A 115,343-nucleotide genomic window follows, 5' to 3' on the forward strand; every position below is an offset into this window, starting at 1 on the left:
ATCGCCTTGGAGGCGTTGGTCGAGACGACGGTGCGCGGTCGTGCCGTTGCCACTGGCAACGGCGGTCAAGGCCGTGAACACCAGTACATCGCCGCGCTGTGTGACGGACGCGTGCAGTCGCTCGCCGAGATCGCGGCGCGGATGCAGCTTCCGCTCGGCGTGGCCCGGGTGCTCATCGCCGACATGGCGACGGACGGCCTGGTCGCGGTCCACGAGCCGACCATCCTGGACGACTCGGACGACGCGGTGGGCACTGAACTGCTGGAGAGGGTGCTGAGTGGACTTCGCAGGCTCTGACATGTCGCACCGGCCGCCGGCCCCGAGCGGGCGCGTGACGTCGGCGAAGATCGTGATCGCCGGCGGATTCGGCGTCGGCAAGACGACGCTCGTCGGCTCGGTCTCGGAGATCACGCCGCTGACCACCGAGGCCATCATGACTTCCGCCGGGGTGGGCGTCGACGACACCCGGCAGGTGCCGGGAAAGACGACCACCACGGTCGCCATGGACTTCGGCCGCATCTCGATCGACCGCGACCTGATCCTGTACCTGTTCGGTACGCCGGGTCAGACCCGCTTCTGGTTCATGTGGGATGAACTGGTCCGGGGTGCGATCGGCGCGGTCGTGCTGGTGGACACCCGCCGGCTGGCCGACTGCTTCGCGGCGATCGACTTCTTCGAGCACCGGCGGCTGCCGTACCTGGTGGCCATCAACTGCTTCGACGGCATGCAGTACCACGACCCGCAGGACGTCCGGGAGGCCCTCGCGATCTCCAACGACGTGCCGGTGGTGGCCTGCGACGCCCGGAACCGGGAGTCGACGAAGCACGTGCTGATCTCGCTTGTCGAGTATGTGCTCACCATGCGTCGCTCGCGGGCTGTCGCCCCGGCCTGAGCGCCGCCGCAGCGCCCGGTGACGATCTGACGTCGACACCGGGCGCTGGTTGCTGTCCGCGTGCGGATCGCGCGGGCGTCCGCGCCCGGTCGCCGAGTGCGTGTGTGGCGGCTCGTGGAGTCTCTATGCGACCCCGAGTCGGCATTAACACCGGATGGAGCGGCTACAGCCGTCTGGCGGCGTGCCTGACGCCTTCGGTGAGTCCGGTCAGGACGTACCGTGTGGACGCCGCAAGGCGTCCACACGGTGTCACCTCGTCGGGTGGTGCACCGGAAGCGACAGGCCGACCAGGCCGGTTTCAGGAACGGTAGCCGGCGGAGCGGTACTCGTACTCCCGGTCGTCGTCACGGTCGCCGGTGTCCCGGCTGAAGTCCCAGCCGCCGGCCGCCTCCCGGCCCGGGCGGCCACCGACGGCGAACCCGCCGATCTCCTGGCCGCGACGCCAGCCGCGGAAGTAACCGGTGGTGTTCTCGGCCAGGCTGGCCGCGTCGCGCACGATCCGCAGTGGACGCTCCTCGCGCAGCGGCGAACCGGGCACGAGATTGGCCTGCGGTACGCGCTTGGGCAGGCCGGCGTTCGTCTCGGCACCCACCGCGGGGCGGGCGGCCTGCTCGGCGGCCTGCCATCCGGTGTCGGCCGTGCTCGACCAGTCCAGGGCGGCGTCCTCGCCGTGCCCGACGAACCAGGCCGACTTGGCCTGCGCGAAGATCAGCAGGTCGCCGTCGCCCTCGTCGGAGATCGGCGACGGCCGGTGCTCGACGGGCGGCGCCGGTCGACGCGGCAGCAGTGGGGGATCCAGCCGCTCGGCGGCATGCCCACGCTGCTCGTCGTGAGCCCGGTCCACCAGACGCAGTGGAGGGTTCTCCAGGTGCGACTCCGGCCCGTTGCGCAGCGCCCGGTCGGCCAGCGGCGGCGGCTCGACGAGCCGCAGCACCGGAGGCTCCGGCGGCAGGTCGTCGGCGAGCCACGGCGGGGTCACCCGACGCTCGGTGGTCAGCTCGGCGGGCACCTCGGGACCGGTGGCGGGGCCTACGCCCCGGTTGTGGTCGTCGTACGCGCCGGCGACCGGGTTGCGCGCCGAACTGTCGGCGGGATTCTCCGGGTTGTTCACCAGCGGCCAGTTGGCACGCGAGCCCGGTGCGGCCGGTTCCTGCCCGGGGCGGGGCGTCGGCACCGGAACGCTGAGGTCGGTGGCGCTGAAGCCACCCGTCGGCGTCGGCGGCGCACCGTTGGTCTTCGGCCGGGGCGGGATGATGGTGCGCTGCCGTTCGGCGCGAGCACTGTTGATCGCTGCGGTGGTCAGCGTCGGCCGGAACGGCTCGCCGGCCTCGGCCGGTGGGATCGAGCCACGCGGTGCCGGTGCGATCGGGGTGATCCCGGGCGGAGGCGGTGGCGTGGAGATCGGCCGGTTCGTCGGCCCGTCGATCCGCGATCCGGCGGAGTCGGGACGTGACGGCGGCGCCGACACGGGCGGGCCGGCGACCGCAGCCGGTGCGATCGGGGCCGGTGCGACCGGCGGCGGGGCGACCGGGGCCGGTGCCACCGGCGGCGGATTCGTCGGGCGGGGTGCCGGCGGTGCGGTGGTGCCCGACACCGGCTCGGGACGGGAACGGCGTCCGGCGGCTGGTTCCGGGCCGGTCGGGCGTACGGCTCGCAGGCCGGCGGCGCTGTTGACGGTGGGCAGTTCGCCGACCGGCTCGCCCCGTCGGGCGGCGGCTCGACGGCCGGTGGCCTGGGCCGGGCCGGGCGTACGCGCCTGCAGCGCGCCGACGAGTGCCTCGCAGCCGGCGTCGCAGGCGCGTACCGAGGCGACGGTCTGCCGGATGGTCTCGGCGGCGGCCGAGGTCAGGGCGCGGTTGACCGTGGACCGTCGAGGCGTCTCGGAGATGGCCACCCGCAGCGCGGTGACCGCCTCGTCGATCGCGTCCGGGTCGCCCAACCCGTCGGCCGTGAGTTGCGCGGCGACGGCGTCGGCGGTGACCGCGGCGTCCCGGCCACGGCCGGCGTCGGTGAGCATGCTCGGCTCGGGCAGCGCATCCAGCACCGCCAGCGGGATCGACTCCGCCGGGTCGGGGAAGGCGCGCAGGGCGGCCGGGTACAGCTCGCGCAGCACCTCACGCAGCGCCACCGCGGCGGAGTGCCGCCCGCTGGTCAGCGCCGCGTGCGCGGCGAGGATCTGCTTGTAACCGGCGAGATCCCGGGGCGCCGGCAGGGTCACGGCCGACAGGGCGCCGGCCTGCAGGGCGCGAGCCAGGCCGACGGCCCGCCGGACGGCCGGCGGGGACTGCATCTCCTCGACCGAGTCGTCATCGGCGAACCGTTCGGCGAAGTCGTCGACCGAGTCGTCGTCCGCGATCGCCAAGGGGCGGCCGGCAGCGCTGAGCAGTGAGGTGACGGTGTGGTCGTCGGTGTCGGCGGCGATCGCCGCTCCGCTCGGCCCGCCCGAGCGGTCCACGAGCAACGTGACCAGCCGGGCGTAGCCCGCCGGGTCGTCGTCGACCTCGCAGACATGCAGCAGCCGGCCTGCGTCGTCGACCACAGCGGACGTCAGCGTCGATCCGGCCGAGGCCGGTCGGTCGGCCGGATCCGCCGAGGCCAGACCGCAGTACACGCGCACGAGCGCCACGGCGTCGTCCTCCTCCCGGGACACAGGGCTTAGCTCTGCCAGAGACTGATGCTCCCTGTTGTGGGTCAGTCGCGCCAGTCCACGACCGCAGAGATCTTTCCGACAATGGTCCGCCAACCGAGACTTGCGGTTTGTGCCCCGATTTTCTTCAACCGCCGACGACCCAGGAAACCACCGATGCCGCCGTTGACCGAGGCCCGTAGCGCCTCGTCCAGGTCGTCGAGGCTGGAGCCGGCGGAGAGCATGTCGAGCACGGCCGGCAGACGCAGCGCGTACGACAGGTCCCGGGCGACCTCACCGGCCTCGATGAGCAGCGTCGGGTCCCAGGTGTCGTGCCCGCCGCGCAGGTTCTCCACGACCAGGTCGAGCTCGTAGATGTCCTCGTCGAGGGGCGCGATGTCGGCCGGCTCCACCCGTTCGGACAATTCATTCCAACTGTCCAGCTGAGACAGATCGTTCGGTGCGCCGGAGCGGACGAAACTCACAAGCGCCTCGGGGGTCTTGAACAGCAGCAGCCGCCCCCGGTGGCTCAGGAAGATCGGCACCTCCTCGTCGCCGGCCTCCTCGGCCGCCTTCTCGTCGGTGTCGTCCTTGTCGCCCTTGGCGTCGGTGTCGCCGTCCTTGGACCGCTTCTCCTCGTCGTCGCTCTCGGCGAACTCCCGGGCGATCTCCTCGTCCAGGATGACGACGTCTCCGTCCTCGTCGTCCTCGGCCTCGACGACCTGGCGACGGGCCAGGAACGGATCGTCGGCGTCGCGCTCGGCCACGTCGGTCGGGGTCAGCTCGCTGGCCGGGCGGTACGCCCGCAGCGTGTAGCCGGTGCCGGCGGGCAGGGCGATCTCCACCGGGTCGATCCGCAACTCTTCCCAGAGCGCGCGGGACGCGCCGGGATCCGCGTCGGCGACGGCCTCCGACTCGTCGGTGGCGTCCGGCTCGGTGGGGCCGGTCGTGTCATCGAGCTCGGGCTCGTCGGCGTCCGGCCGTTGAGGCGACTGGCGGGCCACGGTGACCTCCGTGTGCGTCGGGCTGCCCACCCGCCGGCGTGGTGCCGACGAGTGACTCTGGGCACATACCCTAGTTGGCTGCGCTGGGTGACCGGTGCCCGCCCCGGTGGCGGGGCCGTGGTTCGACAAGTAGCGTTTCTACGCATGAACGCCCAGGCGCTGCACGGCCACCTCGACTCCCTGCTGCTCGCCGTGCTGGAGCGGGGCGCCCTGCACGGCTACGCCATCATCGAGGCACTGCGCGCCCGCAGCGACGGGCGGCTCGATCTGCCCACCGGCACCGTCTACCCGGCGTTGCGTCGGCTGGAGCGGGCCGGGCACGTGGCCAGCGTCTGGAGCACCGTCAACGGTCGAGAGCGGCGGACGTACGAGCTGACCGACGCCGGCCGACGCACGCTGGCCGAGCAGCGGGCGGGGTGGCGCGAGTTCACCGCGACCGTCGGGCGTGTCCTGGACGCCGACCCACCCTCGGCGACATCGGGCTGATCACTGCGGGTGACCTCGTGGCGCGAGGGTGAGGCACGCTACCGGGTGACCAACGGCCGGGCGGCGAGCAGCCAGGTGTGCGCGGTCCGGCCCAGCCAGAGATGCGCCGCACCCGCGACCAGCATCCCGACGATCATCGGTGGCCAGCTGAGCGCCGCGTCCCACAGTGCGATCGACCAGCCGAAGAGTGCCACCCCGGCCATCGCGCCCAGCAGGGTGGTGCCGGTCAGCAGGATGCCCGTGGTGTGCGCCGCGACGGTGAACCCGGGCCGGGACGACCGCGCGGTCATCGCCACCAGCACCAGACCGGCCGCCCCGAACAGGAACGCCGCAGTCCAGATCACGTCGACCGACCGGGACAGCAGCAGGTAGCCGGTCGGCGGCGGCGGACGCGCGCTCCAACTCGACCCGTGCCAGGTCAGATCACCGGCGATCGCGGCGACCCCGGCGAAGGCGACGATCCACAGCGCCAGCCGGCGCAGCGCGGCCACCGCCAGTTCGGCCTGGTAGGCCGGCGCAAGCTGCTCGGGCGTACCGAACTCGGCCACCGCCCGTCGGGCCGCCTCGTCGCCCGTCAGACCACCGTCCCGGTACGCCTCGACAGTGTCCAGCAGGCCGTGCCGGGCCTCGGTCAGCAGATCCGCGCGTAGCCGGCGTGGCCCGTGCAGCCGGGCGGCCAACTGCCGCAGGTGCTCCTCGACCAACACGTCATCACCGACCGGCATGTCCCCCATGCTGCCAGCCGGACGGCCGTCCCGCCGTCCGGGAGATCCCTGAGGGGTCAGCCGGAAACCGCCAGGTAGCCGTGCTCGGCGGCCTGTTGCAACGTCCACTGGTCCCGGTACCAGCCCGGGGTCGCGATCAGGTCCGCGTGCCGACCGCGCTGGATGATCCGTCCCGCGTCCAGCACCACGATCTCGTCCAGCCCGGCGAGACCGCTGAGCCGATGGGAGATCAGCAACACCGAGCGTCCGGCGGGAACGGCGGCCAGGGCACCGGCGAGCACCTCGTCCGCGGCGACCGGGTCGAGGCCTTCGGTCGGCTCGTCGAGCACCAGCACGGCGGGGGCGGCGAGCAGCGCCCGGGCCAGTGCGAGACGCTGCCGCTGACCGCCGGAGAGCTGCGCACCCTCCTCACCGACGACGGTGTCCCAACCGTCCGGCTGGTCCCGTACCCAGTCGGCCAGACCGGCCGCCTCGGCCGTGGCGAAGAGCGCCAGCTCGTCGGCGCCGGGTCGGCCCAGCAGCAGGTTCTCCCGGACCGTGGCGTGGAAGACGTACGCCTCGGCGAGCAGCCCGCCGACCACCGTCGGCAACTCCTCGGGCGAGTACGTGCCGAGGTCACGCCCGTCGAGGGTGACCCGACCGCCGTCCGGGCGTACCGCACCGGTCAGCACCGCGGCGAGAGTGCTCTTGCCCGCGCCACTCGGACCGACCACCGCCACCCGTCGCCCCGCCGGCAGGTCGAGATCGAAGGTGTCCAGGGCGGCGGGCGCGCCGCTGCGGTACCGCACCGTCACCTGGTCGAAGCGCAGGTCAGGAGCACTTCCCCGGTTGCCGGACAGGGCTTTGAGGGCTGCCGGAGCTGGTTCGGGCGATGTGCGCTCGACTCCCGTCGGGCCCGCCCCGGTCGTGGCACTGTCGGTGATGAGCGGGGCGACCCGGGCCAGACCGGCGCGGAGCGCTGTCCACTGCCGGGCGGCACCGACCAGGGCCAGGGCGATCTCCACGGCGGACAGGGTGCCGACCGCCAGCACACCGACGAGGACCCCACCCACCCCGGCACGGAGCGCGACGAAGACCACGGCACCGGCGGTCAGCCCGGCCACCAGCACCCCGGTGGCGTCCACGGCGAAACCGCGTACGGCGAGCCGACGTTCCAACCGGGCCAGCCGGCGGGCGCGGCGCTGCGCCGCGTCGAGGGCGACGCCTGTCGCACCGAAGGCGGCGAGGTCGGCTGCGCCGTGGGTCAGGTCGACCGCGTCGGCGGCGAGCGCACCCCGCAGCGGTGCCACCTCGGCAGCGGCCCGCCGGGTCAACGCGGTGGCCAGCGCCGGCAGCGCCACCCCGGCCATCAGCAGCCCGGCGGCGAGCACCAGCGCGGCCGACGGCGAGACCAGCGCGGTCAGCCCGACCGCCAGCACGCTCACCAGACCGGCCGCCGCGCCCGGTACGACGACCCGCAACAGCAGGTCCTGCACCGCCTCCACGTCGGAGACCAGCCGGCTCAGCGCGTCGCCGGTGCGCGGTGGCGCGCCGCGTCGGGCGGCCAGGGTGGCGAAGACCCGGGTCCGGACATCGGTGACCAGACGCAGCACCGCGTCGTGGCCGGCGAGCCGCTCGGTGTAGCGCAACACGCCCCGGCTGACGGCCAGGGCCCGTACCGCGACGATCGCCACGGTGAGCCGGTCCAGCGGAGGCTGGCCGGCAGCCGCCATCAACAGCCAGGTCGCCGTGGCCATCAGGGCAAGCGCCGCGAACTCGGTGACCGCCGCGAGCAGGCCGGCACCGATCAGCCGATTCAGGTACGGCCGGGCCAGCCGCAGCACCACCAGCTCCGGCGCCCCGCCGGCCGGTCGGAGACCAGCCCGGGCCGAGCCGCTCTCCGGGCCGGCCTGGCTGGAGCCGGCCTGGGCGGATTGTTCTTCGCTCATCGGCCCTCCCCGGTCGGCTGCGGGGTCAGCTCGGTCACCCGGCCGTCGTCGACCCGCAGGATGCGGTCGGCGTCGGCGAGCAGGGCGGGCCGGTGGGCGACCAGCAGGGCGGTACGGCCCGCCACCAGGCGGTGGGTGGCCGTCAGCACCGCGGCCTCGGCGGCGGTGTCGAGGCGGGCGGTGGGCTCGTCGAGCAGGACCACGGGGGCGTCCCGCAGGAACGCCCGGGCCAGCGCGACCCGCTGTCGCTGCCCGCTGGACAGGCCGTGCCCGCGCTCACCGAGCATGGTGTCCAGGCCGTCGGGCAGGGCGGCGATCACGTCGTCGAGGGCGGCGTCCTGAACCGCCTTCTCGACAGCGGTCGGGGCGGCCTCGGGGACGCCGAGGCGGATGTTGTCGGCAAGCGAGGCGGCGAACAGGTGGGCGCGCTGCGGCACCCAGGCCACCTGCCGACGCCAGCCGTCGAGGTCGGCCTCGGCGAGGTCGACCCCACCCACGGTGACCCGGCCACGGGTCGGCGTGACGAAGCCGAGCAGCAGGCCGAGCAGGGTGCTCTTGCCGGCACCGCTGGGCCCGATGATCGCGATCCGCTCGCCCGGCCGGATGGTCAGCGAGACGTCCCGCAACGCCACGGTGCGCTGGTAGGCGACGGTGACCGACTCGAACCTGATCTCACCGCGCCCGTCCGGCAGCGCGCCGGCGCGGGTCTGCGGTGCCGGCGCGGCACCGGTCAGGGTGAAGGCCTCGTCCAGCGCGGTGAGCCCCTCCATGCTCGCGTGGAACCGGCTGCCGGCCGCGCGCAGCGGCAGGTACGCCTCCGGGGTGAGCAGCAGCACCAGCAGCGCGACCTGGAGGGTCAGCCCGCCGCCGAGCAGTCGGATGCCCACCGGCACCGCGACAAGCGCCACGGACAGGGTGGCGACCAGTTCGAGCACCAGGGCGGAGAGGAAGGCGATCCGCAGGGTCTTCATGGTGGCGACCCGGTGGCTGTCGGCCATCCGGCGTACCGCGTCGGTCTGGGCCTTTGCCCGACCGAACGCGCGCAATGTCGGCAGCCCGGCCACCATGTCCAGGAAGTGCCCGCCGAGCCGGGACAGCCGACGCCACTGGCGTTCGGTGGCGGCCTGGGCCTGCCAGCCGAGCAGGGCCCCGAAGATCGGAATGAGCGGCAGGGTCAACGCGATGATCAGCGCCGAACTCCAGTCGGCGAAGACGATCCGGCCGAGCACGGCGACCGGCACGGTGACGCTGAGCACCAGCTGGGGGAGATAACCGGTGAAGTAGGCATCCAGGGCGTCCAGCCCGCGACCGGCGAGAGTGGCCAGTTGACCGGCCCGCTGGCCGGCGACCCAGCCGGGCCCGTGCCGGGCGACCGCGCCGAGCAGGTCGGCCCGCAGCGCCGCCTTGACCGTGGCGGCCAGTCGGGCCGACACCGTGCCCTGCGCCCAGACCAGCACCGAGCGGGCCGCCACTGCGGCGACGAAGCCGGCCAGGGCGGGGCGGTTCAGTTCACCGGTGAACGCGGAGGCCAGCAGGGTGGCCAGGGCGGTGGCCTGCGCCACGACCAGCCCGGCGGCGAGTACCCCGAGCAAGCCCAGCAGGGCGAGGTCACCCCGGGCGGCGGGAACCCGGCGCAGCAGACGCGGGTCGAAGGGCCGGCGGTTCACCAGTACACCAGCGCCCTACCCTCGGTTCGTCCTCGGAAAATCCACAAGCACATCGCCTGAAAGCCTAGTAGTGCCGGCAGCAACGGTACTGCGAGCCAGCCCAACAGGCGCAGGGTCGGGGCGCTGGCTGCGGCCTCCGTCACGGCCAGTGACGCTGCGGGGTCGACGGTCGAGACCAGCGCGTACGGCCAGAGGGTCGCCCCGACCAGCAGCACCGGAAGGGCCAGCGCGGTGGCGGTGGCGGCGAAGGCGACACCCTCCCGTCGCCGGCCCAGCGCCGTCCGCGCCACCAGCAGCGCCGCGACCAGCCCCACCGCCAGCAGTACGCCGACCGCCGGGCGCTGCGCGGCGACGCGTACCCGGTCGGAGAACAGGCCCACGACGGTGGCCGTGCCGACCGCGCCGGCCGCGGTGAGGACCAGCCGGCGGGCCAGCGGCCGGAGCCGGTCGGCCTCGGCGGCCGGCAGCCGCAGCGTGAGGAAGGCTGCCCCGTGCGCCGCGACAAGCGCGACCAGCGCCAGCGCGGCAGCGGCGGCGAACGGGGTGAACAGGTGCGTCACGCCGACGACATGACCGTCGAGATGCCGCGGTACGCCTTGGAGCAGCCCGGCCAGCACGACCCCCCAGCCGAGCGCGGCCAGCAGGCTGCCCACCACGATCACCCGGTCCCACGCGGTCCGCGCCCACCCGCTGGCCGGCCGGCTGCGCAACTGCACCCCGACGGTGACCAGGATCACCCCGAGCAGTGCCCCCAGCACCGCCGGATAGCTGCCGGCGAGCAGTTCCCCCTCCAGGACGGGGAAGGCGCCGAACAGGATGCCGACGGCCGCGACCAGCCACACCTCGTTGCCGAGGAAGAACGGTCCGACGGCGTTCAGGGTCGCCCGCCGCCGCGCCGGGTCGGTGCGCCGGGCCAGCAGCAGGCCGACGCCGTAGTCGTAGCCACCGAGCACCAGGTAGCCGGCGAAGAAGAGACCGAGCAGGGCGTACCAGGCGAGTTCCATCAGGCTCTCCTCAGACGAAGGCGGGCTCGGTGCGGCTGTCGTCGGCCGGTGGTTGCGTCGGCGGTCGGCCGAGGGCGGGATCCGCCGCGCCGGCGGCCGCGTGCCGGGCCAGCAGCACCCAGTTGGTCACGGCGAGGCTGCCGAGCAGCAGGGTGAAGCCGATCAACGAGGTGGCCATCAGCCACGGGTCGATCGGGGAGACCGCCTGGTCCACCCGCAGCAGTCCGTACGCCACCCAGGGCTGGCGGCCTACCTCGCGGGCGATCCAGCCGAGGATCACGGCCACGAACGGCAGCGGCAGGGCGATCATGAGCAGCCAGAGCGGGAAGCGGAGCCGGATGATCCAGTCCCGCCAGAGCAGCGGGAGGATCAGCCAGAGCAGACCGAGGCCGAAGCCGATGAGGATCATGAAGCCGAGTCCGGCGTTGGCCAGCACGGGCGGCAGGTAGTCGCCGGGGCCGAACCGGGCGGTCCAGTCGGCGACCAGCGCTTCGGCGTCCGGGCCGGTGCCGTTGAACTTGGTCGGCTGGATCGCGCCGACCGCGCCGAACTGGGCGAAGCCGAAGCTCTGGACGAGGCCGATCGCCAGGGTGGCGGTGACCACGCCGATCCGCAGCGAGGTACGGAACAGGTCGAAGTCACCGGTGCCGCGGGTCAGGTGCCAGGCGCTGACCGCGGCCATCAGCATCCCGCCGGTGAGCAGGGCTGCCGACACGACGTGCCCGAACGCCATCCACAACGCCGGGTTGGTCAGCAGCGCGGAGAAGTCGGTCAGATGGGCGACCCCGTCGCGTACCTCGTAACCGACCGGGTTCTGCAGCCAGGAGTTCGCCACCAGAATCCAGAAAGCCGAGGCGTACGCGGTGAGCGCCACCCCGTACAGCAACGCCAGGTGTACGCCCCGACGCAGCCGGTGCCAACCGAAGATCCACATGCCGAGGAAGGTCGACTCCAGGAAGAAGGCGACAAGGGTCTCGATCGCCAGCGGGGCACCGAAGACGTTGCCGACGTACCGCGACAGGCCGCTCCAGTTCAGCCCGAACTGGAACTCCATCACGATGCCGGTGGCGATGCCGAGCACGTAGTTGATCACGTACAGCTGGCCCCAGAACCGGGTGAGCCGCTCGAAGCGCGGGTTGCCGGTGATCAACCAGGCCGTCTGCAACCCCACCAGCAGGGTGACCAGGCCGAGGGTGACCGCCACGAAGAGGAAGTGGACCGAGGCGGTCGCGGCGAACTGGAGCCGGGCGAGGAGCAGGGCATCCATGACTCTCCTGGGGTCGACGCTTCACCTCAGGGAGCCTACAGGTAGAGAAGCTACATATTCGATCGCGAGAGGCCTGCGCGGGCAGGATCAGGGTCAGTTCAGGGTGCCCGACTGCTGGTGGTCGACGCGCCCGGTCGGTGCGGGCGGTCAGCTCAGGAAGAGGCCGATCGGCAGGTAGGCGGCGGTGCTGGTCACCGCGAGCGCGGCAGCGCCGATCAACCGGGGCGGTCGCCCCGCAATCAGCAGCCGCTGCATGCGTACGTCCAGGTCCCGATGCCCGAGACCGAGCGTGCCGGCCGGGCTGATCCGGTCACCGGCGGCGGCGAACCGGCGCAACGCACCGGCCAGCGGCGCGTCCGCGTGCAGCTCCCGGGCCTTGTCGTCGGCACGCATCTCGACAAGCAGCCCGACCCGTTCGTGCGCCTGACGCACCCAGCGCAGCCAGGGCAACGCCCGGCACAACGCGGTGAACGGCAGCAGCACCAGGTCGTGCCGTTCCTGGGCGTGTGCCCGTTCGTGGGCGAGCACCGCCTCCAACTCGGCCGGGTCGAGCAGATCCAGCGCGCCGGCACTGACCACCACCCGAGGCCGTACGCCGGGCAGGCAGTACGCGGCCGCGCTCGGATGGTCGAGCACCAGTGCCCCGGGCACCGCGGGATCCCGCCGCGCCACCAGGGTCAGCAACTCCCGGTGCCGACGCTGGGCGCGTACCGTGCCGTGGATGCTGCGTACCGTCGTGGTGAGCAGCACCGCGCCGATGCCCAGGCCGATGCCGACCAGCCCCAGGTGAGCCACGCCCAGCCCGGCCGGCAAGGTGCTGTGCCACAGATCCCTGACCAGCGCGAGCAGGGCGCTGCCGGTACCCATCTCGTACGGTGCCAGCCCGAGCGCGATCGGCATGCCCATCGCGGACAGGCCGGCCCCCAGACCGATCGCCTGCCAGCAGAGGATCGCCACCCCCGGGCTCCGCCACGTCCAGGTGGAACGGGCCAGGACCTGCGCGAGCAGCCAACAGGCAAGCATCGCGCCAGTGAAATGCAGGGCGTACGCCACGGTGTCGCCCCTACCGTTCCGCGGTCTCGCCCGCCCGGTCCGGGCGGCTTGCCCGGTCGGCCGGCGGCACCTCGATCCGATCGGTCAAACTGCCGACCCCCTCAGCGCCCGCGTCTGCCGTGCCTGCGGTGCTGTTCGTGACTCCCGTGCCTTCTGCGACTCCGGTGACTTCTGCGCCTTTCGTGCCCGGCGTCAACGTGGCCTCCGCTGCCAGGGCAGCGCGCAGCACGTCCGCCTCGGTGCCGGTGACCGATCGGGCGAACCGGACCAGCGCCGCATCCCGGCTGCCACCGAGGTCGAGTGCGTCGAGCATGAGCTGGGCGATGTGCGCCTCCCGGCTGGCCGCCGCGCGATAACGCCAGGCCCGGCCCTCCCGTTCGCGCTGCACCATGCCCTTGCCGGCGAGGCGATCGAGCACCGTCATCACAGTCGTGTACGCCAACTCGCGCCCGGCCAGCGCGTCGGCCACCTCGCGCACCGTGACCCCGTCCGACCTGGCGGGCACCGTGTCCCACAACACGTCCATCACCGCACGCTCAAGATCACCCAGCCGAGTCACCCGCCAATCCTACCCCCCGTAGTAGACCTCCCGCCCGCCCCGTTGCGGCGCTGCCCCGGAGCAGGCCCAGCAAGTACGGCGATGTTGCGGCATCAACAGGGTCCGCACCCAGCAATTTCGGCGTTGTTGCGCGCGGCCACGCAGACCGGAAACCCCACCCAGGGACAGCTGGAGCAAATCCGAAGACCTCAGACGCCCTTCGGGTGCCACACGGTCTTCGTCTCCAGCAGCGTCGTCATCCGCCCCAGCCCAGGGTCGGCCGACCAGTCGTGATCAACCGGCACTGGCCGGAGTACCCGCTTGAGGTTCTCCGCCGCCTTCACCTCCAGCTCAGCGGCCAGTTCGGCGTCGGTGACCCCGGTCAGGTCGATCGCGTTGACGTCCATGTGCGCGGCAAGCGTCGGCACGGTCTCCGACAGCCGGCCGGTGAGGATGTTGACCACGCCGCCCGGCAGGTCGGAGGTGGCCAGTACCTCGGCCAGGGTCACCGCGGCCAGTGGGGCGGCCGGGGAGGCGGCCACCACCACGGTGTTGCCGCTGACGATCGCCGGGGCGATCACGCTGACCAGGCCCAGCAGGGCGGGTGTCTCCGGGGCCACCACGGCCACCACGCCGGTGGGCTCGGGGGCGGAGAGGTTGAAGTAGGGCCCGGCGACCGGGTTCGCGCCGCCGTACACCTGGGGCAGTTTGTCGGACCAGCCCGCGTACCAGACCCAGCGGTCCGTCGCGGCGTCGACCTCGTCGGCCGGTACGCCCAGGGCCACGAACTGGTCGCGGCGGCCCTCCAGCATCTCGGCGATGCGGTAGAGGATCTGACCCCGGTTGTACGCGGTCGCCCCGGCCCAGCCCTTCACGGCGGAGCGGGCGGCGACCACGGCGTCCCGCGCGTCCTTGCGGGAGGCCAGCGACACGTTCGCGGATTGCACGAGATACGACCGTCCCGACTCGCTACGCGGGAACTTCCCGCCGATGAAGAGCTTGTACGTCTTGCGTACCGCGACCCGCTCAGACATTGAGGTACGCCTCCAGCCCGTGCCGACCGCCCTCGCGGCCGTAGCCCGACTCCTTGTAGCCACCGAACGGCGAGGTCGGGTCGAACTTGTTGAACGTGTTGGCCCAGACCACTCCGGCGCGCAGCCGGTCGGCCGTCCACAGGATCCGGGAACCCTTCTCGGTCCAGATCCCGGCCGACAGCCCGTACGGCGTGTTGTTTGCCTTTTCCACGGCCTCGGCCGGGGTGCGGAAGGTGAGTACGGACAGCACCGGGCCGAAGATCTCCTCGCGGGCGATCCGGTGTGCCTGGGTGACCCCGGTGAAAATGGTCGGCGCGAACCAGAAGCCCCGTTCGGGCAGCTCGCACGGCGGCGACCACTGCTGCGCGCCCTCGGCGGCCCCGGCCTCGGTCAGTTCCCGGATCCGGGCCAGCTGGGCGGCCGAGTTGATCGCCCCGATGTCGGTGTTCTTGTCCAGCGGGTCCCCGACCCGCAGCTGGGCCATCCGACGCTTGAGTGACTCCAGCACCTGGTCGGCGACGGACTCCTGAATCAGCAGCCGGGAACCGGCGCAGCAGACGTGCCCCTGGTTGAAGAAGATGCCGCTGACGATGCCCTCGACGGCCTGGTCGACCGGGGCGTCGTCGAAGACGATGTTGGCCGCCTTGCCGCCGAGTTCCAGGGTGAGCTTCTTGCGGCTGCCGGCGACCGCGCGGGCGATGGCCCGACCGACGTCGGTGGAGCCGGTGAAGGCGACCTTGTCCACGCCGTCGTGCTCGACCAACGCGCGTCCGGTCTCGCCGGCACCGGTGACGATGTTGACCACGCCGGGCGGCAGGTCGGCCTGCTGGCAGATCTCGGCGAACAGCAGCGCGGTAAGCGGGGTGGTCTCCGCCGGCTTGAGCACCACGGTGTTACCGGCGGCCAGCGCCGGGGCGATCTTCCAGGCCAGCATCAGCAGCGGGAAGTTCCACGGGATGACCTGGGCGGCCACCCCGAGCGGCTGCGGGTTGGCACCGAAGCCGGCGTGGTTCAGCTTGTCGGCCCAACCGGCGTAGTAGAAGAAGTGTGCGGCGACCAACGGCAGGTCGACGTCCCGGGACTCCTTGATCGGCTTGCCGTTGTCCAGGGACTCCAGCACGGCCAGCTCGCGGGAGCGTTCCTGGATGATCCGGGCGATCCGGTACAGGTACTTGGCCCGGTCCCGGCCCGGCATCGGACCCCAGACCTTCTCGTACGCCTTCCGGGCGGCACGGACCGCGCGGTCCACGTCCTGCGGTCCGCCCTCGGCGACCTCGCTGAGCACCTCCTCGGAGGCCGGGTTGATCGACTTGAAGCTGCCGCCGTCGGCCGGATCGACGAACGCGCCGTCGATGAACAGGCCGTAGGACGGTTTGATGTCCACCACCGAGCGGGACTCGGGGGCGGGAGCGTATTCGAACATCGCGGTCAGTCCAGGGTGAAGTAGTCGGGGCCGGCGTAGACGCCGGTCGTCAGCTTGGTGCGCTGCATCAGCAGGTCGTTGAGCAGGCTGGACGCGCCGAAGCGGAACCAGTCCGGGTCCAGCCAGTCCGGCCCGACGGTCTCGTTGACCATGACCAGGTACTTGATGGCGTCCTTGGTGGTCTTGATGCCGCCGGCCGGCTTCACGCCGACCTGCCGCCCGGTGGCGGCGCGGAAGTCCCGGACCGCCTCCAGCATCACCAGGGTCACCGGCAGAGTGGCGGCGACCGGAACCTTGCCGGTGGAGGTCTTGATGAAGTCGCCGCCGGCCAGCATCGCCAGCCAGGAGGCACGACGGACGTTGTCGTACGTGCCCAGTTCGCCGGTCTCCAGGATCACCTTGAGGTGGGCTCGCGGTCGCCCCTGGCGACCGGCATCATCACCGCCGCAGGCTTCCTTGATCGCGACGATCTCGTCGTAGACCTCGCGGTAGCGGCCGGCCAGGAAGGCCCCCCGGTTGATCACCATGTCGATCTCGTCGGCACCGGCCTCGACGGCGGCGCGGGTGTCGGCGAGCTTGACCTCCAGCGGCGCCTGACCGGACGGGAACGCCGTCGCCACGCTGGCCAGGTGCACCCCGGCCGGTGCGGCGCCGCCCGACGGCCGCCCGGAACCGCGCAGCACCTCGGCCGCGTACGGGACCATCGAGGGGTAGACGCAGACCGCGCCGACGTGCGGGCAGGACGGGTCTGCCGGGTCGGGCCGCAGCGCCTTGGCGGCGAGCGCCCGCACCTTGCCCGGGGTGTCCGCGCCTTCCAGCGTCGTCAGGTCGACCATTCGGATTGCGAGGTCGATGGCCTGGGCCTTGGCGGTGGTCTTGATGGAGCGGGTGCCGAGTTGGGCCGCCCGCTGCTCGGCGCCGACCTGGTCCACGCCCGGTAGGCCGTGCAGGAAGGTCCGCAGAGCGGTCTCGGATCGTCCCAGCTCGGTGAGTTCCGAGTGGGCCGACGTCGCTGTCGCCGTCATGTCCCGAAGTCTACGCAGACCGACGACGAGTGATCTTGACCAATGCGCTCCGGTCGTGAGCAGGGTCGCTGGTCGGACCGGGGGGCCGCGGGCCACAGTCGGCGGCGGGTAGGTTGAGCGATCGTGGACGTAATCGTCATTGACCACCCGCTCGCCCAGTCCCGGCTGACCGCCATGCGGGACGAACGCACCGACTCATCCTCGTTTCGGGCAGCACTGCACGAACTCACCACCATGCTGGTGTACGAGGCCGCGCGCTCCTTCCCGATCGAGCGGTACCCGGTGCAGACGCCGGTGACCGCCACCGAAGGCACCCGGCTGGCCAACCCGCCGCTGCTGGTGCCGGTGCTGCGGGCCGGCCTCGGCATGGCCGACGCCGCGCTGGGCTTGCTGCCGGAGTCGTCCATGGGCTTCGTCGGGCTGGCCCGTGACGAGGAGACGTTCGAGCCGCGCGCCTACATGGAGTCGCTGCCCCGGGACCTGACCGGCCTGCCGGTGCTCGTTCTCGACCCGATGCTGGCCACCGGGGGCTCGCTGGAGCACTGCTGCCGGCTGCTCGCCGAGCGCGGCTGCACCGACATAACCGTGCTCTGCGTGCTCGCGGCTCCCGAAGGCATCGAGCGCCTCAAACGCTCCAACCTGCCGCTGCGCCTGGTCACCGCCGCCATCGACCAGGGTCTCAACGGCAGCAAGTTCATCGTTCCGGGCCTGGGCGACGCCGGCGACCGCCAGTTCGGCGGCATGCCCCGCTTCTGACCCGTGCCGCCAACCTCATGATCAACAGGGCGAGGCGGGGTGTCGGGGGCGGGGGTGGGGATAGCGTTCTGAGGCATGACGGGTGTTCCGCTTGCTGAGGAACTGCTCCTGCTCGCGTACGACGACGAGACCGGCAAGGCGACCATGCCGCGGATCAGCCTCGACCTGGGCATGGCTGCGGCGGCACTGATCGAGTTGGCCCTGGCCGGACGGATCGCGTACGACGACGGCGCGCTGACCGTGGTCGACCCGACGCCGACCGGTGAGCCGGTCATCGACGACGTGCTCGCCCGGATCGCCGCCGACACCCCGCACAGCCCGTCGTCCTGGGTGCAACGGCTGCGCCACGGCCTGCGCGACCGGATCCTCGGTGACCTGTGTGAGCACGGCGTCGTCCGCGATGTCGACGAGACGGAGCTGGGCTTCATCCACGTACACCGCTATCCGGTGCTGGACCGCTCGGTGGAGGCGGACACCCGGCAACGGCTCACCGCCGCGCTGACCGGAGCGCCACCGGACGAGCGGACCGCAGCGCTGGCGACCCTGGTCGCCGTGCTCCGCATGGAGTCCGCCCTCGGGCTGAGCGGCGAGGCCGCCGAGGAGACCCATCACCGGCTGGAGGAGATCGCCAGCGGGGCCGGCTTCACCGGCGAGGTCAGCATCGAGGGGTCGGTGGTCCGCCCCTCGGTGGGCCTGGTGGTGGCCGCCCTCGGCCGTGCCGTCCAAGCCGCCCTCGGCCCCCGCCACTGACCCCTCCTGCTGGTGTTAACAGGGGGCCCTTCCTATACCGCAGGTGTTAACAAGGGGCCCTTCCTTACACGCCCAAGGCGTGCGCTGTTTGGGTGCGGAGGGCGCCAACCGCGAGCGCCGCGCGGGAGCGGGCCGCCGCGACGTCGCCGTCCGCGACCGGTTCCACCACCTCCAGGTACGCCTTGAGCTTCGGTTCGGTGCCGGAGGGGCGGATCACCACCCGGGCGGCGTCGGTACGCAGGATCACCACGTCAGCTTCGGGGAGCAGATCCTGTGCCTCGGTGACCGGCTGGCCGAGCAGGGTGGCCGGGGTGGCGGCGCGGATCCGGGCCATCGCGTCGGCGATCAGCCGCAGGTCGTCGACGCGTACGGAGAGTTGGTCGGTGTGGTGCACGCCGAACTCGGCGGCCAACTCGTCCAGCCGGTCGGTGAGCGTACGACCCTGTGCCTTGAGCCCGGCGGCCAACTCGGCGACGGTCAGCGCGGCAGTGATGCCGTCCTTGTCCCGGACGTGCTCGGGGGCGACGCAGTAGCCGAGCGCCTCCTCGTAGCCGAACACCAGCGGTTCGGCTCCGCCACCGGCCCGGACGATCCATTTGAACCCGGTCAACGTCTCGTCGTACGGCAGGCCCCGGGCGGTGCACATGGCCCGCAGCAGCGACGACGAGACGATGGTGGTGGCGTACAGGCCGGTCACCCCGCGTCGCATCAGGTGGTCGGCGAGCAGCACCCCCACCTCGTCGCCGCGCAACATCCGCCAACCCTGCTCGCCCCGCACGGCCACGGCGCAGCGGTCGGCGTCGGGGTCGTTGGCGATGGCCAGGTCGGCGCCGGTCGACTCGGCGAGCGCGACGAGCCGGTCCACCGCGCCCGGCTCCTCCGGGTTGGGGAAGCTGACGGTGGGGAAGTCCGGGTCCGGTTCGGCCTGGTCGGGCACCACCCCGGGCACCGGGAACCCGGCGGCGGTGAAGGCGGCGGTGAGCACGGCCGCGCCGACGCCGTGCAGCGGGGTGTACGCCACGTTCAGCTCGCGCGGACCACCCGCCGGTAGCACCTCGACCGCGCGGGCCACGTAACCGGCGACCATCTCGTCACCGAGCACCTGACCGGCCGGGCCGAGCGGCACCTCGGCGAGCGGGCCGACCGCCCGGATGGCGGCCTCGATGCCGGCGTCGGCCGGCGGCACGATCTGTGCCCCGGCACCCAGGGCACCGCCCAGTTCCGCGCCGAGGTAGACCTTGTAGCCGTTGTCCTGCGGCGGGTTGTGGCTGGCCGTGACCATCACCCCGGCCACCGCCCCGAGTTGCCGCACCGCGTAGGCGAGCACCGGGGTGGGCAGCGGTCGGGGGAGCAGCAGGGCGGCGCGTCCCGCCCCGGTGGCCACCTGGGCGGTCCGCTCGGCGAACTGCCGGGAGCCGCGCCGGGCGTCGTACCCGATCACCAGTGGGCCGGTGCCGCCCTGGGCCGCGAGCCAGGCGACCAGCCCGGCGGCGGCCTGGGTGACCACGGCGAGGTTCATGCCGTTCGGGCCGGCGCGCAGCGGGCCACGCAGCCCGGCGGTGCCGAAGGTCAGCGGTCCGGCGAACCGGTCGGCCAACTCCGGCGCGGTGGCGGGAAGACCGTCGAGCACCGCCCGCAGTTCCGCCCGGTCGGCCGGGTCCGGATCGTCGGCGAGCCAACGCTCGGCCCGCTCGCGAATGCTGTCAAGGTCTTCGGTGTCCGCCGCCATTGGCTCTTGATAGCACGACGGCGGATCACCGCGGGCGCTCGCCCCGACTCAGCCGGCGTTGGTGAGCTGGAACGACTTCACCATCTCCTCGTAGATCGGCTTGCTCTCCTCGAAGCGGGAGTCCGTCGCGGTCAGGTAGAAGGAGTACATCCGGCCCTCGTGGGCCACCCCCTGCCAGATCCCGTGCCGCATGTTGTCGCCCTTGCCGCAGGTGTATTCGAACTCGGCCGACGGCTTACCCGCCAGCTCCTTCTGCTCCATCGAGATCTGGTTGTACGGCTTGGCGCAGGAGGTCGACCTGCTCTTCAGGCCGTTCTCGGCGACCTCCGCCCAACGGGCCGAGTCGCCACGCCACTCCTCGTTGAGGATGCGTACCCGTCGGCCGCTGTCATCGGGATCGGTGTAGTCGATGTAGAGGCCACCGGTGGCCTTCTTCCAGCCCTTGGGCACCAGCACCTGCACTCCGCGCGCCGAGTGCTCCTGCATCTCGATGCCGGGACCGGCGTCGGCGGAGGAGGAGGGGTCGGCGACCGGGGTGGTCGGTGGTGCGTCGTCGCCGCCGGAGAGCGCCACGATGCCGATCAGCAGGATCAGCGTCAGGCCGCCGGCCGCGGCGAGCTGCATCTTGCGCGGCCAGCCCTTGACGGTGCCGACCAGTTGGCTGCCGGCCGCTTTCGCCTTGTCCATCGGGCTGCCGCCGGTGGGCGTCGGGCGGGCACCGTACGGCTGGCTGGGCGCTGCCGGCCACTGACCGCCGTAGTCACCGCCGATGTGCTGGGTGGCCTCCGGCTGCCCGCCGCCGTAGCCGAACGCCGCCGGCCCGACCCGCTGGGTCGCGTCCGCCCCGCCGATCCGCTGGGTGGCATCCGCCCCGCCGATCCGCTGGGTGGCGTCCGCCCCGCCGATCCGCTGGGTGGCGTCGGCTCCGCCGAACCGTTGCGTCGCGTCCGCCCCGCCGATGTGCTGGGTCGCGTCCGCGGCGGTGCCGTAGGTGCGGCCGACCGGTGGCGGGGACATCGCGCCGTGCTGACCCGGTCGGGCCAGGGCGTCGGCGCTGGTCTCCTCCATCGCGGCGGGGCTGACCGGGGTGGCCTGGCCGGGGCGCTCACCGCGGCGCAGCGCGGCCAGCCGGTCGGTGAGCGACTCGCCGGGAGCGAGCATTGCCGAGCCGCCGATCTGGCCGGACGGCTTGGCCTTGGCCGGGGCGGCTGGCGCGCTGATCGGCGCGGGCTGCGGCACCTGCATCACCGAGTACGGGTCGGTCATCGAGTTGACCGCGGCGGCGTTGCTGCTCAGCGGGCCGGCGAGCAGTTCGCGCAGCATGGCGCGGGCGGTGTGCACGTCGAGTCGGCGGGCCGGGTCCTTCTCCAGCAGGCCCATCAGCACCCGGGTCAGCGGGCCGCTGCGCTGCGGCGGGGCCGGCGGGTCCTCGACCACGGCGTGCATGGTCTCGATCGGGTCGCCCCGGTCGAACGGGGGTCGACCCTCCACCGCCGTGTAGAGCGTCACGCCGAGGGAGAACAGGTCGCTGGGCGGGCCGAACTCCTGCCCCATGGCCCGCTCGGGCGAGATGAAGTGCGGTGAGCCGAGCACCATGCCCGGCGTGGTGAGCTGCACGTCGGTGGGCATCCGAGCCACCCCGAAGTCGGTGAGCACGCAGCGCCCGTCGGAGCAGATCAGCACGTTTGCCGGCTTGACGTCGCGGTGCAGCACACCGATCGCGTGGGCCACCTCCAGGGCGCCGAGCAGCGCGATGCCGATCTTGGCGACCACCCGCTGGGCGATCGGCCCGTCCTCGATCACCATGTCGGCGAGGCTGCGGGCGTCCAGCAGCTCCATCACGATCCACGGTCGACCGGCCTCGGTGACTACGTCGTACACCTGCACCACGGCCGGGTGGGCGATGGCGGCGGCGGCGCGGGCCTCGCGCAGGGTGCGTTCGTACATCGCGTCGCGGTCGCTCGGGGCCAGCCCCGGCGGGAGGATGACCTCCTTGACCGCCACGTCGCGGCGCAGCAGCGTGTCTGTGGCTCGCCAGACCGTGCCCATGCCGCCGTTGCCCACCGCCGAGCGCAACGAGTAGCGGTCACCGATGACGGTGCCGGGTGTTGCGCGTCCATTGGTGGGAGTGCTGACTGGTCCGCCGCTCCACGTCGGGATCTGAGTCACAGAAAAGCCACCGGGGAAGTCGAGGGGGCTGGGACACAACCCCCCTATCTTGCTGGTTCAGACGCCCGATGCGAAAGCCGGCGCGACGGACGTTTACCGTACTGAACGGTACGTGTGCGCCCCCTCACCTCTCGTCGTGGCGGCCGTCGAGGTCACTCGCGTGCCACCCCGAACCGGCTGACCTGTTGCTCCGTCCTACCATCCGGTGATGAGCGAGCGGCGGCTGAGCGAGTCCGGTTTCCCGATCAAGGACGTCTACACGGCGGAAGACGTCCCCGGTGACCTGGATGCCCAACTGGGCTCGCCGGGCGAGTACCCGTACACCCGTGGGGTCTATCCCACGATGTACACGTCGCGCCCGTGGACCATGCGCCAGTATGCCGGTTTCGGCACCGCCACCGAATCCAACGCGCGGTACCACCAACTGTTGCGGGCCGGCACGATGGGTCTGTCGGTCGCCTTCGACCTGCCGACCCAGATGGGGTACGACTCCGACGACCCGATCGCCTCCGGCGAGGTGGGCAAGGTCGGCGTGGCCATCGACTCGATCGAGGACATGCGGCTGCTCTTCGACGGCATCCCGCTGGACCAGGTCTCCACCTCGATGACGATCAACGCGCCCGGTTCGGTGCTGCTGCTGCTCTACCAACTCGTCGCCGAGGAGAACGGGGTGCCGGGCGCCGCGCTCAACGGCACCATCCAGAACGACATCCTCAAGGAGTACATCGCCCGGGGGACCTACATCTTCCCGCCGAAGCCCTCGTTGCGCCTGGTCGCCGACACGTTCGGCTACTGCCGGGCCGAGGTGCCGAAGTGGAACACGATCTCCATCTCGGGCTACCACATGGCCGAGGCCGGTGCATCGCCCGTGCAGGAGATCGCCTTCACGTTGGCCAACGGCGTCGAGTACGTCCGGGCCGCGATCGCCGCCGGGCTGGCCGTGGACGACTTCGCCCCCCGGCTGTCGTTCTTCTTCGTCGCGCGTACCACCCTGCTGGAGGAGGTCGCCAAGTTCCGGGCGGCCCGGCGGATCTGGGCCCGACTGATGCGCGACGAGTTCGGGGCGAAGAACCCGAAGTCGATGATGCTGCGGTTCCACACCCAGACCGCAGGGGTGCAGCTGACCGCCCAGCAGCCTGAGGTGAACCTGGTCCGGGTCGCCGTGCAGGGGCTCGGGGCGGTGCTCGGCGGCACCCAGTCGCTGCACACCAACAGCTTCGACGAGGCGATCGCGCTGCCGACCGAGAAGGCGGCCCGGCTGGCGCTGCGGACCCAGCAGGTGCTGGCGTACGAGACGGACCTCACCGCCACCGTCGACCCGTTCGCCGGGTCGTACGTGGTGGAGGCGATGACCTCGGAGATCGAGGCGGCGGCGGACGCGCTGATGGCCCGGGTCTTCGAGCACGGCTCGGCGGTGGAGGCGATCGAGGCGGGCTTCCAGAAGCGGGAGATCGAGCAGTCGGCGTACCGGATCGCCCAGGAGATCGACTCGGCGGAGCGGGTGGTGGTCGGGCTCAACCGGTTCGCCATCGACGCCGAGGAGCCGTACGAGCCGCTGCGGGTGGACCCGACGATCGAGGCGGCGCAGGCCGAACGGCTGGCCAAGCTGCGCGCCGAGCGCGACGGCGCCGCCGTGCAGCGGGCCCTGGCCGACCTGCGGGAGGCCGCCACGGGCAGCGCCAACGTGCTCTACCCGATGAAGGAGGCGCTGCGTCTGCGGGCCACCGTCGGTGAGGTGTGTGGGGCGCTGCGCGAGGTGTGGGGGCTCTACCGTCCGACCGACCGGTTCTGACCGGCCGTCGCGCTGCGTGTCGGTGCGCCCGTCCTGGGTATTGCGGTTCGAGTGCACCGGTGGACCGTTTCCGGCTGATCTCTGACGCACACGGTGTCCGGCCGGAGGGCGACCGTGCGTGTGAACGTGCCACGGTGCGCTCGTCGCCGGGTGTGGTCGGGTAATTGTCGTAGGGTCAGTTGATCGAGCGACTAATGCGACAATTCGGAAACGGTGCCGAGAGTCCTCCGAAGGATTTTCGGTCCGGGTGCCCGATTACGCGTTGTAGGAGGTGGGGGGCGGATGACGACGTTCAACGGCGATCTACCTGCTGTCTCGCTCCGCTCCGGTGGCTCTCAGCAGGGCATACGTGACGCTGCGCGGTCCGACCATCACCGGAACGAGGTTGCGCAGAGTTACCACCAGGGGTCTACCCTGTCTGCTGTCCCCGATGATCCATCCATTCCTAGTGATCGAGAATTCGACGTGACGACTGCGTTGACGATGCCCACCGGCGAGCAGCTGGTGGCGTCCTGGTCCGAAGCGCCGCCGCCGGGCGGCCAACCCCTGCCGGCCGAGCTGGACCACCTGCTCGCCCTGCGGGTACCGGGCCTGATCGCCACCCGCCGTCACATCCACTCGCATCCGGAACTGTCCGGACAGGAGTTCGAGACCGCGGCCCTGATCGCCCGGGAACTCTCCCTGGCCGGGCTCAGCCCACGCATGCTGCCCAAGGGCAACGGGGTCATCTGCGACATCGACGGCCGCCCGGACGGCCCGGTGATCGCGCTGCGCGCCGACATCGACGCGCTGCCGCTGACCGACGCCAAGGACGTGCCGTACCGCTCCACGGTGGACGGGGTCTGCCACGCCTGCGGTCACGACGTGCACACCACAGTCATGCTCGGTGTCGGCATGATGCTGGCCCAGCTCGCCGACCTGGGCGAGCTGCCGGGCCGGGTGCGGCTGATCTTCCAGCCTGCCGAGGAGATCCTGCCCTGCGGTTCGCTGGAGGTGATCGAGGCCGGCGGTCTCGACGGGGTGGTGCAGATCTTCGCGCTGCACTGCGACCCGAGCCTGCCGGTCGGCCGGATCGGGCTGCGGGTCGGTCCGATCACCGCCGCCGCCGACAACGTCACCGTACGGCTCACCGGGCCGGGTGGCCACACCGCCCGTCCGCACCTGACCGTCGACCTGGTCGACGCCCTCGGGCGACTCGTCACCGAGGTTCCCGCCCTGGTCAGCCGCCGGGTGCCGGCGAACAGCGGCCTGCTGCTGGTCTTCGGTCACGCCTCCGCCGGCACCCAGTACAACGTCATCCCGTCCGAGGCGTCCGCCTCCGGCACGCTGCGGGTCATGGACCGCGACACCTGGCACAGCGCCCCGGACATCGTCACCCAGGTGGTCCGCGACGTCCTCGCCCCGACCGGTGCCACTGTCGACATCGAATACCTGCGCGGTCGTCCGCCGGTCAGCAACGACAGCCAGGCCATCAGCGTGCTGACCGCGGCGACCATCGCCGCGCTCGGCCCGCAGGGTGTCGCGGAGACCCCGCAGAGCATGGGCGGCGAGGACTTCTCCTGGTACCTGGAGTACGTCCCAGGTGCGCTGGCCCGGCTCGGCGTCGGCCGCGCCGGGCCCAACGTGGACCTGCACCGGCCGTCGTTCGACGTGGACGAGCGCGCCATCCCGGCCGGCGTGCGACTCATGGTGCAGACCGCGCTCCAGGCACTGGCGGCGCACCGCTGACCTCACCCGGCACCGCCAGCCCCGACGGTGGCGGCGCGCCGACCGGCGCGACCAGCGCCGGCCCGGTGTCCCGGCCGCGCCGGCGTCGCCGATGCCACCACCAGAGCAACCCCAGCGGTACGCCGAACACCAGCAGCCACGGCAGGACCGCACCGAGCACGGTGACCAGTACGGTCATCGAGGCCAGGAAGACCTTCCAGCCGCCGCTGAGCCCGACCAGGAAGCCGAGCTGATCCTCGTCCTCGGTGGTGCTCGCGTCCGGGCCGACAAGCGTGACGGTGATCGTGGACAGTGCGGTCAGGTCGCCCAGCCGCCGCTTCTTCGCCTCCAGCGAGGCGAGGTCGGCCTCCCTGCGGCCCAGTTCGTTCTCCAGGCTGATCAGATCGCTTATCGAGTCGGCCTGGGCCAGCAACCGTCGGGCGCTGTCCACCCGGGCCCGCTGGGTGGCGATCCGCGCGTCCAGGTCGATGGTCTCCTCGGTGACGTCCTGGGTGTCGATCTGTCGACGCTGCTGGCTGCCCAGCCGGGCGAGCTCCTCCACCACCGGGTAGAACCGGTCGGCCGGTACCCGCAACTGCAACTCCGCGACCGCGTCCGCCGCGGCGCTGCGCCGCTGGTCGCCGCCGACGAAGCCACCGGCCCGGGTCGCCGCCGAGACGGCCTCGCGGGCCTTCGCCTCCACATCGTCCACCTTGATCTCCAGGGATCCGGTGTAGATGATCGAGCGTTGGTCGACCCGGGTGTCCGTCGCCGTGCCGGACCCGCCCTGCGCCGGCTCACCGGCCCCCCGGTCCGCCATCGGCGGCGCGGCGGCACCCGCGTCCGAGCTGGTCGCCTCGTCACTGCCACTGCCACTGCCACAACCCGCGAGCATCAACAACGCGAGCAGCGCACCCGCCGCCGCCGTCCGATGCCGACCGACTCTTCGTAGTCTCATCCCCGTACCCCTCTTCCGGCCCCGCTGCGTGGTGATAACTCGGACGTCCCGCGCCACCTCACGGGTTCCGGCAGACTGCGCTGGAGAAGTCACGATTCGATATGGGAGGCATCACGATGCGGCTCACCAAGTACGCCCACTCGTGCGTACGGATCGAGCACGACGGTGGGGTGCTGGTCGTCGATCCGGGCATGTTCAGCGAAGCGGCGGCGGCGTTGGACGGCGCCGACGCGGTGCTGATCACCCACGAGCATCCCGACCACGTCGATGCCGAGGCGATCAACCGACAGTTGGCGCGACGGCCGTTCGTCATCCACGGCCCGACGTCAGTGTCCAAGGTGCTGGGCGGCGCGGCCGAGGCGCTGCGCCCGGTCAGCCCCGGCGAGTCGTTCACCGCCGCCGGGGTGCCGGTACGCGCCTACGGCGGTCGACACGCGGTGATCCACCCCGACATCCCGGTGGTGGACAACATCGGTTACCTGTTCAACGACGTCGTCTACCACCCCGGCGACGCGCTCTTCGTGCCGCAGGACGTACCGGTCGACACCCTCTTCGCGCCGATCCACGCGCCCTGGTCGAAGTTCTCGGAGGTGGTCGACTTCATCCGGGCGGTCGCGCCGCGTCGGGTCTTCGCCCTGCACGACGCGTTGCTCAACACGAACGGCCTCACGGTGCTCGACCGGCAGTACACGGCCCTGTCGGGCAGCGAGTACCAACGGCTGGAGCCGGGCAGCCGGATCGACGGCTGAGCCGATGCCCGAACCGGCGCCTGATCTCGTCGATGAGCTCTACCGCACGCCGCCGGACCGGTTCGTCGCGGCCCGGGACGCCGCCGTCGCGCAGGCGCGTCAAGCCGGAGATCCGCGTACCGCCCGGGAGATCGCCCGGTTGCGTCGGCCGACCGTCGCCGCCTGGTTGGTCAACCTGCTCGCGTTGGACCGCCCTGAGCTGGTGGCCGACCTGGTGCAGTTGGCCGACGCACTGCGGACCGCGCAGCGTGAACTGCGTGGCCCACGGCTGCGCGAACTGTCCGCGCAGCGGCGCGCCGTGGTGGGTGCGCTCGTCGCCGAGGTACGCCGGTTGGCGGCCGACGTCGAGGGGGCGCCGTCGAGCGGGAAGCTGCCGCTGGCCGAGGTGGAGGCGACCCTGAACGCGGCCCTGTCCGACGTGCAGATCGCCGAGCAGGTCCGCTCCGGACGCCTGCTGCGCGCCACCCACTACGCCGGGTTCGGCGAGGTGCCCCGGCCGCAATTGCGCCTGGTGACCGGGGGAGAGGAGCCGCCGTCGGCCGCACCGGCCCGGCAGCAGCCGACCCAGCGGGGTGCATTGCGCGCCGAGCAGGCCCAGCGGGCGGCCCGCGCCGAACGGGAGCGCCGCCGTCGGGCGCTGGACAAGGAGCTGACCCGGGCCCGTACCGATCAGGACCGGGCCGAGGACGAGCTGGCGGGCGCGGCGGCGGCCGAGCGCGACGGTGCCGCCGCCCTGGACCGGCTCGAAGCGGAACTGGCCGAGTTGGAACGTCGACGGGCCGTGGCCGAGCAGGAGCTCAGCCGAGCCCGGCTGGCCCGTCGGGCGGCCGAACGGGCGGCCGGTGCCGCCCGGCGGCGCACCGGCGAGGTCGAGGCCGCGGTCGAGGCGCTGGAAGCCGAGGAGGATGCCGGCTCTGGCGGCGGCACGGCAGACTGACTTCCCATGGACGGACCTTCGGCCAGTATTCACCCGGACGGACCTTCGGCCGGTCGCCGGTCGCATGCCCCTTCCGGTGGTCGGGGATGACTCCGGAACAGGTGGCCGCGGCCAGCAAGCCGGCGGTGCTCGCGCTCGGTGACGCGTACAGCCGTTGTCCCACCACACTGCGTCGGGCCCGGCTGCTCGGCATCTCGGGCTGGGCCTTCTACATCACCGGGCGGGCCGGTGCCCTGGGTGACGTACGGGCCGAGACGGTGGCCGCCGCGCTCGGCTTCATCGCCCCCGACGCGGTGGCCGACGGCTGGGACGCCGCCGCCCGCACGGTACGGCCGCTGGAGGTGGCCGCCGCCAGCCTGGTCGAGTGCTGCCGTTGGGGCGAGGAACGCCTGGCCGACCTGCCGCACCTGGACCGCCTGGTCGACCTGGTGGAGCGGGTCGTGGCGGCGGCCGACGCCAGCGCGATGCCGTTGTTCGCGGCGTGGCGGGCCATGCCGCCGCCCGCCACGTCCGCGGGCGCGCGACTGGCCGCCGGGCTGCGCCTGCTGCGGGAGCACTTCACCGGGGCCCATCTGGTGGCGGTACGCGCCAGCGGGATGTCACCGCTGGAAGCGGTGCTGGCCGGGCCGGAGGGGGAGAGCGGTGCGATCGCGTGCGGGTGGCCGCCGCCGTACCCGCCGGTAGGGCCGCTGGTGCGGCGGCGGCTGTGGGCCGAAGCGGTGACCAACCGCCTCGTCGCACCCGCGTTCGTGGCGCTGGGGCCGACCGGCGGCGCGGAACTTGTGGAACTGCTGGCCGCGACCCGGGCGCACACCGAAAGCTGACCCCTCGGCCGAGCCAGGGGGACGAAAGCGGGCTGACCGGGACAGATCGCCCGGGTTCCGGGGTCGACGCCCGCCGCGCTGACGGCCGGTAGCAGACTGAGGGGCGTGGGAGACGCGCTACGCCGACGCGGTGCCGGTGGGGCGGGACCGCAGTTCGAGGACGTAGTCGTCCGGCGCGCCCGCCTTCTCGGCGGCGTTCGCGATCTCGGACAGGTACCACGAGGTGGGCAACCCGCCCTCGTAGCCGTCGAAGACGTAGACCCAGGCCGTCACATCGCCGTCCAGCGTCGACACCCGGACGGTCAGCTTCCGGTACGTGCCGGAGGTGACGCCCTCGATCTCGTCGAGTTGGGCGGCGTCGTACGGGTGGATGTCGTAGAGGGCCACGAAGACCCGGTCGCCGGGCGACTCGACCACGGTGCTGACCGCACCCTCCCAGCCGATGACGTCCTCACCGGCGAAGGTGAGCCGCCAGCCCTCCAGCCAGCCGATGCCCACCATCGGCGAATGCGGGCAGTAGGCACGCATCCGAGCAGGGTCCAGGTTCGAGCCGTAGGCGGCGTAATGACGCACGGCGATGACGATAGCCCGACGGGCGCTCGGGGGAGAATACGACGGTGCGTGTCGCACGCGCCGGGGAGAAGAAAGTCACTGTGAGCATGAACGAGGGGCGGTCGTGGTGAGCCGGATCGTGATCATCGGCGGCGGGCCGGCGGGCTACGAGGCGGCGCTAGTGGCGGCCCAACTGGACGCCGATGTCACAGTCGTGGAGGACGAAGGTGCCGGCGGTGCCTGCGTACTGTCCGACTGCGTGCCGTCGAAGACGTTCATCGCCAGCTCCGAGGTGGTGACCGGGTACCGCGACACCGAGGTCTTCGGGGTGCACTCCGACGGCCTGGAGGCGGTCACCGTCGACGCCACGGCGGTCAACGAGCGGGTCAAGCGGCTCGCCCTGGCGCAGTCCAGCGACATCCACGCCAAGCTGGTCAAGGCCGGGGTCACCTTCGTCTCCGGGCGAGCCCGGCTGGGCGAGGACACCCTCGGTCACACCCACCGGGTGATCGTCACCCCGCACGGCGAGGAGGCCGCGTACGCGATCGGCGCCTCGACGGTGCTGATCGCCACCGGGGCCACCCCCCGGCAGCTGCCCACCGCCGTGCCCGACGGCGAGCGCATCCTGACCTGGCGACAGGTGTACGACCTGCCGGAGCTGCCGGAGCACCTGATCGTGGTCGGTTCCGGGGTGACCGGTGCCGAGTTCGCCAGCGCGTACCTGGCCATGGGGGTGCAGGTCACCCTGGTCTCCAGCCGGGACCGGGTGATGCCGCACGAGGACGCCGACGCCGCGCAGGCCATCGAGCGGGTGTTCCGAGCCCGGGGCATGAGCATTCTGAACAACTCCCGCGCCGAGGGGGTGCGCCGTACCGACGACGGCGTCGAGGTCGAGCTCTCCGACGGCCGCAAGGTGTACGGCTCACACGCGCTGATCGCGGTCGGCTCGATCCCCAACACCGAGGCGCTGGGCCTGGCCGAGTACGGCGTCGAACTGGCCCGGGGCGGCTACGTGACGGTGGACCGGGTCTCCCGTACCAACGTGCCCGGCATCTACGCCGCCGGCGACTGCACCGGGGTACTGCCGCTGGCCAGCGTCGCCGCCATGCAGGGCCGGATCGCCATGTGGCACGCGCTCGGCGAGGCGGTCCGGCCGCTGCGGCTGCGGACCGTCGCGGCGAACGTCTTCACCGACCCCGAGTTGGCCACCGTCGGCGTCTCGCAGGACGAGGTGGACGCGGGCAAGGTGCCGGCCCGGCAGGTGATGCTGACGCTGGACGGCAACGCCCGGGCGAAGATGGACGAGGTGGCCGACGGTTTCGTCAAGCTGTTCTGCCGCCCGGCCAGCGGCCAGGTGATCGGCGGCGTGGTGGTCGCCCCGAAGGCCAGCGAGCTGATCCTGCCGATCACCATGGCGGTGGAGAACAACCTGACCGTCAACGAGCTGGCGCAGACCATCACGATCTACCCCAGCCTCTCCGGCTCGGTCACCGAGGCCGCCCGGCAACTGATGCTGCACGAACTGGAGTGACCTCCCGTCGCCCGGTCCGCGCGTGAGAATGCGCGGGCAGGGCGACGGCGAGCAGGGCGAGCAGGGTGACCTCGCTGAGGATGAGAACCCGTTCGATCAGGCCGTAGAAGGCGCGGTCACCGGGATAGGCGGACCAGATCTGGGCGGCGGCCAGCAGCAGGCTGGCCACCGCGAGGACGCGCAACCAGTGGCGGGTACGGGCCCCGGTGGGCAGGTGGGCGGCGAGCAGCCAGCCGACGACCGGCAGGGCGAGGAACGCCACCACCGAGGCGTACCGGTGCACGTACGCGGCGGTGCCCATCTCGGTGCCGGGCGGGTTGGTCGGCACCAGACCGGCCAGCAGCAGCCCACCGGCCCACATCGCGAGCAGCAGTCGGGCCGCGCCCAGCCGACCGGCGCGGACCCCCGGCCCGGCGAGGCGACCCAGCGCCGGTACGAGCAGAGCCGACGCCACGCCCAGCGTCAGCATCGCCAGGTGGATGACTCCGCCGGATTCGGAGACGGCGTAGTCGCTGACGGTGAGGCTCACCGGGTCCAAGTCCCGCACGCCGAGGTGACCGATGACGCCGAGCAGCGCGGCGAGGGCGATCCCGCCGAGGGCCAGTGCACCGTTGTTCCGGATTCCAGGCATGCCTCAGCCTGTCGCCGAACCCACCCCAGACGGATCCGGGACGAGCACCGAAATCCGACCCGGGGTGCACCCGGACCGGGTCATCAGGTGTTCCCCCCAGGGCGGCCGGTCGGCCTTCCCCGCGCCGTACGGGCTGACCTCAGTCGGCGGGCAGTTCGGCGGGGGCCGGGGTCAGCCGGGCGGCGATCAACGCCAGCACCCAGCCGGTCAACGCGAAGCCGGCGGCGGCCACCGCCGCGATCAGCACCATCCGCCACGCCGACCCGGTGAGCGCCGCACCGCCGAGGTGCCCGACCAGGCCGCCGTACGACGCCCAACCCACCGCCGCCGTACCGGCGTAGGGCAGGAACAGGCGCAGCGGATAACGGCCACGGCCGGAGGCGAAGCAGACAGTCATCCGCCCGCCCGGCACGAACCGGCAGAGCAGCAGCCCTGTCGGGCCGGGCCGGCGCAGGCCGGCAGCGAGCCGACCGGTCAGCCGTCGGGCCCGACCGGTCACCTCGGGGCGCGGTGGCTGACGCCGGGACGTGCTGCGGCCGAGCAGGTAACAGGCCAGGTCCCCGGTGAACACCCCGAGCGCGCCGACGGCGATGGCCAGCGGCAGGTCCAGCCCGCCGTAGACGGTGAGCGCGCCGCCGGTGATCATCAACAGCTGCGTGGGCACCACCGGCACGAAGGCGTCCAGCACCAGCAGACCGAACAGGAGGAGGTATGCCCAGTCAGGTGATGCCACCTGGGTGAGTAGTTCGGGCACCCCTGTCCCCTCGCAGTGCGGCCGATCCGGATACGCACCGAGCCTGACGGTGTGTCCGGCATCACCGACGACGGCCCTGCCCTCTCGTGACCAGCGACACTGCCCGGGCGGTGGGGCATGTGACTGCTTTCGACCGGCGAATATCGAAATCGACCGGTGTGGGGTGAGGGTCGCCGAAACGTCGCTGGGCGGCGTACCGTTGTCGGCGCGCGGCCCGCGCGTGCGTCGGGTCCCCCGTTCCTGATGCCCGGGCCCGCAGCCGGGCCGCTGACAGGTCCCGTGTCAGCGGCCCGGCCACCACCCTCAGGCAGGCACGGCGACCGGGTCGTCGCCGCTGACCGGCTGCTGGAACTGCGACTGGTAGAGCCGGTGATAGGCCCCGCCCGCCGCGAGCAGTTCGGTGTGGGTGCCCTGTTCGACGATGCGACCGTCCTCCATCATCAGGATCAGGTCGGCGTCGCGGATGGTGGAGAGCCGGTGCGCGATGACGAAGCTGGTCCGCTCCGACCGCAGCGCCGCCATCGCCCGCTGGAGCAGCACCTCGGTACGGGTGTCCACCGAGCTGGTCGCCTCGTCGAGGATCAACAGCGAGGGTTCGGCGAGGAAGGCCCGGGCGATGGTGATCAGCTGCCGCTCGCCCGTGCTGACGTTGCTGCCCTCCTCGTCGATCACCGTGTCGTAGCCGTCGGGAAGGCTGCGGACGAACCGGTCCACGAAGGTGGCCTGGGCGGCGGCGAGGATCTCCTCCTCGGTCGCGTCCGGCCGACCGTAGGCGATGTTGTCCCGGATGGTGCCGCCGAACAGCCAGGTGTCCTGCAGGACCATGCCGATGCGGCCCCGCAGGTCGTCGCGGCGCAGCGCGGTGATGTCCACCCCGTCGAGCGTGATGCGGCCGGCATCCAACTCGTAGAAGCGCATGATCAGGTTGACCAGGGTGGTCTTGCCGGCGCCGGTGGGCCCGACAATGGCCACGGTGTGCCCCGGCTCGGCGACCAGGGACAGGTCGGTGATCAGTGGCTTGTCCGGGTCGTACCGGAACGAGACGTGTTCGAACTCGACCCGGCCGTGCGGGTCGCTCACCCGGGCCGGCACCGCCGGATCCGGCTGCTGTTCCTCGGCGTCGAGCACCGCGAAGACCCGCTCGGCCGAGGCCACCCCCGACTGGAGCAGGTTCGCCATCGACGCGACCTGGGTGAGCGGCTGAGTGAACTGGCGGGAGTACTGGATGAACGCCTGCACGTCGCCGAGGCTCATCGAGCCGGAGGCGACCTGCAACCCGCCGACCACCGCGATCGCCACGTAGCTGACGTTCCCGATGAAGAACATCGCCGGCATGATGATGCCGGAGATGAACTGCGCCCCGAAGCTGGCCGCGAACAGTTCGTCGTTCTTGGCGCGGAAGGCCGCCTCCACCTCACGCTGCCGACCGAAGACCTTCACCAGTTCGTGCCCGGTGAACGCCTCCTCGATCTGCCCGTTCAGCTCGCCCGTGTGGGTCCACTGCGCGATGAACTTGCGCTGCGACCGCTTGGCGATCTGTCCGGTCACCACCACCGACAGCGGCACCGCGACAAGCGCCACCAGGGCCAGCAGCGGCGAGATCCAGAACATCATGCCGAGTACGCCGACCACGGTGAGCAGCGCGGTCAGCAGTTGACTCAACGTCTGCTGGAGGGTCTGCGAGATGTTGTCGATGTCGTTGGTGACCCGGCTGAGCAGTTCCCCGCGCGGCTGCCGGTCGAAGTAGGGCAGCGGCAACCGGTTCAGCTTCTCCTCGACCTCGGCCCGCAACTGGAACACGGTCCGCTGGACGACGCCGTTGAGCAGCCAGCCCTGCCACCACAGCAGCAGGCTGGCCACCACGTACAGGCCCAGCGCGAGCAGCAGCACCCGGCCCAGCGCGGCGAAGTCGATGCCCACCCCGGGCACCACGTCCATCCGGGCGAGCATGTCGGCGAAGTTGTGGTTGCCGGCCGCCCGGGCGGCGGCAACCGCCTGCTCGGCGGTGGTGCCCGCCGGCAGTTGCTGGCCGATCACCCCGGTGAAGATCAGGTCGGTGGCGTACCCGAGCACCTTCGGCCCGATCACGGTCAGCCCGACGCTGACCACCGCCAGCGCGATGATGGCGGTCAGGTGCAGCCGGTGCGGACGCAACCGGCCCATCAGGCGTCGCGCGCTGGGCAGGAAGTTCAGGGAACGCTCGGCGGGCATGCCCATGCCCATGCCGCCGTGCGGACCGCCCCGCTGACCGCCGGGTAGCCGTTTCGGCGCGCTCTCGCTGCCCGACTGCTGCGCCGGAATGGCGGCCTGAGATCCACGCTCGCTCATGCCAGCACTCCGCTTCGCTGCGTGCCGTCATGAGGCACCTTCGCGCTGAGCTGATGATTCGCTCGCTGGCGCTCGCTCATGCCGGCACCTCCGTGGTGCGTTGGGACGCCACGATCTCGGCGTACGTGGGACAACTCGTCAGCAGCTCCTCGTGGCGGCCCATCCCGACCACGCCGCCGTCCTCCAGCACGATGATCTGGTCCGCGTCGATGATCGTCGACACCCGTTGCGCGACGATGACCACGGCGGCGTCGGCGGTGACCGGCCGCAGGGCCGCCCGCAGTCGTGCGTCGGTGCCGAGGTCGAGCGCGGAGAACGAGTCGTCGAACAGATAGATCTCCGGCCGGCGGACCAGGGCGCGGGCGATGGCCAGCCGCTGGCGTTGACCACCGGAGACGTTGGTGCCGCCCTGTGCGATCGGTGCCGCCAGTCCTTCGGGCATCGCCTCGACGAAGTCCCGGGCCTGGGCGATCTCCAGTGCCGTCCAGAGTTCCTCGTCGGTGGCGTCCGGGTTGCCGTAGCGCAGATTGCTCGCCACCGTGCCGGTGAACAGGTACGGCCGCTGCGGCACCAGGCCGATCCGGTTCCACAGCTGCTCCGGTGCCAGTTGCCGCACGTCGACCCCGTCGACGAGTACGGCACCGGCGGTCACGTCGACCAGCCGGGGGATGAGGGAGAGCAGGGTGCTCTTGCCCGCACCCGTACTGCCGATGATCGCCGTGGTGCTGCCCGGTGTGACCCGGAAGGAGATGTCCCGCAACACCGGCTCGGCGGCGCCCGGGTACTGGAAGCGCACGTCGCGCAGTTCCAACTCGGCCCGGCCGGTCACCTCGACGACCGGGTCCGGGGCGGGCACCACGGAGGAGTCGGTGTCCAGCACCTCGGTGATCCGCTCGGCGCAGACCGCCGCGCGGGGCACCATCATCAGCATGAAGGTGGCCATCATGACGGCCATCAGGATCTGCATCAGGTACTGCAGGAATGCGGTCAGCGCGCCGACCTGGATGGCACCCTCGTCGACCCGCTGACCACCGAACCAGAGCACCGCCACGCTGGAGACGTTGAGTACCAGCATCACCACGGGGAAGATCAACGCCATCAGCCGGCCGGTACGCAGGGCGGTGGCGGTCAGGTCCGCGTTCGCGGTGGCGAAGCGTCGCGTCTCGTACGGCTCGCGGACGAACGCCCGGACCACCCGGATGCCGGTGATCTGCTCGCGGAGCACCCGGTTGATGGTGTCGATCCGGGTCTGCATCAACCGGAAGCTCGGCACCATCCGCCGGATGATCAGGCCCAGCACGATCGCCAGCACCGGTACGCAGACCAGCATCAGCCAGGAGAGCCCGACGTCTTCGCGCAGGGCCATCACCACGCCGCCGATGCTCATGATCGGCGCGGAGACCAGCATGGTGCAGCTCATCAGCACCAGCATCTGCACCTGCTGCACGTCGTTGGTGTTGCGCGTGATCAGCGACGGCGCACCGAAGCGGGCGACCTCCCGGGCGGAGAAACGGTTGACGTGTCCGAACAGCGTCGCCCGCAGGTCCCGGCCGAAGCCCATGGCGATGCGGGCGCCCAGGTAGACCGCCGCGATCAGGCAGACGATGTGCACCACCGTGAGGGCGAGCATCCATCCGCCGGTACGCAGGATGTAGTCGGTGTCTCCCCGGGCCACGCCGAGGTCGATGATGTCGGCGTTGAGGCTCGGCAGCGAGAGCGAGGCCATCGTGCTGACGAACTGCAGCAGCACGACCACGGCCAGCGGCCGCCGGTACGGGCGCAGGTTGGCCAGCAGCAACCGGATCAGCATGTCGGGCCTCCCTCGGGCTTGCCGGCCGACTCGTCCTGGCCGATGATCTCCAGGAGGAACTGCCGGATCACGGCCGCCTTCGCCGGGTCGGCGTCGACCGAGGTGAGGGGGCGCCGAGCCCGGATCATCGCGGTGAGCGCGTCGACCCGGTCTCGGCCGTCCGGGGTCAGGGTGAGTTTGATGCTGCGCCGGTCGGCGCCGTCGCGGCGTCGTTGCACCAGGCCGTCGCGTTCGAGGGTGTCAACGATGCCGGTGAGGGTGGCCGGGCGGACGAAACACAGCTCGGCCACCGCGCGGTGCGGCAGCTCCCCGTGCTCGGCGAGGGCCATCAGGGTGACCATCCCGGCCTGGGTGAGGCCGTGCTCGTCGGCGAGGTAGCGGTTCCATCGCTGGCCGGTGAGGTGCCCGGCGACCACCAGCAGCCGGCCGAGCGGTACGTCCCCGAGTTGGACCAGTTTCATATCGGCAGATTAGAACCCTGACAGTCAGGGGCCAAACTATTTTCGACATGCCGTTTCACCAACTTGTCGGCAGTGGCATCCCCTCGGTGTAGCCGGCCGTGCTCTGCACGCCGACCAGCGCCCGCTCGTGGAACTCCGGCAGGGTACGGGCACCGGCATAGGTGAACGCACTGCGTACCCCGGAGATGATCTCGTCGATCAGGTCCTCCACGCCGGGCCGGACCGGGTCCAGGTACATCCGGGCGGACGAGATGCCCTCCTCGAAGATCGCCTTGCGGGCCCGGTCGTACGGGCTGTCCTCGCCGGTACGCGCGCTTACCGCCCGCGCCGAGGCCATCCCGAAGCTCTCCTTGTAACGGCGACCGTCCTCGTCTGTGTAGAGGTCACCGGGGGACTCGTAGGTGCCGGCGAACCACGAGCCGATCATCACGTTGGACGCCCCGGCGGCCAGGGCCAACGCCACGTCCCGGGGATGGCGCACCCCGCCGTCGGCCCAGACGTGCCGACCCAGCTCACGAGCGGCGGCCGCGCAGTCGAGCACCGCCGAGAACTGCGGCCGACCCACCCCGGTCATCATCCGGGTGGTGCACATCGCACCCGGGCCGACTCCGACCTTGACGATGTCCGCGCCCGCCTCGACCAGGTCGCGTACGCCGTCGGCGGTGACCACGTTGCCGGCCGCGACCGGGACGGCCGGTTCGAGCCGGCGCACGGTCCGCAGCGCGGCGATCATCCGCTCCTGGTGGCCGTGCGCGGTGTCCACCACCAGGGTGTCCACCCCGGCCGCCAGCAACGCCGCCGCCTTGCCCGCCACGTCGCCGTTGATCCCCACCGCCGCCGCGATCCGCAGCCGCCCCTGGTCGTCCACGGCCGGCCGGTACAACGTCGCCCGCAGCGCGCCCTGGCGGGTGAGCACCCCGACCAGCCGCCCGTCGTCGTCGACCACCGGGGCCAACCGCCGCCGCCCCTCGGAGAGCCGGTCGAATCCGGTACGCGGGTCCGCGCTCGCCGGCACGGTGTGCAGGTCGGCCGACATCACGTCCTGCAGTTGGGCGAAGCGGTCCACACCGACCGTGTCCGCCTCGGTCACCACGCCCATCGGCCGGCCCGCCTCGTCGACCACGATGACCGCGCCGTACGCCCGCTTCGGCAGCAGGTGGATCGCGTCGCCGACGGTGTCCGTCGGGCCGAGCGCGACGGCGGTCTCGTGCACCAGGTGCCGCTGCTTGACCCAGGCGACCACCTCGGCCACCACGCCGATCGGGATGTCCTGCGGGATCACCACGATGCCGCCACGGCGGGCCACCGTTTCGGCCATCCGCCGGCCGGCGACCGCCGTCATGTTCGCCACGACCAGCGGGATCGTGGTGCCCGTACCGTCGCCGGTGGCCAGGTCGACGTCGAGCCGCGACGCCACCTCGGAGCGGGCCGGGGCCATGAAGACGTCGTTGTAGGTCAGGTCGTACGCCGGGGTCGCGCCGTTGAGGAAACGCACCCGGCCATCATTGCTGCCGATGCGCCACCGCGCCGCCCGTGGTGGGCGAAACCACCCCACTCAGCCCAGCACCAACGCCGCCGCCACCCCGACCATCACCACCGCGATCAGGCCGTCGAGCACCTGCCAGACGCGGGTACGCGCGAGCAGCGGGGCGAGCCGGTAGGCGCCCGCGCCGAGTGCAGTGAACCAGCACACACTGGCCAGTGCCGCCCCGACACCGAACCACCAGCGGTGTTGGTGCTGCTGGGCGATGCCACCGAGCAGCAGCACGGTGTCCAGATACACGTGCGGGTTGAGGTAGGTGAAGGCCAGGCAGGCCGCCAGCGTCGCGCCGAGCCGGGCCGGTGGCCGTTGGGCGGGGGTGAGGGCGCCGGGGCGCAGCGCGCGGCGGGCGGCGAGGACCGCGTACCCGAGCAGGAAGGCGGCACCGCCCCAACGGATCGCGGTGAGCAGGTCCGGTCGGGCGGCCACCACCGAACCGACCCCGGCGATCCCGACGCCGATCAGCAGCGCGTCCGACACCGCGCAGGTCAGGACGACCGGCACCAGGTGTTCCCGGCGCAGGCCCTGGCGGAGCACGAAGGCGTTCTGCGCGCCGATGGCGACGATCAGGGCGATGGACAACGAGAAACCGGCGACGGCCGAGGTGAGCATGGGTCGACGGTAGGGTCGATCCTGATCATCAGTCCAACTAAAGATTCTTCAGATGGTTAAGGACAGCTTCATGAGCGGTCTGGATTCCGCCCAGCTCCGTACGCTCGCCGCCGTCGTCAGTGAAGGCAGCTTCGAGGCGGCGGGCCGGCTGCTGCACGTGACCCCGTCGGCGGTCAGCCAGCGGATCAAGGCGCTGGAGGAAGCTGTCGGGCAGGTGCTCGTCCGACGTCAGCGACCCTGCGACGCCACCGAGGCCGGGCGGCCGCTGCTCCGCCTCGCCGGGCAGTTGGCGCTGCTGGAACGGGAGGCGTTGGCCGACGCGCGCGGCCCGCTCGGCGGTGACCCCGGCCGTACCCGGGTCGCCGTCGTGGTCAACGCCGACTCGCTCGCCACCTGGTTTCCCGCCGCCCTGGCCCGGCTGCCCGCCCCACCGGAACTCTCCTTCGACATCCGGCAGGACGACCAGGACCACAGCGCCGAACTGCTGCGCGCCGGAGCGGTGATGGCCGCGGTGACCGCCCAGCGGGAGGCGGTGCAGGGCTGCCGGGTACGCCCCCTCGGCGCGATGCGGTACCGGGCGCTGGCCGCCCCGTCGGCCCTGCGACGGTGGTTCGCCGACGGTCTCACCCGTTCGGCGCTCGCCGCCGCACCGGTGGTGCTCTTCGACCGCAGGGACCGCCTCCAGCACCGCTTCCTGCGTACGCTGACCGGCCGTACCCTCGACCCGCCGGTGCACTACGTGCCGTCGGTGCCCGCGTTCAGCGCCGCGATCCGACTGGGCCTGGGGTGGGGGATGGTGCCGGAGCAGATCGCCGCCGACGACCTGGACTCCGGCCGCTGCGTGGACCTCGCGCCGGGCCGGGTGGTGGACATCCCGCTCTACTGGCAGCACTGGCGACTCGACTCGGCGGTGCTGACCGCGCTCACCACAGCCGTGTGCGCCGTCGCCGCCGAAACCCTGCGCTGACCGGCTCGCGCGCCCGCTTGCTCGCGCGCCCGCTCGCCGCTGAGCTGCGCGTGCGCGGCGTGCCGTGTTATGAGGGGGCCCCTTTACTACCCCAGGCGTTAACAAGGGGCCCTTCCTTACACCTCAGGCGATGGTGCAGATGGCGGCACCGGCGGTGATCACCGCGCCGACCTCGGCTGACAGGCCGCTGACCGTACCCGCCTTGTGGGCGTGCAGCGGCTGCTCCATCTTCATCGCCTCCAGCACCACCACCAGGTCGCCCTCGGCGACGGTGTCCCCGTCGGCCACCGCGATCTTGACGATGGTGCCCTGCATGGGGGAGGTCAACGCGTCGCCGCCGGCCGTCGCGCCGACCGTGGTGCCGCCACCACGGCGGGCGGGCTTACGCGCGGCCGGCGCGGCGGACGCCGAACCGGCGGTCAGGCCCGCCGGCAGGCTCACCTCCAGCCGCTTGCCACCCACCTCGACCACGACCGTCTCGCGCTCGGCCGGGCCGGCGGAAGCGTCGGCCGCTCCGGTGAACGGCGGCACGGTGTTGTCGAACTCGGTCTCGATCCAGCGGGTGTGCACGGCGAACGGCTCGGCGGTGAACGCGGGATCGCGGACCACCAGGCGGTGGAACGGCAGTGCGGTGGCCATCCCCTCGATCACCATCTCGGCGAGCGCCCGGCGGGCCCGCTCCAACGCCTCGGTACGGGTCTCCCCGGTGACGATCAGCTTGGCCAGCAGCGAGTCGAAGTTGCCACCGATCACGTCGCCGGCCGAGATGCCGGTGTCCACCCGGACACCCGGCCCGGTGGGCAGCCGCAGCGCGGTGACCGTGCCGGGGGCGGGCAGGAAGCTGCGCCCCGGGTCCTCACCGTTGATCCGGAACTCGATGGAGTGCCCACGCGGCGTCGGGTCCTCGGTGAAGCGCAGCTTCTCGCCGTCGGCGATGCGGAACTGCTCGCGGACCAGGTCGATGCCGGCGGTCTCCTCGGTGACCGGGTGTTCCACCTGCAACCGGGTGTTGACCTCCAGGAAGGAGATGGTCCCGTCGTTGCCGACCAGGTACTCGACGGTGCCGGCGCCGTGGTAGCCGGCCTCCCGGCAGATCGCCTTGGCGCTGTCGTGGATCTGGGCCCGCTGCTCCGCCGTCAGGAACGGCGCAGGTGCCTCCTCGACGAGCTTCTGGTGCCGGCGCTGCAACGAGCAGTCCCGGGTGCCCACCACGATCACGTTGCCGTGCTGGTCGGCCAGGACCTGCGCCTCGACGTGGCGCGGCCGGTCGAGGTACCGCTCGACGAAGCACTCGCCCCGACCGAACGCGGCGACCGCCTCCCGGGTGGCCGACTCGAACAGCTGCGGAATCTCCTCCATCGTGCGGGCCACCTTCAGGCCACGCCCGCCACCACCGAAGGCGGCCTTGATCGCCACCGGCAGCCCGTGGTCGACAGCGAAGGCCATCACCTCGTCGGCGCTGCCGACCGGGTCCGCGGTGCCGGGCACCAGCGGCGCACCGGCCCGCTGGGCGATGTGCCGGGCGGTGACCTTGTCACCGAGGTCGCGGATCGCCTGCGGGGTGGGGCCGATCCAGGTCAGGCCGGCGTCGATGACCGCCTGCGCGAAGTCGGCGTTCTCGGAGAGGAAGCCGTAGCCGGGATGCACCGCGTCGGCACCGGACCGGGCCGCGGAGTCGATGAGCTTGTCGATACGCAGGTAGCTCTCCGCGGCGGTGTCACCACCCAGGGCGTACGCCTCGTCGGCGAGCGTGACGTGCAGGGCGTCGCGGTCGGAGTCCGCGTACACCGCGACACTGCCCAGGCCGGAGTCCTGGCAGGCGCGGATCACCCGGACGGCGATCTCGCCCCGGTTGGCGATGAGTACCTTGCGCACCTGGTGGCTCCTCCCCGAGGTTACTGACCGGGAGTTTAGCGACCGACAGGCAGGCCCTAACGAACGATCAGTGTGGGATGGCGCACGGATTGGTCCGGCGTCGATCCGGCGTGGTGTCACACCGATGTGATCGGCTATCGATCACGATGGTGGCCGACAGCGGCCATGAACGGGGAGAAGCAATGATCGAGACCAGAGGGCTGCGCAAGTCGTACCGTAGCCGGGCCGGTCGGGAGACGAAGACCGTCGACGCGGTCCGCGGCGTCGACCTGGACGTGGCGGCGGGCGAGATCTTCGGGTTCCTCGGCCCGAACGGCGCCGGCAAGACCACCACCCTGCGGATGCTGGCGACGCTCATCGAGCCGGACGACGGCCAGGCCACCATCGCCGGTGCCGACCTGCGCACCGATCCGGGTGAGGTGCGCCGCCGCATCGGCTACGTCGCCCAGGGCGGCAGCACCTGGGACGAGTCCACCGCCCGGGAGGAGCTGGTCCTCCAGGCCCGGCTGTACGGCATCTCGAAGGCCGAGGCGCAGCGTCGGGCCGTCCGCGCGCTGGAGGCGTTCCAGCTCACCGAGTTCGCCGACCGCAAGTGCAAGACGTACTCCGGGGGTCAGCGGCGTCGGGTCGAGATCGCGCTCGGCATCATCCACGAGCCGAAGATCGTCTTCCTGGACGAGCCGACCACCGGCCTCGACCCGCAGAGCCGGGCGCACATGTGGGACGAGATCCGGCGACTGCGCACCGACGGGATGACCGTCTTCATCACCACCCACTACCTCGACGAGGCCGATGCCCTCTGCGACCGCATCGCGATCATGGATCACGGTGAGGTGGTCGCCGAAGGCACGCCGGCCGGGCTCAAGCGCGAAATCTCCGGTGACGTGGTGCAACTCGGCCTCAGCATCAACGCCACCACCGAGGCGGAGAAGCTGCTCGCCGTCGAGGAGTACGTCAGCCGGCTGGAGGCGCTCGACGAAGGCGGGCTGCGGCTCTTCGTCGACGACGGGGCCACCGCCATCCCGCGCATCCTGCGTCGTGTCGACGGTGCCGGGCTCGACCTCAAGTCGATCGAGCTGCACCGCCCGAGCCTCGACGACGTCTTCCTCACCAAGACCGGGCGCTCGCTGCGCGAGTCCTGACCCGACCAGGAGAACTCATGAAACTCGCCCGCGACACCTGGCTGATCTTCCAGCGCCAACTGCACCTGCTGCTGCGCAACCCGGTGTGGGTATTCGTCGGCGTCTTCCAGCCGGTGATGTACCTGCTGCTGTTCGCCCCGCTGCTCAAGCCGGCGTTGAACGCACCCACCCAGGCCGAGGCGTACAAGATCTTCGTGCCGGGTCTGCTGGTGCTGCTTGCCATCTTCGGCGGCCTGTTCCAGGGCTTCGGCCTGATCGCCGAGCTGCGCGCCGGGGTGATCGAGCGATCCCGGGTCACCCCGGTGAGCCGGCTCGCCCTGCTGCTCGGCCGCTCCCTGCGCGACGTGGTGTCGCTGCTGGTCCAGGCGGTCATCATCACCCTGCTGGCGCTCCTGTTCGACCTGCGGGTGTTCATCGGCGACCTGCTGCTGGCGTACCTGATGCTCGCCCTGATCGCGCTGATGACCTCGGCGGTCTCCTACGGCGTCGCGTTGAAGGTCAAGAGCGAGGACGCGCTCGCCCCGCTGATGAACACGGTCGCCCAGCCGGTGCTGCTGCTCTCCGGCATCCTGCTGCCGCTCGCCTTCGCACCCGGCTGGCTGCAGGGCATCGCCAAGTGGAACCCGTTCTCCTGGGCGGTCGACGGCACCCGGGCCCTGTTCAGCGGCGACATCGGCAACGACAAGGTCTGGCAGGGGCTGACCATCATCGCGATCCTGGCCGCCGCCGGCGTCTACTGGGCCGCCCGCCAGTTCGCCCGCAGCGTCCGCTGACCGGGTGAAAGGAAGGGCACCTTATTAACGCCTGCGGTAGAGCACGGGCCCCTTCTTAACATCCAAGCGCAGCGTGCGGAGAGTTCGCTCTCAGCGCGGGTCGGGCAGCGGCATGCGCTTGTAGCGTGGGCGCGTGCCTCGCCTTCTCCGCGACCGGATCACCTGGTTGGCCTACGCCCAACTCGGTCTGTGGGGTTTCTTCCTCTACGGCTTCGGTCCGGTGGTGCCGTTGCTGCGCGACGAGCAGGGCACCAGCGCCGCCGTCGCCGGGCTGCACAGCACCGCCCTCGCGGTCGGTGCCCTGGCCGGCGGCGCGCTGTTCGCCCCGGTCGCCCGCCGGTTCGGCCGGGCGCCGACGATCTGGTTCGGGCTGGCCGGCGTCGCCGCCGGGGTGAGCGGGCTGGCCCTGCTGCGCCCGCTGCCCGCCACCCTCGCCGTCGTCATGATGATCGCCACCGCCGGGACGCTGATCGTCAGCGGCGTGAACGTGGTGCTGACCACCCGGCACGGATCTGCCGCTCCGGCGGCCCTGGCCGAGGCGAACGCCGCCTGCGCCGGCATGGGCATCCTGGCCCCGCTGGTGATCGGGCTCAGCGTGAACGCCGGCTGGGGTTGGCGGCCCGGCATGTCCATCGTGGTGGCGCTTATCGCGCTGGTCGCCGTCGCCACCCTGACTCGACGCGTACGCGGACCGCGGGTCGCCGTCGTCCACCCGCACAGGACACCGGTTCCCGCTGGTACGCGTCGACTGCCGAAGGCGTACTGGATCGCCTGGGTGTTGATGGCGGTCACCGGCTCGATCGAGGTCTGCCTGTCCCTGTGGACCGCCGACGTGCTGCGGGTGCACGCCGGAATGGCGCCCGGTGCCGCCTCCGCGGCGGTGGCCGCAATCGTCGCCGGCATGTTCGTCGGACGGATCTTCGGCGGCCGGGTGGCCCTCCGGCTCCGCCCGGTACCCCTCCTGCTCGCCGCGCTGGGAGTGTCGCTGGCGGGATTCGCCCTCTTCTGGGTCGCCTCGGTCGGCTGGCTGGCGGTCGTCGGCCTGGTGGTGCTGGGGCTGGGCAACGCCCTGCACTACCCGCTGGCCATCTCGCTCGCCCTCGCCGTCGCCGGTGACGCCACGGATCAGGCGGCGGGCTGGTCGGCGTACTCGATGGCTGTGGGTTTCGGGATCGCGCCGGTCGCGCTCGGCTGGGTGGCCGACGGCGTCGGTGCCCACCTGGCGTTCCTGCTGCTGCCCGGCTTCATCGCGGTGGCCGCGCTGCTCGCGGTACGACTCGGCCGGGCCCTGCCGACTCCGACGCCCGCCGAGCGGCCGACGCCCGCCTCCGTCTGACCGGACGGGTCCCCGCGCGACGTGCTGTTCAGCGCCGCTGGAGTGCGCCGACGGCGCGCAGGGCGATGTCGACGGAGGCCTGGAGTTCTTCGCGGCTCGCGCCGGCTGCGGCGTGCACCGCGTGGCCCTCGCTCAGCGCCATCACGAACCGGGCGAGCGCCGGGACATCCGTGTCGTCCGACAGGTCGCCCTCGTCCACGGCACGGGTCAGCCGTTCCGCAAGAGCCGCCTCGGTGGCGGCCCGACCGGCGGCCAGGATCTCGGAGATCCCGGCGTTCTCCGGTGAGCAGGCCAGGCCTCCCTGGATGGAGAGGCAGCCGGCGGGGTGATCGGCGGCGGTGAGGCCGTCGGCGCTGGCGCGCAGGAACGCCTCGATGGCGGCGTACGCGCTGGGTTTGTCGAGGGCGGCGCGGGCGGCGGCCACCTGGGTCTCGTGGTACCGGGCGAAGGCGCGTTGGAACAGCTGTTCCTTGCTGCCGAACGTGGCGTACAGGCTCGGCCGGTTGATGCCCATCGCGCTGGTGAGGGCGCTCAGCGACGCGCCTTCGTAGCCGTGCTGCCAGAAGACCTCGGTGGCGCGATCGAGGACAGCCTCCTCGTCGAAGGCGCGGGGACGTCCGATCGTGCTCATGACAGCAGTCTACCGCTCGGTACAGAAGTGACCCAAGCCACCGACCGATCGGTACAAAACCCTGTTACGCTGACTCGCAACTGATCGGTACAAAAGGAGAAGCATGACCGTCACACTGGTTACCGGCGCCAACAAAGGCATCGGCTTCGAAACCGCCCGACAGCTTCTCGAACTGGGCCATGCCGTCTACCTCGGCGCCCGCGACATCGAGCGGGGCAAGGCCGCCGCAGCAGCACTGGGCGCACCATTCGTCCAACTCGACGTCACCGACGACGCGTCGGTGAGCGACGCCCTCGCGACGATCGATGCGGCCGAGGGCCGCCTCGACGTCCTGATCAACAATGCCGGCATCCTCGGCTCCGGAGACATCGACGGACCGAAGGCGCTGCGGGTGTTCGACACCAACGCGGTGGGCATCGTCCGGGTCACCGAGGCCGCGTTGCCACTGCTGAGGAAGTCGTCGAACCCGACTGTCGTCAACGTCTCCAGCAGCATGGGATCGTTCTGGGCGGTGAACAACCCCGAACGGCCGGAGTTCGGCATCCCGATGGCGCTCTATGCGGCGTCCAAGTCAGCGGCCACCATGCTCACCGTCCAGTACGCCAAGTTGCACCCGGGCATCAAGTTCAACGCACTCGAGCCCGGCACCACCGCCACCGACATGACCGCCGACCTCGGGATCGGACGGCCGGTCGAGGAGAGCGCCAAGACGGTCGTACGCCTCGCCACGCTCAGCGTGGACGCTCCGACCGGAACCCTCACCGACGACCACGGCACCCTGAGCTGGTAGGGCGACATGACGACGCAAGAGGATCTCCGCAACTGGTACCTGCGCTACGTCGCGGCACTCAACGCCCACGAATTCGACGGGATGGACGAGTTCATAAACGACCAGGTCCTGCTCAACGGCAGGATGGGCACCCGGGACGACGTGCTCACCGTCCAGCGACAGGACATCGATGCCGTTCCGGACCTCCACTGGGAGGTCAAGGAACTGCTGTTCGACCGCAACCGCATCGCCGTACGCGCGATCAACACCGGCACTCCAGTGAAGGAGTGGCTCGGTGTCGCACCGTCCGGCGCCTCCTTCGAAATCGTCGAGTACGCCATCTATGAGGTCAGGGACGGCCGGTTCGTGCAGATGACCGCGCTGCACGACTCCGCCGAACTGCTCCGCCAGCTCACCGCCTGAGCAACGACCCTGGTCCGGACGCCCGCCCACCGGAGCGGGCGTCCGAACCAGCGGTCGGCACCGGCAGACGCCGCTGCTCGATCCGTCCAGGACTCGCAACAGAACGGAACAGTCAATGACAGCGATCGGAATCATCGGTGCCGGCGAAGTCGGCAGCCAGATCGCGCGTGCGGCAATTGCCACCGGATATCGCGTCGTCATCGCCAACTCCCGGGCACCCGGGACGCTGGACCGCCTGGTCGCCGAACTGGGCCCGTCGGCCCGGGCGGCGTACGCCGCCGACGCCGCCGCGGCCGGCGACTTCGCCGTCGTGGCGGTGCCCCTCAAGCTCGTCAACGACATGCCGGTCGACGAACTTGCCGGCAAGATCGTGCTGGACACGAACAACTACATGCCCTGGCGCGACGGCAACTTCCCGGTCGTCGACTCCGGCGAGAAGACGGTCCACGAGCTCCGCCAGGAGCAGCTTCCGACGTCGAAGGTCGCCAAGGCGTTCACCCACATCCAGGCACCCCGGCTGCTCACCTCCGCTCGACCAGCCGGTACCCCCGACCGGTTGGCGCTGTCGGTGTCGAGCAACCACCCCGACGCCGTCGAACTCGTGACGAGACTGTACGACCAGTTCGGCTTCGACACCGTGGACAACAGCCCGCTCAGCGAGTCCTGGCGTACCGAACCCGGTCAACCTGCCTGGTTGCGCCACGCCCACCAGAACCGCGAAGAGTTGACCCTCAACCTGGCCCGAGCACGACGCAAAGTGCAGGTATAGCCCGACCCGGTGGCCCGCTCCTGGCGCTCGCCCTGGCCGTGGCCCTGCCCCTGGCTCTCGCCCTGGCTCAGTGCACCCGGGCGAGGGTCAGACCGTCAGCGATCGGCAGCATCACCGCGTCCACCCGTACGTCGGCCAGGACATCGTCGTTGAAGGCGGCGATGGCCCGGTCGTCGGCGTTCTGCGGTGCGATGACCCGACCGTGCCGCAGCACGTTGTCGACGGCAATCACCCCGCCGGGCCGCATCCGGGGCACCAACTCGGCCCAGTAGATCGGGTAGCCGGCCTTGTCGGCGTCGATGAAGGCAAGATCCAGGTACCGCTCGTTCGGCAACTGCCGCAGCGTGTCCCCGGCCGGGCCGATCCGCAGGTCGATCAGGTCGGCCACACCGGCACGCGCCCAGTACCGGCGGGCGACACTCGTGTACTCCTCGGAGATGTCGAAGCAGGTCAACCGCCCACCGTCGACAAGCCCACGGGCGATCGCCAGCGCGGAGAGCCCGGTGAAGGTGCCCACCTCCACGGCCTGCCGGGCACCGAGCAGCCGGGTCAGGAAGGTCAGGAAGGCAGCCTGCTCGGGTGCCACCTGCATGGACGCGTGCTCCGGCAGCAGGGCCAGCGTCTCCTCGGCCAGGTCACGGATCACCTCGTCGGGCGGGGCACCGTGGGCCACCAGGTAGCCGTGCAGTTCGTCGGTGAGCGGAATCGACTTCAGCGTCATGCCGGGACGTTATCCGAGTGACTCGACCGACTGGTTACCCGGCGCGACCTTCGTCCACAGATCAGTGATCCGCAGGTCCAACTCGGCCAGCAGCCGCCGCAGCAGTGGTAGGGACAACCCGATCACCGTGCTCGGATCACCCTCGATCCGCTCCACGAACGGCCCGCCCAGACCATCGATGGTGAACGCGCCCGCCACCGCGAGCGGCTCACCGGTCCCGACGTACGTGGCGATCTCGTGGTCACTGATGTCGGCAAAATGCACCACCGTCGAGGCCACCGCCTCCGCCTGACGCCCCGCCTCGACATCGACCAGACAATGCCCACTGTGCAGCACCCCGCTGCGTCCCCGCATCCGTTCCCACCGCGCAGTGGCATCGTCGGGATCCGCCGGCTTGCCGAGGATCTGCCCTTCGAAGGCGAGCACGGAGTCGCAGCCCAACACGAGCGTGCGCTGATCGTCGGCGGGCCGCAGCCGGGCCACTACCGCCTGCGCCTTCAGCCGGGCCAACTCAAGGCAGAGATCCTCCGCCCGCTCGGTCACCACAAGTGACTCATCGACCCCACTGACCAGCACATCCGGCTCGATGCCAGCAGCTTGCAGCGTCTTACGGCGGGCCGGGCTCGCGGAAGCAAGCACCAGCCGAACAGGCATCACATCAGGCACCTCGCCGACGTTACCGGTTGCCCGTCCGCCCCCGCCTCTGCGCCCAGACGCACGTCGTCGTGTCGCAGCCGCCCGGCGTCATGCCGCAGCCGCCCGTCCGGTCGCCGCGGAGTCAGCGACTGACCCGCGGTGGCGGATCATCGGACCTGCGGCGGTGCCGCACCACCAATGCCCAGGCCACACCCCCCGCCACCAGCAACCCCAACGTGACAAGCCCCCGCATGGTCGCCGCACCCCCATCACCGGCCGGCGGCCCATCGGCCGCCGCCGTGGTCGGGCCAGCCACATCCGGCGAGGTCGCCGGCACCGACTCAAAACCCCTCGGCGGTACGTCTGCCGTCAGCGCCGCCACCAGGTCGATGACCCCGTAGCCGTACTGGTCGTCGCGCCCCGGCGGCCCCTTGTCGATCGCGGTAGCGGTCAACCGGTGCGCCACCTCATCCGCCGGCAGATACGGATACTTGGCCCGTACCAACGCCGCCGCCCCCGCCACAATCGCGGCAGCGCTTGAGGTGCCGGAGCCCTTCAGATAATTGTCCCCGTAGCTGGTGCTATAAATTTCGACTGCAGGTGCGGACAAATCAATTTGAGGGCCGGTCACCGACAATCTGGCATGGTTGGAATGGCGATCAATGCCACCAACCGCAATCACGCCCACTCCGGCGGCGGGCCAAACCACGTGTGCGTCCTCAGGTCTATTGCCGGCTGCCGCCACCACCACAATATCTGCGGCACGTGCGGAGTCGAGGGCGCGTAAGAGGCGAGAGTTGGCGCCCCCGCCAGCAGAGACACTGATTACGTCCACGCCTGCTGCAACCGCCCTTTCGATCGCCTCAGCTAGGCGGTCCGTGTCACCTTCGTTCTCGGAGGTGAAGGATTTTATTGGCAGGATTTTGGCTTTAGGGGCTACTCCTAGTGCTCCGCTGCCATTTGCTTGGCCGTGGGCAGCTATGAGCCCTGCCATTGCTGTTCCATGGCCACTTTCGTCATCTTGTCCGCTTCGGCTGTCGCCGGGCATGAGATTGAAGCCTTCAAGGAGATTACTCTTGAGGTCCACGTGAGGATAAACCCCGCTGTCGGGTACAGCTATCGTGACGCCTTCGCCTTGGCTGAGTCGGTGCGCTTCCTGAATTTTCAGGAGTCTCAGGTGCCACTGATCATTCCGAATCCTCAGGGAGTCGTCGCCGTCCTCAATTCTCAGCTGGATTGCCGGCGATGCGCCTTCTAGTTTGGATAAGGTCGGTGGGGAGAGCAGGGCGGTGAGGATGCATATGGCACCAGCAAGCAGCTTCATCACCTAAGGCCGATGGCGGGGCCGGGGTCGATTGGTCCGTCGTCTTCGAGCGGGCGCATGACAGGGTTGACGCCCTGATCTGTCTGCCACGGGTGATCCGGGTCCCACCTGCGTCCAACACTGTCGCTACCGCCGCCTGGGCCTTTGTCCCTCGTGCCCGTCGCGGCTAGGCCGGGAGAACCGCCAAAGGGCGGGACTAGCTGATTGGTGCCGAACCCCTTGCCGCTGCCCGGCCGGGAACCCGCGGCCCCTGCAGGTGCGGTCCCAGCCGCACCGCCACCAATCAGCCCACCAGCGGGGTTTACTCGACGTGGTTGGTCACTGCCTGTCCCTGAGGTGAAATGCCCAGTTCCCGGAATTCCTCCGATTAGGCCCCCATGCGGCAGAGCGCGCGGTTGGGTGGGTGGAACTGGATGAGTAGCTTTTGTGCCACTGCCGGTTGGGTGGGCAACTTGGGAAGGCTGTCGAAGCCCTGCTATCGGGCTTCCCAATTGGCCATGCGGCACTTGAGGCGAAGTCGGAGGGGTGCTACTGCTGGGAGATGCTGGAGTGCGAAGGTTGGGTTCACCCGGATTGGCCAGCACCGGTCTTGGCGAGGCATCACCCAAGACGGGGCCGATTTGAGGACTCTTCGGGCTAGGTGTTGGTGCCAAACGGGGGGACTGCCTTCGAACCGTTGACCCGCTGGTTGCATGAGGTAACGCCACGGGCATGATCGGGGGAATTACAGGGGCCGTTGTACCGCCACCATAGACGTTCGGGTCGGACGGCTGTTTGCCTGTAGGCGGTGCGACGGGAGGTTGGCGGAGCATTGCTTGGGCTTGTTGGAGTTCGCTGCTGAGGCCGTACATGATGCCGCGCGCTCGGACGTTGAGGCGTTCGAGTTCGGCATCGGTTACCGGGGGTTCGCCAGCCCGACTGCCGGCGGCGGCTTTGGGGTCGGCGGCGATCGTCTCCCAGGTCCGCTTCTGCTGGAGTTTGCGGGCGTACTCCTCGTAGATCTTGCCCAACTCGGTGCGGGTGCTGGTGATGGCCTGGGTGGCGGCGGACAGCGCGGTCTGGTTGGCGGAGGCGGCGTCGTGCGTGCGTTGCACCTGGTCGATGAGGTCGTCGAGTTCGGCGACGTACGCCTTGGCGGCGGCGTTGGTCTCCGGCGGCCAGGCTCGGGCCAGGCCGTCGCGGTACGCCCTGAGGCGGGTGAGGTGCTGGCCTGCCAGGTCACAGACCTTGCGCCAGCCGGCGACGTGCCGCCAGTGCTGTTCGGTCTGGTGGTCCTGCACGCAGGCCCACATGTCGGCGACGTTCATCAGGTACCAGTTGGTGAGGCCGCCGCTGCGGCCGACGCCCACGTCTCTCATGGCAGCACCACTGGTCCGGGCTGGTCGGGGCCGGTGGGGTCGGCGAACGACGGCGACGGCGCCGGCGGGGCGGTGGTGATGCCGGGCCGGGCGAGGGCGCGTTCGATGTCGGCGACCCGGGCTGCGGAGAAGGCGTCGGCGTCGCCGTAGCGCAGCGCCACCTGGTGGGCGGCTTCCGCGAGGTGACCGGTGGTGTGGCCGACGCCCCAGACGGCGTTGGTGGCGGCCTGCTGGGTCTCCCAGTGTGCGCGCATGAACTGCACCAGCTCGATGAAGGCATCGGCAGGGTTGGACACCTGGGTGAGCATGTCGCTGGCGATGTAGCGCAGGTGCGGGGTGTAGTTGCTCTCGACCTCGGCACGTAGCCGGTCAGCGAATTCTCGCATCTGCCGGATGTCCGCCTCGATCGTGCGGTAACCGCCCAACCAGGACGCTTGTCGATCCTCTTCAGGGATCATCGCCCCTCCCAACCGTCACGGTCCGGTTCCCCAGAGTGAGGTTAGTGGGTGACGTCGCCCACGGCTGCCCCGTCACCGTCCCTACGACAGCCGAGAAGCGGCTCGGCGAGGAGCGACGGGCCGGTCAGCGGGGCAGTGCGGACGCGCGCCAGGCGCCGGGACCGGGCAGGTGACCGTTGCTTCCCGGTCGGCCGCTGCGAGCCCACGTCGACGTCGGTGCCGGGGCAGGACCGGCGGCCCGGGGGCGGGTGACGACAGCGCCCACCAGCGCGGCCAGTTCCTCCGCGGTCGGCACACCGCGCACGATCCGCAACAGCGGCTCTTCCCCACACATGCCGCTCAGGGTACGTGGCCACCTTGATCTTGGTCGCACAATGGCGTGCCGACGGTGTAGGTGTCAGCGCTGCCGGGTACCGTCTCAGCGATGTCAGACGCTTCCGCCTCCCAACTCGTCGCCGACCGGTACCGGCTCATCTCGCCGCTCGGTCAGGGTGGCATGGGTCGGGTGTGGAAGGCGCGCGACGAGGTGCTGCACCGCGACGTCGCCATCAAGGAACTCGTACCGCCGCCGGGTCTGACCAACGACGAGCGCCGCGAGATGCGGGAACGCTCGCTGCGCGAGGCGCGGGCCATCGCCCGGCTCAACAACGTCAACGTGGTACGCATCTTCGACGTGCTCCGCACCGATGGTGACCCGTGGATCGTGATGGAGTACGTCGCGTCGCGTTCGTTGCAGGACACGCTCGCGGAGGACGGGCCGGTGTCGTCGGCCCAGGCGGTCGAGATCGGCCTGGGCGTGCTGAACGCCCTGAAGGCCGCGCACAAGGCCGGCATCATGCACCGCGACGTCAAGCCCGGCAATGTCCTGCTCGGCACCGACGGGCGGGTGGTGTTGACCGACTTCGGGCTGGCCACCATCCCCGGCGACCCGAACGTCACGCGTACCGGCATGGTGCTCGGCTCACCGGCGTACATCGCCCCGGAACGGGCCCGCGACGGCACCGCCGGGCCGGAGGCCGACCTGTGGTCGCTGGGTGCCACGCTCTACGCCGCCGTGGAGGGCAAGTCCCCGTTCGCCCGGCCGTCGGCGATCGCCACCCTGGCCGCGCTGGCCACCGAGCCGGTGCCGCCGCCGCGTAACGCCGGCCCACTCAAGTCGGTGCTCACCGGGCTGCTCCGCAAGGACCCCCAGGAACGCATCACCGCCGAGTCCGCCGAGCGCATGCTCCGCAAGGCCAGCGGCCGGCGGGCCAGGAGCATCTCACTGCTGGGCGGCGCACGCCGACCGGGGCCCAACGGGCCGCGTGAGCCACGCCCGCCGTTGGTGCCGGCGCCGCGGCCGTCCGGGGAACGACCGACGACCCCGTCCGCGTCGGTCAGCCCGCCTGCCCCGCGTACGCCGCCGGTTTCCGGCCCGCTCGCCGCCGCCGGCGCCGTCGGGTCCTCGCTCAGCTCGGACGCCGCGCCGACGGCGAAGGTCCCCGCCGACGCCGCTCCGACGAGCAGGGCGGATGCTGCGGTCGGTTCCGACGCGGCGCAACCGGCAGGCTCGGACGCGGCACCCACCGTCCTGGTGTCCGGTGCGGACAGCCCGGTGGACGGGGGCGAAGCGGCCGGTACGAACAACGATGCCGGCGCGTCCCGGAGCGCCGACGCGGCGTCCGTGACCGCTGGTGGCGGGGCGGAGTCCGGTCTCGATGCCGACTCGGGTGCTACCGCCGGAGCGGGGGAGACGGACCAGTCGGGCACGGCTGTTCCCGGTGGCGCAGCGGCGGACACCGGTGCGGAGCCGACGGCGAAGGTCGACCGCTCGACGTCCACGATGGACCGGGCGACCACTCACCCGGACACGGATGCCACCCGCCAGGTGGATCCCGCGCCGGCCGGGGAACACACCCGGGTCGTACCGCAGCGGACCTCGCTGATGCCGTCGGTGCCGGATGATCCGACCCCGGCTCGCGGCTCCGTCTTCACCTCGGGCTTCCTGCGCTCGGAGCGCAACCGCCGCGGTCTGCTCGTCGGTGCCCTGGTCGCGCTGCTGCTTGTTGGTCTGGTGGTGGCGGTGCCGCTGCTGACCGGCGATGACGGTGGTGACGACGGCACGCCGCAGGGTGCGGCCAGCAGCTCCGGGACACCGGCGGCGGCGACAAGCGAACCGGCCGCGCCCCCACCCACCAGCGCAGCCCCGCCGACCAGCGCGGCCCCGCCCAGCCCGTCGGCCACGCCCAGCACGGCACCGCCGACCAACGGTGCGCTGCCGGGGGGCTGGACGCTGCGAAACGATCCGGTCGGCTTCAAGGTGGCCGTGCCGGAGGGCTGGCGACGCAGCGCCGGCGGGACCTGGGTGAAGTACCGGGACCCGAACGGCGTCAGCGAGTTGACCATCGACCGCACTGACAGCCCGGGACGGGACGCCGCCGCCACCTGGCGGCAGCTGGAGCCGGGCCGCAAGAACGTCCGTGGCGTGCAGAACTACCGGCTGATCGACATCTGGTCGTTCGACTGCAAGTGGCGGACCTGCGGTGACTGGGACTGGTACCAGACCCGTGACGGGGTGGAGCTACGAGTCCGCAACCGGGGCTTCGTCACCGCCAGCAACCGCGGTTTCGCGCTGCGCTGGGAAGTGCCGAACAGTGAGTGGGAAGCGCAGCTGCCGAACTTCGAGACGGCCTTCCGGGAGTTCGTGCCCGACCGTCAGGACTGATCGACAGGCATGACCCTCCGTCGTTCGGGGTATCTGATCTCCGACGACGGAAGGGAGGCCCGAGATGGGTTACCGAGGAAGGGATGCCCGACCGCGGCTGGCACTGTGGACGCTCGTGGTGCTCGGCAACGTCGTACTGCTGGTCGCCGCCGCCGGAGTCGCGGTGCTGGCGACCCTGCTGAGCCTGGTGACGCTGGCCGGTGCCGCGCTCGCCGGCTGGCACCTCACCCGCCGAGGCAGCGTCACCCGTCGGGGTGGCATGAGCGTGCCGGTCGCGCTCGCCTCGCGACGACGGGCCTGAGCCCTCACGCACCGACAGCGACGTCCGGCCTGAGCGCCGCGCGACGACACCTACGCCGACGATCGGCCGACGTCCGGGATGTCACGGGACGCCGGCCGGTCGTCGTGGCGTACGTCAGGTGTTGTTGGCCAGCGCGATCAGCCGGCTGCGGTCGCCGTTCCAGTAGTTGCGGTCCACCGCGCCGCTGATGCCGGGGACGCTGCCGGAGTCGGTGTACTGCCAGAAGCTCCAGAAGGGCGCGCCGGCCGGCAGGGCACCCACGGAGGACGACCAGCGGGCGATCCAGAGCGGGTGGTTGTTCCACGGGCCGCTCCAGCTGCCGGTGCACTGGTTCCAGAAGCTGGTGGTGGTGTAGATGACCGCGTAGCGGCCGGTGCGGGAGCGGTAGGTGTTGAGGAAGTCCTGCACCCAGTTGCGCATCGCGGTGGTGCTCAGGCCGTAGCAGTAGCCGCCGCTGTACGGGTTCGCCTCCAGATCCAGAGCGGCGGGCAGGGTACGGCTGTCGGCCGACCAGGCGCCGCCGTTGGAGGCCAGGTAGTTGGCCTGGACCGCGCCGGAGGAGATGTTGGGCCGGGCGAAGTGGTACGCCCCTCGGATCACCCCCGCGTTGTACGCGTTGACGTAGTTGGTGTTGAAGTTCGGGTCCTTGTAGCTCGTACCCTCGGTGGCCTTGATGAAGGCGAACTGGATGCCGGCGTTGCGCACGCTGGTCCAGTTGATGGTGCCCTGGTAGCGCGAGACGTCGATGCCGGGCACGGTGGCCGCCGCGGCGGGGGTCGCGGTGGCGACGAGCCCGGCGGCGGCGGTGGCGAGCACGGTAAGTGCGGCGGCGGTCAGCCGACGCAGCGAAGACCTGACCTGACCCATGGCGTCCTCCTGAGACGACAGTCAATTGACAGTCATCTTTGGGTGAGCCTGCTCGGCCAGGCAATAGAGGTAGAGATAATTTTCGAAGTCCGGCTTGTGGTGCGAGCCCACCTGGTGATCAGCGCAGGGTGGCCGGATCGATCTGCCAGCGGAACGGCTCGGCGAGGGTCAGCGTCTCCCCGGCCTTGGCCACCTGATCCTCGACGTAGTGCCCTCCGTCGAGCCGGTACAGCCGCAGCGAGTGGGTGTCACCGTCCTGCTCGACCAGCAGGTACCAGGGGATTTGAGCGATCGCGTAGAGCTGCATCTTGAGCACCCGATCGGCGGCCGCGTTGCCCGGCGAGACGATCTCGCCCACGAGTACCACCTCTGACGCGTCCAGCACCGTTCCCTCGTCATCGGCGTCGGTGACCACGAGATCCGGAATCACCACGCGATCGACGCCGAGCCGGACGTTGATCGCGTCGTAGACCGAGAGGTCGTTGACCTCCGCCGTAGCCTCGATGCTGTTCGCCAGTCGCCTGGCGACTCGCTGAAGCCGTCGGCTCGGAGCAGGGCTCACGATCAGGCTCCCGTCGAGCAACTCGATCCGGTGATGGGTCTCGCCCATGGCGAAGTAGTCGTCCTCCGTCCAGAGGCCGACGTGGGGTTCCAGAGGGGCTGCGCTCACCGGCGTACACCTCCCGATCCGATCGCCACCCGGTCAGTCTCACACCGTACGGGCGGTTGGCCCGGCAATGACACCGGAACACGGGCGGTAGGCTCGCGCCCCATGGTGTCGATCGAGGGCATGACGGAGTTCTGGGACCGCCTGGTCGGCGCGCAGCCCGACCCGCCCCCGCTGCTGGTGCTGCTCACCGGCGTGGTCGCGCTGCTGGTGGTCAGCACCCGGCTGCCGTGGCGGGTCGCCCGCAACGCGATCACCATCGCGCACGAGGGCGGCCATGCCCTGGCCGCGCTGCTCACCGGCCGTAAGCTGCGCGGCATCCGGCTGCACTCGGACACCTCGGGACTGACGCTGTCCGCGGGGCGGCCCACCGGTCCGGGAATGGTGCTCACCCTGCTCGCCGGCTATATCGCGCCACCGCTGGTCGGCCTGGGTGGGGCGTGGCTGTTGGCCGGTAACCGGATCACGCTGCTGCTCTGGCTCGCGGTGATCCTCCTGCTCGCCATGCTGGTCATGATCCGCAACCTGTTCGGGGTGCTGTCGCTGCTGGTCACCGGCGGAGTGGTGCTCGCCGTCTCGTGGTACGCCAACCCGCAGGTGCAGGCCGCCTTCGCCTGGACGAGTGTGTGGTTCCTGCTGCTCGGCGGCGTACGACCGGTGATCGAGCTGCAACGGCTGCGTACCCGGCGGGGGATGCCCGCCTCCGACGCCGACCAGTTGGCCGGGATCACCGGGCTTCCGGCGTTCTTCTGGGTCGTCCTCTTCGGTCTGGTCAACCTGGCGGTGCTGGTCGTCGGCGGTCTGATGCTGGCCGGCCCGTTGCTCGCGGAGGCCGGCATCACCTGGTGACCCGACCTCCGGCCCGACCGGTTCGGGTCCGGCGGCAACCGCACCCACCCCCTGGTGCGTGTCCTCTACGACCCGCAGGGAGGTGGCAGGTGCCGGACGTCGACGGGTTCGACGATTTCTACCGGGGCAGCCGACAACGGTTGCTCGGCTTCGTCTACGTGCTCACCGGTGACCTCGCCGAAGCCCAGGACGCCGTTCAGGAGGCGTACGTCCGAGCCTGGCAACGGTGGTCCACGGTGCGGCACTACGACGACCCGGAGGCGTGGGTACGGGTGGTGGCGAGCCGGCTCGCGGTGAGCCGGTGGCGCAGTCTGCGTAGCCGGGCTCGGGCGTACCTGCGGCACGGCGCGGTGGAGAGCGTCCCCGCGCCGGGCACGGAAACCGTCGAGGTGGTCGCCGCCCTGCGTCGTCTGCCCGAGGAGCAGCGGGTCGCGATCGCGCTGTACTACCTGGTCGGCCTGCCTGTCGCCGAGGTGGCGCGGCAGACCTCGGCCCCGGTCGGCACGGTCAAGGCCCGCCTTTCCCGGGGGCGTACCGCGCTCGCCGGACTGCTCGCCGTCTCTGACCTGGAGGAGGCACCCGGTGCGTGACGAGATGACGTTCGTCGAGCGACTCCAGAACGACCTGCGGGACGTACGCTGGCCGGAACCTGCGGTGCTGCGTGAGCGGGCCCGCCGACGGCGACGCCGGGCCATGGTCGGTACGGCGACCGCAGTGCTGGTCCTGGCCGCTGGGCCGGTGATCGCGGGGCTGCGTCTCGGGGGGCCGCCGGCCGTCGCTCCGCCGCAGAGCTCGCAGTCGGCACACGTGGAGATTCCCCACGAGGTACTGGTGCAGCCGACGGATCTGACCGCGATGACCGATCCGCCGCTCGGTCAGGCGGGCGTCGGCGAGCTGGTGCAGATCGACAAGTTGCTGCCGGTCTGCCTGGAGGAGCAGGGGCGGGCGGCTTACTGGGAGCCGTCGCGGTACTCGCGTTCGCAGACCCTGCTGCGGGCGAGCGCGGACGGTGCCCGGCAGCCGGCCGACGTGCTGCTCAGTCAGGACGTCTACCGGATCGCACCGGAGCGGGTCGCCGGCTTCTTCAGCCGACTCGACGAGATGCTCGCACCATGCGCGAACTGGCGATCGGCCGGCGATGTCCTGTGGGGGGACCGCATCGCGCGAGCCGAGGCGGACCACCGATGGGAGGTGACCGACCGCGACTTCGCCGGCGACGAGGCGATGCTGATCCGGCACACCATCACGGCAACCCGCAACCTGGACACCGGCGCGACCCGGGAACCCGCACCCCCCGACACCACCGCCGTCCTGCGCGTCGGCGACCTCATCACGGTGCTGACCCTCAACCGCGACGCCCCCGACCCGGAACTACGCCGCGTCGCCACCATCGCCGCCCAACGCCTCTGCCTAGCCTCCAACCCCACCTGCTGACCCCCCCACCCCCACCCCCACCCCACCCCACTCGGCCCGCGATCTTGCACTTTTGGTCCCCGCATAAGGGGCAGAAGCCGCAGAAAGGCGACCCAAACTGCAAGATCGCGGGCGTGGGCGTGGGCGTGGGCGCGGGCGTGGGCGTGGGGCGTGGGGCGTGGGGCGGGGGAGGGGGAGGGCTGTCAGAGGGGGATGTTGCCGTGCTTTTTCGGGGGGAGGGTCTCTCGCTTGGTGCGGAGTACGCGCAGGGCCCGGACGATCTGGGTACGGGTCTCGTGCGGCGGGATGACCGCGTCGACGTACCCGCGTTCGGCGGCCACGTACGGGTTGGCGAGAGTGTCCTCGTACTCGGCGATCTTCTCGGCGCGGACGGCGGCCGGGTCCTCGGCGGCGGCCAACTCCTGCCGGTAGAGGATGTTCACCGCGCCCTGGGCGCCCATCACCGCGATCTGCGCGGTCGGCCAGGCGAAGTTGAGGTCGGCCCCCAGGTGCTTGGAGCCCATCACGTCGTACGCCCCGCCGTACGCCTTGCGGGTGATCACGGTGACCTTCGGCACGGTGGCCTCGGCGTACGCGTAGATGAGCTTGGCGCCCCGGCGGATGATGCCGTCCCACTCCTGGCCGGTGCCGGGCAGGAAGCCGGGCACGTCCACGAAGGTCAGCACGGGGATGTTGAAGGCGTCGCAGGTACGCACGAACCGGGCCGCCTTCTCGCTGGCCGCGATGTCCAGCGTGCCGGCGAAGTGCATCGGCTGGTTGGCCACCACACCGACCGGCCGACCCTCGACCCGACCGAAGCCGACCACCATGTTCTGTGCGTAGAGCGGCTGGACCTCCAGGAACTCCCCGTCGTCGAGCACGTGTTCGAGCACCCGGTGCATGTCGTACGGCTGGTTGGCCGAGTCCGGGATCAGGGTGTCCAGTTCCCGGTCGGCGTCGGTGACGGCCAGGTCCGCGTCGACGGGGAAGACCGGCGGCTCGTCCAGGTTGTTGGACGGCAGGTGGGACAGCAGCGCCTTGACGTAGTCGATGGCGTCGTCCTCGTCGGTGGCGAGGTAGTGCGCGTTGCCGCTGCGGCTGTTGTGGGTGCGGGCCCCGCCCAGCTCCTCCATGCCGACGTCCTCACCGGTGACCGTCTTGATGACGTCGGGGCCGGTGATGAACATGTGCGAGGTCTGGTCGACCATCACGGTGAAGTCGGTGACCGCGGGGGAGTAGACCGCGCCGCCCGCGCACGGACCCATGATCAGCGAGATCTGCGGGATGACGCCGCTGGCGCGTACGTTGCGGAAGAAGATCTCGCCGTAGAGGCCGAGGGAGACGACGCCCTCCTGGATGCGGGCGCCACCGGAGTCGTTGATGCCGATGACCGGGCAGCCGATCTTCATGGCGAGGTCCATCACCTTGACGATCTTCTCGCCGAAGACCTCGCCCAGGGAGCCACCGAAGACCGTGAAGTCCTGCGCGAAGACGCAGACCTGCCGGCCGTCGATGGTGCCGTAGCCGGTGATCACACCGTCGCCGTACGGGCGGGTGCGGTCGAGGCCGAAGTTGGTGGACCGGTGCCGGGCGAACTCGTCCAACTCGACGAAGGAACCCTCGTCGAGCAGGAGGTCGATCCGCTCACGGGCGGTCTTCTTGCCCCTGGCGTGCTGCTTCTCCACGGCTCGGGTCGACCCGGCGTGCACCGCCTCGTCGACCCGTCGCGCCAGGTCCGCCAGCTTGCCGGCGGTGCTGTGCAGGTTGCTGCCGGTCTCGGTAGTCACCCAGGGAATATAACGATGGTTCAGGTCAGCGGCGCTCGGCAGGAGGGGTAAACCGTAGGCTGACGGGATGCCGGGCTCGCCGTACACCGATCTGGACCGTCCGCCGCTGTCGGCGGCGCGGCTGCGCCGGGCGTTGGTCGCGCCGTACGGTCCGTGGGCGCGGTTGGAGTTGCGCGCCGAAACGGGCTCGACCAACGCCGATGTTGCCGAGGCGGCCCGCGACGGCGAGCCGGAGGGCCTGGTCGTGGTGGCCGAGCGGCAGACCGCCGGCCGGGGGCGGCGCGGCCGGACCTGGCAGTCGCCGCCGCGCGCCGGCATCGCGACGAGCGTGCTGCTGCGGCCCGGGGAGGCGGTGCCGGACCGCGACTGGCAACCCGCACCACCGTCGGGGTACGGCTGGCTGCCGTTGCTGGCCGGAGTGGCGCTGGTGGAGGCGGTCGGTCGGCTGGCCGAGCTGGACGCCAGCCTGAAGTGGCCGAACGACCTGCTGATCGACGGGGCGAAGTGCGCCGGCATCCTCGCCGAGGCAGTGCCCGGCCCCGAGTTCGGTGACCCGCCCGCCGTCGTGCTGGGCATCGGACTGAACGTCACACTGCGCGCCGACGAGCTGCCGGAGAACCCGACCGGCCTGCGGGCCACCTCGCTGCAACTGGCCGGCGCGACGGCCACCGACCGGGACCCACTCCTGCGCGCCCTGCTCCGCTCACTCGCCGACTGGTACGCCCGCTGGCGGGCTGCCGGCGGCGACGCGACCGCCAGTGGCCTGCGCGAGGCGTACCTGAAGGTCTGCGCCACGGTCGGCCGCGAGGTCCGCGCCCTCCTCCCCGACGGCACCGAACTCACCGGCACCGCCACCACCATCACCGGCGAAGGCCACCTCCTCCTCACCACCCCCCACCCCACCCCCACCACCCACTCCCTCCCCGCCGCCGACCTCCTCCACCTCCGCTAACCCCCGCCCCTCGCGCGCCCCTCTCTCGGCCCGGCGATCTTGCGGTTCTGGTCGGGGCGAAAGGTGCATAGCGGGGTGTAAGGGTGACCGGAAGTGCGAGATCGGCGAGGTGTGGGTGGACGGGGTGGGGAGGGTGGCCGCGTGGTGGATGTGGCGGAGTGGGGGTGGGGGGTTAACGTCTGCGCGTCCGGTTCTGCGAGGAGGTATCCGTGGCGTTCCCCGAAGACGTGCTCACCGAGGACGAGCACGTCGTGCTGCACCTGCGTCCGCACTGGAAGGCTCTGATCCGGCCGGTGGCGGTGCTGGTGCTCGCCATCGCCGCGGTGGTGGTCGGTCTGGTGTTCCTACCCTCCGGTGGAGGTGGCTCCATCACCCTCGCCGTGATCGGCGGGCTGGCGGTGCTGGCCGTACTGGTGCTGGGTGTGTGGCCGTACATCGTCTGGCGCACCACGCACTATCTGTTCACCAACGAGCGGGTGGTGCTCCAGCACGGGGTCTTCTCCCGGGAGAGGCGGGACATCCCGCTCAGCCGGGTCAACGACCATTCGATGAACCAGCAGTTCGTCGGGCGGCTGCTGGGCTACGGCACGCTCACCATCGAGTCGGCAGGCGAGCGGGGCCAGTCGGTGCTGCCCGACGTGCCGAAGGTCGACCGAGTCCAGACCAAGCTCTACGAGCTGGTCGAGGCGTTCCACGACAAGCACTCGTTGGGCGACGGGGAACTGCGCGAGATCCTCGCCGAACGCGACAACAAGTCCGGCCTCTGAGCTGACGCAGCGAGAGCGCCCGCCATGCCTGGCGGGCGCTCTCGGGCGTACAAGAGGATCAGCGGCGCCGGAAGCGGCGGTGCGCCGGGGCGGGCTGGAGTTCTGCCGCCAGCTCGGCCTCCAGCTCCTTGTCCAGCGCGGCGGTGAGCTCGGCCTCGTTGCTCAGGGCCGCGGCGCGGGGTTGGAGCGGCCGAGGCGTCAGGCTCGGCGGCCGGGTGGCGGGTGGTTCCTCTTCCTCCAACTCGGTGACGGACTCGGCGAGTTCGGCCACCGGGTCCATTCCGGCCATCGTGTCCCACTCGTCGCGGGGCAGACCCTGCCAGGCCGGCTTGGCCTCGGCGGGCGCGGCAGGTTGGAAGACGAAGGTGCGGTACGACCAGAAGCGGAACAGCGTCGCCAACACCACACCACCGGTCTTGGCCACATTCAGCGCCAACAGGCTGGTCATGCCCAGGCCGTACTTCGCGGCGGCGAGGACACCGAGTTCGATCAGCAGGCCCGCCCCGTTGAACAGGAAGAAAAGGGCGTATTCCCGCTGCATGGCCGATTTAGGGCGATCTCGGTACGTCCAGTGCCGATTCATCAGATATGACGTGATTGTCGCCACCACCGTGGCGATCACCGTCGCTTTCAGCTGACCATCGACAAAAATCGTCAGGGCGAGGGCGTTGAACACCGCATAATTGATGACGGTGTTGATGCCACCGACCAGGCCGAATTTGAGCGCCTCATGGATGAACTTCTGCCAGCGCTCAGGCAGCAGACGGACAAGAGGCATGCGTAACACCTTAGGGCAGTGGGCTCGGGCCGGCAGGCTCCGGCCGTACGGGTGGGCGGGAGGTCACGCCCCGCGGTCCCGGTCAACTTCCGCGGCGACAGGAGTTCCCGTATCCACGAAGACGAACCGTCGGTACGACCAGAATCGGAACAGCGTCCCGAGGCCGGTGCCCACCACGAAGCTGGCGATGTTGTCGGCCAGTCGGGTCTGGAAGACCTCCGGCCAGATGCCGCCCAGGCCGTAGCGGCTGATGGCCAGGCAGGCCACCGCGATGCCCAGGCCCACCGCGTTGAAGAAGAAGAACAGCGCGTACTCGCGGGCCGGGTGGGAGCGCTTGCGGTGCCGCCACGTCCAGAACCGGTTGCCCAGGAACGCGAACGTGGCCGCGATCACCGTGGCGATCGTCTTCGCCGTGATCTGTTCCACCCGGGCGGGGCCGATCAGGTAGTTGAACAGGGCGAAGTCGATGAGAAAGGCCACTCCGCCCACGGTGGCGAACTTGCTCATCTCGCGCACGAGGTGACCGAAACGGTCCCGCAGGGAGTGGATCAGACCCCGTCGGGTCTGCCGGGAGCCTGGCTCTCCGGTCATCGTGGCGGCCACCGTGCGAGCGTACCGGTTGGCGGCCCCGCAGGCGGGCAGCGGCGGCTTGCGGTGTCCAGTGGCGCGGCGGTGCGGACGGGCACGAACGGAGCGTAACCGGACCAGTTCAATCCGGAGTTGATTCCCGCTACCTCCCAGCAGGTGCCAAAGCGGCTACGCCGGGTGGCCCTGATAGAGGTTCACCGCAAGATTTGCGTGAAACTGCGCGCGAAAGCGGGTAAAGGGCCGTGAAGCGGCAGCGTGCCCGTACCTTGTGCAGTTCTTCACAACCAGTCCCACTGACTGTGGAGGTCCGTCGGTTTACGCTGAGCCCAATCCCAGGTTTCCACGAAGGCGACGCACATCGCGCGCCAAGACTCGTGCACTCCAATAGACCGGTCAGCGTCGACCACAAGGAGAAGTGTCATGGTTGCTCCGGCCACCGTTCGGGGTATCGATCAGGCCCCGACGTCCCACCCCAAACTGCTCGCCTGGGTCCGTGAGGTCGCTGAACTGACCACCCCTGACCAGGTGGTCTGGGTTGACGGGTCCGATCAGGAATGGCGTCGCCTCACCGATGAACTGGTCGAGGCCGGCACCCTCATCCGGCTCAATCCCGAGAAGAAACCGAACTCGTTCTATGCCCGGACCGACCCGACGGACGTCGCCCGGGTCGAGGAGCGGACGTTCATCTGCTCCGTGGACGAAGCGGACGCCGGCCCGACCAACAACTGGATGGCGCCGGCCGAGATGAAGCGGACGATGACCGATCTGTACCGCGGTTCGATGCGCGGTCGCACGATGTACGTCATTCCGTTCGTGATGGGTCCGGTCGAGGCCGAGAAGCCCATGTTCGGTGTCGAGATCACCGACAGCCCGTACGTGGTCGCCTCCATGCGGATCATGACCCGGATGGGTGCCAAGATCCTGGAGGCGATGGGTGACGACGCGGACTTCGTCCGCGCTCTGCACTCGATCGGCGCCCCGCTGGCCCCCGGTCAGCAGGACGTGGCCTGGCCGTGCAACGAGACCAAGTACATCTCGCACTTCCCGGAGACCCGGGAGATCTGGTCTTACGGCTCCGGCTACGGCGGCAACTCGCTGCTCGGCAAGAAGTGCTACTCGCTGCGGATCGCCAGCGTGATGGGGCGCGACGAGGGCTGGCTCGCCGAGCACATGCTGATCCTCAAGATCACCTCGCCGGAGGGCAAGGTCTACCACATCGCCGGCGCCTTCCCGTCGGCCTGCGGCAAGACCAACCTGGCCATGCTGGAGCCGACCATCCCGGGCTGGAAGGTCGAGACCATCGGTGACGACATCGCCTGGATGCGGTTCGGCCCGGACGGTCGCCTCTACGCGGTCAACCCGGAGTTCGGCCTGTTCGGCGTGGCACCCGGCACCGACTGGAAGACCAACGCCAACGCCATGCGGACCCTGGACAAGGGCAACTCCATCTTCACCAACGTCGCGCTGACCGACGACGGTGACATCTGGTGGGAGGGCATGGGCGAGCCGCCGGCGCACCTGATCGACTGGAAGGGCAACGACTGGACGCCGGAGAGCGAGAGCCTCTCCTCGCACGCGAACAGCCGGTTCTGCACCCCGATCGCCCAGTGCCCGATTCTCGCCGAGGACTACTACGACCCCAACGGCGTACCGATCGACGCGATCCTGTTCGGTGGCCGGCGGCGGGACACCGTACCGCTGGTGACCGAGGCCCGGGACTGGGTGCACGGTGTCTACATGGGCGCCACCCTCTCTTCGGAGACCACCGCCGCCGCCTCCGGCGCGGTCGGTGTGGTCCGTCGTGACCCGATGGCGATGCTGCCGTTCATCGGCTACCACGGTGGCGACTACTTCCGGCACTGGATCGAGATGGGCAAGGGCGCCAACGGCGACGAGTCGAAGCTGCCCAAGGTCTACTACGTCAACTGGTTCCGCAAGGACCCCGACGGCAACTTCCTGTGGCCCGGATTCGGCGAGAACTCCCGGGTGCTCAAGTGGGTCATCGAGCGGATCGAGGGTCGGGCGGAGGCCGTCGAGACGCCGATCGGCATGGTCCCGACGCTGGACTCCCTCGACGTCGAGGGCCTGGACATGACTCCGGAGGACGTCCGGATCGCCCTCAAGGTCGACCCGGACGAGTGGCGCAACGAGCTGCCGATGGTCACCGAGTGGTTCGAGAAGTTCGGTGACAAGCTGCCCGGTGTGCTCTGGGCCGAGCTGGACGCCCTGCGGGCCCGACTCGACGCGGAACAGTCGCCGCGCGGGGTGTGATCGACGCCGGATCCGAGGCATCATCGGATCCCATGAGGACGGCCGCCGAGACCGAGGTCCGGCGGCCGTCCGCCGTCCGGGCCATGACCGTGCTGCTCGCCGTGACCGCTGCGGCCACCGTCGTGGTCGAGGTGCTCAACTGGTGGTACGCCCCGGAGCAGGGATTCGGGCTGGCGGTACGCACCGGCTGGGCGATGCTGCGGTCGATCGGCTTCCTGCTGCTGATCGGTCACGTACGACGAGGGCGTACGGTGGCCCGACCGCTCGGCCTGATCCTCGCCGTCACGACCGTCTTCGCGGTCGGGCGGCTGATCGTGCCCCGGCACGGCGTGCCACCGCTGCCCGGTCTGCTCGGGTTCGCCCTGCTCACCGCGCTGTGCGTCGCCGTGGTCTGGCTGCTGTACCGCTCCCCGGCCATCGCCGGCCATCTGGTGCGGCACCGGCCCCGCCTGGTCATCGAGCGCTCCGGCATCTTCTGGCGGGAAACGCCACCACGTCGACCGGAGGCCAACGCCTGGCTGCTGACCAGCCGGGTCGCCGCGTTCACCTACAGCCCGCTGATGCTCGTACCGGCGCTGGTGGCCGTCGCGGAGATCCTCGACGGCCGGCCGTTCGCCCTGCCTGCGGTGCTGTTCTGGTTGGCGGCGGGGATCGCGACCAGCTACCTGGTGCTGTTCTGCACCGCGTTCCTGATGCGCGGCAAGCGCTGGGCGGGCATCCTGCTCGTGGTGATCACCGTGATCGTGCTCGCGGTGGACCTTCCGCTGTGCTGGTGGTTACTCGGAGTGGATGGCCTGATCCGCGACGGCACGCCGCTTGTCGCTGCGGCGATCCTCGCCCTCTACGGCGTACGCCGTGCCTCCACCGCCGCGCCCGCGTCCTGAGCTGGGGCGATTCGACCGGGTCTCGGCCGCTCGGTGCGGTATCTGCCACCGGCACGCTCTCCTGCGCGCGGGCTCGCTACTCTGCAAGTGATGACTCTGCGGAAACTTCTCTACTCCGTCTACGAGCGGCGGCTGACGGCCAAGCTCGCGGGCCGTCCGGTGCCCCGCCACGTGGGCGTGATGTGCGACGGTAACCGCAGGTGGGCCCGGGAGATGGGGTTCGTCGACCCGAACGACGGGCATCGGATGGGTGCCGAGCGGATCAAGGAGCTGCTGCGGTGGTGTGACGCCGCCGGGGTGGGCCACGTGACGCTCTGGCTGCTCTCCACCGACAATCTCTCCCGCCCCGCGGCGGAACTGGACCCGCTGCTCCAGATCATCGAAGATCTGACCACCGAGCTGGCCGAGGCGGGCAACCCCTGGCGGCTGCGGATGGTGGGCGCGCTCGACGTGCTGCCGGCGCACCACGCCGCCGCGCTCAAGGCCGCCGAGGAGCGGACCCGGGACCGCAGCGGCGGCGCTCAGGTCAACATCGCCGTCGGGTACGGGGGCCGCCGGGAGATCGCCGATGCGGTCCGCTCGCTGCTGCTGGAGCACGCGGCCAACGGCGGCACGCTTGAGGAACTGGCCGGTTCCCTCGACGTCGACGACATTTCGGAGCACCTCTACACCCGAGGCCTGCCGGACCCGGATCTGATCATCCGGACCAGCGGGGAGCAGCGGCTGTCCGGCTTCATGCTCTGGCAGTCGGCACACTCGGAGTTCTACTTCTGCGAACTCAACTGGCCGGACTTCCGCCGGGTCGACTTCCTCCGCGCACTGCGCTCGTACGCCACCCGTCAGCGCCGCTTCGGGGCCTGAGCGGGTCGGCCCTTCGCGGGCCGTCAGGTCAGGTGGTGGGTGGCCTCGGTGAGGAAGTCACCCAGGGCGGCCGGCGAGTCGATGGTCAGGTCGGCGGCCTCGGCGACCTCGGCACCGGTCTCCGGGTTGGCGACGGCGACGCAGACTCCCATGAAGTCGGCATCGGCGGCGGCACGGGCCCGCAGCGCGGCGAACGCCTTGATGTCGGAGACGTCGTCGCCGAAGTACCAGGCACCACCCGCGTCCTGCACCAGTTCGTCGATGACCATGCCCTTGTCCCGGTCGACCGGCGGCTTGACCTCCAGCACCATCCGGCCGATCTGCACCCGCAGCCCGAGGCGTTCGGCCTGGGCCCGACCCCACTGTTCGACCGTGTCCGCCAGCTGCGGCGCGGTACGCCAGTGCAGGGCCACCGACAGCCGCTTGTACTCCACCAGGGCCTGTGCGGGTAGCTCGGCCCGGGCCAGGTCGGCCAGCTCGCTCATGGTGGGCACGAAGGGCAGGGCGGCCGGCTCGGTGACCGTCTCGCCGCCGGAGTGGCTGTGCTCCAGGCCGTACAGGCCGTAGAGGTCCACGCCGCTCAGCCCGTCGAAGTGCTCCCGCAGGAACTCGACGGGCCGGGCGGAGACGATCGCGATCCGCCGTACCACCGGGGCCAGCGCCTCGATAGCGGCCAGCACCTTCGGCGCGGGCTGCACTTTTGTCGGGTCGTCGGCGACCGGCGCGAGTGTGCCGTCGAAGTCGAAGAAGAGCACGGTCTCGCCGGCCCGGTCGGCGGTGATTCGCCAGGCCTGGTCGGCATTCAACGGGATCTTCGGCTGTTGGTCGCCCAGATTCAACGGTGGCACGCGCCACAGCGTACCCCGGCTTCTGGCGATCAATCCTGGCCCGAGTCGGCTCGTTCGGCCCTTGCGCTCAGCGTTCGGCGGCTCCCCGTCCTCGGCGACCGAACGGCAATACGGCCGCCTCCTGACCGTGACTGAGCAGGTAACCCTCCACGAATCCGGCGTTGCGGTCGCCGGTGTGCGCCTCGATCTCCCGGAGCCGCTCGACCAGGAACTCGGTGAGCGCGGTGACCCGGTCGTTGAGCCGCTCGTGCAGCTCAGCGATCACAGCCAGGACGATCGCGGTGCTCGCGGCGACGAGCGCGACGAGGTTGACGAGCAGCGGAAGCTGCCCGCCGTCGAGGGCCAGGGTCACCGCGTTGCCGGTGACGCAGAGTGTCACCGAGACTGTCGCGACCACGACTGCCGACCATTTCAGGGTCATGAAAGACCCTCCTTCTGTCCCGCAGGGCTGGGTTCGGCCTTGTCCCGTCCCCCCGCCGACGACGAGCCCAAGCAGTACAGATACGGACGCTAGCGTGCCCGATCCCGCCCCGAAGCGAAACGAATGAGGCTGACCTGCTGTTCTTTCGCCATCTGAGAACTAGCTGGCAGCTTCCCCTCGCTTTCGGACACCTGTCGGCAGGGTCGGCCGGTATGCGAGGTAGCGGATGGTTTCTCTGATGTGGAACTTCTCCGCGTCCGAGACGTCGGGGTCGACCAGTCGGCGGAGCAGCGCCTCGACGTCGGGGTCCATCGGCGGGGGCGTCGAGGTGGACCGGTGTCGGGCGGAGGTCCGATCCCAGCCGAGTGCCGCGAAGGCCGGCGTCGGGTCGAGGCCGAGGCCTTCGCAGAACGCCACCACCCGCTCGGCCTCGGGGTCGCTGGCCCAGTCGCCGCGTACCCAGCGGTTGATCGTCTGCCGTGAGACGCCGGTACGCCGGGAGACCTCGGTGCCGCTCCATGCCCGGGTGGCACGGGCCTCGTCGAGGGCCCGTCGGACGAAGGTGGCGAAAGCGATCTTCCGTGCATTGGCGGTCTCGGTCACCTCGTGACCGTACGACCGTTGGACCTGAGTAGGCGTCCTCGGCACGCCTTTGTCACGCTTACGTGACGCCGATGCTGACTGGTCAATCAGGGTGCCGACATTCTTCCTGAGGGGTGTCACCTGGGCAGGATAGATGTACGTAGGTGCGGGGGCAAACGCACGAAAAGCTGATACTGTCACGCCCATGGGACAACCTACGGTGTGTCACGTGCATGAGACGATAAGTGCTCACCTGCGTCACGCGCCCGATGCGCGGGAGGTGCGGTGACCGAACTCGCAACCCGTGCGCAGGCCTTCGGCCTGATCGCGGAGGGTGTCGCCGCAGGGCTCAGCGCGCCCTGGCGTCTTTACCTGGCCCGGGGCTGTCGCTACCTCTCGCTCAGTGTCGGCGACCGGACCGAGTGGAACGCCTGGCGGACCCACCTCGGCTGCCCGGAACTGAGCGTCCGGGTCTACGACGCCGGTGGCGAGATCCGCCGGTCGTCGGTGGCCGAAGTGGTCCTGGACGGCTGCCGGATCAGCGTCGAGCTGGTCGAGGAGGTCGGCACCGACGACCTCGACCGCCTGCTGATGACCGACCCGACCACCGTCGAGCCGGAGGAACGATGAGCAACGTGCGAGGCACCGGAGCGGCCGGATGAGTCCCTTCCTCGCGATCTTCCTGGTGCTCGTGCTCGCGGCGACGAGCTACGCGGCCGGACGGCTGCACGGGCAGCTCAGCTACCGCATCGGCTACCGCTTCGGCTATCGGCAGGGCTACTTCGACGGTGATCGTGGCGCCTGGAACCGCCGGCGGCGCGACGCCCAGGCCGCGATCGCCACCGCCCTGGCGGTCACCGGGCCGGCCAACGCCCGGGTGCCGGCCGCCGTGGCTCAGCCCGGCACCACGTACACCGGATCGTCGTTCACGACGCCGACCGCCTCGGTAACCGGGCGGCACCCGACCGGCACCCTCGTGCGACGAACCGGCTGAGACCGGTCGACGGGCTCGCGGGCCCGTCCAGAAACGCGGCGTACCGCTCGATCGGGCGGGTGCCGCGCGGGATCACGGCCAGACCGGTGGCGGTGGTCCCACCGGCCGGGGTGCGCGCAGGGGGCATGCATCCCGGCCGGTTCACCCCGCCCGGCGCAGGCTCGTCGCCGGTGGACGTTCTGAATCATGCTCTAGCCGGGACGGGTGCGGGGAGCTAGCGTCTAGGCATGGCGCGGGATTGTCCCGAGCCAGCCGGCCCGCCCGGCCTGCGACCTCGCGCACGGGGCCCGCATCCGACCCCGTGTCCGTCGGGCACCGGAGGAGGCGGACCGCGGGTGGCCGGGTGCCCATCCGCCGGAGCAGGCCTGTGACCACTCGCCGTACGACCGCCGGGGCCGACCAGAGCCCGGCCGCGACTGCCACGACCCGCCGCACCACCCGGAGCCGCCGCACCGCGGCTACCGCGTCGGCCGACACCAGGGAGCCCCGACCAGCGGGGCAATCCTTCGTCCTGGACACCTCCGTCCTGCTCAGCGACCCGGCGGCGTTCCACCGCTTCGCCGAGCACGAGGTGGTTCTGCCGCTGGTGGTGATCTCCGAATTGGAGGGCAAGCGACACCATCCCGAGCTGGGCTGGTTCGCCCGGAAATCGCTGCGCATGTTGGACGAGCTGCGCGTACGTCACGGGCGGCTGGACCGTCCGGTGCCCGCCAACGACGACGGTGGCACGCTGCGGGTGGAGCTCAACCACACCGACGACGGCGTGCTGCCACCGGGCTTCCGCAACGAGTCAAACGATGCCCGGATCCTCTCCGTCGCGCTGAATCTCGCCGCCGAAGGGCGGCAGGTGACGCTTGTCAGCAAGGACATGCCGCTGCGGGTCAAGGCCGCCTCGGTCGGGCTACGGGCCGACGAGTACCGGCACGGCCAGGCGAGCGATCCGACCTGGACGGGGATGGCCGAACTGGATCTGGCCGAGGAGGACATCGGCCGGCTCTACGGCGGGGAGAGCATCGACGTGGACGCCGCTGCCGGCCTGCCGTGTCACACCGGGCTGGTGTTGCACTCCACCCGGGGGTCGGCCCTCGGTCGGGTGCTGCCGGACAAGACCGTCCGACTGGTCCGTGGTGACCGGGAGGCGTTCGGCGTGCACGGCCGCTCCGCCGAGCAGCGGATCGCACTCGATCTGCTGCTCGACGAGTCGATCGGCATCGTCTCGCTCGGTGGCCGGGCCGGCACCGGCAAGTCGGCCCTGGCGCTCTGCGCCGGGCTGGAGGCGGTGATGGAACGCCGCCGGCACAAGAAGGTGATCGTCTTCCGCCCGCTGTACGCCGTCGGCGGCCAGGAACTCGGCTACCTGCCGGGCTCCGAGTCGGAGAAGATGTCGCCCTGGGCACAGGCGGTCTTCGACACGCTCGGCGCGGTGGTGCACGAGAACGTGCTGGAGGAGGTCACCTCGCGGGGTCTACTGGAGGTGCTGCCGCTGACCCACATCCGCGGGCGGAGCCTGCACGACGCCTTCGTCATCGTCGACGAGGCGCAGTCACTGGAGCGTGGCGTCCTGCTGACGGTGCTCTCCCGGATCGGTCAGGGATCCCGGGTGGTGCTCACCCACGACGTCGCGCAGCGGGACAACCTGCGGGTCGGTCGGCACGACGGCGTCACCGCTGTGATCGAGGCGCTGAAGGGTCATCAGCTCTTCGCGCATGTCACGCTCAGCCGTTCGGAGCGATCTCCGATCGCGGCGATGGTGACCGATCTGCTGGAGGACATCCCGCAATGATGAGCCTTTAGGGCGTGTTCCCACCCATTTTTTGAGTGACGCACGTCACAATTGAGGCTGGTCGTTTCCCATCGGCCTCACTGTGCGCGATGGTGTCCAACGGGCGCCCACGCACCGCGGGTATCAATGGTGGCGGTCCGCCACTCCCACCAGGGAGCGGACAGTCACCAGACACGACGCGGTGTGGCTACGGCGACCGGCAGAGCCGGTCGCGGGCGCTCGCGGTGTGCTTCGGCCCAGTGGGTCGGTCGCTCCGCGTCCCTGACCCCGACGAAGGGATCACCACGTGAGTCGGCTGTGGAGCCGGTTCGCCGCCCGTGGCGTTGCTGTCGTGCTGCTCTCCGGGGGCGTTGCCGGCGGCTTCTACCTCAGCGATGACCGCCAGACGCCGCGCCCGGATCCGGGCGCGCAGGTGGCCGGCAGTGTCACCCAGATCGACGTCGACTACCGGCAGGAGCAGCAGGTCTCCCGCCAGGTGCGGGCCGCTCGCCAGCAGGCCGTCGAGACCCGGAAGCGGGCCCGCGCCGCCGCCGAGAAGGCCCGCAAGGCCGAAGAGGCGGCACGCAAGAAGGCCGCCGAGGAAAAGGCCGCCAAGGAGGCCGCCGCTCGGGCCCGGGCCCTCAAGCCGTACGACGGGCCGATCCCGGCGTCCTGCGCGGAGTACAGCGGGAACCGGAAGACCGGCTGCGCCCTCATGATCGACGCTGGCTTCAAGATCGATCAGTTCCCCTGTCTGGACAAGCTCTGGACCAAGGAGAGCGGCTGGAACCCCCGGGCGCACAACAACTCCTCCGGGGCACACGGCATCCCGCAGGCGCGCCCGGGCAACAAGATGGCCACGGTCGGCTCGGACTGGGAGACCAACCCCGTCACGCAGATCAAGTGGGGACTGGGCTACATCAAGGGTCGCTACGGCACCCCGTGCAGCGCCTGGAACCACTCGCAGAACACCGGCTGGTACTGACCGGTCAACGCATCGGCGGGAACGATGACGGACTCCTGGTTCCCGCCGATGTGCGTTGATCGAGCCAGGGGGATGGGGCGTACCCCCGGGAGTTGGGCCCGATGCGGATCTGTCCGGGCCGCGTCGGACCGACGAGCGCCGTACGCTGTGGGTGGCCGCCTGCCGGTGCTGTCATCCTGACCTGATGGATCAACTTCCCACCACCAGTCTCGTCCTGGTGCACCCCGGTCCGGGCTGGGACCACTCCCAGCCGTTGGCAGCCCAGCGCAATGCGGCAGGCCACTTCGCCTGGATCAGGCGCCAGGTCGACGCCGGCACGGCCGTGGTCGCCGGTCCGATCTGGCGGCATGACGAGCGACTGACCGGTGATCTCGTCGGTGCCCTGGTCCTCGCCCTGCCGCCAGGCAAGGCGGCCGATCTGACCGCGACCGATCCGGCCGTCATCGGCGGCCAGCTCACCATGACCACGCACCCGTACCACCAGGTCCAGCCCCGGTGAGAGCGCGGGTAGCCGCTGCGGCCGGCTACCCGTGGCGCACTTCCTCACCGTCTCAGGCAGCGTCACCGACCAGGTGGACGCGCTGCCGGCGTGGATCCGGGGCGACCGGAAGTGGCGGCTGCCGGCGTTTGCTGATAGCTGTTGACGGGTGAGCCTGCACCCTGTCAACGGCGACCCGCACCGGTTCGGCACCGAGGCCTTCTACTCGTCCATCGGCCGTGCCTTCGTCGCCATGTGCGCCGTGGTGCCGGTGCTCTTCCTGATCGAGGGCCTCGACCAGTGGCTCGGCGCCGGCTTCGACGCCGCGGCCGGCATCATCCCGCAGCGCATCGAAGGGCTGGACGGTGTCTTCTTCTCACCGTTCCTGCATCACGGCTTCGAGCATCTCTACAGCAACAGCATCCCGCTGATCCTCCTCGGCACCTTCGTACTGGCCGCCGGTGCCCGACGGTTCCTCTGGTCCACGCTGGTGATCGTGCTGGCCAGTGGCCTGGGCGTCTGGTTCACCGGGTCGCCCAACACGATCGTCGTCGGGGCGAGCGGGGTCATCTTCGGTTATCTCGGCATCCTGCTGACCCGGGGCATCTTCGAGCGGAGCTGGTGGAACTTCGCCGTCTTCCTGCTGGTCGGCCTCCTCTACGGCGGCCAGCTGGCGGGCGTCCTGCCGACCGACGAACGGATCTCCTGGCAGGGCCATCTGTTCGGCCTGCTGGGCGGCATCGTGGCGGCGATCATCTTCCGTCGCCGCCGGCCCGAGTTGGACGATCCGTACGGCTCGACGTCGCCGATGACCATGCCCTGAGTCGTACGCCTCAGGACGGCCGTCGGCGGCTGGGCGGCACGCGGAGTCGGCTGCCCAGCGTGGCCACGGCGACGGCGACCAGGGTGAGCAGCGCGCCGAGGACGGTTCTCAGGCCCGGCTGCGACGCGGCCGTCGGAAGCAGCACGTCGAGCAGTACCGCACCGATGACCTGACCGGCGATGGTCGCCAGCCCGAGCACGAGTACGCCGATGAGGCGGACCACCGACGCGGCGATCGCGATGAACATCACGCCGACCAGCCCGCCCAGGTAGAGCCACGGTTCCGTCGGCAGGGCACCGGAGGGTGCCCCGCGCACCACGACGCTGACGGCGAACGCGACAAGCAGGACACTCGTTCCGGCGGCGAAGTTCACCCCCGTCGCGGTCAACGTGCTGCCGGAGACCACCCGGACCCAACCGTTCACCGCCTGCTGCCAGGCGACCGCGACCCCGGCGACCAGCGGCAGCAGGGTCAGCCCGAGGGCAGCCGGCTCCAGTCCCCGGCCACCGACGGCCAGCAGCACCGCCGCCACAGTCAGCAGCGCGCCGGCCAGCCGGGCGCCGGTCACCGGCTGGCGTCCGCCCGGGCCGACGCCCGCCCGGTCGACCACCAGGCTGCTCGCCGACTGGCCGGCGACCACCGCCACCGTGAACACGGCCACGCCGAGGGTGCCGACGGTGGCTCCCTGCGTGAACACCAGCAGCGCGCCACACGCCCCGCCGATGCACTGCCACGGGCGGATGGTGCCCGTGCTCAGGGCGGCGCGCAGCGCGCTTAGCCCCTGCCGCCCGCTACGGGTGGCGGGCACCAGCACCAACAGCAGCAGCAGGCCCACCCCGAAGGAGATGGTCGCCGCGGCGAGGCCGTCGTCGAGGCGTACGCCCAACTCGCCGTTGATGCGCGACTGGACGGCCACCGCCATGCCGGCGACGGCCGCCAGTGCCACCGCGCCGACCCGGCGTCCCGCCGACCTCGCCGTCCGGGGCGCCGTACCGGCCATGCTCACGCCGCCGCCTCGCTCCGCCCGACGGCGGTACGAGGCGGCCGGCCACCGTGCCTGAAGGTCCGCTCGCCGTACCCGCTCACGCCTGCTCGGCCAGCGGCCGGCCGTCGAAGTCGACAGCCGAGTAGAGCGCCAACTTCTCCAACCGGTGGTACGAGTCGATCACCCGGATCGTGCCGCTCTTCGAGCGCATGACGATCGACTGGGTGTACGCCCCGCCGGCCCGGTAGCGCACCCCGCGCAGCAGGTCGCCGGAGGTGACGCCGGTGGCCACGAAGAAGCAGTTGTCGCCGGTGACCAGGTCGTCGGTGGTGAGCACCCGGTCCAGGTCGTGCCCGGCAGCCAGCGCCTTCTCCCGTTCGGCCTCGTCCTGGGGCCAGAGCTTGGCCTGCATCATCCCGCCCATGCACTTCAGCGCGCAGGCGGCGGTGATCCCCTCGGGGGTGCCGCCGATGCCCATCAGGACGTCGACGTCGGACTCCCCACGGGCGGCGGCGATGGCGCCGGCGATGTCGCCGTCGGAGATGAAGCGAATGCCGGCACCCGCCCGGCGGATGTCGTCGACCAGGCCGTCGTGGCGGGACCGGTCGAGGACACAGACCGTCACCTCGGAGACGCTGGTGCCCTTGACCTTGGCGATCCGGCGCAGGTTCTCGGCGACACCGGCGTTGATGTCGACGACGTCGGCGTAGGCCGGCCCGACGGCGAGTTTCTCCATGTAGAAGACCGCACTCGGGTCGAACATCGCACCCCGCTCGGCGACCGCGAGCACCGCCAGGGCGTTCGGCATCCCCTTGCTCATCAGCGTGGTGCCGTCGATCGGGTCGACTGCGACGTCCACCTCGGGTCCGGTGCCGTCACCGACCTCTTCCCCGTTGAAGAGCATCGGCGCGTTGTCCTTCTCGCCTTCGCCGATCACCACGATCCCGCGCATCGGGATCGAGTTGATCAGCTTGCGCATCGCGTCGACGGCGGCGCCGTCGCCGCCCTCCTTGTCGCCCCGACCGACCCACCGGCCGGCAGCCATCGCTGCGGCCTCGGTGACCCGGACGAGGTCGAGAGCGAGGTTGCGGTCGAGGTCTTGTGGGGTACGGGTCCTGGTGGTCGTCATCTGAACGGCTCCTCCTCGCGGCGGTGCGGGGTTGACCGGGCCGACGGTGGGCAGCTGCCGGCTTCGTTCCTGATCCTCACACGATGGCGGACGCGGAGCCGGGGCGGGGCGGTGATGGGCCGGATACCGCCGGTCGGGCAACTGCCAGAATGGCGGGGTGGAACCCGCACAGCATGCCGACCGCGAACCCGCAGACCAGACACCGGGTGATGACCGGCCGACCGCCGATCGCAGCGGTGGCCCGGGCATCCCGCAGCCCTTGCCGGGCCCGTCGGCGGGTGCCGCGAAGCCGGCCTCCACCCGCTCGCCGCGTGACATGGCGATTTCGCTGCTGGTGCTGCTGGTCCCGATCGCCCTGCTGCTCGCCTTCTACCGGGGTTTCCTCGGTGGTGACCAGCCGACCTCCGTCGACCCGACACCCGCTTTCGAACAGGCGCGGGCGGCTGCGGAGTTCCCGGTGAGCGAGCCGTCCGGGCTGGGCGAGGGCTGGCGGACCGTGCGGGCCTCGTACCGCGCGGTCGAGGGCGGGGCCACCCTACGGGTGGGATATGTCACTCCGGAAGGGCGCGGCCTGCAGTTGGTGCAGAGCAACGTGCCGCCGGAGCAGTTGCTCCCCACCGAGCTGACCGAACGGGGACAGCCGCAGGGGCAGGCCGATCTCGGCGGCGGCACCTGGCAGCGGTACACCGCGCGGGGCAACGAGCAGGCACTCGTGCTGCTCCAGCCGGAACGCACCGTGATCGTGATCGGCGACGCCCGGGACAACGAGCTGCGGGAGATGGCCAGCGCGGTGGACTGAATTTATGGTCCCCGAAATGTCCCTCCGATCCGTTACGCTCCCGGTCGTTCGTTTGTCGGACGGATCTGACCCGTCCGGTTTTCCGAGTTTGAGAAGAGATTGTCTGTGAACATTCGACGCTGGAGCGTGGGCGTTGTCGCTGCCGCGCTGCTCGTTCCCGGCGTGGCCGCCTGCAACTCCGGCGCCACCGACTCGTCCACCGCGTCGGGCTCCTCCGCTGCCGCCGTCCCGAAGGACCCGAAGGAGGCACTTGTCGCCTCCACCAAGGGGCTGGCCGAGGGCAACTTCTCCTTCACCGTCGCCTCCGAGTCGATCAACGGCAGTGGCAGCATCCACAAGCCGAGCAACAGCGCTCAGATGGCCATGAAGGCCGGTGACGAGACCTTCACCATGGAGTTCGACGTCATCCAGATCGACTCCGAGACCTGGGTGAAGATGGACCTGGGCGAGCTGCTCGCCGGGCTGCCGGGCATGGCGGAGATGAAGGACAAGTACCAGTACATCGACGCCGCCAAGGCCGGCGACGCCAAGAACCTCGACATGCTCAAGGACGGCAGCGACCCGGCCAACGCGGCCGAGATGTTCAAGGGGCTGTCGGATGTGCAGGAGACCGGGCCGGGCACGTACAGCGGCAAGGTCGACATGACCGCGGCGACGGACTCGGTCGCCGCCGACGAGGACGTGATCAAGGCGCTGGGCGACCAGGCCAAGCAGATCCCGTTCACCGCGAAGCTCGACGATCAGGGGCGGCTGATCGAGCTGGTCATCTCCGTCCCCGCCGCCGGTGACACCAAGGCGCAGGACGTCACGATCAAGTACGCCGACTACGGCGCGGCCAAGGCCGCCCAGAAGCCGCCGGCGGACCAGGTCGTCGAGGCCAACGAGCAGACGTACGAGATGTTCAAGTAGGTCTGACCGGTCATCACCCGAACGGGGGCGGATTCGTTCCGCCCCCGTTCGGCGTTCTCCGCCCACCGGCGGGTGGCGGCAGCCGAGGTGATTGCCCGACGGGCCGGCAGGGAACAGAGGAAGACAGCTCCGGCGCGCGAGATGCGTCGGGTGACCCTGCTGGGAGACACCGATGACCGTACGACGACTGAGCGCCGGCCTGATGGCCGCCGCGTTGCTTACGCCCGGAGTCGCCGCCTGCACCGGCGACAGCACGGCCGGGCCCACCGGTACGCCGTCCGCCACCGCCAGCGCCACCGCGAGCGGTGCGGCAGGTGACGCCGAAGCCAAGCAGGCGTTGCTGGACTCGACCCGGGAGATCAGCAACGGCAACTTCCGGTTCCGGATGTCCGGTGTCGGCTCCACCGCCGAGGGGCAGGTGCACCAGCCGAGCCAGAGCGCCCAGATGCGGGTGAACATCGGCGAACCGACCGACGACCTCGCGATGACCCTCGACCTCATTCACGCCAAGCCGGACAGCTGGGTCAAGCTGGATCTTCAGGGCGCGGCCGCGTCCAGCGTCCCGGGGCGGGACAAGCTCAGCCTCGGCAAGTACCAGCACCTCGACCAGACCCGCATCCAGGGCAACCGCAACCTCGGCTTCGACTTCGAGAAGGTCGACCCGGCCGGCAGCGCGGTGCTCACCCAGGCCGTCACCGAGGTACGCCGTACCGGCGACGGGGCGTACGCCGGCACCATCGACCTGTCGAAGGCCGCCGAGGCCGGATCGCTCGACCAGAGCATGATCACGGCACTCGGCGCGCAGGCGAACTCGGTGCCGTTCACCGCCACCACCGACGCGCAGGGCCGGCTCACCGAGCTGGTCCTCCAGGTTCCCGGCACGGGTGAAACGGCGGCCCAGGAGATCCGGGTGACGTACAGCGACTACGGCAACGCGACCGCCGCGCAGAAGCCTCCGGCCGACCAGGTCGTCGAGGCCCCGCCGGAGCTGTACAACCTGTTCAGCTGAGCCAGATCGCGCGGCGGGGGTCAGGTGCCCCCGCCGCGTCGTGCGTGTGCGGCGTTCAGCCGGTGGGGTCCTGCCGGGTGGCGTCGATGCGGGCACGGGCCCCGTCGAGCCAACGCTGGCAGATAACCGCGAGTTCCTCACCCCGCTCCCAGAGCGCCAGCGACTCCTCCAGCGACGTGCCGCCGGCCTCCAGCCGTTCCACCACCGACGCGAGTTCGGCGCGGGCCTGTTCGTAGTTGAGCGGTACGTCCTTCGTCTGCTCGCTCATCGGAGCATCTCCTTGACCGTGGCCGACACCGTCGGCTTCCTGACCCGCGGTGCCTCTGTCGGTGATCACCGAGAGAGCGTCTGGGAGCCTACGGGGCGCTGACCGGGAACGGCGCCCGACTCGTCCGTCGGATTCGTTTCCCCGCCGGGCTGCGCGTCGTCGCCGCGCTCGCGCCCGATGAACGGCACGAGGCACGCGATCGCCACGGCCAGGACAAGCCGGGCGTTACCCCACACCACGCCGCCCGGCAGCCCGGCGCCGATCGAGGTCACCGGTGCGATCATCACGATCGCCACCAGCACGGCCCACGCCCGACGCTTCCAGACCGCGACACTGATCGGCAGGACGGCGGCCAGCACCAGCCAGACCTGGTGATGGGTCCAGGAGACCGGAGAGAAGACCAGACCTGCGGCGCCGACGATCAGCGTCGCGGCCAGCAGGTTCTCCCGCCGGGACAGCCGGGTGGCCCGCACCAGGGCGATCACGACGATGACGCCGCCGAGCAGGAGGACGGTGCCGGAGCGGATCGAGTCGGGCAGGTCCAGCCGGAGCAGCGCTCCGTTGAGTGACTGGTTCCCGCCGGTGGCGATGTTGCCGACCCGCTCGACGTCCAGCAGTTCCTTCGTCCAGTAGCGCACCGACTCGTCGAACAGAACCAGCCAGCCGAGCAGGGTGGCGACCACGAACGTGCCGAGCGCCTTCACGGCGGCCGCCCGTTGTCCGGCCAGCCAGAGGTACGGGATGAAGATCAGTGGTGTCAGCTTCAGCGCGGCGGCGAGCCCGGTGGCCACCCCCCGGTACCGCTCGGGAACCACCTTCACCGCGTCGACCAGCACGAACAGGACCAGGAAGATGCTGATCTGCCCGAATCGCAGGTTGCTGCTGACGGGCGCGGAGAGGAAGAGGAGCAGGGCGACAGCCGGCACGGCCACCTTCTTGCGGAGCCCCCAGGTGCGGGCGGCGGCGCCTGCTGTGATCTTTGCGATGGCCACCACCGCGGCAACCGTGAGGATCGTCCACCCGACCATCACCGCCGTGGTGTTCAGGTGGCCGAGCGGCAGGAAGAGGAGCCCGGCAAGCGGCGGGTAGGTGAAGGGGGCACCGGTGCCGGCTGCGGCGAAATCGTAGAGGCTGTCGCCCGCCAGCCAGGTCCTGACACCGCCGATGTAGACCTGCAGGTCGCTGAGCCGGTCCGCCCAGGGCCGGCTCAGGCCCGCCCACGCCTGTGCGGCCGCCGCGACGAAGACCGCCACCCACATCAGCGGCACGAGAATTCGACCGAAGCCCGTGGCCGGCCCGCCGGAGAGCTTGGCCATCCTGTCGAGCACAGCAACTCCCTTCGGAGGGTGGGGCCTGGGCGCGGGGCGGGTCAGGAAGCGGCGGACTGTTTCGGCTCGCTGTGCTCTCTCTGGTCGGCGGCGGCGTCACCGTCGTCCGGCGTGGGTGTGGGGGTCGCGGCGCGTTGCCGCAGCCGTCGCCGTCGCCACCACCGCTCGCCGAAGCTGACGATCGCGAAGGTGCCCAGCACGTACGCCCAGCCGATCAGCACGTCGATGACGTAGTGCTCGCCCGAGTAGACGAGGGTGAACGTCATCGCCAGGGGATAGAGCAGCAGGATGGCGACGTAGCGCTTCCGGATGCGCCCGACGAAGAAGAGCACCACGAACAGGGCGAACGCGGTGTGCAGCGAAGGGATGGCCGCCACCGGGTTCGAGGCGAGCTGGCCCAGCCGGATCAGACTGAACGCGCCGTGCATGCCGAACTCGGCCCCGCCGCGCAGGCTGAGGCGCTCCACCGGCTCCAGGTATCCGTGGACCGCCGCCCACCACGGGGGCGCGGCCGGATACAGGAAGTACGTGATCAAGCCGGCCAGGCTGAGCACGAACCACCGCCGCATGAACGCCGCCCACCGAGGCCGTGCGGTGAGCCAGAGCGCGATGGCGACACCGAGCGCGACCACGAAGTGCGAGAAGTACACGTACGAGACGAGCACCTCCCACCACTGGACCCGGCTCGGGTCGTACAGCTCCTGCTGCAGCCAGACCGTCGGGACCTTGCCGTCGGTCAGCCACCCGAACATCCGCAGGTCAGCGTTGATGAGCTCGGTGACGTGCGGCTCCCGGATGTTGTCCGCGAAACCACGGGAGAGGTTGTAGACGGTGAGCAGGGCGATCACCGGCAGCCAGTCCCGCGCGAAGGCCAGGTGCGACCGTACGGGCTGGTCGATGCGCCAGGCCACCGCGAGCGCCCACAACCAGAGGAAGGCGTACCCCGGATCGGTCGGCAGGCCGAACGCGAGACAGGCGGCCACCAGCAGGACCGCCCACGCCGCGACCGCACGACTGCGGGTGAGGGTGATCCGTCGACCCGGGCGGCGAGGTTGCGCACCGTGCCCCGTCGAGGTATCCGCTGCCTCCGCCTCCGTGGTGTCGTACGGCTGGTTGGTCATGGGGACGAAGCTTAACTACCTCGCGCGGTGTGCTCGGTCATGGGCCGTTCGCGTCGGGACCCGAGGTCGGGCTGCGCAGCCGGCGTCGAGGGCCGCGGTCAGGAGCCGGTCACCGTCACGGCGAGGTCACCGTCGGCGAGGCGTACGCGCAGGGCGTCGCCCTTCGCCACCTCGTCGGCCGCGCGTACGACGTGACCGTCGGCGCGCTGCACGATGGCGTACCCGCGGTCGAGGGTGGCGGCGGGGGAGAGCGCCCGCAGCCGGGCCAGGGTGTGCCGCAGGTCGTCGTCGGCGGCGGCGAGTCGGTGGCGCAGGTTGCGTTCGGCGCGCTGACGCAGGGCGGCCAGATCGGCGGCCCGCTGCTCGACCATCACCTGTGGGCGGGCCAGCACCGGCCGGGACCGGAGCGCGTCGATGCGGTGGGTCTCCCGGTCGACGAGGTTGTGTACCGCTCGGTGCAGCCGGTGGCGGGCCTGATTGATCAGCCGGATCTCCTCGGCCAGGTCGGGCACCACCCGCTTGGCGGCGTCGGTGGGCGTCGAGGCGCGTACGTCTGCCACGTAGTCGACAAGCGGCGCGTCCGTCTCGTGGCCGATCGCGCTGACCACCGGCGTACGGCAGGCGAACACGGCCCGGCACAACGCTTCGTCGGAGAAGGGCAGCAGGTCCTCGATGCCGCCGCCGCCCCGAGCCAGGATGATCACGTCGACGCTCGGGTCGCTGTCCAGCACCTTGAGCGCGTCGATGATCTGCGGTACGGCGCCGGGACCCTGCACGGCAACGTTCACGGTGCGGAACTCCACCGCCGGCCAGCGGCGGCGGGCGTTGGTGAGCACGTCCCGCTCGGCGGCGCTGGCCCGGCCGGTGATCAGCCCGACGCGCTGCGGCAGGAACGGGGGGCGACGCTTGCGGGCCCGGTCGAACAACCCCTCGGCGGCGAGCAGCTTCTTGAGCTTCTCCAGCCGGGCCAGCAGCTCGCCCAGGCCCACCTGCCGGATCTCGTCGGCCCGCAGGCTCAGGGTGCCTCGGGCGGCGTAGAACTCCGGCTTGGCGTGCACCACGATCCGGGCGCCCTCCCGCAGCTCGGGTGCGCCGGAGTCGAGCACGTCGCGGTTGGTCGTGACGGTGAGGCTCAACTCGGCCGACGGGTCACGCAGAGTCAGGAAGACCGTGCTGGCACCGGGCCGCCGGCTGATCTGCGCCACCTGCCCGTCGACCCACACCCAACCCAGCCGGGCGACCCAGGCGCCGATCTTCTGGCTCACCACCCGCACCGGCCACGGCTCTTCCGAACTGCTCACCGCCACCCCACCGTCCCCCACCCCCTCACCCTAGTTCCCCCACCCCTCACTCCCGCCCCACCCGTCTCGTTCGATCGTGAGGTCGGTGGCGGTTCGAAGATCGACAACCACCGCCAAACTCATGATCAACATGTCGGGGGCGGGGGAGAGCAGGGACGCGTAGGATGGGTGGGTGACTGAGGCTGGGACCGGTAAGCGCGTGCTTTTGGCCAAGCCCCGCGGTTACTGCGCGGGCGTCGACCGGGCGGTGCAGACCGTCGAGGAGGCACTCAAGCTCTACGGTGCGCCGATCTACGTGCGTAAGCAGATCGTGCACAACAAGCACGTGGTGCGGACGCTGGAGGCCAAGGGCGCGATCTTCGTGGAGGAGAACGAGGAGGTGCCCGAGGGCGCCACCGTGATCTTCTCGGCCCACGGCGTGGCACCCGAGGTCTACGAGCAGGCGAAGGAGCGGTCGCTCAAGGCCATCGACGCGACCTGCCCGCTGGTGACCAAGGTGCACCAGGAGGCGAAGCGGTTCGCCGCCGAGGACTACGACATCCTGCTCATCGGTCACGAGGGCCACGAAGAGGTCATCGGCACCGCCGGCGAGGCCCCGGAGCACATCCAACTGGTGGACGGTCCGGAGGATGCCGACCGGATCACTGTGCGCGACCCGAACAAGGTCGTCTGGCTGTCGCAGACCACCCTGTCGGTGGACGAGACGATGGAGACCGTGGCCCGGCTCAAGAAGCGGCTGCCGATGCTCCAGTCGCCGCCCAGCGACGACATCTGCTACGCGACAAGCAACCGCCAGCACGTGGTCAAGGAGATCGCCGCCGAGTGTGACGTGGTGATCGTGGTCGGCTCGCGCAACTCGTCGAACTCCGTACGCCTGGTCGAGGTGGCCCTCGACGCGGGCGCCCGCGCCGGGCACCTGGTCGACTTCGCCCACGAGATCGACGACGCCTGGCTGGTCGGTGCGCAGACGGTGGGTCTGACCTCGGGAGCCAGCGTGCCCGACGAGTTGGTCCAGGAGGTGCTGACCCATCTCGCCGAGCGCGGCTACACCGACGTGGAGGAGGTGGTGACCGCCAACGAGCGACTCACCTTCTCGCTGCCGCAGGAACTCAAGCGCGACATGAAGGCCGCCGCGGCGGCCCGCAGCTGAGCGGACCGACCCGAGATGATGGAACGAATCACCCTGCTGCCGCGTCAGAGTCAGGCATGAGGACCCTTCGGATCGCCGCCGCGGCGCTGATCGTCTGCACCGCGCTCGTCGCCTGCGCCGGTCAGGACGCCGGGGACGGCTCCACCGCCCCGACGGGAGCGCCATCCGTGACCGATCTGCCCACCCCGGACCCGACCGGCGCGGTGCCCCCGCCGGTCGACCCGGTGGACCCGACCGCCCCACTCACCAAGCCCGGCACGCGGCCGGGCGGCCCGCCGCAGCCGACGTCCACAAGCGAGATGACCCTGACCGGACGGGTCGAGTCCGGCGTCGAGCCAGGTTGCCTGCTGCTCGACGGCTATCTGCTGCTGGGCGGCCCGCGCGAGGTGCTCACCGCCGGCGCGTCGGTGACGGTCACCGGTCGACCCGCACCCGGCCTGATGACCACCTGCCAGCAGGGCACCCCGTTCCAGGTGGCGTCCGCCAAGCCCGCCTGAGGTAGCCGCCCGGCGACTGCCGGAGCCCGTGGTGGCCGGCGGCCCCCCCTGTCGTGATCGGGCGGCTGGTGGTGGCCGCGCTGCGCCAGATCGACGCGGCTCTCGCCCCGTACACAACGCTGCCGTCGTCCCGGAGCCGGGGAACGCGCCATGCCCGGGGGTGAACGGGCAGGGAGCCCGCCTCCGGTGGATCCGGAGGCGGGCTCCCTGGTGCGGTGGTGGTGCGTCAGTTCACCGCGCCGATGTTGACCGCGCCGCGGCCGACGACCGCGCCTTCGCTGGTCACCACGGCCAGCTCACCGGAGAGCGTCCGGCCCGCGGGCGGGGCGGACTGGGCGGTCACCGTACCCGTGAGGGTGCCGGTGGCGCCGTGCGCCAGGGTGAGGCTGCTGCTCGACGCCGTCAGGGTGCCGAGCGCCGGGGAGGAGTACGAGTCCCGGTAGTCGTACGCGGTGCTGCCGCCCGCGCCGTCGACCGAGTACGCCTCGACGACGACCGTGTAGGTGCCGGCCGCCGGGTTGTTGAGGGTGACGAACTCCTCCGAGTCGCCGTCGGCGTTGTACGCCACCAGGGCGCCGCCCCGGTAGACGAACAGGTCGAGGTCGGCGCTGGCGTTGGAGACGTTGCCGATGCGGGCGGTGAAGCTGGTGGCGCCCGCCGGAACCTCGACAGTGAACTCCTGCACGGCGAGCTCCACGATGGTCGGGCGCTCGGTGTGCGTGCTGGACAGCGAACCGCCCTGACCGGTGACCGTGACCGGGCCGAAGGTGTTCTTCAGCGACCAGGTCACCGGGGTCGGGGTACCGGTGGTGACCGACGGCAGTTCGACCACGGCCGGCTCGACCGCGACGCCCTGCACCCGCGCCTGGATCTGGAACGGGTTGTTCAGCGACGGCGAGGTACGACGGGACTCCACCTCGATCTCCCAGATGCCGGGCATCGGGTTGGCGTAGTCACGCTCGAACGGGTTGCAGACGACCGTGCTGACGTGGTTGGTGAAGCACGCCAGGCTGGAGGTGCTCTCCACCGGAACGCCGTACGGGTTGATCGCGATGAAGCGGGTCTGCGACGCGGTGGCGATGCCGGAGAGGTTCACCTGCAACGCACCGGCACCCGGCGGCACCGTCACGAAGTACGACGTGGTGTGGTTGCGGTCCACCGAGCCCTGCGCCGAGTAGGCGAAGTTGGGCTTCGCGACGTCGTTCGAGGCCACCACGACGGCGGAGAACTCGAAGTCGATCGTGTTGGTGGCCTTGTCGTCCACGGTGACGATGGTGCTGTGCGCACCGGCCGTCTTCGGCTTGGCGGTGACCGTGATGGTGACGGTCTGGTTCAGCGGCAGGGTGACGTCCTTCGGCGCGGAGAAGGTGCCGTTGTTGCCACGCAGGCCGATGGAGTGCTTGATGTTGCCGGCCGGACCGCTGGTCCGGGTCAGCTTCACCTGGTACGACTTCGACTGGTTGATCTTGTGACCACCGTTGGCGGAGTCGCAGCGGTTGTAGATGCCGGTGCCCTGGTTCGGGGTGGCCAGCTGGCCGGACAGCGGGGTGCAGACCGGCGCGTCAGCGGTGTACGAGCGGGTCTGGACGCCCTTGCGGAGCAGCTTCCAGGCACCCGGCACGTCGAACATGCCGTAGCCCTGACCGTAGGTGGGGGTGTCGGCGATCGGCTTGGCCGAGGTGTAGATCGCCCGACGCAGCGCCTCCGGGGTGACCCCCAGGTGGTTCGCCTTGGCGGCCGAGAGCAGCAGCGCGGCGGCGCCGGCGGCCTGCGGGGAGGCCATCGACGTACCGTTGAACATGCTGTAGCCCGGCGGCAGCGCGTAGCCGGCCTCGGCGACCGGGCCGCCGGCCTGCCAGACCGGGGTGGTGGAGATGGCCGAACCCGGCGCAGCGATGTTCGGCTTGGCGCCGCCGTCCTCACGAGGGCCGCGCGAGGAGAAGTTGAACAGCGCGTTCTTCTTCTTGACCACCGAGCCGTAGTTGGCCAGCCAGGTGTCCTTGCTGACGCTCGCGGCCACGCTTACCACGTTGCTCGACGCCGACGGGTCGCCGATGGTGTTCACGCCCGGGCCGGAGTTGCCGGCCGAGATGAACATCTGCACCCCGTACGTGGTGATCAGGTTGTTGTAGAGGGTGGCGCGGGCGTTGTTGCCGTCGTTGAGCGCCGGCAGACCACCGATCGACATGTTGATGACGTCGACCCCACGGTTGATCACCAGATCGGCCATGCCGGTGGTGAGTGCGGCGTAGGTGCAGCCGCCGCCCCAGGAGCAGGCACGGGAGGAAACGATCTTGGCACCGGGGGCGGCACCGTTGAACGCGCTGTTGCCCATCATGCTGTTGGCGGCGGTGATGCCGGCCACGTGGGTGCCGTGCGCGCTCTCGATGATGCCGATGTTGACGTAGTCGACCAGGCCCGGGCCACCGGCCGGCGTGGTGTCGACGTTCTTGCGGTACTCGACCACGAACGACATGCGCTCCTTGACCGGAGTCGCCGGGTCGTCGGTGCCGAAGTAGCCGACGTCGAACTTCTCCTTGTACGGCCGCATCAGGGCCTCGTCGGTGAAGTCGCCGTCCTGGTCGGTGTCGACCCAGATGTTGTTGGTCACCGGGTCGTACAGGACGCCCCACTGGTCGGTGCGGTCGCCGTCGCGGTTGACGTCACCGGCCGGCTCGCTGTTGTTCGTGATCGACTCACTGAACAGGTTGAACCGGTAGGTGCCCGCCGGTGCGGTCCAGGTGCGTCCGGCGAGAGTGAACGACGGGCCGGTCACCTGGTTGAGCATCGGACGCCAGCTGGCGTCCTCGAGCGGGTCGGTGGCGGTGACCCAGTCGACGATCTTCCGTTCGCCGGTGGTGGTCTGCTGGAGCGCGGGGTGCTCCAGGTCCACACCGGAGTCCATGATGCCGATGGTGACGCCCCGGCCGTCCCACTTCTTGTTGGACTTGACGAACTTGACCGCGCCGGTCTCGCCGGTCGGCATGTAGGGGTTGTCGGCGGGGGTGTTGGCACCCGGGCCGCTGAGGGTGCTGCCCTGCTTGTCGCCCTTCTTGCCGCCCTGGACGACCTCCGGCTTGGGGTCGGGCAGCTGGATCTTCTCGTCCAGGTCGACGGCGGCGACGCCGGGCAGGGTGGCGGCCTTGACGGCCTTGCTGGTCGGCACCTTGGCCAGCACGTAACCGATGGTGTCGTAGCGCTCGGTGACCGCAGCGCCCAGATCCTTGAGGTCGTCGGCGACGTCCTTCGCCTTGCCCTTGTCGGTGGCGACGATCATCGTGACGTTCGGGGCCTTCTTGGCCTCCGCCTCGGCGAGCAACTTGGCGTCGTGCTCGCCCAGGGCCTCGGCGGGGGTGACCTGGGCCGGGTCGGTTCCGGCAGGAGCGGCGCTCGCGGTGGCGGTACCGCCCACCACGGACACGGCGCCAGCCGCCATGACCGAGGCGAAGAGCGCGGCGGAGGTACGCCGGCTCAGGTTTCGGGGTCTACTCACGTTCTCTTTCCTCCAGAGAACTCAGGCGCCCTCAGATGCAGGGCACGCGTGAGCGAAATCCTTCGCGGTGTCGACCGTCAATGTCACTACCGACAGGTACGTTGTGACCATCTCGTGATAAGTGAGACGCGCAATGTCACATCGAAGGTGGTAAAGGCCCGATTAGGTTGACCGACTTCGACCATCCGAGATGGATTCCTCGACCAGCAACTCAGGTGCCTGGGGCTGGCGGGGGGCCAGCTCCACCTGCGCCGGCGTCGCCAGCTCCTGATCAGACACGCCCAGCTCAGCCAGCTTGCGGGCGCTTACCAACACCCGCGCCTCCAGCGACCCCACCGCCCGGTTGTACGCGGTCACCGCGCCGCCGAGCGAGGCACCGAGCTTGCCGACATGATCGCCGAGCGTGGAAAGACGACCGTACAGTTCACGGGCCAGGGAATGCACCGCCACGGCGTTGCGGGCCAGCTGCTCCTGCCGCCACGACCAGGCCACGGTGCGCAGCATTGCGATCAAAGTGGCCGGGGTGGCCAGCACCACGTTGCGGGCGAATGCGTGCTCCAGAAGTGTGGGATCACGCTGCAAAGCCACGTCGAGGAACGGATCGGCCGGCACGAACAGCACCACGAACTCCGGCGTCGACTCGAATGCCGTCCAGTACGACTTCGCCGCCAGCGCGTCCACATGGGCCCGCAGGTGCTTGGCGTGGTTGTCCAGCTGGGTGTCGCGGCTGCGCTCGTCCCGGGCCTCCATCGCGGTCAGGTACGCGTCGAACGGCGCCTTGGCGTCCACCACGACCGTACGGCCGCCGTGCAGGCGGACCACCAGGTCGGGGCGTACGGTCTGCTGGTCGGTGGCGGCGGTGACCTGCTCGGAGAAGTCGCAGTGTTCCAGCATGCCGGCCGCCTCGACGATGCGGCGCAACTGGTGCTCGCCCCACCGGCCGCGTACCTGCGGTGCCCGCAGCGCCGCGACCAGCTGTTTGGTCTCGGTGCGTAGCTCGCCGGAGACGCTGCTCATCGCCCTGACCTGCTCGCGCAGTTCGGCGTACGCGTCGATGCGGTCACGTTCCAGTTCGGCCACCCGCTGCTCGTATCGGCGCAGCGTGTCGTGCAGCGGGGCCACCGCCCGGGCGACCGCCTCCTGGGACTGGGCGGTCGCCTCGTAGCTCAGCGCCCGCATCGACTGTTCCAGCCGCCCTTCGCCCTCCCGGGTGGCGCGCAGGGTGGCGTCCAGCCGGGCGATCTCGGTGGCCGCGCGAGTCCGGGCCGCGAACCAGCCCACCGCGCCGCCCGCGCCGAGGCAGACGACCACCACCGCCAGGGTCGCAAGCTCCATCCCCGGAGCTTGCCAAAGATGAGCGGGCGGTGCCGCGTTGGGGCCGGAAATGCCGATGGGCCGGGCACAAGGCCCGGCCCATCGCCGGTCACCGCTTCAGGTCGACGCGGTGACCGGGTTCGGTCACTTCAGCGTGTGAGCGAGACCGAGGGTGGCACCGTCGCGCTCGTACGAGACGAGCAGCGAGGAGCCGGCCGGCAGGGCGCCGTTGAGCGGCAGGACCAGGGTGCGGTCCTTGTTCAGCGAGACCTCGGTCTGCGCCACGACCCGCTCGCCGTCCCAGATGAAGACCCGGGCGACGCCGGACTTCTTCACCTTCAACTCCACCGAGACCTTCGAGGAGGACTTGGTGACCTTCTTGATCTTGAGGATCTTCTCGTCAAGAGCCGCGTAGCCACCCGGTGCCACCCCGTCCGAGGCGGACTGGAGGATGGTCTGCGGCGACTTGACGCTCTGCGCCGCGGTGTCGGGCATGATCGGAGCCTTCGGCGCCGCCGGCCGCGCCGGCAGGCCCGGCAGGGTGGCGACACCCCAGCGCCACGGGTCGGCCCGTACGCCGCTCCAGGTCGACCAGCCGATCCGGGTCTGCGTGGACAGGTCCTGCGTGTCCGAGTCGTTGACCAGGATGTTCATGCCCATGTTGGTCGGGTCGATGGTGTCCGGCAGCACGCTGAACGGAACCTTGACCTCGATCTGGTACCCGGTGCCGGTGAGAACCGACGCGACCTCGAGACCCGGTGCGGTCTCCGGGCCACCCTGGTGGTTGTCCCGCTCCCGGGCGAAGCACGGCGGGTTGCCGTTGGCCGGGTCATCGGTGGCCGGGAAGAGCGCCACGTTGAACACCGTGGAGGTGTTCGCCGAGTTGCCCCGCGGGTCGATTCCGAACTCGACGGCGTCGGCACGACGCGGACGCTTGCAGTCCTCCGGCAGGAGGAACCGGCCGAGCACGTCATCGGTGATGTTGAAGATGGCGTACAGGGCGTCGTCGGTGTGGGTGAGCTGGGCGGTGCCGGAGATGTCCGCCGCCGTGGTGGCGGTACCCTCCCAGCGCGTCGAGATGTCGATCACCTCGCCGGTGTACTCGTGGGAGTGGCCGTGGCCGTCGACGGCCGGCGCGGTGGTGGCCTTCGGGATCACCGTGGTCGGCACCAGGTTGAAGGCACCCGGCTCGGTGGCGCTGCCACCGTTGTAGCTGGTCTCGATCTCCAGCCGGTACGCACCGTTGTCCGGTGCCCGGTTGGCGGTCGGCAGCGTGGCGTCGGTGTTGGTCACCGTGAAGGTCACCGAGCTGCGGGCACCGGGCTGGAGCCCGCTGTACGGCAGCTGCTGCGGGTTCGCCGAGAACCCGGCCGGCAGGTTCAGCCGGACGGTGCCGGACTGGACGGTGTCGCTGTGGTTGGTCAGGTCCACTCGGACGCTACGGCTCTTACCGCTCGGGATGTTGAGCAGCGACTCGATGAGGGCATCGAGCTGCTTGACCTTCTTCTGCTCGGTCCACGCCCGGAAGTCCGCGATCTCCTCCAGCGGCTCGAGGGTGCCCCGAACCGGAGCGGTCGCCTGCACCCGCGCACTGCTGGTGCCGCTGCCGTCCTTGCTGCTGGTCATCGTGGCTTCGATCTTGAAGCGGGTGCCCACCGGAAGCTGCGCGGGCGGGGTGACCGTGAAGCTCTTCACGACCTCCTTGCCCTTCTTGAGCGTGCCGACGTTGCCGTTGCCGCTGACCCGCCAGCCGGCCGGAACCTGGAGCGAGACGTTGGCACCCTTGATGTCCTGGGTGGCGTAGAGGACGGTGTCGACCTTGATGGACTTGCCGGCGAGCACCTCCCACTTCTGCGGACGCACGTGGATCTCGGTGCCGAGCGGCAGACCGCCCGGAGCACGGAGCGTGGCGCCCTGGAGCGCACCGGTGCCGGCCCCCACGTTCGGGTCCGGGTACGGAGTGCGGGTGTCGATCAGGGTCAGCCGGTTGCAGCCGATGTTGTCGGGGTTGGTCGTCGGGAAGGCGCTGTTGCCCCAGCCCTGCGACACGTACTCCCGGCGGGCCCAGGTCGTGACCGTGTTCCACCGGTTGCCGTCGTGACGCGCCGACTCGTAACCCTGCCAGGTGCCGAAGATGACGTTGCTGGCCTCAGCCGGGGTGAAGCTGGTCTCGCAGGAGGGACCCATGTTGCCGGAACCGCTGCCACCGGTCTGGAAGATCCGGGAGACCCGCCAGGGCTCGAGGCCCTCCTTGGTGATCTGCTCCGGGAACTTCTTCGGGTCGGCCGCGGCGTAGAAGGCGTCGACGGCCAGCATCGCGGCTTCCTGGTGGTTACCGTGGTTGCCCTGGGTGGCCGAGGGGTTCATCGTGAGGATGACCTCGGGCTTGGTGGTCCGCAGCACCCGCACGATGCGGGACAGCGTCTCGTCGTAACCCCAGACCTCGGCGGTCAGGGGAGCGCTGGCGGTGTACCAGAAGTCGAGGGCGTCGAGGTTGTAGATGTGTTCGATGCCGGCGTAGCCGACCGCCCTGCGCTCCTCGGCCTCCCGGAGGATGCCGAGCTCCGGGCCCTCCTCGAAGCCGGTGGCGTTGCCGCCACCCTCGCCACGAGTGGTGGTGATGACGCCGGCCTTCATGCCGTGATACTCGTTCCAGTATCCCAGCATGCCGAGCTGACCGGCCTCGTCGTCGGGGTGCGCGCCGATGAACATGATGTCCAGGTCGACCGGCTTGTCGGACTTCTTGTCCGGACCCTTCGGCTGGGCCTTGGGGGGTGACGGGTGCTTGGGCGACGAGCCCTTGCCGTGAGCCTGAACCGGTGCGGCCAGGCCCAGCGAGAGCAGACCGCACATGGCGATTGTCGCCGGGGTGCGCCATCTCATGGGCATACCTCTTCGTATGGGAGCGCTTGCTGCGTCTGGGACGGATGCAGGCCCGGCCGAGGCCCCCTGACACCTGGCTCGTGCCGGCCCTGACGACGGACAGCTGTCCACTGGAGACCAGGGCGGTCTCCACGAGTGATGGTTGCTAGACGGTTCGTTCGTGCACGCGCACCGTCACGGCGTGAGCGGTGCGGACGGTGGTGGGGGTAGGTCCACCGTGAAGGCCTTCGGGCCGTAACGCTAGGAATCTTGGACTCGCGTAGTCAATAGGCCCAAGCGACTTTCTTACTTCTTCGAAAAAACGATCGTCCTGTTCAGGGCCGGTGGGTGGCCACCACATCGGACACCACTAGCCCCGTTTGTGGTGATTTAAGGCGATCAACTTCTCCGCTGCCGCCCGATCTGTGCGCTAAGGCGCGGTCGCTGGCCGATGATCTTCTGTCGATGCATCGTTTGCGCAGGTCGGAGCTGAGATCATCTCGTTACTTGACGGCCCACTTTTTTCTCAGTAGGAAGAAACTGTGTCTGACAGAGCATCGACCAGCCCGGTCAGCCGTGAGCGGTCCCGCGAGATCAAGCGTCTCTCGGTGATCCTGGCCGCCCGGCAGGCGCGGCTGTTGTCCCGAGTGGATCTGGCCGAGATGACAGGCCTTCCGGCGGCCACGGTGACCGCACTCGTGCGGGAACTCATCGCCGAGGGCTACCTCATCGAGCGCGGGCCGGGCGCACCCACCACCGGGCGACCGCGCGAGATGCTCGAGTTCAACCCGCGTGCCGAGCTCGTCGCGGCAGTCTCGCTCGAACCACCCCGGATCAGCTGCGAGATCGCCGACAGCGAGGGCGCGATCATCGCGCACCGCACCGCCCGGTTCGGCGGCGACGTGGTGGAGACCGTCTGCACGTTCGTCCTGGACCTGGTCGGCGACAACCTGCCGTCACTGCGCGGCGTGGCGATCGCGGTGCCGGGCGTCTCCACCAACGGCGCGGTACGCCTCGCGCCGTCGGTCGGGCTGGTCGAGGCGTGGCCGATCGGCGAGTCGGTTCAGCAGCGACTCGGCGTACCGGTCGTCGTCGACAACGACGTCAACCTGATGGCCGCCGGCGAGTGCGTGGCCGGTGCCGGTGCCGACGTCGCCAACCTGCTGCTGATCCACGTCGCCGACGGCATCGGCGCCGGGCTCGTGCTCGACGGCAAGGTCCGGCGCGGAGCCAGCGGAGCGGCGGGCGAGGTGGGCTTCATGCCGCTGGACGCCGCGCCGGCGCGCAGCTACAGCGGTGTCGGCGAGTTCGAGGCCCGCTGGTCGGTGAACGCGATCACGGAGCGGCTGGTCGCGCTGCACCCGGGCCGCCGACCCGAGTCGCCGGTACGCGAGCTGATTCAACTCGCCGCCACGTCGAAGCCGGCCCGCGAGTATCTCGACGAGGTCCTCGACGCCTGGGCACGGCTCATCCTCTCCTGTGTCTGCGTGATCGACCCGGGGATGGTGCTGCTCAGCGGTGCCGCCGCCGAGCTCGACGACGCCGCGCTCGAACAGATCCAGAGCCTTCTCGCCGCCAAGACCCCCGCACCCACCGAGGTGCGTCGAGCCACCCTCGGGGACCAGGCCGTACTGCACGGAGCGATCAGCTACGCGCTCTCGGCCGCGGTCCCGCTGCCCTCACTGCCCTGACCACAGCCGCGTAACCCGACCCCGCACCCCTGCAACCACCACCACCCGTCCCCTGCCCCCGAAGAACCGCCACCCCCGCACACCCCGATCCCACGGCCACCTCCGCCGCACCCTCGCGACCCCGTACGCGTCGGCGCGGCCGGCCACGACGTGGCCCGCTCCGTCGGCCTCGATCTTCGATCCGTGCCGCAACCGGCGGCCCACACACTCCGGCATGCCCCGGAGTCCGATTTGCAGCTATCTATCGGAAATCTCCAATAGATCCCCCCGTCAAGTGGAGGTACCAATGAGACGTCGTCCTTTGGCCATTGCCATCGCGATCGGCGCAATGCTGGCTGTCACCGCAGGCTGCGGCGGCAGTGACGACGCGGACACCGGCTCGTCCGGCACACCGACGGCCGAGAAGTTCGTCATCTACAGCGCCCGTGACAAGTCGGTCACCGACTACGTCGTCGAGCAGTTCACGACCAAGAACCCCGAGTACAAGGGCAAGGTCGAGGTGCTCAACATGGGCGCCCAGGAGGTCCTGGAGCGGGTCCGGGCCGAGAAGGCCAACCCGCAGGCGTCCGTCTGGTGGGGCGGCACCCAGCAGGGTCTTGCCGCCGGCGCCTCGGAGGACCTGCTGGAGTCGTGGCAGCCCTCGTTCGCGGCCAAGATGGACGCGCGCTACAAGGACGAGCAGGGCCGTTGGTTCGGCGAGATCCTGCTGCCCGAGATCATCATGTACAACAACAAGGCGCTGACCCCGCAGACCGCGCCGCAGGACTGGGACGACCTGATCGACCCGAAGTGGAAAGACAAGATCATCATCCGGGACGTGGCTGCCTCCGGCACCATGCGCTCGATCTACTCCTCGATGATCCAGCGGCTCTCGCCGGACGGCTCCAACCCGCAGCCGGGCTACGAGTGGCTGCTCAAGCTCGACGCCAACACCGTCGAGTACGCCGCCAACCCGGCCGACCTCTACCTGAAGATGTCGCGTGAGCAGGGCGTGGTGAGCGCCTGGAACCTGCAGGACGTGCTGCTGCAGGCCAACGAGGGCATGCCGTTCGACTACATCATGCCGGCCTCCGGCGCTCCGGTGCTCGTCGACGGTGTCGCGGCGGTCAAGGGTGGCAACACCGCCGCCGCGCAGAAGTTCCTGGAGTTCCTCTTCGACGACTCGCTGCGCGCCACGCTCGCCAAGGACTACTTCCAGATCCCCGCGGTGGAGATCGGCGAGAAGCCGGAGTGGCTGGCCAACCTCAACCTCAAGCCGATGGACGTCGACTGGGACGTGATCGGCAAGAACGAGACGGCGTGGATCACCCACTGGAACGCCGAGATCAAGGACAAGGGCTGAGTTGACTGGGGTCCGGGTCGTGCCTCGGCACGACCCGGCTCCGTCCTGGAAGGACCCAGAAATGATCGATGTCCGGCTGACTGCCGTCAGTAAGCGCTTCGACAAGTCGAGCGATGCCGCGGCGGTCGACGAGGTCACCGTCACCATCGGCGCCGGCGAGTTCTTCACTCTGCTCGGACCCAGTGGTTGCGGCAAGACGACGACCCTTCGGATGGTGGCAGGCTTCTACTTCCCGACCTCCGGGCAGATCCACTTCGGCGACGACGATGTGACGCACTGGTCGCCGAACAAGCGGGACACCGGCATGGTGTTCCAGAACTACGCGCTCTTTCCGCACATGACGGTGGCGCAGAATGTCGCGTACGGCCTCCGGGTCCGCCGGGTCTCCCGCACCGAGCGGGACCGCCGGGTCTCCGAGGCGCTCGCCCAGGTCCACCTCTCCGGGTACGGCGCCCGACGCATCGACGCCCTCTCCGGTGGTCAGCAGCAGCGGGTGGCCCTGGCCCGAGCCCTGGTCATCCGGCCCCGCACCCTGCTGCTCGACGAGCCGCTGTCCAACCTGGACGCCAAGCTGCGCGAGGAGACCCGCACCGAGATCCGGCGCATCCAGCGGGAGAGCGGCAACACCGCCATCTACGTGACGCACGACCAGGCCGAGGCGATGGCCATGTCGGACCGGATCGCCGTCATGCAGTCCGGCAAGGTTCAGCAGGTCGGCTCCCCACAGGAGATCTACTACCGGCCCACCAACGCGTTCGTGGCCCGCTTCATCGGGCGCAGCAACGTCCTCAGCCTGCCGGTGGTCGGCGCGGGCGAGAACCGGGTCGAGGTGCGCCTGTCCAGCGGCGCGACAATCGAGGTCGGCGCTGCCACCGGACACGGTCTCACCGAGGGCGACACCGCGCTGGTGTCGGCCCGTCCCGAGCACATCACCCTCGCCGGTGGCGACGAGGAGTCCGCCCTGCGCGGCCGGGTCACCCACGTCGAGTTCACCGGAATGGCGACAAACCTCACCGTCGACTGCGACGGTACCGAGGTGATGGCCGCCGTCATCGACGCACCGGCGACCATCAACGTCGGCGACCTGGTGGGCCTGCGGCTCGTACGCGAACGTCTCTGGGTGGTCAAGCCGTGACCGCTCTGCCCGAAACCGCCCCACCCCGGATGGCCGCGCTGCGCCGACGTCTGGCCGGCGGCACCAACTCACAGTGGTTCCCGTACCTGCTCGTGCTGCCGCTGGTCCTGGTGCTCTACGGCTACGTCGTGCACCCGATGTTCGCCACCTTCTCGGAGAGCGTCAGCGAGAACGGCACGCGCAACTACCTGCAGTTCTTCACCTCCTCCGGGGTCGCCCGCGAGTCGCTGTTCACCTCGCTGTTCATCTCCGCGGCGAGCGTGCTGCTCTGCGGCATCGTCGGCGTGACGATGGCGTTCCTGCTCAAGCGGTTCAGCTTCCGCGGTCGTCGGCTCATCGAGGCGATCATCCTGGTGCCGGCCGCCCTGCCGCCGCTGATCGGCGCCGTGTCGTTCCAGTTGCTCTACAGCAACATCGGCATCGTGCCCCGAGGGTTGCAGGCACTCTTCGGCACCGAACGGCCGATCATGGCCTTCGACGGGATCGCCGGGGTCCTCGTGGTGCACACGTTCACCATGTACCCCTTCTTCTACCTGGCCGCCGCCGCGGCGCTCGCCGGAATGGACCCGTCGGTCGAGGAGGCGGCGTACAACCTCGGCGCCGGCCGGGTACGGGTCTGGCGCACCGTCCTGCTGCCGATGCTCACCCCGGCGATGGTCTCGGCGTCGCTGCTGGTCTTCATGACCTCGCTGGCGTCGTACACCGCGCCACTGCTGTTCAACGTCAGCCAGACCATGACGATGCAGATCTACATCAACCGCACCAACGGCGACCTGCCGATGGCCTCGGCGTACGCCTCCGTGCTGGGCATCGTCTCCATCATCTTCCTGCTGGCGATGCGGTGGTACGAGGGTCGGCGCAGCTACCAGTCGCAGTCGAAGGGCATCTCGGCGAACCGTCGGGAGCTGACCAACCCGATCGGCAGGTGGCTGGCCCCGGTCGCCTCGGTGCTGGCCACCATGGTGCTGCTCGCCCCGGTCGCCACGATCGCGCTCGTCGCCTTCTCCGAGAACCGGTCCTGGACGACCCAGGTGCTGCCGGAGACGTACACGCTTGACAACTTCGTCACCATCTTCTCCGACCCGAAGGCGTTCGAACCCATCCTCAACTCGGTGCAGATGAGCCTGCTCGCGGCCGTCGGCTGCGTGGTGATCGGTGTGCTCGTCGCGTACGCGGTGCGGCGTTTGAAGTTCATCGGCCGGGGGCTGCTCGACGTGGCGGTCATGATCGCCTGGGCGCTGCCGGGCACTGTCGTCGCGATCAACCTGATCTCGGCCTTCAGCACCGGCAACGCGTTCAGCTTCGGCCAGGTGCTGATCGGCACCTTCTGGATCCTGCCGCTTGCCTACTTCGTGCGGTTCCTGCCGATCGTGTTCCGGTCCAGCTCCGCGGCGCTGGCGCTGATCGACCCGTCGCTGGAGGAGGCCGCCCGTAACCTCGGCGCCTCCTGGCTGCGGGCCTTCTACACCATCACCGTACGGCTGATGCTGCCCGGCGTGCTGGCCGGCGCGTTGCTGGCCTTCGTGCACGGTGTCGGCGAGTTCGTCGCCTCGGTGCTGATCTACACCTCCTCGACGGTGCCGATCTCGGTGGCGATCAACAACCGGATGTACTCGTTCGAACTCGGCACCGCCGCGGCCTACGGCATGCTCCAGGTGGCGCTGATCTTCGTGGTGATGTGGTTCTCGGGCCGACTGGAGAGCAGCCGCACCGCGACCCGGAGGGCCGAGCAGTGGACGAACTGATCGAACGCTGGAAGGCCGAGGGAGGACTGCTCCCGATCACCCGGGTGCCCGGCCACGCACTGGCCGCCGTGGCCGAGTCGGCCGACCTGGCGGTGCTGCCGGTCGGTGCCGTCGAGTGGCACGGTCCACACCTGCCGCTCGGCACCGACCTGCTGCTCGCCGAGGGGTTCGCCGGGGAACTGGCCACCGGCACGGCCCGCGCCGTGCTCTTTCCGGCCGCACCGTACGCCGCCTGCCCCGGTCAGACCCGGCCCTGGCCGGGGACGGTGGCGCTGCGACCCGAGATCGCCGTGGGCTACCTCAGCGACGTGCTCACCGGCATCGTCGAGGCGGGCTTCCCCCGGCTGCTCGTGGTCAACGGGCACGACGCCAACCTCTCCACGGTCCGTGCCGCGATGGAATGGGTGTCCGGCCGGCACCTGGCGAGCCTGCTGCTTGTCAACTGGTTCCAGCTGGTCGGCCCGGACGAGACGGGCGAGATCTTCGGCGCCCTGCCGGCCCGGGGACACGGCGGGGCGTACGAGAGTTCGGCAGTGCTCGCCTTCGACCCCGAGGCGGTGCACCTGTCCGCCACCCCGGACCTGCCGCCGAAACCGAAGCTGCCCACCCCGTACCCGTACGTGCTCATCGAGTCGCGGCCCGACCCCTGGCAGGGCTGGTCGGGCCATGTCTCGCTGGCCAGCGAGGCGGCCGGGCAACAGATCCGCCACCTGGCCGGCGCGCGGCTGCGGGAGGTGATCGAGGCGTGGCTGGCAGCACCGTTACCCAGCCCGCCAGGGACGGACCAGCCCGGCTGGTCCGGCCGGCCGACCTGGTCCGACCGACCTGACGGGAGCGGTAGGTCGGACCAGGCGGTCGGGTGACCCACTCGTCGGCTGCGCAGGACAACGGACCACATTGGGAGGCCACCATGACCCCGTCACTGACCACGTACCAACAGCACCATCTGCGCGTCGTGTTCGAGCATCACGCCGCAAACCTGTACCCGGCCATGGTCAAGGCCAGCCAGGCCCACGTCGTCATGCTCGCCGAGCAGGGGCTGATCCCCGCCGAATCCGCCGCAATGATGCTGCGTGGCCTGCTCGTCCTTGCCCAGGACCGGCCCGAGGACCTCGACTACGACGGCAGCGTCGAGGACGTCTACTACACGCTGGAGAAGCGTCTCGCCGCCGCCTGCGGGGTCGAGCCCTCCCAGCTCAGCGTGCAACTCGCCCGCAGCCGGAACGACCTCGACGCCGGGGTCTTCCGGATGGTGCTGCGCGACCAACTGCTCGCAGTGCTCGACGCGGTCCTGGCGACCGGTCGGACCGTGCTGGACCGGGCCGATCGGCACGCCGACGTGGTGGTCACCGGCTACACCCACCGACGTCCGGCCCAGCCGACAAGCATCGGGCACGTCTTCGCCGGCTACGCCGAGGCGCTGGCCGGTGAGGGCGTCGCCTACGCCGACCTGCTCGACGAGATGAACCGTTCGCCCCTGGGCTCCTGCGCGTTCGCCGGCACCGACCTGGACATCTCGCCCCGCAGGTTGGCGGACCTGCTCGGCTTCGAGCGGCTCATCGTCAACTCCTACGAGGCGGTGGCCGGTGCCGATCACCTGGTGCGGGTCGCCACCCTCAACGCGCAGTCACTGGCCACCGGGGCCCGGCTGGCCCGTACCCTGATGGACTGGCTGACCTGGGGCTGGGTGGTCACCCCCGGCTCGTTCACCCAGGGCAGCAGCATCATGCCGCAGAAGCGCAACCCGGTCGTCCTGGAACACCTGGTGTCGATGGCCGGCGCTGCCGCGGGCGACGCCGCCAGCGTGCTCAACAACGTCGGTGCCGCCTGGTGGGAGGACTCCAACAACGCCACCACCGACGTGCAGGCCCGGCTCTGGGACAGCGACGACCGGGCGTACCGGTTCTTCTCCCTGCTCGGCGGGCTGATCGCGGAGCTGGATCCGCTGCGTCCGCCGACCAGCGAGGAGATCGTCGCCTCCGGTGCCACCACGACCGCCGCCGCCGACGCGCTGGCCCGCCACGGCGTACCGTTCCGGGGCGCCCACTCGCTGCTCGGCCGGCTGGTACGGGCCGGCGCGCCCGCCACCTGGACCGTCGAGGACGTCCGTACCGCGGCGGTCGACCTCGGCATCGCCGACCAGCTCGACGAGGTCGCGATCAGTGACCTGCTGGCCGCCGCCGTCCGCCCCGAATTCGTGCTCCGCCGTGCCCAGGCCGACGGCCCGGGCGAGATCGCAGTTCGGGAGCAGGTGGCGCAGCTGCGGTCGATAATGGACGATGTGGCAGCGCGGGCGGATGCCCTGCGGGAACGGCTGCACCGTGCCGACGCGGCTCTGGCCGAGGCGGTCGCGGCGAGGGTGAGCCCGTGACCGGGCAGCAGACCCAGCATCGTGTGACAGCGGCAGTTGTGTCACCGCGACCACAGAACCACCCGGACCGACGGCCCGAAGGGCGATTTGACATCACCATGGAACAACCGGCAAACCCGCGACTGCTCGGGATCGACTTCGGCGGCACGAAGATGGCGATCGGCGTGGGTGACGTCGATGGTCGGCTGCTCGTCTCCGAGCGCCTGCCGACCAACGCCGAGCAGGGCGCGCAGCAGGCTCTGACCCGGGCGCTCGACCGGGCGCGGGAACTCGCCGACAGTACGGGCGGCACGATCGTGGCCGCCGGCATCGCTTCTCCCGGGGTGGTCCACGACCACTCCATCGAACTGGCCCCGAACGTCCCCGGATGGGAGCAGTTGCGCCTCGCCGAGGAGGTCCGCGCCCACCTCGGAGTGGCCTCCGTACGGGTGGCGAACGATCTCAACGCGGCCGCGTACGCCGAGCTGCGCCTCGGCGCGTTGCGGGGCGTCGATCCGGGCCTGGTGATCGGGCTCGGCACCGGCGTGGCCGCAGCGGTGACGATCGGCGGCGAGGTGATCGCCGGACACCACGGTGCGGCCGGCGAGATCGCCTACGGTCTGACCGACCACAGCTGGCCCGCCGGTCTGGAGCCGATGCTGGAGGCGACCTTCTCCGGTCGGGCCCTGGACGAGTTGGCACAGCGCCTCGGACTGACCGGGCAGGCCGCCGCGCTCTGCGCCGCTGCGGCCCAACCTGGCCGGTTCCGGGACGAGCTGCGGCTGCGCGTCGACGAGTTGGCCCGCCACCTCGTCACCTGCTGTCTGCTGCTCGACCCGCACCGGATCGTGCTGGTCGGCAGCGTCGCCGGCAACGAGGTGGTCCGGGAGTTGCTCATCGAGCGGCTCACCCACGCGCTGCCGTACCGGCCGGAGATCGTCCTGTCGGCGTTCGCGCAGGACGCCGCCCTGCTCGGCTCGCTCGCCATGGCCATGGAGGCGCTACCGGCGGCCGTCTGAGAGCTCGTGAACGGCGAACCGGCCCAAGCTGTTGCTCGGGCCGGTTCGCTGTTTCGCTCGATGACGTCGGCGTCAGCCGGTGTTGCGCATGCCGGCGGCGATGCCGTTGACGGTGGTGAGCAGGGCGCGTTCCAGCGCCGTACCGTCGTTGGGGGCCCGCCGGCCGCCCGGTGCGGTGACCACCGCACGGCCGGCCGCACCGGAGTCGCGGTACTGGCGCAGCAGCGCGACCTGGAGGTGGTGCAGCGGCTCCAGGTAGGTGTCGCGCACCGCGAGGGTGCGTTGCAGCACGGGAGAGTTCTCCAGCAGGTCCGGTGAGTCGGTGACGGCCAGCACCTCGCGCCGGGTCAGCTCGTACTCCGCCTCGATCTTGTCGAAGATCGGGTGCAGCTTCTTCGGGACCAGGGTCTCCACGTACCGCCGGGCGATGCCGAGGTCGGTCTTGGTCAGCATCATCTCCACGTTCGACAGGAACGTGCGGAAGAAGTGCCAGTTGCGGTGCATCTCGGCCAGCACGTCGGCCAGCCCGGCCTCGCGTGCGGCGGCCAAACCGGAGCCCACGCCGTACCAGCCGGGCACGATCTGCCGGGTCTGGGTCCAGCCGAACACCCACGGGATGGCCCGCAGGCCGGACAGCCCGGCCCCGGTGTTCGGACGCTTCGCCGGCCGGGAGCCGATGTTCAACGCGCCGAGCAGCTCGGTGGGCGTGGACGCCCAGAAGTACGCCGGCAGATCCGGATCCTCCACAAGCGAGCGGTACGACCGGTATGCCGACTCGGAGACCACATCCATCGTGGCGTCCCAGCGCTCCAGCATCTCGGCGGGCTGCCGGGGCGCGGTGTGCAGCAGGGTGGCCTGGAGCACGGCGGCCACGGTCAGCTCCAGGTTCTCCCGGGCCAGTGCCGGCAGGGTGTACTTGTCGGAGATCACCTCGCCCTGCTCGGTCACCTTGATCGCGCCGTCGAGGGTGCCGTACGGCTGGGCCAGGATCGCGTCGTGGGTGGGGCCACCGCCACGACCCACCGTGCCGCCCCGGCCGTGGAACAGCCGCAGGTGCACACCGTGCCGGGCGGCCACGTCCCGCAGCGCCCGCTGCGCCCGGTGGATGGACCACTGGCTGGTGGTGATGCCGGCCTCCTTGTTGGAGTCGGAGTAGCCCAGCATCACCTCCTGTACGTCGCCCCGGGCCGCCACCAGCGCCCGGTACGCGGGCAGCGACAGCAACTCGTCGAGCAGCTCACCACCGGCGTTCAGCTCGGCGGGGGTCTCCAGCAGCGGCACGATGCCGATGCGTGCCCGCCCGCTGTGCACGTCGACAAGGCCCGCCTCGCGGGCCAGCACCACGGCGGCGAGCACGTCATCGACCCCGAGGGTCATCGAGATGATGTACGACTCGATGACCTCGCTGCCGAACCGGTCCTGCGCCTCGCGAATGGTGCTGAACACGTCGAACGTCTTGCGGGCCGACTCGGACAGCGGAGTGTCCGCAGCCGACAGCGGTCGGCGGCCGGTCAGCTCGTCGGCGAGCAGCTTGGTGCGCTCCAGCCGGCTCAACGACGGGTAGTCGTCGACCTCGCCGACCGCCGCGTACAACTGGGCCAGCACCTCGTGGTGCTTCTCGGCGTGCTCCCGCACGTCCATGGTCGCCAGGTGCAGGCCGAACGCGGAGACCGTACGGATGGTCGAGGCGAGCCGCCCGACGGCGGTCAGCTGACCGGAGTTGCGGGCCAGCGAGGCGCGCAGCAGCTCCAGGTCGGCGATCAGCTCGGCCGAGCCCCGGTAGTCCCGTCCCGGCACGTGCGGGGTGCCCTGGCGCAGCCGGGCGCGGGTGTTGGCCAGCTTGGCGCGTACGCACCGGGCCTTGAGCCGGTACGGCTCCTCGGCGTTGACCCGGCGGAACCGGGGGGCCACCTCGGGCAGCGCGTCCAGGTCGGCGGCGAGGCTGGCGGAGAGGTCCAGCGACACCCCGCGCAGCCGGCGGGACACCGACACCTCGTTGATCAGTTCTTCCATCGCCGCCTCGGTGGCGGTCAGCCCGTGCTCGTGCTGGATGGCCAGCACCTCGCGGGTGACCGTCGGGGTGACGAACGGGTTGCCGTCGCGGTCGCCGCCGATCCAGGTGCCGAAGGTCAACGGTCGGGCCGTCGGTGAGGTCTCCACGCCGAGCGTGCGCAGCGTCTCGGCGAGGTCGTCGAGCACCTGCGGGGCGGCCTCGGCGTACAGGTCGCGCAGGTAGTAGATGGCGTTGCGGGCCTCGTCGGTCGGGTCGGGCCGATCCAGCCGCAGCTCGTCGGTCTGCCACATCAGGTCGAGCAGCTCGGCCAGCCGACGGTTCGCCGGGCCCTCGTCACTGGCACCGTAGAGGATCGCGTTCGCGGTCTCGGTGTCGAGCTCGTCGGCGATGGCGCGCAGCTTCGACAGGATCGACCGGCGGGCCGCCTCGGTCGGGTGCGCGGTGAAGACCGGCCGGATCGCCAACCGGCGGGCCACCGCGGCGATCTCTTCCGCCGGCACTCCCCGCTCGGAGATCATCTTGGCCGCCTGGTCCAGCCAGCCACCCTGCACGGCCCGACGTCGACGCAGGTCGCGGGCCCGATGCACCTGCTCGGTGATGTTGGCCAGGTGGAAGTAGGTGGAGAAGGCGCGAGCCAGCTTCGTGCCGGTGGTCACGTCCAACCCGCCGAGGCGGCGCGCGGCGGCCGGGGCGTCGGTACGGACCTGGGCGCGGATCTCCTCCACGAGGTCGAGCAGCGGCCGACCCTCCTGGCGCGCCAGGGTCTGCCCGAGCAGGGTGCCCAGCCTGCGGATGTCGGCGCGCAGGGCGGCGTCGGGGCCGTCGTGATCGTGCTGGTCGGTCACCATGCGCTCCTCACGGTAGTGCGAAGGACAGCGCTGTCCGACTTCCCCCGATCGTATCCGCGTCAGCCCGGCGGAAAGGAGGGGACCCTTGTTATCGCTTTCTGTATAGGAAGGGCCCCTTCTTAACGTCACGGGCTGTCGATCGGCGGATATCAGTGCTGGTCGGGGCGGGTGGGGCCGCCCTGAGCGGGTGCCGGTGTGCGGGCCGCCGAAACCGAGCTGCGGTGATCAATCCCACGTCGGTACCGTCGGGGCGTGGCAGCGTTGATCTACCCGCCCAAACCCCGGCCCGGCGACCGCGTCGCGGTCGTCTCACCCTCGGCCGGTCTGCCGGCCACCTTCCCCCACGTGTACGAGTTGGGGTTGCGTCGGCTGCGCGAGGAGTTCGGCCTGCAACCGGTGGAGTACCCGACCACCCGGATCATGGGCGCCGACCCGCGTGAGCGCGCCCGCGACCTGACCGCCGCCTTCGCCGACCCGAGCATCACCGCCGTCCTGGCCACTGTCGGCGGCGACGACCTGATCACCGTCACCCCGTACCTGGACGACGAGGTGCTGCAGGCCAACCCGAAGCCCTACTTCGGGTACTCGGACAACACGAACGTGCTCAACCACCTGCACCGGCTGGGGATGGTGAGCTACCACGGTGGCTCGGTGCTGGTGCACCTCGGGCGGCCCGGCACCCTGCACCCGCTCACCGCCGACTCGCTGCGCGCGGCCCTGTTCGGCTCCGACTGGTACGACCTGTCCCCGGCTCCGCAGTGGGGCGACGAGCCGAACGACTGGAACGACCCCGACTGCCTGGCGGACGAGCCGGTGATGTTCCCCGGCACCGGTTGGCACTGGCAGGGCCCGGCGAGGGCGGTCGAGGGACGCACCTGGGGCGGCAACCTGGAGGTGCTGCACTGGCTGCTCGCCGCCGACCGGGTCGCCCCGGCGGAGTCGCTGCACGGCTCGGTCCTGCTGATCGAGACCTCCGAGGAGTTGCCGCCGGCCGTCGAGGTCTACCGGATGCTGCGCAACCTCGGCGAGCGTGGCCTGCTCGCCGGCTTCCCCGCTGCGCTGATCGGCCGCGCCAAGGCGTGGGAGTTCGGCCGCCGGCTCACCCCGCCCGAGAAGGCGGCGTACGCCCAGCAGCAGCGGGCCGCGGTCAGCCGGGCCTTCGCCGAGTACGCCCCGGACGCGGTGCTGGTCTTCGACGTGGACTTCGGCCACACCGACCCCCAGTTGATCATCCCCTACGGCGGCCTGGCCCGCGTCGACCCCCTCGCCCGCCGCATCTCCGTCCGCTACTGAAAAGGCCGGGAGGCCCGCCGTTTCGCCGAAACGGCGGGGTACGCAGCGGTGGGGAGCCGCCGTTTCGGCGTAACGGAGTCGATCAAGAGAGCCCCTGTGGTACGGCGCTCGGGGCGCGGCTGGCGGCTGGCCGCCGTACGGCGGTTGCGGCGGATAACCGGGTGGCGGGTTGGTCACGGTACTCCGGTGTCAGACGGATACGGACATCCAGTGTGGGAAGCCGATCACAGGCAGGCGGCAGCGTCAATGTTCTCCGGTGCCCGTGGGTGAGCCCGAGCACGGCAACAGCCGTGGACGGCGCGGGATCGTCGGCCCGGAGAGATAGTGTCGACCGGTATGACCCCCCGTCCGGTCGGACGCGGGGTGCTCGTCGTGTCCTCGCGTCTCGGAAGTGATCATGACTGCGCTCACCGGACTGTTCGCCGCCGCCCTTGCCGACCCGGGTCTGGCGCGGGTCCGTGACCTGGCGCGCTCCGGTGCGGCCCAGGTCGACGGGCTCGACCTGACCGCCCCGCCGGCCCTGCGCCCGTTCGCGGTAGCCGCCGTCGCGGCCGACCCCACCACCGGACCCGACGAACAGGGTGGCGGCAAGCAGGGCGGTGGCAAGCAGGGCGGCGGTGCGGGGCGGCCGGTGCTGGCGGTGACGGCGACCAGTCGCGAGGCCGAGGATCTGGTCGCCGCGTTGGGCTCGCTGCTGCCGGCCGAGCAGGTGGCGATCTTCCCGAGCTGGGAGACGCTGCCGCACGAGCGGCTCTCGCCGCGCTCGGACACCGTGGGCCGGCGGCTGGCGGTGCTGCGCCGGCTCGCGCATCCGGACGCCACCGACGCGCACGGGCGCACCGGGCCGTTGCGGGTGGTCGTAGCGCCGGTGCGGTCGCTGCTGCAACCGCAGCTCAAGGGGCTCGGTGACCTGGAGCCGGTGCGGCTGTCCGCCGGGGACGAGGCCGACCTGGAGCAGGTCGCCCGCCGGTTGACCGACATGGCGTACGCGCGGGTCGACCTGGTCACCAAGCGGGGCGAGTTCGCCGTGCGCGGCGGCATCCTGGACGTCTTCCCGCCCACCGACGAGCACCCGTCCCGGGTCGAGTTCTGGGGCGACGAGGTGGAGGAGATCCGCACCTTCGCCGTCGCCGACCAACGCACCATCGAGCAGGTTCCTCAGCTCTGGGCACCGCCCTGCCGGGAACTGCTGCTCACCCCGGCGGTCCGCGAGCGGGCCGCCGCGCTGGCGCAGCAGCACCCGGAGCTGGCCGAGATCCTGGACAAGCTGGCCGGCGGCGTACCGGTGGAGGGGATGGAGTCCCTGGCCCCGGCGCTGATCGGCGCGGACTCGATGGAGTTGCTGCTGGACTGCATGCCCGCCGGCACCCACGTCCTGCTCTGCGATCCGGAGCGGATCCGCACCCGCGCGCACGACCTGGTGCGTACCTCGGACGAGTTCCTGGCGGCCAGCTGGGCTGCGGCCGCAGTCGGCGGCCAGGCCCCGATCGACCTCGGCGCCGCCGCCTTCCGGACCCTGGCCGACGTACGCGCACACGCCGCGACCCTGCGCCAGCCCTGGTGGACGCTGTCCCCGTTCGGGCTGGCCGAGCCGGGTGTCGCGGCTGCCCGGCAACCGTGGGAGGACGAACCGGACACGGTCGACATCACCCCCGACGACGCGATCGCGGTGACGCTTGCCGCCCAGCCGGCACCGCTCTACCACGGTGAGACCGCCCGGGTGGTCGACGACCTGAAGCGGTGGGCCGGCGAAGGCTTGTCGATCGCGCTGGTCTTCGAGGGGCACGGTCCCGCCCAGCGGGCCGTGGAGGTGCTGCGCGACGGCGGCCTGGGTGCCCGGCTGACCGAGCAGGTGCCGGCGGCCCCCGCCGCCGGCGAGCTGCTGGTCACCTGCGGCAGCCTGACCGGTGGCTTCGTCGACGAGGCGGCCCGGTTCGTGCTGCTCACCGGCAACGACGTCACCGGAGGTCGGGGTGCCTCGACCCGGGACATGCGCAAGATGCCGAGCCGGCGGCGCAACACCATCGACCCGCTGGAACTGCGCGCGGGTGACCACGTGGTGCACGAGCAGCACGGCATCGGCCGGTACGTGGAACTGGTGCAGCGCACGGTCAACGGCGCGTCCCGCGAATACCTGGTCATCGAGTACGCCCCGAGCAAGCGCGGCCAGCCGGGCGACCGCCTCTTCGTCCCCACCGACCAGCTCGATCAGCTCAGCCGGTACGTCGGCGGCGAGCAGCCCACCCTGCACAAGATGGGTGGCTCGGACTGGCAGAAGTCCAAGGCCCGGGCCCGCAAGGCGGTCAAGGAGATCGCCGCCCAGCTGATCCAGCTCTACGCCGCTCGTAAGGCGTCCAAGGGCCACAACTTCGGGCCGGACACGCCGTGGCAGCGGGAGTTGGAGGACGCCTTCCCCTGGCAGGAGACACCCGACCAGCTCGCCGCCATCGACGAGGTCAAGCGGGACATGGAGCAGAGCGTCCCGATGGACCGGCTGATCTGCGGCGACGTCGGCTACGGCAAGACCGAGATCGCGGTGCGCGCGGCGTTCAAGGCGGTGCAGGACGGCAAGCAGGTGGCGGTGCTGGTGCCGACCACCCTGCTGGTGCAGCAGCACTACAACACCTTCGCCGAGCGGATGAGCCAGTTCCCGGTGACCATCCGGCAGCTGTCCCGGTTCCAGACGCCGAAGGAGGCCGAGCAGACGCTGGAGATGGTGGCCAACGGCAGCGCCGACATCGTCATCGGCACCCACCGGCTGCTGGCGGCGTCCACCCGATTCAAGTCGTTGGGGCTGGTCATCGTCGACGAGGAGCAGCGCTTCGGGGTCGAACACAAGGAACACCTCAAGTCGATGCGGGCCGCGGTCGACGTGTTGAGCATGTCGGCCACCCCGATCCCGCGAACCCTGGAGATGGCGATCACCGGCATCCGGGAGATGTCGACAATCGCCACTCCGCCGGAGGAGCGGCATCCGGTGCTCACCGCTGTCGGGGCGTACGACGACCGGCAGGTGGCCGCCGCGATCCACCGTGAGCTGCTCCGCGACGGCCAGGTCTTCTACCTGCACAACCGGGTCGAGTCGATCGAGCGGACCGCCCGCAAGCTGCGGGAACTGGTGCCCGAGGCCCGGGTCGCGGTGGCCCACGGCCAGATGGGCGAGGAAGCCCTGGAGAAGGTCATGGTCGGCTTCTGGGAGAAGGAGTTCGACGTCCTGGTCTGCACCACGATCGTCGAGTCCGGCATCGACATCCCGAACGCCAACACCCTGATCGTGGAGCGGGCCGACCTGCTCGGCCTGGCCCAGCTGCACCAGATCCGGGGCCGGGTGGGCCGGGGTCGGGAGCGGGCGTACGCGTACTTCCTCTACCCGCCGGACAAGCCGCTCACCGAGCACGCGCACGAGCGGCTGGCCACCATCGCCCAGCACACCGAGCTGGGCGCCGGCATGTACGTGGCGATGAAGGACCTGGAGATCCGGGGTGCCGGCAACCTGCTCGGCGGTGAGCAGTCCGGGCACATCGAGGGCGTCGGCTTCGACCTGTACGTCCGGATGGTCGGCGAGGCGGTGTCGGCGTTCAAGGGCGAGCAGCCCGAGGAGGAGACCGACGTCAAGATCGACCTGCCGGTGGACGCCCACCTGCCGCACGACTACGTGGGTGTGGAGCGGCTGCGCCTGGAGATGTACCGCAAACTCGCCGAGGCCCGCGACGAGGAGCGGCTGCGCGAGGTGGCCGCCGAGATGACCGACCGGTACGGCGAACCGCCCGCCCCGGTGCAGAACCTGATCGCGGTGGCGCGGTTCCGGCTGCTGGCCCGCCGTTACGGCCTGACCGACGTCAGCGTGCAGGGCAAACACCTGCGCTTCAGCCCGCTGCCGCTGCCCGACTCGAAGCAGATGCGGCTCAAGCGTTACCACCCCGACTCGGTCTACAAGACCGCGTTGGACCAGGTCAGCGTCCCGCGTCCGACGACCCGCCGGATCGGCGGCGAGCCGCTGCGCGACCAGGCCCTGCTGGACTGGTGTGCCCAGTTGCTCTCCGACGTCCTCGGTGCCCCCACCGCCGCCCAGCCCGCCACCGCCGGAGCCCGCTGACCCACCAGTCGGCTCCGGCGGAACCCTCCCAGCCAGGGCGGGAACCGGTCATGAGAGAGTGACGGAATGCGTGCTCGCCGTCTTGTCGCCGTCGCCAGCGTGGCGGTCGGCCTGGTTGCCCTCGCCGGCTGTCGTTCCGAACCCGGTGTCGCCGCCTATATCGGGGACCATTCGGTCACCGAGGATGCGGTCACCGCGATCATCGACGACGCCCGGGCGAAGAACCCGGCGCCGACCGAGGAGGACGCGGCCATGCCGGGGCAGCAGCCGCGGCTGCCCGGGCGCAGCGAGGTGGTGAGCGTTCTGGTGCTCAGCGAGGTGTGCGAGCGGGTCTCCGCCGCCGAGAACTACCGGCCCCAGAACGTCGTCGACCCGGCGCAGATCGCCCAGGGTGTCGGCATGAACCCCGAGACCGAGTACGTGCGCCGCACCGCCGAGCTCTACAGCTGCCTGTCCGGCATCCCGGTCGGCGAGCCGGTGGCCCCGACCCAGCAGGAGCTGACCGAGCTGGTGAACGCCGGCAAGCGGGCCGGCGCGGTGCCGGCCGAGGTGACTGTGGATGAGGCCGCCAGCCAGCTCGACGGTGAGCAGTTGCGCTACGCGCTGGCCAACCGCAACTCGCTTGCCGAGGCGGTCGAGGCGTACGACGTGACGGTCAACCCCCGCTACCGTCCGCTGGTGTTCCCGGTGTTGAGCTTCTCGGGCGCGACTCCGATCGTCGCGGTGGGTGTGCCGCTCGGTGAGCCGGCCTCCACGGCGGTCACCGACGTCTCCACCCCGAAGCCGCAGCCGGCGGACCAGGCGGACGAAGGGGACCACGCGGGTCACGGGCACGGCTGAGCATGCCCCGGATCGTCCTGCTGGTGACCTCGCCCCGGTTGCCGGCCGGTCTGCTGACGGCAGCCGCCTGGGATGTCGTACGCACGGCTGTGGTGTTGGCCGGGGCGGAGAGCGAGCTGGCCACGGCGATCCGGTCGGCGGGCGGGCAGGTGCGGGTGCCGGACGGCCCGGCGGTGCCGGCGCTGCTGGACGCCGCGGTGGCCCACGACACGGTGGTCTGGTTGGCCGGCCCGGCCGGTGACGAGGCGCTGGCCCGGGAACTCGGCCTGCGGCTGGCCCGGGAGCCGGGCCTGGCCGAGATGGAGCTGATGTACGGCTCCTGGGATCCGCCCGGTGCCCGGCTGCTCGACGCGGTGGCGGTGCTGGACCGGCTGCTCTCGCCCGGCGGCGACCCCTGGAAGCGGGCGCAGACCCACCAGAGCCTGGCCGGCTTCCTGCTGGAGGAGTGCTACGAGGCGTACGACGCGATCGTGGCCTCGGACACCGACTCGCTCCGCGAGGAGTTGGGCGACGTGCTGCTCCAGGTGGTGCTGCACGCCCGGCTGGCCGAGGAACTGCCCGAGGACGAGCGGTGGACCATCGACGACGTGGCCGGTGGCCTGGTCGACAAGATGATCCGCCGTAACCCGCACGTCTTCGCCGGTGCCGAGGCAGGCAGCCTGGAGGAGATCACCGCCAACTGGGAGCGGATCAAGCAGGCCGAAAAGGCTCGTAAATCGGTGCTGGACGGCATCGCCCTGAGCCAACCCGCCCTCGCCCTGGCCACGCAGATCCTGGACCGCGCCACCCGCGCCAACCTCACCGCCCCCCTCCCCACCCCCGAATCCCAACCAACCCCCGAACAGACCCTGGGCGCCACCCTCCTCTCCACAGTGGCCGAAGCCCACCAGGCCGGCCTGAACCCCGAATCCGCCCTCCGCCACACCACCCTCACCTACGCAAAAACCCTCCCCACCCCCACCCCGTCGAGCTGATCAACAAGCTGGCGGTGGGGCGTCGGCCCTGGTGGGTAGGGTCGGGGGATGGAGCGGTTCGAGGTGGTGGCGGAGCGGATCGTCGAGGCGCTGCTGGTCAGTCGGCCGGGGTTGGCCGCGGTGGCGGGGGATCATCGGTTTGATGATCGGTTGCCGGATCTCAGCGCTGACGCTGTCGCGGGGGATCGGGCGATGCTCGTTGACGCGGCGAGCGTGTTGTGTGAGATCGATGCGGATTCCCTCGATGTCGAGGAGCGGGTGGATCATGCGCTGCTGTCCACGCTCGTCGACCGGCAACTGTTCGAGCTGACCGAGATTCGCGAACACGAGTGGAATCCGCTCGTGCACAACCCCGGGCCACTGCTGAACGGGCTGTTCGTCAGGCCGTACGCGCCGGCCGAGCAACGGCTGACCGCACTGGTCGGCCGGCTGACCGCCGTACCGGATGCGCTGGCCACCGCGCGCGCGACGCTGCGTGACATGCCCCGCGTGCACGCCGAGACGGCAGTCGGGCAGTTCACCGGCACGGCCGCGCTGATCCGCGACGAGGTGCCGGCGCTGCTCGAACAGGCACCGGCGTTGCTGGACCAGGTCGAACCGGCGGCCACCGGCGCGATCGCCGCGCTGGAGGAGTTCGTCGCCTGGCTGCGCGCCGGCCTGGCCGCCGACACGGGGCCCGGCCGTGACCCGCGACTGGGCCGACGCCGGTGGGAGGCGCGGCTGTGGTACGCCCTCGACACCGAGCTGAGCGCCGCCGAGATCCAGCGCCGGGCCTGGGCGAACCTGGACCGGGTCGGCGAGGAGATCCGCGCGGCGGCGGTCGAGCTGGTCGGCGGCCCGGCCGACGACGAGACGGTACGCCGAGCCCTGGACCTGCTCGCCGCCGAGCACCCGGACGACCACACCATCGTCGACCTGGCCTCGATCACCATGGACGAGGCGAGTGACTTCGTCCGCGCCCACGACCTGGTGACGGTGCCGGACGACAGGTGCGTGATCCAGGTGATGCCGGAGTTCGCCCGGGGCGTGGCGGTGGCCTACTGCGACGCGCCCGGTGCGCTGGAGACGGCCGAGGTGCCCACGTTCTACTGCATCGCGCCCACCCCGGCGGACTGGCCGGCGCACCGGGTGGACTCGTTCTACCGCGAGTACAACGACCACATGATCCGCAACCTGACCGTGCACGAGGCGATGCCGGGACACTTCCTCCAGCTCGCCCACGCCCGCCGTCACGTCGGCTCCACCCGGGTCCGGGCGCTCACCCGTTCCGGTCCGTTCGTGGAGGGCTGGGCGGTCTACGCCGAGCAGGTGATGGCCGAGCACGGCTTCGGTGGCCTGCCGGTGCGTCTGCAGCAGCTCAAGATGCAGCTGCGGATGACCCTCAACGCGCTGCTCGATCAGTTGGTGCACGCCGAGGGGCTGCCCGAGGCCGAGGCGATGGCGCTGCTGACCGGACGCGGATTCCAGGAGGAGGGCGAGGCGGCGGGCAAGTGGCGACGTGCCCTGCTCACCTCCACCCAGCTGTCCACCTACTTCGTCGGCTACAGCGAGGTGGCGGAGATCGCCGCAGCCCGCCCGGCCGAGGTGTCGATCCGCGACTGGCACGACGCGATGTTGGCGCACAACTGCCCACCGCCGCGCCACCTGCGCACCCTGCTGGGGTGGTGAGGATCAGGAACCGGCCCGACGGCGGTCCACGATCCCGGCGCCCTGCGGCAGCTCGAAGGTTGCCCCGTCGACCTGCTCCTGGAATCGGCTCAGCGCCAGCTCCACCGGCTCGCCGTCGACCCGACCGGTGAAGCTGCCCAGCGCCCCCTCACCGGTCACGCAGGCGGAGAAGTTCTCGACGGCCTGCTGCACCTCGACGCAGGTGGCGAGGAGACCGGCGACGGTGGTGCCGCTCTGGGTGATCACCGCGCCCGGGTCCAGGCCGGCAGCGGTCAGCAGCCCCATCACCATCGGCGGGGTGACCAGACCTTCCCGCTCGGCGGCGGCGTAGACGACCGTCGAGGGGTTGCTGTCCGCGGCGGGCGGGGCGTGCAGGGTGCAGACCGTACGCTTGCCCTCGGTGTCGCAGCGGGCCGTCGCCTCGGCGGTGGCCGTCAACTTCCCGCCCGGCCACTCGTACGCCGACCGGGCCGAGTCCTGTGCGATGAGGGCGGTCCGCCCTCCGCCGAGCTGGTACTCCGCCGAGTAGGTCAACTCCAGCGCCCGATTCATCCGGGCGGCCAGGTCGTTGACGATGTCGGCCCGCCCCATGGCCCGCCCGGCGTCGTCCAGGGCCTGACAGCCCGTGACGCTGAGCAACACGACGACTGACGCGGTGAGCGTACGGAGGGTGGCCGAGGGGGCGGGCATGGTGACCAGCCTGATCGATGAGATCCCGCTCGTGCAAACCGGTTGTCGGTTGACGCACGAGAATCCGGGAATGTCCGACCCGTCCCTACGGACGAGTGCGGCCCGGTCGCGGTGCGGGCAGGCGGGGACCGATACGCTGCGTTCAACACCTGCCTCAGCCGCACCGTCGCGGCCGATACCGGACGAGACCACACAAGAGGAGCGACTCAGTGGCAACCATCGAGGTAATCGAGGCTCGGGAGATCCTGGACTCGCGGGGTAACCCGACCGTCGAGGTCGAGGTCGGGCTCGACGACGGGACGATCTCCCGGGCGGCCGTGCCTTCCGGCGCCTCGACCGGCGCCTTCGAGGCGATCGAGCTGCGCGACGGTGACAAGGGCCGCTACCTGGGCAAGGGAGTGGAGAAGGCGGTCGCCAACATCGAGGACCGCATCGTCGACCAGCTGA

At 70.7% G+C, this 115,343-nt stretch carries 99 protein-coding genes and 3 pseudogenes (2 of these 102 running past the window's edge); 52 read left to right on the forward strand and 50 right to left on the reverse strand.

Annotation, left to right across the window (positions count from 1 at the left end):
- Window positions 1–297, forward strand: partial view of a DUF742 domain-containing protein gene (locus EG812_RS14660; protein WP_013731522.1) — the 3' portion only. Its footprint begins 78 nt before the window's first position; the window shows 297 of its 375 coding nt (coding positions 79–375); the start codon falls outside the window, past its left edge; it ends in the stop codon at window positions 295–297.
- 1 nt (window position 298) lies between these two features.
- A complete protein-coding gene (locus EG812_RS14665; protein WP_013731523.1) occupies window positions 299–892 on the forward strand; it encodes a GTP-binding protein in 594 nt (197 codons plus the stop codon).
- 298 nt (window positions 893–1,190) lie between these two features.
- Here the strand turns inward: EG812_RS14665 and EG812_RS30260 are convergent.
- The 3 pseudogenes from EG812_RS30260 to EG812_RS14675 all read right to left on the reverse strand — a co-directional run.
- A pseudogene (locus EG812_RS30260) lies at window positions 1,191–2,507 on the reverse strand (transposase); the annotation flags it as partial.
- A 77-nt stretch (window positions 2,508–2,584) separates the two neighbouring features.
- A pseudogene (locus tag EG812_RS30265) lies at window positions 2,585–3,542 on the reverse strand (transposase); the annotation flags it as partial.
- Between the two features lie 41 nt (window positions 3,543–3,583).
- Window positions 3,584–4,399, reverse strand: a pseudogene (locus EG812_RS14675) (SatS C-terminal domain-containing protein); the annotation flags it as partial.
- Between the two features lie 267 nt (window positions 4,400–4,666).
- On the opposite strand from EG812_RS14675, the gene EG812_RS14680 reads away from it, so the two are divergent.
- A complete protein-coding gene (locus tag EG812_RS14680; protein ID WP_013731526.1) occupies window positions 4,667–5,008 on the forward strand; it encodes a PadR family transcriptional regulator in 342 nt (113 codons plus the stop codon).
- A 38-nt stretch (window positions 5,009–5,046) separates the two neighbouring features.
- Here EG812_RS14680 and EG812_RS14685 read toward each other — a convergent pair whose 3' ends face one another.
- From EG812_RS14685 to deoC, 10 genes are all read right to left on the reverse strand, one after another.
- A complete protein-coding gene (locus EG812_RS14685; RefSeq protein WP_126711837.1) occupies window positions 5,047–5,733 on the reverse strand; it encodes a permease prefix domain 1-containing protein in 687 nt (228 codons plus the stop codon).
- Window positions 5,734–5,789: 56 nt separating this feature from the next.
- On the reverse strand, window positions 5,790–7,559 hold the full coding sequence (gene cydC, locus EG812_RS14690) for a thiol reductant ABC exporter subunit CydC (RefSeq protein ID WP_502697194.1): 1,770 nt from the start codon (window positions 7,557–7,559) through the stop codon (window positions 5,790–5,792).
- Between the two features lie 98 nt (window positions 7,560–7,657).
- Window positions 7,658–9,328, reverse strand: a complete 1,671-nt coding sequence (gene cydD, locus EG812_RS14695) for a thiol reductant ABC exporter subunit CydD (protein ID WP_013731529.1) — start codon at window positions 9,326–9,328, stop codon at window positions 7,658–7,660.
- Complete coding sequence (locus tag EG812_RS14700) at window positions 9,325–10,332, reverse strand: cytochrome d ubiquinol oxidase subunit II (protein WP_126711839.1); 1,008 nt, start codon at window positions 10,330–10,332, stop codon at window positions 9,325–9,327. The genes cydD and EG812_RS14700 overlap by 4 nt, the downstream gene beginning before the upstream one ends.
- Before the next feature lie 10 nt (window positions 10,333–10,342).
- Entirely contained in the window at window positions 10,343–11,599 is a 1,257-nt protein-coding gene (locus EG812_RS14705; RefSeq protein ID WP_126711840.1) for a cytochrome ubiquinol oxidase subunit I, read from the reverse strand.
- A gap of 147 nt (window positions 11,600–11,746) precedes the next feature.
- Window positions 11,747–12,652, reverse strand: coding sequence for a M56 family metallopeptidase (locus EG812_RS14710; protein WP_013731532.1), 906 nt, complete (start codon window positions 12,650–12,652; stop codon window positions 11,747–11,749).
- 10 nt (window positions 12,653–12,662) lie between these two features.
- The gene (locus EG812_RS30070) at window positions 12,663–13,211 is read right to left on the reverse strand and encodes a BlaI/MecI/CopY family transcriptional regulator (RefSeq protein WP_353505306.1); all 549 of its coding nucleotides are present in this window, start codon (window positions 13,209–13,211) and stop codon (window positions 12,663–12,665) included.
- A 188-nt stretch (window positions 13,212–13,399) separates the two neighbouring features.
- Complete coding sequence (locus EG812_RS14720) at window positions 13,400–14,224, reverse strand: aldehyde dehydrogenase family protein (protein WP_126711841.1); 825 nt, start codon at window positions 14,222–14,224, stop codon at window positions 13,400–13,402.
- Window positions 14,217–15,647, reverse strand: coding sequence for an aldehyde dehydrogenase family protein (locus tag EG812_RS14725; RefSeq protein WP_126711842.1), 1,431 nt, complete (start codon window positions 15,645–15,647; stop codon window positions 14,217–14,219). The genes EG812_RS14720 and EG812_RS14725 overlap by 8 nt, the downstream gene beginning before the upstream one ends.
- A gap of 5 nt (window positions 15,648–15,652) precedes the next feature.
- Window positions 15,653–16,672 carry a deoxyribose-phosphate aldolase gene (gene deoC / locus EG812_RS14730; protein WP_013731536.1) on the reverse strand — a complete coding sequence of 340 codons (1,020 nt, stop codon included), beginning with the start codon at window positions 16,670–16,672 and terminating at the stop codon, window positions 15,653–15,655.
- A 123-nt stretch (window positions 16,673–16,795) separates the two neighbouring features.
- Here deoC and upp point away from each other — a divergent pair, with 123 nt between their 5' ends.
- Window positions 16,796–17,428, forward strand: a complete 633-nt coding sequence (gene upp, locus EG812_RS14735; RefSeq protein ID WP_126711843.1) for a uracil phosphoribosyltransferase — start codon at window positions 16,796–16,798, stop codon at window positions 17,426–17,428.
- Between the two features lie 75 nt (window positions 17,429–17,503).
- Entirely contained in the window at window positions 17,504–18,178 is a 675-nt protein-coding gene (locus tag EG812_RS14740; RefSeq protein ID WP_126711844.1) for a GOLPH3/VPS74 family protein, read from the forward strand.
- 64 nt (window positions 18,179–18,242) lie between these two features.
- Here EG812_RS14740 and EG812_RS14745 read toward each other — a convergent pair whose 3' ends face one another.
- Together EG812_RS14745 and EG812_RS14750 are read right to left on the reverse strand one after the other, a co-directional pair.
- Window positions 18,243–19,907, reverse strand: a complete 1,665-nt coding sequence (locus EG812_RS14745; RefSeq protein WP_126711845.1) for a phospho-sugar mutase — start codon at window positions 19,905–19,907, stop codon at window positions 18,243–18,245.
- Window positions 19,908–19,955: 48 nt separating this feature from the next.
- Window positions 19,956–22,076 carry a serine/threonine-protein kinase gene (locus EG812_RS14750; protein ID WP_126711846.1) on the reverse strand — a complete coding sequence of 707 codons (2,121 nt, stop codon included), beginning with the start codon at window positions 22,074–22,076 and terminating at the stop codon, window positions 19,956–19,958.
- Between the two features lie 208 nt (window positions 22,077–22,284).
- Between EG812_RS14750 and EG812_RS14755 the strand changes: the two genes are divergently transcribed.
- Window positions 22,285–23,868 carry an acyl-CoA mutase large subunit family protein gene (locus EG812_RS14755; RefSeq protein ID WP_013731541.1) on the forward strand — a complete coding sequence of 528 codons (1,584 nt, stop codon included), beginning with the start codon at window positions 22,285–22,287 and terminating at the stop codon, window positions 23,866–23,868.
- A 465-nt stretch (window positions 23,869–24,333) separates the two neighbouring features.
- Entirely contained in the window at window positions 24,334–25,596 is a 1,263-nt protein-coding gene (locus EG812_RS14760; protein ID WP_043719675.1) for an amidohydrolase, read from the forward strand.
- On the opposite strand, the gene EG812_RS14765 is transcribed toward EG812_RS14760, so the two are convergent.
- On the reverse strand, window positions 25,553–26,533 hold the full coding sequence (locus EG812_RS14765; RefSeq protein WP_102660272.1) for a DUF4349 domain-containing protein: 981 nt from the start codon (window positions 26,531–26,533) through the stop codon (window positions 25,553–25,555). The genes EG812_RS14760 and EG812_RS14765 overlap by 44 nt on opposite strands.
- 116 nt (window positions 26,534–26,649) lie before the next feature.
- Between EG812_RS14765 and EG812_RS14770 the strand changes: the two genes are divergently transcribed.
- From EG812_RS14770 to EG812_RS14780, 3 genes are all read left to right on the forward strand, one after another.
- Window positions 26,650–27,282 (forward strand): MBL fold metallo-hydrolase, encoded by a 633-nt coding sequence (locus EG812_RS14770; RefSeq protein ID WP_102660284.1) that lies wholly within the window; start codon window positions 26,650–26,652, stop codon window positions 27,280–27,282.
- A gap of 4 nt (window positions 27,283–27,286) precedes the next feature.
- On the forward strand, window positions 27,287–28,219 hold the full coding sequence (locus EG812_RS14775; RefSeq protein WP_126711847.1) for a hypothetical protein: 933 nt from the start codon (window positions 27,287–27,289) through the stop codon (window positions 28,217–28,219).
- An 86-nt stretch (window positions 28,220–28,305) separates the two neighbouring features.
- Window positions 28,306–29,043: an SCO6745 family protein gene (locus EG812_RS14780; RefSeq protein WP_013731546.1), complete on the forward strand. Its 738-nt coding sequence runs from the start codon at window positions 28,306–28,308 to the stop codon at window positions 29,041–29,043.
- A 117-nt stretch (window positions 29,044–29,160) separates the two neighbouring features.
- On the opposite strand, the gene EG812_RS14785 is transcribed toward EG812_RS14780, so the two are convergent.
- On the reverse strand, window positions 29,161–29,616 hold the full coding sequence (locus EG812_RS14785) for a gamma-glutamylcyclotransferase (protein WP_043719680.1): 456 nt from the start codon (window positions 29,614–29,616) through the stop codon (window positions 29,161–29,163).
- A gap of 106 nt (window positions 29,617–29,722) precedes the next feature.
- Between EG812_RS14785 and EG812_RS14790 the strand changes: the two genes are divergently transcribed.
- Window positions 29,723–31,126 (forward strand): NAD(P)H-quinone dehydrogenase, encoded by a 1,404-nt coding sequence (locus EG812_RS14790; protein ID WP_013731548.1) that lies wholly within the window; start codon window positions 29,723–29,725, stop codon window positions 31,124–31,126.
- Here the strand turns inward: EG812_RS14790 and EG812_RS14795 are convergent.
- The 7 genes from EG812_RS14795 to EG812_RS14825 form a co-directional block, all read right to left on the reverse strand.
- Window positions 31,083–31,757, reverse strand: coding sequence for a DUF998 domain-containing protein (locus EG812_RS14795; protein ID WP_013731549.1), 675 nt, complete (start codon window positions 31,755–31,757; stop codon window positions 31,083–31,085). The genes EG812_RS14790 and EG812_RS14795 overlap by 44 nt on opposite strands.
- Before the next feature lie 139 nt (window positions 31,758–31,896).
- Window positions 31,897–32,511 (reverse strand): DedA family protein, encoded by a 615-nt coding sequence (locus EG812_RS14800; protein ID WP_126711848.1) that lies wholly within the window; start codon window positions 32,509–32,511, stop codon window positions 31,897–31,899.
- A 303-nt stretch (window positions 32,512–32,814) separates the two neighbouring features.
- On the reverse strand, window positions 32,815–34,839 hold the full coding sequence (locus tag EG812_RS14805) for an ABC transporter ATP-binding protein (RefSeq protein WP_126711849.1): 2,025 nt from the start codon (window positions 34,837–34,839) through the stop codon (window positions 32,815–32,817).
- 76 nt (window positions 34,840–34,915) lie between these two features.
- Window positions 34,916–36,649 (reverse strand): ABC transporter ATP-binding protein, encoded by a 1,734-nt coding sequence (locus tag EG812_RS14810; RefSeq protein WP_126711850.1) that lies wholly within the window; start codon window positions 36,647–36,649, stop codon window positions 34,916–34,918.
- Window positions 36,643–37,110: a MarR family winged helix-turn-helix transcriptional regulator gene (locus tag EG812_RS14815; protein ID WP_126711851.1), complete on the reverse strand. Its 468-nt coding sequence runs from the start codon at window positions 37,108–37,110 to the stop codon at window positions 36,643–36,645. Before EG812_RS14815 ends, EG812_RS14810 begins: the two co-directional genes overlap by 7 nt.
- Window positions 37,111–37,165: 55 nt before the next feature.
- Window positions 37,166–38,605, reverse strand: a complete 1,440-nt coding sequence (locus tag EG812_RS14820; protein WP_126711852.1) for a GuaB1 family IMP dehydrogenase-related protein — start codon at window positions 38,603–38,605, stop codon at window positions 37,166–37,168.
- Window positions 38,606–38,665: 60 nt separating this feature from the next.
- Window positions 38,666–39,262 carry a LysE/ArgO family amino acid transporter gene (locus EG812_RS14825; protein WP_013731555.1) on the reverse strand — a complete coding sequence of 199 codons (597 nt, stop codon included), beginning with the start codon at window positions 39,260–39,262 and terminating at the stop codon, window positions 38,666–38,668.
- A 70-nt stretch (window positions 39,263–39,332) separates the two neighbouring features.
- Between EG812_RS14825 and EG812_RS14830 the strand changes: the two genes are divergently transcribed.
- Window positions 39,333–40,229 (forward strand): LysR family transcriptional regulator ArgP, encoded by an 897-nt coding sequence (locus tag EG812_RS14830; RefSeq protein ID WP_126711853.1) that lies wholly within the window; start codon window positions 39,333–39,335, stop codon window positions 40,227–40,229.
- A gap of 123 nt (window positions 40,230–40,352) precedes the next feature.
- On the opposite strand, the gene EG812_RS14835 is transcribed toward EG812_RS14830, so the two are convergent.
- Entirely contained in the window at window positions 40,353–42,104 is a 1,752-nt protein-coding gene (locus tag EG812_RS14835) for an acetyl/propionyl/methylcrotonyl-CoA carboxylase subunit alpha (protein WP_126711854.1), read from the reverse strand.
- 182 nt (window positions 42,105–42,286) lie between these two features.
- Between EG812_RS14835 and EG812_RS14840 the strand changes: the two genes are divergently transcribed.
- From EG812_RS14840 to EG812_RS14850, 3 genes are all read left to right on the forward strand, one after another.
- Window positions 42,287–43,246 carry an ATP-binding cassette domain-containing protein gene (locus EG812_RS14840; protein WP_126711855.1) on the forward strand — a complete coding sequence of 320 codons (960 nt, stop codon included), beginning with the start codon at window positions 42,287–42,289 and terminating at the stop codon, window positions 43,244–43,246.
- A gap of 17 nt (window positions 43,247–43,263) precedes the next feature.
- Window positions 43,264–44,019, forward strand: coding sequence for an ABC transporter permease (locus EG812_RS14845; RefSeq protein ID WP_013731559.1), 756 nt, complete (start codon window positions 43,264–43,266; stop codon window positions 44,017–44,019).
- A gap of 133 nt (window positions 44,020–44,152) precedes the next feature.
- Window positions 44,153–45,355 carry an MFS transporter gene (locus tag EG812_RS14850; RefSeq protein ID WP_013731560.1) on the forward strand — a complete coding sequence of 401 codons (1,203 nt, stop codon included), beginning with the start codon at window positions 44,153–44,155 and terminating at the stop codon, window positions 45,353–45,355.
- Between the two features lie 28 nt (window positions 45,356–45,383).
- Here the strand turns inward: EG812_RS14850 and EG812_RS14855 are convergent, their stop codons facing one another.
- Window positions 45,384–45,986 (reverse strand): TetR/AcrR family transcriptional regulator, encoded by a 603-nt coding sequence (locus EG812_RS14855; RefSeq protein ID WP_013731561.1) that lies wholly within the window; start codon window positions 45,984–45,986, stop codon window positions 45,384–45,386.
- Window positions 45,987–46,089: 103 nt separating this feature from the next.
- Between EG812_RS14855 and EG812_RS14860 the strand changes: the two genes are divergently transcribed.
- The 3 genes from EG812_RS14860 to EG812_RS14870 all read left to right on the forward strand — a co-directional run bounded on the left by EG812_RS14860 (window position 46,090) and on the right by EG812_RS14870 (window position 47,947).
- Window positions 46,090–46,776, forward strand: a complete 687-nt coding sequence (locus EG812_RS14860) for an SDR family NAD(P)-dependent oxidoreductase (RefSeq protein WP_126711856.1) — start codon at window positions 46,090–46,092, stop codon at window positions 46,774–46,776.
- A 6-nt stretch (window positions 46,777–46,782) separates the two neighbouring features.
- Complete coding sequence (locus tag EG812_RS14865; RefSeq protein ID WP_126711857.1) at window positions 46,783–47,178, forward strand: ester cyclase; 396 nt, start codon at window positions 46,783–46,785, stop codon at window positions 47,176–47,178.
- 115 nt (window positions 47,179–47,293) lie between these two features.
- Entirely contained in the window at window positions 47,294–47,947 is a 654-nt protein-coding gene (locus tag EG812_RS14870) for an NADPH-dependent F420 reductase (RefSeq protein WP_013731564.1), read from the forward strand.
- Window positions 47,948–48,014: 67 nt separating this feature from the next.
- Here the strand turns inward: EG812_RS14870 and EG812_RS14875 are convergent, their stop codons facing one another.
- From EG812_RS14875 to EG812_RS14900, 5 genes are all read right to left on the reverse strand, one after another.
- Window positions 48,015–48,668, reverse strand: coding sequence for an O-methyltransferase (locus tag EG812_RS14875; RefSeq protein ID WP_126711858.1), 654 nt, complete (start codon window positions 48,666–48,668; stop codon window positions 48,015–48,017).
- 9 nt (window positions 48,669–48,677) lie between these two features.
- Window positions 48,678–49,322, reverse strand: a complete 645-nt coding sequence (locus tag EG812_RS14880; protein ID WP_043719683.1) for a Maf family protein — start codon at window positions 49,320–49,322, stop codon at window positions 48,678–48,680.
- A gap of 124 nt (window positions 49,323–49,446) precedes the next feature.
- Complete coding sequence (locus EG812_RS14885) at window positions 49,447–50,628, reverse strand: S8 family serine peptidase (RefSeq protein WP_233579490.1); 1,182 nt, start codon at window positions 50,626–50,628, stop codon at window positions 49,447–49,449.
- Window positions 50,629–51,982: 1,354 nt separating this feature from the next.
- Window positions 51,983–52,444, reverse strand: coding sequence for a hypothetical protein (locus EG812_RS14895; RefSeq protein ID WP_043719686.1), 462 nt, complete (start codon window positions 52,442–52,444; stop codon window positions 51,983–51,985).
- Window positions 52,445–52,568: 124 nt separating this feature from the next.
- Complete coding sequence (locus EG812_RS14900) at window positions 52,569–52,778, reverse strand: acyl-CoA carboxylase subunit epsilon (RefSeq protein WP_013731569.1); 210 nt, start codon at window positions 52,776–52,778, stop codon at window positions 52,569–52,571.
- A gap of 90 nt (window positions 52,779–52,868) precedes the next feature.
- Between EG812_RS14900 and EG812_RS30075 the strand changes: the two genes are divergently transcribed.
- The gene (locus EG812_RS30075) at window positions 52,869–55,148 is read left to right on the forward strand and encodes a serine/threonine-protein kinase (RefSeq protein ID WP_126711860.1); all 2,280 of its coding nucleotides are present in this window, start codon (window positions 52,869–52,871) and stop codon (window positions 55,146–55,148) included.
- Between the two features lie 64 nt (window positions 55,149–55,212).
- Window positions 55,213–55,449, forward strand: a complete 237-nt coding sequence (locus tag EG812_RS14910) for a hypothetical protein (protein ID WP_043719689.1) — start codon at window positions 55,213–55,215, stop codon at window positions 55,447–55,449.
- A gap of 114 nt (window positions 55,450–55,563) precedes the next feature.
- Here the strand turns inward: EG812_RS14910 and EG812_RS14915 are convergent, their stop codons facing one another.
- Both EG812_RS14915 and EG812_RS14920 read right to left on the reverse strand, forming a co-directional pair.
- Window positions 55,564–56,316 (reverse strand): GH25 family lysozyme, encoded by a 753-nt coding sequence (locus EG812_RS14915; protein WP_126711861.1) that lies wholly within the window; start codon window positions 56,314–56,316, stop codon window positions 55,564–55,566.
- A gap of 118 nt (window positions 56,317–56,434) precedes the next feature.
- The gene (locus EG812_RS14920) at window positions 56,435–56,986 is read right to left on the reverse strand and encodes a Uma2 family endonuclease (RefSeq protein WP_199743873.1); all 552 of its coding nucleotides are present in this window, start codon (window positions 56,984–56,986) and stop codon (window positions 56,435–56,437) included.
- Between the two features lie 102 nt (window positions 56,987–57,088).
- Here EG812_RS14920 and EG812_RS14925 point away from each other — a divergent pair, with 102 nt between their 5' ends.
- The 3 genes from EG812_RS14925 to EG812_RS14935 all read left to right on the forward strand — a co-directional run bounded on the left by EG812_RS14925 (window position 57,089) and on the right by EG812_RS14935 (window position 59,266).
- Window positions 57,089–57,832: a M50 family metallopeptidase gene (locus tag EG812_RS14925; protein ID WP_126711862.1), complete on the forward strand. Its 744-nt coding sequence runs from the start codon at window positions 57,089–57,091 to the stop codon at window positions 57,830–57,832.
- Window positions 57,833–57,921: 89 nt separating this feature from the next.
- The gene (locus tag EG812_RS14930) at window positions 57,922–58,422 is read left to right on the forward strand and encodes a SigE family RNA polymerase sigma factor (protein ID WP_013731575.1); all 501 of its coding nucleotides are present in this window, start codon (window positions 57,922–57,924) and stop codon (window positions 58,420–58,422) included.
- Complete coding sequence (locus EG812_RS14935; protein ID WP_126711863.1) at window positions 58,415–59,266, forward strand: hypothetical protein; 852 nt, start codon at window positions 58,415–58,417, stop codon at window positions 59,264–59,266. The genes EG812_RS14930 and EG812_RS14935 overlap by 8 nt, the downstream gene beginning before the upstream one ends.
- 182 nt (window positions 59,267–59,448) lie before the next feature.
- Here EG812_RS14935 and EG812_RS14940 read toward each other — a convergent pair whose 3' ends face one another.
- Window positions 59,449–61,032 (reverse strand): acyl-CoA carboxylase subunit beta, encoded by a 1,584-nt coding sequence (locus tag EG812_RS14940; RefSeq protein WP_013731577.1) that lies wholly within the window; start codon window positions 61,030–61,032, stop codon window positions 59,449–59,451.
- A gap of 67 nt (window positions 61,033–61,099) precedes the next feature.
- Here EG812_RS14940 and EG812_RS14945 point away from each other — a divergent pair, with 67 nt between their 5' ends.
- The gene (locus tag EG812_RS14945; protein ID WP_013731578.1) at window positions 61,100–61,984 is read left to right on the forward strand and encodes a biotin--[acetyl-CoA-carboxylase] ligase; all 885 of its coding nucleotides are present in this window, start codon (window positions 61,100–61,102) and stop codon (window positions 61,982–61,984) included.
- Window positions 61,985–62,193: 209 nt separating this feature from the next.
- Window positions 62,194–62,751 carry a PH domain-containing protein gene (locus EG812_RS14950; protein WP_013731579.1) on the forward strand — a complete coding sequence of 186 codons (558 nt, stop codon included), beginning with the start codon at window positions 62,194–62,196 and terminating at the stop codon, window positions 62,749–62,751.
- 58 nt (window positions 62,752–62,809) lie between these two features.
- Here the strand turns inward: EG812_RS14950 and EG812_RS14955 are convergent, their stop codons facing one another.
- The gene (locus EG812_RS14955; RefSeq protein WP_013731580.1) at window positions 62,810–63,529 is read right to left on the reverse strand and encodes a GtrA family protein; all 720 of its coding nucleotides are present in this window, start codon (window positions 63,527–63,529) and stop codon (window positions 62,810–62,812) included.
- A 63-nt stretch (window positions 63,530–63,592) separates the two neighbouring features.
- Window positions 63,593–64,120 (reverse strand): GtrA family protein, encoded by a 528-nt coding sequence (locus EG812_RS14960; protein ID WP_013731581.1) that lies wholly within the window; start codon window positions 64,118–64,120, stop codon window positions 63,593–63,595.
- Between the two features lie 417 nt (window positions 64,121–64,537).
- Between EG812_RS14960 and EG812_RS14965 the strand changes: the two genes are divergently transcribed.
- The 3 genes from EG812_RS14965 to EG812_RS14975 all read left to right on the forward strand — a co-directional run bounded on the left by EG812_RS14965 (window position 64,538) and on the right by EG812_RS14975 (window position 68,133).
- Window positions 64,538–66,388, forward strand: coding sequence for a phosphoenolpyruvate carboxykinase (GTP) (locus tag EG812_RS14965; protein WP_126711864.1), 1,851 nt, complete (start codon window positions 64,538–64,540; stop codon window positions 66,386–66,388).
- 32 nt (window positions 66,389–66,420) lie between these two features.
- Window positions 66,421–67,272, forward strand: a complete 852-nt coding sequence (locus EG812_RS14970) for a hypothetical protein (protein WP_126711865.1) — start codon at window positions 66,421–66,423, stop codon at window positions 67,270–67,272.
- Window positions 67,273–67,362: 90 nt separating this feature from the next.
- Complete coding sequence (locus EG812_RS14975; protein WP_013731584.1) at window positions 67,363–68,133, forward strand: isoprenyl transferase; 771 nt, start codon at window positions 67,363–67,365, stop codon at window positions 68,131–68,133.
- A 23-nt stretch (window positions 68,134–68,156) separates the two neighbouring features.
- On the opposite strand, the gene otsB is transcribed toward EG812_RS14975, so the two are convergent.
- From otsB to EG812_RS14990, 3 genes are all read right to left on the reverse strand, one after another.
- On the reverse strand, window positions 68,157–68,981 hold the full coding sequence (gene otsB, locus EG812_RS14980) for a trehalose-phosphatase (protein ID WP_013731585.1): 825 nt from the start codon (window positions 68,979–68,981) through the stop codon (window positions 68,157–68,159).
- 67 nt (window positions 68,982–69,048) lie between these two features.
- Complete coding sequence (locus EG812_RS14985) at window positions 69,049–69,402, reverse strand: hypothetical protein (RefSeq protein WP_013731586.1); 354 nt, start codon at window positions 69,400–69,402, stop codon at window positions 69,049–69,051.
- A 159-nt stretch (window positions 69,403–69,561) separates the two neighbouring features.
- Window positions 69,562–70,005 (reverse strand): helix-turn-helix domain-containing protein, encoded by a 444-nt coding sequence (locus EG812_RS14990; RefSeq protein ID WP_013731587.1) that lies wholly within the window; start codon window positions 70,003–70,005, stop codon window positions 69,562–69,564.
- 264 nt (window positions 70,006–70,269) lie between these two features.
- On the opposite strand from EG812_RS14990, the gene EG812_RS14995 reads away from it, so the two are divergent.
- The 6 genes from EG812_RS14995 to EG812_RS15020 all read left to right on the forward strand — a co-directional run bounded on the left by EG812_RS14995 (window position 70,270) and on the right by EG812_RS15020 (window position 75,026).
- Window positions 70,270–70,614 carry a hypothetical protein gene (locus EG812_RS14995; protein ID WP_013731588.1) on the forward strand — a complete coding sequence of 115 codons (345 nt, stop codon included), beginning with the start codon at window positions 70,270–70,272 and terminating at the stop codon, window positions 70,612–70,614.
- Between the two features lie 28 nt (window positions 70,615–70,642).
- Window positions 70,643–70,978, forward strand: coding sequence for a hypothetical protein (locus tag EG812_RS15000; protein ID WP_013731589.1), 336 nt, complete (start codon window positions 70,643–70,645; stop codon window positions 70,976–70,978).
- A gap of 367 nt (window positions 70,979–71,345) precedes the next feature.
- Entirely contained in the window at window positions 71,346–72,761 is a 1,416-nt protein-coding gene (gene phoH2, locus EG812_RS15005; RefSeq protein WP_013731590.1) for an RNA 5'-3' helicase PhoH2, read from the forward strand.
- Between the two features lie 286 nt (window positions 72,762–73,047).
- Window positions 73,048–73,725 (forward strand): aggregation-promoting factor C-terminal-like domain-containing protein, encoded by a 678-nt coding sequence (locus EG812_RS15010; RefSeq protein ID WP_013731591.1) that lies wholly within the window; start codon window positions 73,048–73,050, stop codon window positions 73,723–73,725.
- Between the two features lie 184 nt (window positions 73,726–73,909).
- Window positions 73,910–74,224, forward strand: coding sequence for a YciI family protein (locus EG812_RS15015; protein WP_013731592.1), 315 nt, complete (start codon window positions 73,910–73,912; stop codon window positions 74,222–74,224).
- 148 nt (window positions 74,225–74,372) lie between these two features.
- Entirely contained in the window at window positions 74,373–75,026 is a 654-nt protein-coding gene (locus EG812_RS15020) for a rhomboid family intramembrane serine protease (protein WP_126711866.1), read from the forward strand.
- 10 nt (window positions 75,027–75,036) lie between these two features.
- Here the strand turns inward: EG812_RS15020 and EG812_RS15025 are convergent, their stop codons facing one another.
- On the reverse strand, window positions 75,037–76,026 hold the full coding sequence (locus tag EG812_RS15025) for a DMT family transporter (protein WP_126711924.1): 990 nt from the start codon (window positions 76,024–76,026) through the stop codon (window positions 75,037–75,039).
- A gap of 82 nt (window positions 76,027–76,108) precedes the next feature.
- Window positions 76,109–77,140 carry a class II fructose-bisphosphatase gene (glpX, locus tag EG812_RS15030; RefSeq protein WP_013731596.1) on the reverse strand — a complete coding sequence of 344 codons (1,032 nt, stop codon included), beginning with the start codon at window positions 77,138–77,140 and terminating at the stop codon, window positions 76,109–76,111.
- 157 nt (window positions 77,141–77,297) lie between these two features.
- Here glpX and EG812_RS15035 point away from each other — a divergent pair, with 157 nt between their 5' ends.
- The 3 genes from EG812_RS15035 (at window position 77,298) to EG812_RS15045 (ending at window position 79,857) form a co-directional block, all read left to right on the forward strand.
- On the forward strand, window positions 77,298–77,939 hold the full coding sequence (locus EG812_RS15035; protein WP_126711867.1) for a DUF4245 domain-containing protein: 642 nt from the start codon (window positions 77,298–77,300) through the stop codon (window positions 77,937–77,939).
- A 105-nt stretch (window positions 77,940–78,044) separates the two neighbouring features.
- The gene (locus EG812_RS15040) at window positions 78,045–78,848 is read left to right on the forward strand and encodes a hypothetical protein (RefSeq protein ID WP_043719697.1); all 804 of its coding nucleotides are present in this window, start codon (window positions 78,045–78,047) and stop codon (window positions 78,846–78,848) included.
- 172 nt (window positions 78,849–79,020) lie between these two features.
- On the forward strand, window positions 79,021–79,857 hold the full coding sequence (locus EG812_RS15045) for a hypothetical protein (RefSeq protein WP_126711868.1): 837 nt from the start codon (window positions 79,021–79,023) through the stop codon (window positions 79,855–79,857).
- Window positions 79,858–79,912: 55 nt separating this feature from the next.
- Here the strand turns inward: EG812_RS15045 and EG812_RS15050 are convergent, their stop codons facing one another.
- The 4 genes from EG812_RS15050 to xseA all read right to left on the reverse strand — a co-directional run bounded on the left by EG812_RS15050 (window position 79,913) and on the right by xseA (window position 83,896).
- The gene (locus tag EG812_RS15050) at window positions 79,913–80,125 is read right to left on the reverse strand and encodes an exodeoxyribonuclease VII small subunit (RefSeq protein ID WP_013731600.1); all 213 of its coding nucleotides are present in this window, start codon (window positions 80,123–80,125) and stop codon (window positions 79,913–79,915) included.
- A 65-nt stretch (window positions 80,126–80,190) separates the two neighbouring features.
- The gene (locus EG812_RS15055; protein WP_126711869.1) at window positions 80,191–81,453 is read right to left on the reverse strand and encodes a glycosyltransferase 87 family protein; all 1,263 of its coding nucleotides are present in this window, start codon (window positions 81,451–81,453) and stop codon (window positions 80,191–80,193) included.
- Window positions 81,454–81,494: 41 nt separating this feature from the next.
- Entirely contained in the window at window positions 81,495–82,574 is a 1,080-nt protein-coding gene (locus tag EG812_RS15060; protein ID WP_013731602.1) for a phosphatase PAP2 family protein, read from the reverse strand.
- 98 nt (window positions 82,575–82,672) lie between these two features.
- The gene (gene xseA, locus EG812_RS15065; protein ID WP_126711870.1) at window positions 82,673–83,896 is read right to left on the reverse strand and encodes an exodeoxyribonuclease VII large subunit; all 1,224 of its coding nucleotides are present in this window, start codon (window positions 83,894–83,896) and stop codon (window positions 82,673–82,675) included.
- 151 nt (window positions 83,897–84,047) lie between these two features.
- Here xseA and EG812_RS15070 point away from each other — a divergent pair, with 151 nt between their 5' ends.
- Together EG812_RS15070 and EG812_RS15075 are read left to right on the forward strand one after the other, a co-directional pair.
- The gene (locus EG812_RS15070) at window positions 84,048–85,025 is read left to right on the forward strand and encodes a 4-hydroxy-3-methylbut-2-enyl diphosphate reductase (protein ID WP_126711871.1); all 978 of its coding nucleotides are present in this window, start codon (window positions 84,048–84,050) and stop codon (window positions 85,023–85,025) included.
- Window positions 85,026–85,081: 56 nt separating this feature from the next.
- A complete protein-coding gene (locus EG812_RS15075) occupies window positions 85,082–85,522 on the forward strand; it encodes a hypothetical protein (RefSeq protein WP_126711872.1) in 441 nt (146 codons plus the stop codon).
- A 226-nt stretch (window positions 85,523–85,748) separates the two neighbouring features.
- Here EG812_RS15075 and EG812_RS15080 read toward each other — a convergent pair whose 3' ends face one another.
- The 3 genes from EG812_RS15080 to EG812_RS15095 form a co-directional block, all read right to left on the reverse strand.
- Window positions 85,749–89,015 carry a S8 family serine peptidase gene (locus tag EG812_RS15080; RefSeq protein ID WP_126711873.1) on the reverse strand — a complete coding sequence of 1,089 codons (3,267 nt, stop codon included), beginning with the start codon at window positions 89,013–89,015 and terminating at the stop codon, window positions 85,749–85,751.
- A 162-nt stretch (window positions 89,016–89,177) separates the two neighbouring features.
- Window positions 89,178–90,350 carry a DNA recombination protein RmuC gene (locus tag EG812_RS15090; protein WP_013731608.1) on the reverse strand — a complete coding sequence of 391 codons (1,173 nt, stop codon included), beginning with the start codon at window positions 90,348–90,350 and terminating at the stop codon, window positions 89,178–89,180.
- 123 nt (window positions 90,351–90,473) lie between these two features.
- On the reverse strand, window positions 90,474–93,212 hold the full coding sequence (locus EG812_RS15095) for a sugar-binding protein (RefSeq protein ID WP_126711874.1): 2,739 nt from the start codon (window positions 93,210–93,212) through the stop codon (window positions 90,474–90,476).
- A gap of 521 nt (window positions 93,213–93,733) precedes the next feature.
- Here EG812_RS15095 and EG812_RS15100 point away from each other — a divergent pair.
- The 7 genes from EG812_RS15100 (at window position 93,734) to EG812_RS15130 (ending at window position 102,473) form a co-directional block, all read left to right on the forward strand.
- Entirely contained in the window at window positions 93,734–94,882 is a 1,149-nt protein-coding gene (locus EG812_RS15100; RefSeq protein WP_126711875.1) for an ROK family transcriptional regulator, read from the forward strand.
- Between the two features lie 286 nt (window positions 94,883–95,168).
- A complete protein-coding gene (locus EG812_RS15105) occupies window positions 95,169–96,224 on the forward strand; it encodes an extracellular solute-binding protein (RefSeq protein ID WP_043719717.1) in 1,056 nt (351 codons plus the stop codon).
- Between the two features lie 61 nt (window positions 96,225–96,285).
- Window positions 96,286–97,359, forward strand: a complete 1,074-nt coding sequence (locus tag EG812_RS15110) for an ABC transporter ATP-binding protein (RefSeq protein WP_013731612.1) — start codon at window positions 96,286–96,288, stop codon at window positions 97,357–97,359.
- Window positions 97,356–99,104: an ABC transporter permease gene (locus EG812_RS15115; protein WP_126711876.1), complete on the forward strand. Its 1,749-nt coding sequence runs from the start codon at window positions 97,356–97,358 to the stop codon at window positions 99,102–99,104. The genes EG812_RS15110 and EG812_RS15115 overlap by 4 nt, the downstream gene beginning before the upstream one ends.
- A complete protein-coding gene (locus tag EG812_RS15120) occupies window positions 99,092–99,967 on the forward strand; it encodes a creatininase family protein (RefSeq protein WP_013731614.1) in 876 nt (291 codons plus the stop codon). Before EG812_RS15115 ends, EG812_RS15120 begins: the two co-directional genes overlap by 13 nt.
- Window positions 99,968–100,014: 47 nt before the next feature.
- Entirely contained in the window at window positions 100,015–101,475 is a 1,461-nt protein-coding gene (locus tag EG812_RS15125; protein ID WP_013731615.1) for an argininosuccinate lyase, read from the forward strand.
- 98 nt (window positions 101,476–101,573) lie between these two features.
- Window positions 101,574–102,473: an ROK family protein gene (locus EG812_RS15130; RefSeq protein ID WP_013731616.1), complete on the forward strand. Its 900-nt coding sequence runs from the start codon at window positions 101,574–101,576 to the stop codon at window positions 102,471–102,473.
- 72 nt (window positions 102,474–102,545) lie between these two features.
- On the opposite strand, the gene ppc is transcribed toward EG812_RS15130, so the two are convergent.
- A complete protein-coding gene (ppc, locus tag EG812_RS15135) occupies window positions 102,546–105,332 on the reverse strand; it encodes a phosphoenolpyruvate carboxylase (protein ID WP_043722974.1) in 2,787 nt (928 codons plus the stop codon).
- Window positions 105,333–105,587: 255 nt separating this feature from the next.
- On the opposite strand from ppc, the gene EG812_RS15140 reads away from it, so the two are divergent.
- From EG812_RS15140 to EG812_RS15160, 5 genes are all read left to right on the forward strand, one after another.
- The gene (locus tag EG812_RS15140; RefSeq protein ID WP_126711877.1) at window positions 105,588–106,628 is read left to right on the forward strand and encodes a S66 family peptidase; all 1,041 of its coding nucleotides are present in this window, start codon (window positions 105,588–105,590) and stop codon (window positions 106,626–106,628) included.
- A 397-nt stretch (window positions 106,629–107,025) separates the two neighbouring features.
- Window positions 107,026–110,724, forward strand: coding sequence for a transcription-repair coupling factor (gene mfd / locus EG812_RS15145; RefSeq protein ID WP_126711878.1), 3,699 nt, complete (start codon window positions 107,026–107,028; stop codon window positions 110,722–110,724).
- 66 nt (window positions 110,725–110,790) lie between these two features.
- Complete coding sequence (locus EG812_RS15150) at window positions 110,791–111,564, forward strand: hypothetical protein (protein ID WP_126711879.1); 774 nt, start codon at window positions 110,791–110,793, stop codon at window positions 111,562–111,564.
- A gap of 2 nt (window positions 111,565–111,566) precedes the next feature.
- The gene (locus EG812_RS15155; RefSeq protein WP_126711880.1) at window positions 111,567–112,538 is read left to right on the forward strand and encodes a nucleoside triphosphate pyrophosphohydrolase; all 972 of its coding nucleotides are present in this window, start codon (window positions 111,567–111,569) and stop codon (window positions 112,536–112,538) included.
- A gap of 48 nt (window positions 112,539–112,586) precedes the next feature.
- Entirely contained in the window at window positions 112,587–114,206 is a 1,620-nt protein-coding gene (locus tag EG812_RS15160) for a DUF885 domain-containing protein (RefSeq protein WP_126711881.1), read from the forward strand.
- Between the two features lie 3 nt (window positions 114,207–114,209).
- On the opposite strand, the gene EG812_RS15165 is transcribed toward EG812_RS15160, so the two are convergent.
- Window positions 114,210–114,896: a hypothetical protein gene (locus EG812_RS15165; protein WP_126711882.1), complete on the reverse strand. Its 687-nt coding sequence runs from the start codon at window positions 114,894–114,896 to the stop codon at window positions 114,210–114,212.
- A gap of 209 nt (window positions 114,897–115,105) precedes the next feature.
- Here EG812_RS15165 and eno point away from each other — a divergent pair, with 209 nt between their 5' ends.
- Window positions 115,106–115,343: the beginning of a phosphopyruvate hydratase gene (gene eno, locus EG812_RS15170; RefSeq protein ID WP_126711883.1), read on the forward strand. Its footprint extends 1,046 nt past the window's final position; only the first 238 of its 1,284 coding nucleotides appear in the window; it begins with the start codon at window positions 115,106–115,108; its stop codon lies off the right edge, out of view.

Source organism: Verrucosispora sp. FIM060022 (assembly GCF_003977705.1).
Classification (GTDB): Bacteria; Actinomycetota; Actinomycetes; order Mycobacteriales; family Micromonosporaceae; genus Micromonospora; species Micromonospora gifhornensis.

Excerpts from the sequence above, each read along its gene's own strand:
- EG812_RS15155 (WP_126711880.1), top strand. The coding sequence starts at position 111,567 with ATGCCCCGGATCGTCCTGCTGGTGACCTCGCCCCGGTTGCCGGCCGGT.
- deoC (WP_013731536.1), bottom strand. The coding sequence starts at position 16,672 with ATGACGGCGACAGCGACGTCGGCCCACTCGGAACTCACCGAGCTGGGA.
- EG812_RS14810 (WP_126711850.1), bottom strand. The coding sequence starts at position 36,649 with ATGCTGATCCGGTTGCTGCTGGCCAACCTGCGCCCGTACCGGCGGCCG.
- EG812_RS15025 (WP_126711924.1), bottom strand. The coding sequence starts at position 76,026 with ATGGCCGGTACGGCGCCCCGGACGGCGAGGTCGGCGGGACGCCGGGTC.
- EG812_RS14680 (WP_013731526.1), top strand. The coding sequence starts at position 4,667 with ATGAACGCCCAGGCGCTGCACGGCCACCTCGACTCCCTGCTGCTCGCC.
- EG812_RS14865 (WP_126711857.1), top strand. The coding sequence starts at position 46,783 with ATGACGACGCAAGAGGATCTCCGCAACTGGTACCTGCGCTACGTCGCG.
- EG812_RS15060 (WP_013731602.1), bottom strand. The coding sequence starts at position 82,574 with ATGACCAACCAGCCGTACGACACCACGGAGGCGGAGGCAGCGGATACC.
- EG812_RS14870 (WP_013731564.1), top strand. The coding sequence starts at position 47,294 with ATGACAGCGATCGGAATCATCGGTGCCGGCGAAGTCGGCAGCCAGATC.
- EG812_RS14885 (WP_233579490.1), bottom strand. The coding sequence starts at position 50,628 with ATGAAGCTGCTTGCTGGTGCCATATGCATCCTCACCGCCCTGCTCTCC.
- EG812_RS30075 (WP_126711860.1), top strand. The coding sequence starts at position 52,869 with ATGTCAGACGCTTCCGCCTCCCAACTCGTCGCCGACCGGTACCGGCTC.
- EG812_RS14910 (WP_043719689.1), top strand. The coding sequence starts at position 55,213 with ATGGGTTACCGAGGAAGGGATGCCCGACCGCGGCTGGCACTGTGGACG.
- EG812_RS15130 (WP_013731616.1), top strand. The coding sequence starts at position 101,574 with ATGGAACAACCGGCAAACCCGCGACTGCTCGGGATCGACTTCGGCGGC.
- EG812_RS14945 (WP_013731578.1), top strand. The coding sequence starts at position 61,100 with ATGCCGGGCTCGCCGTACACCGATCTGGACCGTCCGCCGCTGTCGGCG.
- EG812_RS14665 (WP_013731523.1), top strand. The coding sequence starts at position 299 with ATGTCGCACCGGCCGCCGGCCCCGAGCGGGCGCGTGACGTCGGCGAAG.
- EG812_RS14700 (WP_126711839.1), bottom strand. The coding sequence starts at position 10,332 with ATGGAACTCGCCTGGTACGCCCTGCTCGGTCTCTTCTTCGCCGGCTAC.
- EG812_RS15160 (WP_126711881.1), top strand. The coding sequence starts at position 112,587 with ATGGAGCGGTTCGAGGTGGTGGCGGAGCGGATCGTCGAGGCGCTGCTG.
- EG812_RS14860 (WP_126711856.1), top strand. The coding sequence starts at position 46,090 with ATGACCGTCACACTGGTTACCGGCGCCAACAAAGGCATCGGCTTCGAA.
- EG812_RS15050 (WP_013731600.1), bottom strand. The coding sequence starts at position 80,125 with ATGAGCGAGCAGACGAAGGACGTACCGCTCAACTACGAACAGGCCCGC.
- EG812_RS15045 (WP_126711868.1), top strand. The coding sequence starts at position 79,021 with ATGACCGTACGACGACTGAGCGCCGGCCTGATGGCCGCCGCGTTGCTT.
- EG812_RS15095 (WP_126711874.1), bottom strand. The coding sequence starts at position 93,212 with ATGAGATGGCGCACCCCGGCGACAATCGCCATGTGCGGTCTGCTCTCG.
- EG812_RS15105 (WP_043719717.1), top strand. The coding sequence starts at position 95,169 with ATGAGACGTCGTCCTTTGGCCATTGCCATCGCGATCGGCGCAATGCTG.
- EG812_RS14925 (WP_126711862.1), top strand. The coding sequence starts at position 57,089 with ATGGTGTCGATCGAGGGCATGACGGAGTTCTGGGACCGCCTGGTCGGC.
- EG812_RS14825 (WP_013731555.1), bottom strand. The coding sequence starts at position 39,262 with ATGCTCACCTCGGCCGTCGCCGGTTTCTCGTTGTCCATCGCCCTGATC.
- EG812_RS14775 (WP_126711847.1), top strand. The coding sequence starts at position 27,287 with ATGCCCGAACCGGCGCCTGATCTCGTCGATGAGCTCTACCGCACGCCG.
- EG812_RS14765 (WP_102660272.1), bottom strand. The coding sequence starts at position 26,533 with ATGAGACTACGAAGAGTCGGTCGGCATCGGACGGCGGCGGCGGGTGCG.
- EG812_RS14725 (WP_126711842.1), bottom strand. The coding sequence starts at position 15,647 with ATGTTCGAATACGCTCCCGCCCCCGAGTCCCGCTCGGTGGTGGACATC.
- EG812_RS15110 (WP_013731612.1), top strand. The coding sequence starts at position 96,286 with ATGATCGATGTCCGGCTGACTGCCGTCAGTAAGCGCTTCGACAAGTCG.
- EG812_RS14855 (WP_013731561.1), bottom strand. The coding sequence starts at position 45,986 with ATGAGCACGATCGGACGTCCCCGCGCCTTCGACGAGGAGGCTGTCCTC.
- EG812_RS14795 (WP_013731549.1), bottom strand. The coding sequence starts at position 31,757 with ATGCCTGGAATCCGGAACAACGGTGCACTGGCCCTCGGCGGGATCGCC.
- EG812_RS14685 (WP_126711837.1), bottom strand. The coding sequence starts at position 5,733 with ATGCCGGTCGGTGATGACGTGTTGGTCGAGGAGCACCTGCGGCAGTTG.
- glpX (WP_013731596.1), bottom strand. The coding sequence starts at position 77,140 with ATGACGACCACCAGGACCCGTACCCCACAAGACCTCGACCGCAACCTC.
- EG812_RS14845 (WP_013731559.1), top strand. The coding sequence starts at position 43,264 with ATGAAACTCGCCCGCGACACCTGGCTGATCTTCCAGCGCCAACTGCAC.
- EG812_RS14740 (WP_126711844.1), top strand. The coding sequence starts at position 17,504 with ATGACGGGTGTTCCGCTTGCTGAGGAACTGCTCCTGCTCGCGTACGAC.
- EG812_RS14880 (WP_043719683.1), bottom strand. The coding sequence starts at position 49,322 with ATGCCTGTTCGGCTGGTGCTTGCTTCCGCGAGCCCGGCCCGCCGTAAG.
- EG812_RS14745 (WP_126711845.1), bottom strand. The coding sequence starts at position 19,907 with ATGGCGGCGGACACCGAAGACCTTGACAGCATTCGCGAGCGGGCCGAG.
- EG812_RS14965 (WP_126711864.1), top strand. The coding sequence starts at position 64,538 with ATGGTTGCTCCGGCCACCGTTCGGGGTATCGATCAGGCCCCGACGTCC.
- EG812_RS15090 (WP_013731608.1), bottom strand. The coding sequence starts at position 90,350 with ATGGAGCTTGCGACCCTGGCGGTGGTGGTCGTCTGCCTCGGCGCGGGC.
- EG812_RS14900 (WP_013731569.1), bottom strand. The coding sequence starts at position 52,778 with ATGTGTGGGGAAGAGCCGCTGTTGCGGATCGTGCGCGGTGTGCCGACC.
- EG812_RS15165 (WP_126711882.1), bottom strand. The coding sequence starts at position 114,896 with ATGCCCGCCCCCTCGGCCACCCTCCGTACGCTCACCGCGTCAGTCGTC.
- EG812_RS14985 (WP_013731586.1), bottom strand. The coding sequence starts at position 69,402 with ATGACCCTGAAATGGTCGGCAGTCGTGGTCGCGACAGTCTCGGTGACA.
- EG812_RS14970 (WP_126711865.1), top strand. The coding sequence starts at position 66,421 with ATGAGGACGGCCGCCGAGACCGAGGTCCGGCGGCCGTCCGCCGTCCGG.
- EG812_RS14720 (WP_126711841.1), bottom strand. The coding sequence starts at position 14,224 with ATGTCTGAGCGGGTCGCGGTACGCAAGACGTACAAGCTCTTCATCGGC.
- EG812_RS15000 (WP_013731589.1), top strand. The coding sequence starts at position 70,643 with ATGAGTCCCTTCCTCGCGATCTTCCTGGTGCTCGTGCTCGCGGCGACG.
- EG812_RS15150 (WP_126711879.1), top strand. The coding sequence starts at position 110,791 with ATGCGTGCTCGCCGTCTTGTCGCCGTCGCCAGCGTGGCGGTCGGCCTG.
- EG812_RS14705 (WP_126711840.1), bottom strand. The coding sequence starts at position 11,599 with ATGGATGCCCTGCTCCTCGCCCGGCTCCAGTTCGCCGCGACCGCCTCG.
- EG812_RS14840 (WP_126711855.1), top strand. The coding sequence starts at position 42,287 with ATGATCGAGACCAGAGGGCTGCGCAAGTCGTACCGTAGCCGGGCCGGT.
- EG812_RS15125 (WP_013731615.1), top strand. The coding sequence starts at position 100,015 with ATGACCCCGTCACTGACCACGTACCAACAGCACCATCTGCGCGTCGTG.
- EG812_RS14955 (WP_013731580.1), bottom strand. The coding sequence starts at position 63,529 with ATGCCTCTTGTCCGTCTGCTGCCTGAGCGCTGGCAGAAGTTCATCCAT.
- EG812_RS14780 (WP_013731546.1), top strand. The coding sequence starts at position 28,306 with ATGACTCCGGAACAGGTGGCCGCGGCCAGCAAGCCGGCGGTGCTCGCG.
- mfd (WP_126711878.1), top strand. The coding sequence starts at position 107,026 with ATGACTGCGCTCACCGGACTGTTCGCCGCCGCCCTTGCCGACCCGGGT.
- EG812_RS14770 (WP_102660284.1), top strand. The coding sequence starts at position 26,650 with ATGCGGCTCACCAAGTACGCCCACTCGTGCGTACGGATCGAGCACGAC.
- EG812_RS15015 (WP_013731592.1), top strand. The coding sequence starts at position 73,910 with ATGGATCAACTTCCCACCACCAGTCTCGTCCTGGTGCACCCCGGTCCG.
- EG812_RS14915 (WP_126711861.1), bottom strand. The coding sequence starts at position 56,316 with ATGGGTCAGGTCAGGTCTTCGCTGCGTCGGCTGACCGCCGCCGCACTT.
- EG812_RS14755 (WP_013731541.1), top strand. The coding sequence starts at position 22,285 with ATGAGCGAGCGGCGGCTGAGCGAGTCCGGTTTCCCGATCAAGGACGTC.
- EG812_RS15075 (WP_126711872.1), top strand. The coding sequence starts at position 85,082 with ATGAGGACCCTTCGGATCGCCGCCGCGGCGCTGATCGTCTGCACCGCG.
- EG812_RS14895 (WP_043719686.1), bottom strand. The coding sequence starts at position 52,444 with ATGATCCCTGAAGAGGATCGACAAGCGTCCTGGTTGGGCGGTTACCGC.
- EG812_RS14830 (WP_126711853.1), top strand. The coding sequence starts at position 39,333 with ATGAGCGGTCTGGATTCCGCCCAGCTCCGTACGCTCGCCGCCGTCGTC.
- EG812_RS14875 (WP_126711858.1), bottom strand. The coding sequence starts at position 48,668 with ATGACGCTGAAGTCGATTCCGCTCACCGACGAACTGCACGGCTACCTG.
- EG812_RS14960 (WP_013731581.1), bottom strand. The coding sequence starts at position 64,120 with ATGACCGGAGAGCCAGGCTCCCGGCAGACCCGACGGGGTCTGATCCAC.
- EG812_RS14805 (WP_126711849.1), bottom strand. The coding sequence starts at position 34,839 with ATGAGCGAGCGTGGATCTCAGGCCGCCATTCCGGCGCAGCAGTCGGGC.
- EG812_RS14975 (WP_013731584.1), top strand. The coding sequence starts at position 67,363 with ATGACTCTGCGGAAACTTCTCTACTCCGTCTACGAGCGGCGGCTGACG.
- EG812_RS14815 (WP_126711851.1), bottom strand. The coding sequence starts at position 37,110 with ATGAAACTGGTCCAACTCGGGGACGTACCGCTCGGCCGGCTGCTGGTG.